Consider the following 114,958-nt stretch of genomic DNA (forward strand, 5'->3'; position numbering starts at 1 on the left):
ACGAAGGTCTTCCTGGGCGTGGTTTTTCTTGTAACCCGGACAAGCCCTCGTTCAAGTAGGCGCTTACCCACTTGTTGACACTGGTTCTACTGACTTTCAAAAATTGCGCAATTTGAGTGCGAGACTTGCCATCTTGAAAATGCGCCAGTGCCAGTAAACGCATCTTCATTTGTATAGACTTTTGCTTACGAGCAAGCGCTGTGAAGTCCGTATTTTTGAAGTCATCCATAGAGTCATCATCAAGTAAGGCTGGGTGGGAACAATTAGACCATATCTTTACTTAGATTGGTATGAGTCGCCTGTTAGCAGTCTCATTGACAACGCTTAGCTCAATAAGAGGCTCAGTTTCCTCTTTTATGCATATTTTTAATAGAACAAATATTTAGTGTGTTTGGTATTACTCATTTATGGTAAAGGGTTAAACTGGGATTGTTTTTTAATGATGGGACATAAGTGATGACTCAAATGAGTGGTTTTCAACTTAATAATATTCGTGGGGTTATTTTTGACCTAGATGGTACCTTAGCCCATTCCAATCCTGACTTTGTAGGTCTGCGCGCAGAGCTAGGCATTGCCTCTGGTATGGATGTGCTTGAGCATGTCAACAGTCTAAGTGATGCTGTGGCGCGTAACCAAGCGCTTGAGCTTATTCATGATTATGAAATACGTAGCTCTCAAGCCTCTACCTGGGTAGAAGGAGCCAAAGAGCTGATTGCATATTTACATAAAAGATCACTGCCGCTGGCAATTTTAACGCGCAATATTCCCGAGGCTGCGCACATGACCATCAATAAGCTGGGCATTGATATTCCGCTGGTGTTAACGCGCCATGATGCCGAGCCCAAACCCCATCCCGAAGGCATTCAGTTAATTTGCCAGCAATGGCAGCTAGCGCCGCAAGACATCTTATATATAGGTGATTATTTGTTTGATCTGCAAACCGCACAAAATGCCGGTAGCCGCTGCGCACTCTACTTCCCTGAAAACGCCCCCGATTACGCACAAGATGCCGATATGCTTGTTACTTGCTATCACCGTTTTATTGATGAGTGGCAACAACATAACGAGCATAAGTGATAGGTGATCACGCTACTGTATGAAGTTTAAGTAGTTTAGAACACTGCTTAATTTGCTATTGGGTGACTTAAGTGCTGCTTTGGCGTAATCTTGCGGTTTTCAAATGATGAGCAAGGTGGAGTCTCGTGAGCCAAAGTCAGGTGTCTCAAAAAGGCCTTATTGCCTTAATTGAACGGGTAGGAAAACATATTCCTGATCCGGTTATTATTTTTATTTGGTTTTTTATTGGGGCACTACTGCTAAGTGCTGTTATGGGAGGCCTACAGTTTGAAACCTTTGGCAGCGAAGGTGAACCCATGCAGTGGCAAATTAAGGATATGCTGGCTGCGGAAAATGTGGTTTGGCTATTCGATAATGCCATTTTAAATAACTGGCTTGGTTTTGGTGGTGGTGTGCTTGGGGTGATTTTAATCGTCATGCTGGGCGTGGGCGTGGCGGAACACTCAGGATTATTTGGCGCAATTCTTAAAAAGATTAGCCGTTCCTTACCAGAAAAGTGGCTACCCTTATTGCTTGTTTTTATTGGTATTATGTCTTCTATTGCCACAGATGCCGGCTACTTAGTGCTTATTCCACTAGCGGGGTTATTGTATGCAGGGCTAGGCAAAAATCCATTAATTGGCATGGCGGCAGCATTTGCAGGGGTTTCCGCCGGCTTTAGTGCTAACTTAATTCCTGCCACTCCCATTGATGTTATTATGGGAGTTAACGCCCAAGTGTTTGCGAAAGCACAAAATATTCCATTTGTTAACGCTAACGGTGAGCCGCTAACACCTGCCACCATGAATTATTACTTTATCTTGGTATCCACCTTTGTGCTTGCTGCTGTGGGCTCTTGGGTGACGTTAAAAGTAGTTTCTCCTCGTTTAGCACAAAAGCCTTTTGTTATACCAGAAGAGCTAACAATCACCGACTTTGATCTGTCTTCACAAGAGCGCCGAGGCTTGCGTGCTGCAGGCATAGGTTTGGTGCTGGCGTTACTGGCGCTATGGGGGCTAGCTACTGGTCCTTTGGCGGATTACAACACGGGCGATGGGCAAGTCGTTAAGCCTTTTATCAATAACATCATTTTAATGATCACCTTTGTATTTTTAGTAGTAGGGGTGGCGTTTGGAGTCGCGAGCGGTAAGTTTCGCTCTATGATGGATGTTGTCTCGGCCATGGTGAAACAAATGGACACCATGGGCTATATTTTAGTACTCACTTTCTTTTGTTATAACTTTCTTGGGCTGCTGAGCTATAGCGGGCTGGGTGCCTATATTACCTATTTGGGCGCATCGTCACTGGTTGCGCTGGGCTTACAAAGCTACCCTATATTATTATTAGTCGGATTTGTGTTAGTGACTGGGGTTATTAATATTTTTGTGGGCGGCCTTACCTCAAAATGGATGCTACTGGGGCCTATTTTTATCCCTATGTTATACATGGTTAACTCAGAAATGACGCCAGACCTAGTGGCTGCCGCGTTTCGGGTTGCTGACTCTGCGACTAATATCATTACTCCTATGATGAGCTACGCCGGTATTATTTTGGCCTTTATGCGCAAGTATAATCCTCAGCTGACCTTTGGTGAGATGATTGCAATGATGGTGCCTTATTCATTAGCCTTTATGGTGGTTTGGATTGCACTATTGATTGGCTTTTTCACCTTAGACATTCCTCTCGGCTTTTAAAAAGTAAAACAGATGCTGTACTGAAACACCCACATCTGTGGGTGTTTTAGTATCCAGCCATCTTTTATTTAGCCGTTTTAGCTCCTTAGCGTGACAAAAGAGAGTGATCTGGTTGATGTTAAGAATGACATTCAATATCATTTAGCAACTTAATGAAATGGATATGAGAGACAAATAGTGGAAAAGTACAGTACTGCTCAATTAGTGATCTTGTCTTTACTAGGAAGTGTCGCTGTTAGCGCAAATGCCGCACAAGACAAGGCGTCTGGCGTATATCAATTTGAGCAGATTACTGTGCTCGGTAGCGCACAAGAGTCTGAGGTTTTCGTTAATCCGGCCTCTGTGAGTGTGGTTGGGCAAGAAGAAATAAAAAATATTGCTCCTCAGTCTGTGGCCAGTTACCTGCGCAAAGTGCCGGGGGTACAAATAATAGAAGAGGGCGTTGAGCGTATTTCTATTCGGGGCGAAGGCTCTAACCGCGTGGCCATTGCGATTGATGGACAAAAGCTTTCTGATCACAGCGGTTATGGTCAGCCGTTATTAATAGACCCAGCCAGCATAGAGCGCATTGAAGTTTTACGTGGCTCGTCTTCAGTGGTGTCGGGCAGCCGCGCCATTGGTGGCGTGGTGAATATTATTACTAAAAAAGGCGCTGATAAACCACTCGAAGTCACCACCAGTGCTGGTTACTTTTCTGCAACCCGTGGCTATCGTGCCTCAACCAGTATAGCCGGCAGCCAAGGCGACTTTGATTATCGATTAGGTTTTTCTCGCTCAGAGCTAGGTGATAGACAAACTGCAAACCAGCGTTTAACACCCAGCGATAGTGATGATAAAAACTACTCGGGCCACTTAGGCTATAGCCACGGCAAGCACAGCTTCGCTATTAAGGCCATGGAATATGAAGTAGCCGCTAAGCCCTACACTAAAGATTACAACGTAGACTTTGATATTGATATTGATCTTCCGAAGCGAGAACTCACTAAATATGCGTTTTTTTACCAAGGTGATGATCTCACTGAACAGATAAAAAAGTTAAAAGTTGATGTTTTTCAGCAGGATATAGAAAGAGAACTATATAATGATATTACTCCTAAAGATTATGTTATTGCGGAAGACCCTAGAACGCCGCGGAACATTATTGCAACTTCTAGTGATAAGCAGCGTACCCAAGGCATTAACCTGCTATCTGAGCTGGAGTTAATAGAAGAGCACGATACTGTTATAGGCTTGGAGTATGAAAAGGATAACTTAGAAAGTAAGAAAAATAATATAATTACTTCTGGCGGAGGCATGTCATTTCCTAGCATCAACTATGATGAAGCTAACATTACCACCCAATCTGCTTTTATTCAGCATTCGGTTCCCTTGCACGAAGATATCACGGCTACCCTAGGTGCACGCCATTATCGAGTAGAAGCTAAACAAGATAAATCTTTAACTAACAATAAACCTAATGATTTGTTGAATAATTCTGATAGCCACACCGTGGGTGCAGCAAGCTTAGTATGGCAACCTGCAGATGCTTGGATATTACGCGCTAATGTATCTCAAGGTTATGTCTACCCCACCTTAGGGCAGTTATTTTTAACAACTATTTCTGGCGGGACTGTTGTTAATAATAATGCTGAATTGCAGCCGGAAACTTCAATTACGTATGAAACTGGTGCCCGTTTTCAAAATGAGAGTTGGATACTAGATGCCAACCTTTTTTATAGCAGGGCAAAAAACTATATTAAATCCGTTCCTACCAATTCGGGTCGTAAAGATGAAATTAACAAGAACCTAGATCAAGCCAACAGCTTTGGCTTGGAGTTACAGCTAGAAAAAGAACTGGTTGATCTAAACCTAACGCCTTATGTTACCGGCACCCTAATGCGCCGCGAGCTTAAAACCGCAGATTATACAACCTATGACAGCGGCACTCCCAGCTTCTTTGGTCAGGTAGGGGTTAAACAAGCCCACGATATAAACGACTGGCAAGGTGAAGTCGACTTTTATGTACAAGCCGCCACCAAAGCTAAAGATATTACGGACGATCGTAGGGGAGATTTATACAGTGCCGGTTACGGCGTATTTAACCTGCGCTACAACCTAACTAACTTTGATAACCTGCGCTTTGGTGTTGAGTTAAATAACTTACTCGATAAAGACTATCGCCAAAGTAAAGAAGAAATGCGCGGCGCAGGCCGAAGCTTTAACGCCTTTGCCAGCTACACCTTCTAGCCTATAACGAGGTGGCGCTAAGTCATCACAACGCTATTCAATAGGCGGTAATTCATTACCGCCTATCCTTCACTACCCAGACATCCAGCTCACTTCCCTAGATAACTTCCCTAAACAGTCATTATTCTCTATTTAAATATCCAACCTACTTATCATGACAGTCATGGTTAGTTAGGCTTCCCAAAATGCTCCCGTGCAAGCATCTTCTTCATTCGCTTTTCTAGCCATGCTCGGCGGTGCTCATAGCTGCGCCCTGTGGCTTTGTCTTTGCCGCATAAAAATACCCCTCTTACTGTGCGGCTCACAGTGATAAAAGGGCGTATCTTGTAAACTAATCTGCTCTACTCGTGGTTTAGGCATCCTAGCCTCCCCAATCATTCAAAATTAATTTGACTATCTAAGTGTAGACCGCTGTTTAAAATTTAAATACTTAACTGGCTGTCTGCTTAATAAGGGTGGGCGCGAGTGAGTTGAGTTGGGTGTCTTAGTAAATAAAGTTTGTTGTACAAGCTTGACCTAAATGTACAACATGAGCTAAATTGCATTCATTAGCTGTACAAAAGGATATTACATGTACAAGTTTGATCCCCAGATTATTCGCGTTGGCATCAGTGGTTGCTTAATTGGGCAAAAAGTACGTTTTGATGGTGGTCATAAACGTTCCGATTTTTGTACCAATCAACTGGCAAAGCATGTTGAGCTCGTGCCTCTTTGCCCCGAAATGGCCATTGGTTTAGGTACGCCACGCCCCAGTATTCGGCTGGTTGGTCAGGGTAGTGAGGGTGAAGAAGTTATTGCCCAAACTGCCAAAGGCGATGATGTTACCGAGGCCTTGCGTGACTACGGCAAGAAAATGGCGGCGCAGTTTTCAGGATTAAGCGGCTATGTGTTGTGCGCTAAATCGCCCAGCTGTGGCATGGAGCGCGTGCGGGTTTATCATGAAAGCGGTAAAGGCAATGCCAAGGTTGGCGTGGGTATTTATACCGCCGAGTTAATGAAAGCTTTGCCATTACTGCCTTTAGAAGAAGATGGTCGGCTGAATGATGACATATTGCGCGAAAATTTTGTGACGCGTATTTTTGCGCTGCATGATTGGCAGTGCCTGTGTCATGAAGGGTTAACCAGTGGCGGATTGATTGCGTTTCATAGCCGTTATAAATACTTACTAATGGCGCACCACAGAGACAGCTATCAGGCATTGGGTAAGCTATTGGCTGACTTATCATCAGACGTAGAAGCGAAAGCCGAGGCATATATTGCCGGATTAATGAGCGCCTTAGCGAAGCCGGTAACCCGCAAAGAGCACACCAATGTGTTGCAACATTTGCAGGGTTATTTTAAGCGCGATCTTCATTCTCGCCAGCGCCAAGAGCTTGCCCACACCATACATCAGTACCGAGACGGCATGTTGCCTTTGCTGGCGCCCATTACGCTGTTACGTCACTACTTAAATGAATTCCCTAATGACTATCTGCAACAGCAGGTCTACTTAAATCCGCATCCGGAGGCATTGCGATTACGCTATGGCATCTAATTCTCACTCTACGCCACCCATTCAATATCCCATTCCGATCCGTGAGGTGGCAAAGTTAACCGGCATCAATCCCGTTACGTTACGTGCTTGGCAGCGCCGTTATGGACTTATAACCCCAGCGCGTACCGAAAAAGGCCATCGTTTATATAGCGAGCAAGATGTGGCCACTTTACGCCAAATACTGCATTGGTTAGAGCAAGGAGTGAGCATAGGGCAAGTGAAAGGCTTACTGGAGCAGCCCGAACCTCAAGCTAGCGGCTCAAATTGGCAGCAGGCGCAAGACACGCTTATGCGCTCAGCCTGTGAGCTAAATCTCAATCGTTTGGCCACTGAGCTACAAGACTTAATCAATCTTTATCCTGTGGAGTTGATTTTGCGTCGTGTGATAGAGCCTTGGCTATTGGCATTAAGTCAGTTGCAGCGCCCCGATGCGCAACTGATTGAGCAATGTGCCAGCTCGCTGTTAACACGATTATTGCAGCAGTTATTAACCATTAAAAGCGGCCCCGTGATTGCGGTGGCCAGAGTAGGGCAAGTATCGGAGCAGGCCGCATTATTGGTGCAATTTGAGCTACAAGGGCTTGAGTGTCGCAGTATTAATTTAGGCTTGTTAGACCCAGTTACTTTGCCATTGGCCGAAGGGCGACTCAAGTTTGACGCCCTTGTGATCGTACTCGGCAGTGGTTTAACGGGGCGAGATGTTAGTGAGATGAATAACGTATTGCCAGAGCATTGCTTTTTGGTTGGGGAGCTTGGGCGAATTTATCAATCCCAAGAGAGCCTAGCACGTCCATATTCAAGCACGGTCAGTGAGCTTGCGAGGGAAGATAATGCAGCATTTAGTGTGGTTTAGATCTGACTTAAGAGTGGCAGACAACCCAGCACTCTATGAAGCCTGCGCCAATGGTGCTCAGGTGAGTGCTATCTATGTTGATTGCCCTGAACAATGGCAGCTACATCATCGCTCGCCAATACAAAGGGACTTTTTAAGCCGTCATTTGCAAGCATTAAGCGAACAGCTGGCCGCTTTAGGTATTCCTTTTACCCTGTTAAGTGCTAACACTTTTGCAGAGGTGCCTGAGGTATTGGCTGCTTGGTTAGCGAAACATCCCCACCATGCCTTATATGCCAACAGAGAAGTGGCGATTGACGAGCGCCGCCGTGATAAATCCGTGCAGCAGCGCGTAAAAGACATCATAGATATTCGGGTCTTTAATGGTGACTGTGTCTTTAACCCAGGCAGCCTAACTACCTTAAATGGCGATATGTATAAGGTGTTTACCCCCTTTGCCAAAACCTGGTTAGCCGCGCTACGTAATACCGGATACCGCCTATTGCCCGCTCCTAACGCCCAAGGCGATGCCCTCGCTGTTACCCAGTGCGATTTGAGTGGTGAGCGTACCTGTAGTAAGCAGTGGCCGGCGGGCGAAAAGCAGGCGGCCGAGCAACTGGCCTTATTTTGCGATAGCCACTTATTGGATTATGGACAGCGACGAGATTTTCCGGCCGTGACTGGCACCAGCCAATTATCGCCTTATTTAGCGCTAGGCATTCTCTCGCCCAATCAATGTTTAGCGGCCATAGAGCAGGCATTAGGTACCTTGCCTACCAGTCGCGGTGAACGTGGTTTTATGTGGTTAAACGAAATTATTTGGCGTGAATTTTATCGTCATTTAATGGTGGCGTATCCGCGACTATCGATGAATCGCGCTTTTAAACCCGAAACCGAGGCACTGCAATGGAGCCAAGACCAAGCAGGCTTTGCAGCTTGGTGCCAAGGTCAAACCGGCTATCCCATTGTTGATGCGGCCATGCGTTGTTTGAATGAAACCGGTTGGATGCATAATCGCTTACGCATGATAGTGGCCAGCTTTTTAACCAAAGACTTACACCTAAGTTGGCGTCAAGGCGAAGACTACTTTATGTCACGCCTTATTGATGGCGAGTTGGCGGCCAATAATGGTGGTTGGCAGTGGGCCGCAGGCACAGGCGCCGATGCCGCCCCGTATTTTCGCGTGTTTAACCCCAGTACACAAAGCAAGCGCTTTGATGAACAAGGCGACTTTATTCGCCAATGGGTACCCGAGCTTGCCAAAGTGCCCGCTAAGTTTATTCATCAACCACAAACTTGGTTAGAGCAACATCAGTTGGGGCATACCTATCCGCCGCCCATTGTGGATCATAACCGAGCGCGTAAATATGCGATTGCGATGTTTGATGCGCTAAAAGATCAGGAGCCATCATGAGCCAAAGTGCCCCTAGATTATGCCGCCGATGGCTGGCAAGTGGTGGCAGTAGGGCGAGATGCCGATAAGTTAGCCCATGCCCTAGAGGAATAAACTCAAGGCTTTGCGCTTAATTGGCGCTATACCCTGGCGGTGCCCGTAGATGGTAAGGTGTGGGATATCGACTTTAACGACTGGATGTACCAACTGGACGAGCATAGAGTATTAAATCGTGCAGACATGACCAAGTGGGGCATATAAAGTCGGTGAAGTAACGCTATGGATAGAGCGCAAGCACTAGCCACTAGCTGAGGAAAGAGAGACCCAAGCTGAATTTGAATGGTTAAAGTGTAAACAGCTAACGACACTACAAGAGAGGCCGTTATCACTTTTGGTCTAAACAAGGATTAATATGAAACCCAGTCTTGCTATTATCGGGGCCGGCTTGGCCGGATTAACCTTAGCGCGTGAGCTGAGCGAACAGGCTGAGATTAGCCTGTTTGAAAAAGCACGGGGCTTAGGTGGGCGTATGTCGACCAGAAGAAATGCCACTCATCAGTGGGATCATGGTGCACAGTTTTTTACCGCCCGTAGCAAAGCTTTTCAGTCACAGCTTGCGCCTTTTATTGAGGCGGGTAATGTGGTGGAGTGGCAGCCTAATATTATTACCTTAAGCCCAAGTGATAAGCCGTTTAAGCGCCCTTGGTTTGAGCCGCATTATGTGGCGGCACCGGGTATGAATTTTTTGCTTAAAGCCATGAGTGGTGAACTAAATATCCAGTTGAGTACTCGAGTTGAAACTGTCACCCGAGCACAGGATAAGTGGCAATTATTTGATGAACATGCGCAGTTATTGGGGGAGTATGATTGGGTGGTAAGCTCTGCACCTTTACCCCAAACCCAAGCTTTACTGCCCAAGGCCTTACTGGGCGATGACTTGGCGCAATATCACATGCAGCCTTGCTATGCATTATTGTTGACGGTTGACGATGCTGAGTTACCGCATTGGGATGCGGCTAAAGTGAATCACAGCGCTATTCGTTGGATTTCCTTTAATCACAGGTTACCTGGGCGTAATGCTAAGGCGGGCACTGTGGTGGTGCATACTCGCTCAGACTGGGCCGCTGAACACTTAGAAGATGATCAAGAGCAGGTGAAACAGATATTACTGAACACCTTTTGTGAGTTAACTCAAGTGATCCCTGAGGCGATTACCCTAGCTCAGCTGCATCGCTGGCGCTATGCGTTAAGTGCAGAAGTGATTGAGCCAGAATCTGAATTTATTTTAAATGTAGAGCAAAAGTTAGCGGCCTGTGGTGACTGGTGCTTAGGGGGGCGAGTAGAAGCTGCTTTTGCCAGTGCTCACCAGTTGGCGGGGGCACTACGCAAGGTATTAGCCTAGTTTCCAGATGATTGATGCAGCAGAGTGATTGATACAATAACCAATAAAACCACAGTGAATTAAATACAGTTAATAAGGAAGTATGTGTGAAAACAGGTGTGATGTTAGTGAATCTAGGAACCCCCTCAGCGCCCACCACCAAGGCAGTACGGGCATTTTTAGGGCAGTTTTTGCATGATTATCGCGTGGTCGATTTAACTCGCTTTTTATGGTGCCCGATCTTGCACGGAGTGATCTTGCCGTTTCGCTCGCCTAAAGTGGCGAAATTATATGAGTCGATTTGGTGGGAAGAGGGCTCGCCCTTAATGGTGGTGAGCCGTCGCCAACAAGCGGCATTAAGCCAACAGCTGGCCGAGCAAGATATTCCGGTGGTGTTGGGTATGAGCTATGGCGAGCCATCTATTGAGAGTGCTTGGCAAGAGCTTAAATCTGCAGGAGTAGAAAAGGTAATTATTTTGCCTCTCTATCCTCAATACTCGGTGAGTACTTCGGCGTCTGTCTTTGATAGCTGGGCGAAGATCATGAAAAAAGAGCGCCAAATTCCTTACTTTAGCTTTATTCGCGATTACTATAATCACCCCAGCTACATTAAAGCGCTGGCTGATTCTGTACGTCAAGACTGGCAAGAAAATGGCCAAACTGAATTATTGTTATTGTCTTATCATGGCATTCCTAAGCGGTTTGAAAACCAAGGTGACCCTTACGGGCATCAGTGCCACAAAACCTCAGAGCTGTTAGCAGCAGAGTTGGGGCTTGAGCCTCATCAGTGGCGCACCACCTTTCAGTCGCGCTTTGGCCGAGAAGAGTGGCTACAGCCCTACACAGACGAAACCATGCAAGCGCTACCTAAAGAGGGCGTTACAAGCATCAGTGTTATTTGTCCGGCTTTTTCCGCTGATTGTCTAGAAACCTTAGAAGAAATTAGTGGGGAAAATAAAGAGTACTTTATGGAAGCGGGGGGCGAGCGCTACCATTATATTCCGGCACTGAATGACAATAGTGCGCACATCCAAATGATGGTCGATTTAGTCCGCGCAGAAATAACGGCCAGTTAATTAACTTTATCTTGATTAGCTAAGTATGAATTAGGCATCATTACCCTGAGTAATGATGCCTCATTATTTGCAGCCGTGCTTATGCGCTGTAACTAGCGGCTTGGCATTATAAAATAAGTGAACAAGGTGAGTGCGAACATGCGCATAATATATAAAGTGGTGATGGTCATTGCCGCATTGGTACTCTGGTTTGCTGTGCAACAGTGGCGAGGCCCAGAGCTGGCTGCATTAACGGTGGAGTTAAAGCCGTTAGAGTTACGCATTGTGGCCAGTGGCGAGGTGCGCTATCAATCGCTGGCGCGTATTGGCAGTGAAGTCACCGGCACAGTGATTGCGCGTCATGTTCGAGAAGGGGATTGGGTTCATCAAGGTGACTTACTGATAGAGCTTAACCCCACAGAGGCTCAATCACGCCTTGATCAAGCCCAAACCTTGTTACAACAGCTAGAAACCATTACCCGCCCGCAAGCGCAAGCCGCATTGGCAGAGGCCACAGAAAATGCGCGCCAAGCTCGCCGTGAGGCACAGCGCCGGCAAACATTGGTCAACCAAGGCACGCTGTCTGTTGAGCAAGCAGAGCAAGCTCAGCGACAGCAACACAGCACCCAAGTATTACTCACTCAAGCCAAGCTCACCGCAGGTTCTGTATCTGAGCAAGGCAGTGAAGCGCGTTTATTAGCACAGCGCATTGCTAGTGCCCAAGCGGAGCTGGCTAAAACCCGCATTTATGCGCCTTTTACCGGACGAGTACAATCGCGTAATGTGGAGCCTGGCGATGTGGTACAAGCTAATGATGTACTGCTAGAAATCGCACGCAGCACTCAGCAAACCCAGCAAGATGAATTAGAAGTAGTGGTGGCTTTGGATGAGAAAAACCTTAGCCCCTTGCAGCTTGAGCAACCGGTGCAGCTAATTGCCGATGCCTGGCCTGAGCAAGAAATCTCTGGGGTGGTAAGCTTTATTGCGCCTGCTGTAGACAGTGGCCGCGGTACCATAGATGTGCATATTCGCCTGTTGCATGATAATGCCCAAACGCGGGCACTGCTGCCGGGTATGACGGTCTCTGCCAATATTATTGCCAACAAGCGGGCGGCCACCTTGGTGCTACCTAATGATTATCTTCAGTTTAATAATAGCGGCCAGGCGCAAGTGATGCGCTGGCAACAGGGAAAAGTACAAAGCGTAGCAGTACAATTAGGGCTGCGTAATATGAGCCACAGTGAAGTGATCTCTGGCCTTGAACAAGGCGATATAGTGGTGCAAAACCAAGCGCTGGATGATGGTCAGCGCGCCCGAGTTCGCATAGAGCAAGCCCCGCATGTTATTCGTTAATCGCGCTCGTCGTTTAGCCGACTCGTTATGGATAGAGTGGCGAATTGCGCTGCGTTTTTTGGCCGACAACCCACTGCAAACCTTACTGATCAGCATTGCTATTTCGGTAGGTACGGCAGTGATTGTGTTTATTACCGCGTTAATGATGGGTCTGCAAAGCAATGTCATAGAGCGCACATTAGGCACGCAAGCTCATATTCGTATTGAAGCCACTCAGTTACAAAATCAGCTGTCTGCCATTGCTGCAGATAAATATATTTGGGCTTTAGAAAGCCCACGGGCACAAGGCTTACAAACCATTAATAACTGGCAAGAGGTGCGGCAAACACTAGACAGCTATGCGCCTTTACTGCCCATAGTACAGACGGTATCTCCTTTGATCTCTGGGCCGGCTTTTGCCCAAAAAGGCACGGCGCGTGCCTCTGTCGCCTTAATGGGGGTTGAACCAGAGCGCTATAGCGGCATTATTGATTTACACGCCTATTTGCAAGCGGGGCGCTTTAGTATTGAGGCCAGTGATGTGTTAATTGGCAGTGAGCTGGCCAACGATTTAGGGCTAAGCGCTGGCGATAAACTGCGCCTAGATGCCGGGGACAATCGGCAAACTGTGGTAACGGTGGCGGGCATTTTTGAGCTTGGGGTGCGAGAGCTAGACAGTCGCTATGTGTATACCAACCTTAAGCAAGCCCAAAGCCTGTTAAATTTGCCCGGTGGTGTGTCTGTATTAGAGCTTAAAATTACCGAGGTATTCAGTGCCGATTATTGGGCACAGCGCATTCGGCAATTAACCGGGCTAGATGTACAAAGTTGGATGGACAGCAATGCTCAACTACTGAATGCGCTACGTTCACAAAGCATGACCACGCAAATGATCCGCGTATTTGTTGCCTTATCGGTCATTTTTGGTATTGCCAGTGTGTTGGCGGTGAGCGTGGTACAGCGCACCCGAGAGATTGGAATATTGCGCGCCATGGGTAGCTCGCAACAACAAATTTTGCGGGTGTTTTTGTTACAAGGCGGCTTACTGGGATTAGCCGGCTCTTTATTAGGGGTGTTGGTTGGCTTTAGTTTGGCGCAATTATTTAACAGTGTTGGCGAGCGTTTGTTTGTCATAACCCTTGAGCCATCAATGATGATCTCGGCTATTTTAATTTCAGTGACCGCCGGCGTCATCGCCGCCGCCGTGCCAGCACGTCGTGCGGCTCATTATGATCCTGCGGTGGCAATTCGTTATGTTTAAATCTAAGCCTAAGTCTAAATCTAAGTTGTCTGCACCCGCAGCTTCATCTGAGGTGGTGTTAGCGCTGACTAAGTTAAATAAAGTGTTTAACCCTAATACAGAGTTAGAAAATCATGTGTTACATGATATTTCGTTACAGGTTAAGCGAGGCGATTTGGTTGCCTTAGTGGGCACCTCGGGCTCAGGTAAAAGCACCTTACTCAATATTATGGGGCTACTCGATGTGGCCTCCTCTGGCGAGCTGCATATTGATGGCCAGCTCACTCAAGGCTTGCCAGAGCTGGCGCGCACGCAGCTACGCAGTGAGTCCATTGGTTTTGTGTTTCAGTTTCATCATTTAATTAGCGCCTTTAGCGTGCTCGATAATGTGCTGATGCCATTAATGTTGCGCCATGGTAAACCCTCAGCCGAACAAAAAGCCTATGCCCGTTATTTATTAGCAGAAGTGGGCTTGGCGGATTATATGCAACAACCCACCAATCGGTTATCTGGGGGCCAGCAACAAAGGGTGGCCATTGCTCGTGCTTTAGTGACTCGCCCGGCCTTAATATTAGCGGATGAACCCACGGGCAACTTAGATACCCAAACCGCAGATGAGGTTTTTCATTTATTTGAGCGTTTTAACCAAGAGCACGATTGCGCCATTGTGATTGTCACCCACGATCCCAGACTCAGCGCCCGTTGCCCTCGCACTATTCGTTTAACCGATGGCCGTATACTATACGATGGCCATTCTAATCAGCATCCCCAAGAGTAATAAAAGTATTAGGAGAACAAAGAGACAATATTAGATATACTCGTGGCCTGTAACCCCCTTATTATCGAGCCTGAAAACGGCAATATAATATCACTTTGGCCGACATGGATAACGTCCAGCCATATCGACTGCCCTATTGGGAATATATAAGCGGTGGCAACGCAATGCTTGTTTTATAAATAGCGACTCATTTTATATCGCACATTAATAAGCGCATTGTTATTTTATTCTTATAAAGGCGACCTTTTATGACTCCAGCACGCCAAGTGTTAGCTGATTTACAACATATTCAAAATCAGATTGCACACCATGCACCGCTTGACGATATATTATCCGCTATTATTGATATGGTCGCCGCCCAGCTGTCTGATGCCTCAGTGTCGTTTATGTTGCTCTCGCCAGAGGATAACACCTTAAGCGTGGTTGCCAGCCATGGCTTGTCTGATACTTATTGTCAGGCCGCACAGCAGGTGCCTGTCGGGCCCAATATCGCCTCTTGTGGTGCCAGTGCTTATCGTAAAAAGATAGTGATTACTCCCGATATTGAAGCGGATATTAATTGGCACACCTTTCTACCATTGACGCGTGCCGAAGGGCTGGTCTCTTGTTGGTCTGCACCTGTCTTAAGTGTCGATGATACGACATTAGGTACTTTTGCCACTTATTATCGAGACATAAGAGAGCCGACCCAGCTCGAAACAACCCAATTAATGCAAGCCGCTAATTTGGTTGCTTTGGCCATTGCTCGCCAACAGGATCGTCAAGCAGTACAAAGACAAGAACAGCGTTTTAGCTCTTTGTTTACCCAGCAGCACGATGCTGTATTTGAAATGGATCTCACCGGCCATTTTTTGAATACTAATCCCGCTGTTACGCGTCTTATTGGTTTTTCGCCAGAACAACTGGTTGGTGTTCACTTTGAAAAATTTGTTGTAAAAAAAGATTATGCACGCACCCAAGAGGCATTTGAACAGGCTTGTTTGGGGCGTCCGCAATACTTTGATATTGATGTCTATAATGTGCAGCAGCATATTCTTCGTCTGCATATTACTAACCTTCCCATTATTGTTGATAACAAAATAGTGGGTGTCTACGGTATTGCGCGTGACGTTAGTGCTCAGTATCAGCAAGAAGCTGAATTACGCTTGTTACAGCGTGGTATTGATGCCAGCCGTAATGGGGTGGTGATGGCGGATGCCAGTGTGCCTGAGTTACCTGTGGTATATGTGAATGCCGCTTTTGAAGAAATAACCGGATATAGCAAAGCTGAGGCCGTGGGGGTTAATTGTCGGTTTCTGCAAGGAGAAGGTACAGATCCTGATGCGGTTGCTCAGGTCCGCCTAGCCATTACTGAGCGCCGTGAGCAACAAGTCACCTTGTTGAATTATCGTAAAGATGGTACGCCATTTTGGAATTTATTCAGTCTAGCGCCTGTCTTTGACGAGCAAGGGGAGTGCACCCATTTTGTGGGCATTCAGCAAGATGTGACTCGCCAGCAAGAAAATGAAGAAAAGCTGCGTTTTCAGCGCACCCACGACCAACTTACCGGCTTACTAAATCGCCCTTCTTTTGAATTCCACCTCAATCATCTTTATCACCATAGCCCAGACGCGCAACAGATCAGAGTGCTGGTGATGAATTTAGATGGCTTTAAAAGTATTAATGAAGGGCTCGAACATTATGTCGGCGATTGCCTATTACAGGCGGTTGCTGAGCGGTTAACGAGCTGGTTGCAACCAGAAGATTATATTGCGCGTTTAGGTGGCGATGATTTTGGCATCTTGCTGTTTAAAGCTGATGAAGACGCCGTGGCGCAAGCGGCAGAAAACTTACTTACCTTATTGTCTCGTCCTTTTGTGGTCAACGAGCATGTGTTACATATTAGTGCGAGCCTGGGTATTTCTAGTTTTGATAGTAAGTTGCATGATAGTAGTGAACTGATCCAGCGTGCTCATGTAGCCTTGCACGAGGCCAAGTTACAGGGGCGTAATATATGGCAATGTTATACCGGTCAAATAAGTGCGCCCACGCTGGAACATATTTCTTTGCGTCGTGAAATGTTCGAGGCGATAGAAGAGCAACAATTTGTTGTTTATTATCAACCATTAGTGGATGCGCGTACGGGGGAAGTGCGTAGTTTAGAAGCACTCATTCGTTGGCATCACCCCGAGCGTGGCATGGTGCCTCCGAATGATTTTATTCCTTTGGCAGAGCATACTGGACAGATTATTAGTATAGATCAGTGGGTACTACGCCAAGCCTGTTTGGATACAGTGGCGATGAATGCCAGCCGACCTCATGCGCAGTCAGTGGCGGTAGCGGTGAATATTTCTCCTATTCACTTTCGCCGAGCAGGCTTTGTTAATGAAGTGCAGCAGGTATTAGCAGAGAGTGGGCTAGCCCCTTATTTGTTAGAGCTTGAAGTGACAGAAGGGGTGTTAATGTCGGGGGCAGACACCGTCATTAAACAGCTTGATGCACTGCGCCACTATGGCGTTCGGGTTGCGATAGACGACTTTGGCACGGGCTTTTCTAGCCTTAGCTATTTACGCCAATTACCCATTAATAAGGTGAAGTTAGATCGCTGCTTTATTGAAGGCATTGATCATCAGCGAGACAGTGCCGCTATAGTGCAAGGGGTAATTACCATGGCCCATAACTTAGGGCTACAGGTGGTGGCAGAAGGGGTGGAAGCTCACGCCGAATGGGAAGACTTAACGCGTCGCGGGTGTGACTTTTTACAAGGCTACTTATTTTCTCGCCCAGTTCCGCTGATTGATGTGATGGCGCTTCCTAATCGATTACCGGTATAAATAACGGCTATACCTCGCCTTATTCAAGACGAGGTATAGCTTTAATGCCCGATAGACTTAAAGCTGTGTGCTATTTGTTGCTTGTGCGGTTAGGCGCATAGCGCCGTCTGCCGCATGAGCCAGCTCTTGGCCTTTAAGTACAAAGTGACGGCTATAATATTGCTTGTGTTCGTCGTGCTCATGAAAGTGATGCGGCGTTAAAATAGCGGTTAATACCGGAACTTCCGTTTCTAGCTGTACTTGCATTAAGCCGGTGCATACCGCTTGTGCCACAAAATCGTGGCGATAAATCCCGCCATCAACCACCAAACCGCTGCACGCAATGGCAGCATATTGGCCGGTTTTTGCCAATAACTTAGCTTGTAGAGGAATTTCGTAAGCACCGGGTGCGGCAAATACCTCTATTTTATCGGTATCGTAACCCAGCTCAGCCAGTTGGCTGCGAAAGCCGTCCAGTGCTTTCAGTACGATATCGGCATGCCAAGAAGCGTGAATAAAGGCGATGCGTTGGTTGCGGCTATTAAAGTGAGAAGTTTTCGTTGAGCTCTGATCCATGGGTAAATCCTATTATAAAATCACTGAATCAGGGCGAACGTACAGGCAAGCACAGCCTAAGACAAAGCGTGGCTTTAACTTAGGCAATGGTTCTTTGGTCAGCATTTAACGCACCACAAGCGGGTAGAAAATGACTGCATTAAAGGACATGTCTGACGCTCTCTATCATCCGGACTATCACCGTCGGCTCTGGAGTTACACCAGATCTGCTAGACCCTTTTTGACACCAATACCAAGTCAAAAAGGCGCTCGCGGGCTTTACGATGAGGAATATTTCCCCTTCATATTTACCGCCGGTGGGGAATTACACCCCGCCCCGAGAACGAAGTCGGTTACACCGACAGTGAGAATATAGAGGGTTATGATCACAGAGTAAAGCCTCGCCCTTTGGGAGCCTGCGCTTTACGCTCTGGCTTTCTCTAGTGCGCTGTAAATTTCGCTGAAGCTGTGTTGCTCTAGTGCGGCAAAACCGGGCTGTTTTTTGGCCTTAAGTTGGTTGAGTAGCGGCGTGCTGATGCCACATAAAAAGCAGCTAACCGTATGAAGGCTTAAGGGGCTTGGGTGTTGTGCTTGTAGCGACTGGCTCCATTGTTGTAATTGCGCCGTGTTAGGCAGCGCAGGAGTGGCAGGCTTGGGGAGCTGAGCGACTTGACCGGCACAGACCGAACAATGGCCGCATTGTTTGGGGGCATGATGATCGCCAAAGTAACTGGCGAGGCGCTGACTTAAACACTGTTCACTTTCAAAAAACTGGATCATTTGCTCAAGGCGATGAATTTCATTGTGTTCTTTTTGTTGAAATAACTGATGCAAACGCTGAGCTTCAGTGGCTTTATCAAGTGTGGGCGCTAATACTTGATACACTTCAATCATTTGCTTGCTTTCTAGCACAATTAAGCCTTGCTCGTGCAAATAATCTAGGGCATTGATCACCCGTTTTCGCTCACCCGAGGCGGTATGCCAAATGGCTTCAAAATCGACCTGACACCAGGTTTTTGCTTTGGGCGATCCGTGAAAAACAGCCTTTAAAAATGCCTGACGTTCAGGGTTAAAGCGGCGAATAATGTCCTCGGGTGAGGCAATAAATTTAAAACGGTAATCGCCATAGTAGCTATATAAGGGCTCTATAACGCCATTCAGCTCTAAATACACCAGTAAGGTTCTTAAAGGTAATACGCGAATATTGCAGTGGTTGGCCAAACGAATGGGCATCACTTCCCAGTGGCCATCTTGGCCGGGGAGTTCGTTAAGTAATGCCTGAATAGCCTCTGGCTCTGGCGTGTCGCCATAAACGAAGTTTTCTAGCACATTTTGCCCGGCTAAATTACCCAATAAAATACAATGCGAGGCTTGGCCATCTCGCCCAGCTCGGCCTATTTCTTGGCTGTAATTTTCAATCGACTTGGGTAAATCAAAGTGAATAACGCGGCGAATATCTGATTTATCCACCCCCATGCCAAAGGCAATGGTGGCCACAATGCAAGGCTCTTGACCCTTCATAAAGGCCTGTTGCAATTGCCGACGCTGGTCTTGTTCCATACCCGCATGATAGGCCCGAGCTTGCAGGCCGGCGGCCATTAACTGCTCTGCTACTTGCTCGGCTGTGTGTTGCAAGGTGACATACACAATCGTGGGCGCACTAGGGTTAAGGCGCACCTGTGCAATTAAAGTGTCAACTTTCTCAGGCTCAGTGACCGGCAACACACTTAGATGCAAGTTAGCCCGATAAAAGCCGGTTAACACCACATTACTTGGGGGCAGAGCAAACTTATTCTGCATATCGGCAATCACCTTGGGGGTGGCTGTGGCGGTTAATAGCAATACTTGCGGGATCTGTAAAAGCTGGCAATAGCTGGGGAGCTTTAAGTAGTCGGGCCTAAAGTTATGGCCCCATTCAGAAATACAGTGGGCTTCATCCACCACTAATAATGAAATCGGTACTTGGCCAATAAATTGGCGAAAGCGTTCATTTTTAAGTCGCTCAACGGAAATCATTAATACTTTTATCCGCCCCTCACGCACGCCTTGCATCACGTTACGGCTTTCTTCAAAGCTTTGGGTTGAGTCTATGCTGGCCGCAGAAATATTCATGCGTGCTAAAAAGGCGAGTTGATCTTGCATCAGTGCCAGCAGTGGCGAAATAACCAAAGTCAGATGGGGTAATAAAACCGCAGGGAGTTGATAGCACAGTGACTTACCCGAACCGGTAGGAAAAATAGCCGCCGCCGATTTCCCCGCCATAATGCGCTCAATAACGGCTTGTTGTCCGGGCCGTAAGCTAGAAAAGCCAAAGTGTTGTTGTAAGGTGTTGAGTAGCGTCATTATGATTGCCCCGAAAAAGCCATGCCTATAGCTTGGCTTGTGGTCAGTGTTTTAGCAACGTTAAAGCAGCGCCAAGCGCTCATCTACAAAAAAGCCAAGATCTCAACTCGGATCTTGGCTTGAAATTGTTAGCTCGGCGCTGAGTTAGCTTTTTAGAAGGTCATAAAGTCTTGATGGAAGGACTTTTCACAGTAATTACAGCGAAAGCGAACCTGATCCTTCACAGCTCGTACTTTAAACTTACTATTAACCGGCTCATTGTGGCTAATACAGTTAGAGTTAGGGCAAGAAAAAACATCTTCTACTTGCTCAGGAAGCTCTAATTGCAGTTTTTCTACGACTTCAAAGTCTTCAATAATATTAACGGTGGCATTGGGCGCAAATAAGGCTAATTGATTGGCTTGATCCGCAGAAAGCCGGGTGTTCTCTACCTTAATAATATCTTTAGACCCCTGGGCTTGAGAGGGAAGATTAAGACCAACGGTAATCTTTTCTTTGGTTTGCACCAGTCTAAACAACTGTAAAATTTTAATACCCTGACCCGCAGGAATATGGTCGATAACAGTACCACTGTGAATGGCTTCAACTTGTAATTGGCTTTTATGCATCAGAATATCTCTCACAGGCTTTTATTGAGTACTAAGGCAAGTAACGCTTGACGGGCATAGACGCCATTTTCTGCCTGTTCAAAGTAGTAAGCATAGGGGGTGTCGTCTACTTCAGGCGAAATTTCATCAATGCGTGGCAGAGGGTGCAAAATCTTTAAGCTATCTTTAGCGCCTTCTAACACCTCGGGGGTGAGCACATACTTTGAAGCAACATGCACATATTCTGTTTCGTCAAAGCGCTCTTTTTGTACGCGCGTCATATACAGAATATCTACTTCATCCATCACTTCTTCTATGCTGTCACGAAACTCAAAATTAAGGCCTTTTTCTCTGAGTTCATCACATAAGTATTCGGGCATGGCCAGCGCTTGTGGCGCGACAAAATAGAACTTACAGCCAAATAAGCTTAAAGCCTGAGTCAGCGAATGTACGGTACGGCCATATTTAAGATCCCCGACAAAGGCGATGGTTAAGCCTTGTAGTGTGCCTTGGGTTTCGTAAATGGTGAATAAGTCTAATAAGGTTTGGGTGGGGTGCTGGTTAGAACCGTCACCGGCATTAATCACGGGTACTGACGAAAACTCAGCCGCTAAGCGGGCGGCACCTTCTTGGGGGTGGCGCATTACAAAGGCATCACAATACGAGCTGATGACTTTTACCGAATCTGCCAAGGTTTCGCCTTTTTTAGCAAGCGAGGTACTGGTGCTATCAGAAAAACCAATAACGGAGCCACCTAGCCGCTGAATGGCGGTTTCAAATGACAAGCGAGTTCGGGTTGATGCTTCAAAAAAACAGCTGGCCACCACTTGGCTTAGCAATACATCGCGGTGAGGCTGTGCTTTTAGCTTAACAGCGGTATCTATAATGAGCTCAAGCTCGGGGCGCGTGAAATCAGAGATAGAAATAATATGCTTTTGATATAGGGGATTTGCCATCAGCAACGCTCTTGCAGGTATAAGGTTGGAGCCACAAAAAAGCCCCATAACGGGGCTTTTAGAATGAATAGATTGCCAACGCGAGTGCCTTGACCGCCACCAAGAGGGGCGATAGGTAATAATACAGACTGTTTAACTACAGTAATGTGCATGTATTAGTCACTCCGAGCGCGTGCGAATCTTACGGATTATAAAGAAATGTCTGCTATAAGCAAAACATCTGATAAAAATGGTGAAAATATCAGCGAACGAACTGATTAATCAGAAATAGCCCTTTACCTTTGAATGAATATCTCTATAATTCACCTCGTATTGCAGGGGTGTAGTTCCAATTGGTAGAACGGCGGTCTCCAAAACCGACGGCTGGGGGTTCGAGTCCCTCCACCCCTGCCAACTTCTTGCAAAAGCCAGCTTAACAGCTGGCTTTTTGCGTTCTGGAGTATCAACAATGACGCCACACCAAGTTAAACTCTGGCAGTTATTAGCATTACCTGCCTGGCAATGCGCCCACCCCGAACGATTACCTTTTGCTCCATTGCCTGCCGTGCCTGCTGCTGATGTCCTTATTGTGCTTGGCCAAGGGAAAATACTACCCGCTTCATTTTCAGGTGACATTATGTGTGCGCTCTCACTCACAGATAGCCAATTACAGGTAATGGATGAAGCCGCTTGGTTAGCAGAAGATAAGCCCAGTGCCCCTATTTTGCTTGGGTTTAATATCACCAGTAGTGTGGAAGCTTTTAGCTGGCATGCCAGCCTACCTTTGTCTGCCACCGATAAAAAAGCATTGTGGAGTCGCTTATGTCACCTTTATTTCGCCCACTAAACCCTGACTGTCTCGACGCTATGTTAGTAATTGAGCAGGCCGCTCATGCTCATCCTTGGAGCCGTAACCTGCTGGCGGACAGCTTTGGTGAGCGTTATTTTACCGGTTCGCTCTGGCAAACAGTGCCTATCACGACGACGCAAGAGAGCACAGAGCAGCTGGTGGGCTACTTTATTGCCGATTGCGTACTGGATGAAAGCACATTGATGAATATTTGTGTGGCGCCAAAATGGCAAGGGCAGGGTTTAGGCCGGCTACTGATGAAGCATTATTTACAGCAGTGTACGCTGCGCGGTATTAACCAATGCTGGCTTGAGGTAAGGGCCTCTAATATTGCGGCTCAGGCGCTGTATGCTGCCTGTGGTTATCAAGAAAATGGCCGTCGGCGTCATTATTATCAAACCCACTCGGGAAGCGAAGATGCGGTATTAATGGCATTAACATTAAGCAACTAGCCAAACTCTCCCTATACTAATAGGCACACTCTCTGTTCAAGGGTGAAATATGAGAGCATTGCCGATAGCCATGTTAAATCTCAGTCGCCCAATGCTGAGCCTACTCTGGATTTGTGGTGGGTTGCTTGGGTCGCAGTATGCACAAGCAGACTTGTATCGTTATCACGATGCCAATGGCATGGTGCACTATAGCGATAATCAAAGCTATCACGTCAAGCCGCTACCTATTAATGGTCAAGAACATCGCCTGCATCGTGATGGCGTCTTGATGCGAGTCGTTAAAAAAGCAGACGGCCATTATCTGTTTGTGTTAAATCGTCTAACTCAGCCTGTGGATCTTAGGTTGCGTTTGCAAGCACAGCAGAATGTGCAGGTGCCCCCACAACTTCGCCAAGTGTTGCGTATTCCTGCTACTCAAGAGCTATTTATTGGCAAACTGTCGCCTAAAGACGAGGGCGATTGGCATTATGATAAAGAGTTTGATTATCATAATGTTGCAAACCTTGTCGAAAACAATGTCGAAAATAATGCTCAAAACAAAGCCGAAAACAGTGCCGCTAACGCCAGCACTCAGTTTGATGCGCGACAAATCAGCCTACCAGATGATTTTGTTAGTCATATTAATCCTAAACCCTATTTTTCTGACCATCCCAACTTAGCCTCACCGGTGAAAGGGCGTTATCGCATTGCCCAAGGGTTTAATGGCGATTTTAGCCATAACAAGCCCTCAAACCGCTACGCATTAGATATTGCATTGCCGATGGGCACCCCGCTATATGCCGCTCGGTCTGGGGTGGTGACGGCGGCAGTCGATACTTATGTTGGCGGCGGTTTAACTGCCAATTATCGCGGCAAGGCAAATTATCTTAGAATACGTCATGACGATGGCACTATGACGCTTTATGCGCATTTGCAAACTGGATCTCTACGGGTACGTAAGGGGGAGCGGGTTAAGGTGGGGCAAAGGGTAGCGGCTTCGGGTAATACCGGTTATAGCTCAGGCCCCCATTTGCACTTAGCGTTACAAATGATCAACGCAGGGCGTAAAGAGTCCATTCCTTTTACCTTGCAAGGAAGTCAACCTAAAACCGGCTTGTGGTTAGCAAGCTCAGCTATGGGCGATCCGTAGTGAATAAACGAATGCTGAGAACCGCTTAATCTAAGGGAAAGGGAGTGATGTCTGGTTTTTCTTGGGGGTTAATCTTTATTGTTTGAAGTTAAGTGCTGTTATTTATGTTGGTTGTGAGGCTTTATGTTGCTGTGGTTGGGTTGTTGAGCTTAAAACCAGTTGATTTATCCATTTTTATATGGCCTTTTACGGTATCTTTTATATAAAAATCAAAGTAAATGGGCAAGATATTAAGATGGCAGAGTTAATTGATGTGGTAAGAAGCGACTCACGTAGCATCAGTCACTATACGAAAGTGCTGGGCCCTGGGATTTTGGGCGCGGCAGCGGCCATTGGTGGTTCGCATTTAGTGGCTTCAACACAGGCTGGTGCTATTTATGGCTGGCAGCTGGTTGGGCTTATTTTATTGGTTAACTTGCTTAAGTATCCGTTTTTTCAAATCGGTGCACGCTATACCATGGCGGCAGAAGAAACCTTAATTCAGGGCTATGATCGCATTGGCCGCGGTTACCTTTACTTGTTTACTGCGTTAAACATTGTAGCGTCAGTGATCAGCACCGCTGGGGTGGCCATGTTGTGTGGCAGCATCTTGGGGTTATTTATTGGTGATAGCCTAACGGTTACGCAGTTAAGCATGATAGTGCTGGCGGGCTCGTTAGTCTTTTTAATAACCGGCCATTATAAAGCACTTGATAAAGTGGCTAAGTGGGTCATTGTCGGCTTGGCGGTGGCCACAGTTACGGCTGTCTGCATTGCATTAAATAAAGGCGGTGTGGCGCCACCGGACTTTGTCTCTCCTAGCCCCTGGAATATGGCTTCTGTGGGATTTTTAGTGGCGCTAATGGGATGGATGCCCGCTCCCATTGAGTTATCTACTTGGAACAGTGTTTGGTTACGTCAAAAAAAGTCTCTTAATCAAAGCCTGGATTATAAAGATGCCTTAGTTGATTTTAATGTCGGCTATATTACGTCAACTTTGTTGGCGTTAGCCTTTGTAGCATTAGGTGCATTAGTGTTGCACGGTAGTGGCACTAGCTTTGCCAGCTCGGGTATTGGTTTTGCTCATCAGTTAGTGAATGTATATGCCAGCGTGATCGGTGAATGGAGCCGCTGGTTGATCGCCTTAATTGCTTTTTTATGCATGTTTTCTACCACCATTACGGTGTTAGATGGCTATAGCCGTGCACTCAGTGAGTGCTTTGTTCAGTTTCAGCAAGCTCAAGGCAGTGGCCCAACGGGCACCGGCAGTCGTTACACTTACCCTTTAATGATAGCAATGGGCATTATCAGCGCCTTTATTATTATGTTTTTTAAAGGCGCGTTGTTGGCCATGCTAGAGCTGGCCATGATCTCTGCTTTTATTAGTGCGTTGGTATTTGCTTGGCTAAATTACCGGCTGATGAAGCTACCCCAAGTCCCCAAGCAGTATCGCTTAGGTCGCGGTATGGCGCTGTTAAGTTGGGTCGGTATTGTGTTTTTTACAGGCTTTAACCTTCTCTTTGGTTATTGGTATGTCTTTGTTAAATAGCGCACAGTTAACTCGTGTCTAACGAGCAGGTGAGCAAGCCGAATCTGGCTAACTTAAGTCGTTTGGCTTGCTCATCGCCACTAAAGCGTCATTGTGTTTACCTCTTAGCTCCTCTGAACCTAGTCTCCTTTCCATATCTAGTGCTTTATTTCTTCTTTCGCTGCTCTGGCGCGCATACTCTCCTTTTGTGATCTCTGGCGCTAAAACAGCCACTTTTTAGTTATTAATCAATGCTAACGTAGAGTGGTATGTTAAAAAATGATCATAAAAGGTTTATTTTTACATAAAGATAAATATATAGTTTATGGATTGTTGTTTATCTGTTGGCTTTTGGTTTCATCTTGGTTGTTGTATATAACGGCCAGCTTGAGTTGCCATTCTGATACAAGAGATAGCGCAGCACGTATGCTTGACGGAGCAAGGTGCCCCTGAGCCAGCAATAAGCGAACAATGAGTAGACTCATCTTTACTGATAGTAAGGAAAAATCGGGGCTTAATGCTGAGGAGTGATCTGGCCTTAGTGTTAATATCAACATTATGTAGGGATGTATTATGTTAATTGCAATTCCAAAGGAAACCCTTAGCGGCGAGACTCGGGTAGCGGCAACCCCTAAGTCGGTAGAGCAGCTAATAAAACTGGGCTTTGAGGTGTGCATCGAACGGGGTGCAGGCAGTCAAGCAAGCTTTGATGATAGCGCCTATCAGGCTGCCGGTGCCAGCTTGGTGGATGCCAGCGCCGTGTGGCAAGCCGCCATTATTTATAAGGTGAATGCGCCAAATAGTGAAGAAATTGCCCAGCTGCAAGCGGGGACCACCTTAGTGAGCTTTATTTGGCCGACGCAAAACCCTGAATTAGTTGAGCAGCTAAAAGGCAAAGGCGTGAGTGTGTTGGCCATGGATATGGTGCCGCGCATCTCTCGTGCCCAATCATTGGATGCGCTCTCGTCTATGGCCAATATTGCCGGTTATCGCGCAGTGGTTGAAGCGGCTCATGAATTCGGTCGTTTTTTTACTGGGCAAATTACTGCCGCAGGTAAGGTGCCGCCCGCTAAAGTGTTGGTGATTGGAGCAGGCGTTGCCGGTTTATCCGCCATTGGGGCTGCGGGATCATTAGGGGCTATTGTGCGCGCCTTTGATACCCGCCCCGAGGTTAAAGAGCAGATAAACTCTATGGGCGGGGAGTTTTTAGAGCTGGACTATGAAGAAGACGCAGACTCCAGTGATGGCTACGCCAAAGAAATGAGTCAGGCCTTTATTGATGCCGAAATGGCGCTCTTTATGCAACAGGCCAAAGAAGTCGATATTATTATTACTACAGCACTTATTCCTGGCCGCCCTGCACCTAAGCTGATCACCGCCGATATGGTGGCGAATATGCAGCCAGGCTCTGTGATTGTTGATTTAGCGGCACAAAATGGCGGTAACTGTGAACTTACCCAACCCGGTGACTTATTTGTGAGCGATAACGGGGTAAAAATTATCGGCTATACCGATCTTAATGGGCGTTTGCCCACCCAGTCGTCCACCTTGTACGCCACCAACCTAGTAAATCTTGCCAAGCTATTGTGCAAAGAAAAAGACGGCAATATTAATCTCGATTTTGACGATGTTGTGCTGCGCAATATGACAGTGGTCAACGCCGGCGAGGTGACCTTTCCGCCACCCGCTATTAGCGTGTCTGCCACACCTAACGCAAAAGCTAGCTCCACTGCGCCTACAGAGCCTGAGCCCAAAGCACCCAGCAAGATAAAATATTATGCCGGCGGCCTAGGTATTGTGCTGTTTGCCTGGTTGTCAGCGGTGGCACCGGCGGAGTTTTTATCCCATTTTACCGTATTCGTACTGGCCTGCATTGTGGGTTACTACGTGGTGTGGAATGTGTCGCACTCTTTGCATACGCCTTTAATGTCGGTGACCAACGCTATTTCAGGAATTATTGTTGTTGGCGCCTTATCACAAGTGGGCAACGGCGGTGTGGTGAGCTTTTTGGCATTTATTGCCATTTTGATTGCCTCTATTAACGTGTTTGGCGGTTTTACCGTGACACACCGCATGCTGAAAATGTTTAGGAAGGGCTAATCTTATGTCACAAGGACTGGTAACTGCGTCTTATATTGTGGCCGCTGTGCTGTTTATTTTAAGCTTAGGCGGTTTATCTAAACAGGAATCGGCAAAAGCCGGTAACTGGTATGGAGTGGCGGGCATGACGATTGCGCTGCTGGCCACCATTTTTAACCCAGAGGTCACGGGTGTGGGCTGGATTATACTGGCCATGGTCATAGGGGCTGTGATTGGTATTCGCTTTGCATTAAAAGTGGAAATGACCGAAATGCCCGAATTGATTGCCATTTTGCATAGTTTTGTGGGCTTGGCGGCCATGCTGGTTGGGTTTAACACCTATATTGATCATGAAGCTCTGTCGGGCGCCATGCTTAATATTCACAATACCGAGGTTTTTTTAGGGGTCTTTATTGGTGCGGTGACTTTTACTGGCTCGATTGTGGCTTTTGGTAAATTGCGTGGCAGTATTTCTTCTAAAGCCTTGCAGCTGCCTCATCGCCATAAGCTTAACTTGCTAGCGGTGTTGGTGTCTTTGCTGTTGTTAATTTGGTTTGTGCAAGTAGAAGGCTCCACTTTTGCCTTGTTAGTGATGACCTTGATTGCACTGGCGTTTGGTTGGCACTTGGTGGCCAGCATTGGCGGTGCCGATATGCCGGTGGTTATCTCTATGCTTAACTCTTACTCGGGTTGGGCGGCGGCGGCGGCAGGCTTTATGCTATCGAATGACTTGCTTATTGTAACCGGTGCCTTAGTTGGTTCGAGCGGGGCCATTTTGTCGTACATTATGTGTAAAGCCATGAACCGCTCATTTATCTCTGTGATTGCCGGCGGCTTTGGGGCTGACGAGTCGGCTGGCCAAGGCGGTGATGAAGAACAGGGCGATCATGTTGAAGTGAGCGCAGATGATGTGGCCGATATGCTAAAAAACTCAAGCTCGGTGATTATTACGCCCGGTTACGGTATGGCGGTGGCACAGGCACAATATCCGGTGGCTGAGCTGGTGTCTAAGTTGCAAGCCGCAGGAGTGAATGTACGTTTTGGTATTCACCCTGTGGCTGGTCGGCTGCCTGGGCACATGAACGTGCTCTTGGCTGAGGCGAAAGTGCCTTATGATATCGTATTAGAGATGGATGAAATTAACGAAGATTTCAGTGACACCGACACCGTCTTGGTGATTGGTGCCAATGACACTGTTAACCCTTCTGCGGCCGAAGATCCTGCCAGCCCTATTGCGGGTATGCCGGTTTTGGAGGTATGGAAAGCGCAGCAAGTGGTGGTGTTTAAGCGCTCAATGAGTACCGGTTATGCGGGGGTACAAAATCCCTTATTCTTCCGCGATAACAGCACCATGCTATTTGGTGATGCCAAAGACAGTGTAGATAGTATTCTTAAAGCACTTTAGTCATTGTTTATTAAAATTAATTTTAAAAGAGCAGCCTAGCTGCTCTTTTTTTATAAGCCATCGCTTGGCTCTGGCCTATACTGGTGTTGTGAGGAGCGGTGAGTATAATCAGATTAACCGTTATTTAACCTATCATAAGCGCGTGATACGCAGAGGATGTATGGAGTATATTTTTTTAGCCATTGCACTGGTTATTTTATTTTGGGCGGTCACCGTTTATAACAAACTGGTGGCACTGATTGAGGCGGTACTTAACTCAGAAAAAGAAATATCTGTGCAATTAGATAGACGAGGCAAGGTGTTTGATAGCCTAATTTCAACCGTTAAGCGCTTTATGGAGCATGAAAGTGAGGTGTTTACTAAAGTCACCGCCTTGCGGGCACAAGCTATCGACCTTAATGCTTCACCAGAAGCGGTAAAGCAGGCAGAAGACGAGTTGTCGAATATGGTAAACAGTGGCGCGATTAATATCGCGGTTGAAAGCTATCCTGAATTAAAATCAGACCGCAATATGATGCAACTGCAAGAGGAAATCGTCTCTACTGAGAATAAGCTAACCTTTGCCAAAAAGGCCTATAACAGTGCCATTGAGCGCTATCAGGTTACCAAAAAGAGTTTTCCTAATATTATGGTTGTCAATATCTTTTCGGATCTCAATCAAGAGTTTGAATATTGGTCTTTAGATGAAGCAGCGATAAAGACGGAAGAAGCGCGCCGAGTCCAGTTTTAATCAGTTGCCCCCTTGTGGGGCTTTTTAATTCTTGATTGAAAAGTGAAGTGCTATGGATTTTAGAGAGTCGATAAGGGTTAACAACCGAAAGACCAAGTTGGTGGTGTTGAGCTACATTGCCATTATGCTGCTAGTGGGCTTGCTGGCCGATATTGCTATTCGTCCCTTGTCGAATGCGGGGCTGCTTTATGATATGAAGCTGTACCTGAGCTTGGCGGCTATCCCTTATTTCACCTTGGGCGTGCTTGCCTGTACCTTAATCGGTATTTTCATCATTAATAAGTTTGGGCACAAAATGATGCTGTCTGGCTCGCAATATCGCGAGTTAGACCCTACAGGTACGCTGTCTGATACTGAGCGGCAAGTCGCAAACATGGTTGAAGAAATGGCGATTAGTGCCAACTTGGGTTATCTGCCCCGTACTTTTATTATGGAAAGTGAGCAAATGAATGCCTTTGCCGCTGGCTGGAATAAAGATAATGCCTTGGTTGCCGTCACCTCTGGTTTATTAAGTAAATTAACACGCAGTGAAGTACAGGCGGTGATCGCCCATGAGGTTGGGCACATATTACACGGAGACTCTAAACTCACCCTCTATGTGGGCATATTAGCGAATGTTATCTTAACGCTGACCAATATTTTTGCGCATGTGTTTCTGTTTTCTCGCAGCAGAAATAGCAATGCCAACAAAGCTAAAATGCTACTCATGGTATTAAACTTTGTATTGCCGCTGATCACCCAAGTGCTCTACTTGTATCTGTCTCGCAGCCGTGAATACATGGCCGATGCTGCTTCAGTACAGCTTACCGGCGACAACCAAGCCATGATCTCGGCATTACAAAAGATTTCAGGTGATCACCAAGTTCATGATTCAGCTAGCAAGTTAAACGATGAAATATATACCGAAAAATACCGTGCGGCCGCCTATATCTTTAATAAAGGCGATTCTGTTTTTTCGACGCATCCTTCAATAGAAAATCGATTAAAAAAGCTCAGAGGTGAGTAAAATCTTAAAATAAAAAGCTAAGCTCACACCAAGAAGAGTATGAACGCTTATCACGCATGGTCGATAGCATGTTGTTTTTATCCAGAACAGAGCAACCCCAAGCGTCTATTACTTATAGCCACTACTTAATAGCATTTCTGCTTCTCATCCGTCACAGGCTTATGTGTGGGCCGACGAAGATTTATTACGCCGTGCTATGGCTAACTTAATGAATAATGCACTGCGCTATGGCGCCAAAGAAAAAGCGATTCAACTCGATTGTTACCTTAAGCATGAGCAATTCGTTATTCAAGTGAGCAATTAAGGGGCAGCCATTGCTGCCTCACAACCTCCTTATCTCTTTGATCGTTTTTATCGCTGCGAGTCCTCACGAGCTAACCCCGAGCAAACCGCTGGCTTAGGACTGTCGATTGTGCGCTCCACTATGCAGCTACATCAGGGGAGTGTTTGGGTAGAAAGTGATGCTGTGAGTACGCGATTTATGCTGACATTTCCTCAGCCTCAACAATAAAAAACGGTCACCTTATAGACGTAACTGGCTAATATCGCGCACTTAATTGCCATTGCCTTGCTTAACATAGGTAAATCCCTTATTTTCTAGTGTTTGTTGCTAACTCTTCGTTATTAAGGAAACTAAATGACCAGTAAGCAGGGGGCTTTATCTTTAACGGTTCCGGTCATGATGGGCTACTTACCGCTGGGCGCTGTATTTGGTGTTTTGTGGGTGGATGCCGATCTTACTTGGTACTGGGCCCCGTTAATGAGTGTGATGGTCTATGCCGGTGCACTGCAATATTTGGCGGTGGGCATGCTGGCGGCAGGCATTGGCTGGATTGACTTAGCCGTTGCGTCATTATTAGTTAACTTTCGCCATCTTTTCTACGGCCTTTCGTTATATCACCTGCTGCCCCAAGGCAGGTTAGGGCGACCCTACTTTATTTTTGGCATTACCGACGAAACCTATTCGTTATTAAGTGCCTCTGGTCAAGTCACAGACAGTAAAACGGCGTTACAAGTGGTGGCGCTTAATCAAGGGTATTGGATATTAGGCACCCTGATTGGCATGGTACTAGCCCGTGGCTTACCACCAGGCTTACAAGGGTTAGATTTTGCCTTAACCGCCTTGTTTACCGTGCTTGCCGTTGAACAAATACGGGCTAAAAAAGATGTGGGTGCCGTATTACTTGGCCTAATTGCCGCCAGTGTGGCGGGAGTTTGGATGAGTGAGTACTTCTTATTGGCAGCGTCAATTATGTTGGTATTGGTATTAACCGCTTGGCCATTACGAAAAGGGGAGCCGATATGAGCGATCTAGAGTATCTGATTAGCGCGCTTATTATGGGGGCAGTCACCTTTGGCTTGCGGGCATTTCCGTTTGTTGCTCGGGGGGTAATTGCCCACCATAGGCGCATTCAAATACTGGGGCGTCGGCTACCGGTTGCCATGATGGTATTACTGACTTTGTATGCCATGAATGTGCATAACTGGGGGGCGCTGAGTGATGGGTATGCACAGATATTTTCCGTTACCCTAGTAGCTCTCTTGCAACTTTGGCGCCGGCAAGCTTTGCTGAGTATTGCCTCGGGCACCTTAGTGTATATGGCGCTCGTAAATAACTGGCTAGGTTAGGGAAAAAACCACTGCGCGCCATCCCAATGCCATGGTTATACCACACCAGTAAAGGCTAATACCAACCGTACAAAAGAAGTAGTCATTTTCACTTGCTACAAAAGCCGAACAAAGGGGGTGACTCCACCGACACGCTGCAAGCACCTCCCTGTGGCGCTCAACACCTGACGTCCCTGTCATGTGATGGTCGGCGGAGTCACTCCCTTTATCCGGCCATCAGCCACTGAGTCGTCTGTTAGCAGTCTAAATGACAACGCTGAGCTCTATAAGAGGCGGCTGAGATCGCCTTCCACCAAGACAGTGAAATGCCATGGTCAGCAAAGGCTCCTGCAATGCAGACACTCCCACCGTCCTTGGTGGTCGGACGGCATTTTCCGAGCCTGTATGGGCCAGCTTGCTGGCGTGTATCTTTGTTGGGTAATGGAACGAATATCCAGTGTGTTTGGTCATAGCCATAAAAAAGGCCCGCACTAGGCGGGCCTTATTCATCAGAACAACAGACTCTGTTTACTCACCATTCCAGGCGGCAATCAGTGCACGTTCTTCATCAGTCATTTGCGTTAAGTTACCCAAAGGCATGTACTTACTTGCTACTACTTGCTGGATATGACCTGCTTGTAGCTTTATCTGCTTAGGTGAATCTAACATAATGCCAGCAGGGGCTGCAGCAAAGCTTGGGTGCGTTGGGTTAGCAGCATGACACTGTACACAACGGTGTTCCATAACAGTTTCTACCTGTGCAAGGGTTACACCTTCGGTGCTGTTTGCTTGCGCTTCGTTACCGGCTACTTCGGCGCCTTCTGCTGTAGTAACGCTGCTTTGGGCTGGTGCTTTTACAGCAGGTTTAGTGCTTGGCGCGCCAATCCATACCGCAATTAAAATAAGGATCACACCGGCAATTGGGTAACCTGGGCGCTTCTGGCCGCGGTGCATCAGAACGAAGTACTGACGAATTAAAGCACCGGCAAAGATGAACAGCACCATAATGACCCAAGACAACTCATGGGTAAAGGTGAAGGAGTAGTGGTTACTCAACATCAACAATACCACAGGTAAGGTGAAGTAGGTGTTATGTACTGAACGCTGGCGCCCACGTAAACCATCAATTGGGTTCGGGGTTTCACCGGCTTTCATGGCGTTAACCATGCGACGCTGGCCTGGAATAATCCAGAAGAATACGTTAGCCGACATGGCGGTGGCCATAACAGCACCGGTTAGCAAGAAAGCGGCACGGCCAGAGAAGATTTGTGTACTTAAATAAGCCACAATCACCATCATTATGCCAACAGCCACACTCAAAAGGCCATCACGGGTCATGTTAGGGCTAATGCGCTTACATAACTCATTATAGATAACCCAACCTAACAGCAAAAAGGTGAGAGCGGCAATATTTGCCTGCCAACCTGTCATGTTGGCAGCCCATTCCCACGAGCTGCTGTGGTTAACAAGATAGAAGCTTGGGTTGGTCAAGTACAACAAGGTAAACAGACCAAAGCCTGACAACCAAGTGGTGTAGGCCTTCCAGAATGACCAGTGTAGGTCTTCTGGCAAATCTTCTGGGCTGGTTGCGTACTTTTGATTATGGTAGAAACCACCACCGTGTACTGCCCACATTTCACCAAACACGCCTTTTTTCTTGCATGCTTCGCTTTCAGGTGCTTTTAAACCGTTATCAAGCATAACGAAGTAAATAGACTCACCTAGCCAAGCGATAGCAGCAATGACGTGCAGCCATCTAATTAACAAGTTACCAAATTCCAGCAGATACGCTTCCATGGTCTTACCTTCTCTGTTTCATAATTATTAGTTGGGACCCTAGCGCATCGAAACAGGTGCCCAACTTGCTATGAGCTGGGGGGCTGAGACCACATGCGCTGCCTTCTTAATCGCAAATTGTACCCTTTAAAAGAGGGTAAATGTTGACAATTTGTATGTGGATTTTTTTCAATTTCGTGATGAATGTCAATGATCTTTAACAGCTAAATTATTTAAAAATCGCAAAGTGAAAGAAAAATAACCCATGACTAAGCCATTAACTGACTACTTATCAATCAGTTAGCTTTTCTTCAGTCGGTCAGTGTTTTCATCAGAAAGTGATGGTTAAAAAACAAGCACCTAGTACAAGTTACACTATAATAGTGTAATTTATACTCAAAAAAGCAATAATTCTGTAATGTATGGCTAATATTAAATTGACAAAAATATCATCTAGGGTTTTCTGCAAGCTAAGGTCGGTGATAGCAACTCATTCTTGTTCTTGTATTGTAAGCGGGTGTTTTAATCTGTGTAAGCCACAAATTGTTTAACGCGCACCGATAATAACTTACGCAAAGGTGTAGGCGAAAAAGTGGGGGATAAACGGTCAAGTACATGACTTAAGCTCTCAAGCGTCGACAGAGCTTGGCCTCCAGGGCCTTTGCGAATATGGTAGGCGCCAGGTGGCGCTTGGCTAAAACTTAAACAAGGTAGCTGGCGCAACCAAGGGTTAAGGTGTAATAGCAGCCGTGTTTTTCGCCAAGTGCCGTCTAAGATTATTAACCCGCCAATATTAGCTTGAGTCAGATGAGCTGCTTGTTTGTCTACTGGCTTGTCTATGTCGAGTGCCTGAGCATCTGGATATAATAACCACCAATCGCCTTGCGATAATAAAGGTGGAGAAGTGAACACTTCTCCCACGTCCACTTGAATATCAGGCAATGCTAAGCGCAGTAGCGGTACAGTACTTTTAGCGTGTTTAGCTTCTAAAGGGTGCTGATAAATCAACACGGGCACAGGGCACGTCTGCTCCACTACATGAGCGCATAAGCAAGACAAGTTGGGGAGTTGGCAGTGAGAACAATAAGTGCGAGCCATATTTTTAGTCACTCTAATCAAGATCAAGCCACATCATAGCCACAACAAGGCGATGGTTGAAGTACAGCGCTTAATTTGCACTTTATTGATAAACAACTTTAACTCTTGATTGAGGAACAGGCGCGGATCAGCGACAATGGCCGCCGTTTTATTCGTCGTCCTCGAGTAGGCTCAGTAGCGTGCTTGCTCTTTTATCAAAGAAGAAACTCGACCATGTCATCATCGCAATTTCTACAGGAAGTCGCTAAACGCCGTACTTTCGCTATCATCTCGCACCCAGATGCGGGTAAGACTACCATTACCGAAAAAGTACTCTTGCATGGCCATGCTATTCAAAGTGCCGGTACCGTAAAGGGGCGTGGTTCTAACCAACATGCTAAGTCTGACTGGATGGAAATGGAAAAAGAGCGGGGGATTTCGGTCACTACCTCTGTGATGCAGTTTCCCTATAATGACTGTTTAATCAACTTATTGGATACTCCAGGCCATGAAGACTTCTCTGAAGATACTTATCGTACCCTAACGGCGGTAGACTCTTGCTTAATGGTGATTGATGGCGGTAAAGGGGTTGAGGATAGAACGCGTAAACTGATGGAGGTTACACGACTGCGTACCACGCCCATTGTGACCTTTATTAACAAATTAGACCGCGATATTCGTGACCCTATGGAACTGCTCGATGAAGTCGAAAACGAGCTAAATATTATGTGTGCGCCCATTACTTGGCCCATCGGCAGTGGGAAGTGGTTTAAAGGGGTTTATCATTTAGAAAATGATGAAGTGATCCTTTATCAGCAAGGCATGGGGCATACCATTCAAGATGTGCAGGTCATTAAAGGCTTAGATAACCCTGAGCTTGAAAGCATCTTAGATGCCGACGAACTGGCGAATTTGCGTGATGAGTTAGAGTTGGTAGAAGGTGCGGCCACCAAGTTTGATCATGAGTTGTTTTTATCTGGGGAGCTAACTCCTGTTTATTTTGGTACCGCACTGGGTAACTTTGGGGTCGACCACGTATTAGATGGTTTTAGTCAATGGGCACCGGCGCCTATGCCGCGATCCACCCAAGAGCGTGATATTGAAGCACAAGAAGAAAAGTTCTCAGGCTTTGTCTTTAAGATCCAAGCTAATATGGATCCGCGCCACCGTGACCGTATTGCTTTTATGCGCATTGTATCGGGCGTGTACAACCAAGGCATGAAGATGAAACATGTGCGTTTGGGCAAAACCATTAGCATTTCAGATGCCGTGACCTTTATGGCCGGTGACCGTGCCCGCGCAGAAGAAGCGGTAGCGGGTGATATTATTGGTTTACATAACCACGGTACTATTCAAATTGGTGACACCTTTACGCAAGGTGAAGATCTGAAGTTTTCTGGTATTCCTAACTTTGCGCCAGAGCTGTTCCGTCGTATTCGTCTTCGTGATCCACTGAAGCAAAAGCAGCTGCTAAAAGGCTTGGTACAATTATCGGAAGAAGGAGCGGTGCAGTTATTCCGTCCTCTGAGTAATAACGATTTAATTGTGGGGGCTGTGGGAGTGCTACAGTTTGATGTGGTAGTGGCACGCTTAAAGTCTGAATACAATGTTGATGCGCTTTATGAAGCCATTAACGTGTCTACTGCGCGTTGGGTGTATGCGAGTGATGCGAAAAAGCTGGATGAGTTTGAGCGTAAAATGTCACAAAACTTGGCATTAGATGGTGGTGATAACCTCACTTATATAGCGCCAACTATAGTTAACTTAAACTTAACCCAAGAGCGTTACCCTGATATTGAGTTTAGTAAAACCCGCGAACACTAAGCTGTTGGTTAACACTTAACATAAAAGCGCCGGCCTAACCGCCGGCGTTATTGTTTATCGCCCTTGTAGAAGTCGAGCAAAGCGTCTACTCCACCGACACGCTGCGGGGCCAATGACACTCACAGTATCAGCCTACTGCGAACATTCACTGGATGTTCGGTTAGGCTGATACTGCTCGTCACGGCGAGCAAGCTCGCCCCATCTGACTTCAACACATGACGTCCGACCGCCATGGATGGCGGGAGTGCCGAAATGGCAGGAGCATTTTTCGGCCCTGTCATGTGATGGTCGGTGGAGTAGAGCCCTTTATTCTCCCCTATGCCACGAAGCCGCATATGGGTTAGATTATCAGACTACTCAGTTCATCAAGAGGCATCCAGTTTAGATTAGATCACTCTTTTACTTAGATTGGTATAACGCGTATCGCTGTACCAAGGAGGCACTATGTTGCTAACAGACAGTCATTGTCACTTTGACTTTGCCGCTTTTGGTGGCAGTAATGAACAAGTGCGCGCGCAGCACTGGCAACAGGCGCAAGTGCAAGGAGTACACCGGCTGGTAATACCGGGTGTGGAGCCTGCGCAGTGGCCAAGGCTGCCTAAGCTTTGTCGCACCCATGCCGGCCTTTATTATGCGCTGGGGCTGCATCCTTGGTGGTTAAAAGCGGCTCCGAATAATTGGCAAGGGCTACTGGCAGCATCACTTGCTCGCGCGCACGCAGATAAACATTGTGTGGCGGTAGGCGAAGTCGGTTTAGATAAGCAACTTTCTTTGCCATTCGAACAGCAAGAAGCGGCCTTGATTGCGCAGTTAACGTTGGCCTGCGATTACCAGCTACCGGTGATCTTACACAGTGTGGGCATGCACGATCGCGTCTTAAAGTGGTTACGCCGTTACCCTGTTATTGGTGGTGTGGTACATGGTTTTTCTGGTTCAGCGCAGCAAGCGAAGGCCTTTTGGCAGTTAGGGATTCACTTAGGGGTTGGTGGCACTATTACTTATGAGCGCGCCACTAAAACGCGCCACGCTATTGCAAGCCTACCCCTAGATGCATTAGTACTCGAAACCGATGCGCCAGATATGCCGCTGTCTGGCTTTCAGGGGCAAGATAATCACCCCCGCCAATTGCCTCGCGTGCTCTGCGCTTTAGCTACGCTGCGCCAAGAAGATGAAACTTCATTAGCGATTCAGCTGGAATCTAACGTGCGTCAGTTATTTGATTTTGCTAATAATAAATATTAAAACACGCTTTGTTAGCATCAGTTAAAAGGTGTCTATTATTTTTGTGATGCTATCGCTCGTTTATCCATAGCAGCTATCTATACTGGAGTTGTAAATCTGACTGCACATGCAAAGCAGAGCTAAACCGCCATTACCAAAGGAATTGCGCAATGACATTGATTATGAGTCTGGTCGGTATGTTGAGCTTAGTACTTATTGGCTTGTTGTTTTCGAGTAATAGAAAAGCGATTCGACTGCGTACCGTTGGCGGTGCTTTTGCACTACAACTGGGACTTGGGGCGTTGGTGCTCTATGTGCCATTAGGTAAAGAAATGTTGCAATCGCTGTCTGCTGGGGTCTCTCAGGTGATTGCTTATGCCAATGATGGCATGGACTTCTTATTTGCCGGCTTAGTGGGGGATGCGGCTTTTGAGAGCGGTTTAGGCTTTATTTTTGCAGTGCGCGTGCTGCCTATTATTATCTTCTTTTCTTCATTGATTGCTGTTTTATATTACATAGGCGTAATGCAGTGGGTTATTCGTCTACTTGGCGGAGCTTTACAACGTCTGTTAGGCACCTCGCGTACAGAATCCTTATCGGCCACGGCTAATATATTTGTGGGGCAAACCGAGGCCCCCTTAGTGGTGCGTCCTTTTATAGCCTCCATGACCCGCTCCGAACTGTTTGCGGTTATGTGTGGCGGCTTAGCCTCGGTGGCAGGCTCTGTGCTAGCGGGTTATGCCGCTATTGGTGTGCCTATGGAGTATTTAATTGCCGCCTCCTTTATGGCCGCCCCTGGCGGCTTGTTGTTTGCTAAATTAATTATGCCAGAAACTGAAACGCCGGCGACCAATGAGATGTTAAACAGCGCTGAGCTTGCCGATGAGGGAGCGGGTGATAAGCCCGTTAATATTATTGATGCCGCAGCGGTGGGCGCCAGCTCGGGCATGAAACTGGCCATGAACGTCGGCGCCATGCTGCTGGCTTTTATCGGGCTTATTGCCTTAATCAATGGCATCTTAGGTGGTATTGGTGGTCTGTTGGGTATGGAAAACCTCAGCATGGAGTTGTTACTGGGCTGGTTGTTTGCACCTTTAGCGTTTTTGTTAGGTGTTCCGTGGGATGAAGCCATAGTTGCAGGCTCATTTATAGGGCAAAAATTAGTACTGAATGAGTTTGTGGCTTATGTAAACTTTGCTCCCTATTTAACTGGGGAAGCCATAGTGGCAGGCACGAATCAGCTGATGTCTGAGCACACCAAAGCCATTATATCTTTTGCATTATGTGGTTTTGCTAACTTAGCATCGGTGGCCATTTTATTGGGCGGCTTAGGGGGCATGGCGCCTTCTCGGCGTCATGATATTGCGCGTCTAGGCTTAAAAGCCATATTAGCGGGCACCTTGTCTAACTTAATGTCGGCCACCATAGCGGGCTTTTTTCTGGCGTTATCGGGTATGTGAGCATAGCCATTAGCCATTAGCCGTCAGCTGTTAGAGGCAGTGAGTGTCTAACACCAATGCAATAATAAAGGAGCATGATGACCATGAATGAAGCTGCATTAGCACTGGTGGCAGAGCAGGCCATCGGCTTAATCGATTTAACTCGTTTAGATGAAGATGACACTGAGCAACAGATACGGGAGTTGTGCCAGCAAGCGATAACCCCCGTGGGCAGCGTGGCCGCCATCTGCGTTTACCCGCGCTTTATTGATACTGTTGCCAAAGAGCTAGGAAGGCTTAATCTTGGTCAGCAGGTGGCCATTGCAACTGTGGTGAATTTTCCTCACGGTGAGCACAGTGTTGAGCAAGTTGAGCAAGATATCACGGCCGCCATCGCTGCGGGCGCTCATGAAATTGACTTAGTGCTGCCTTATCGTCAGTTAATGGCCGGCAACACAGACACCGCTTTAACCATGGTTAAAGCGGCAAAAGCCATATGTATCAAGGGGAGTGCATGCTTAAAAGTCATCATTGAAAGTGGCGAGCTGGGTCATGTATCGCTTATCCGTCAGGCCAGTGAATTAGCCATTGCTGGTGGGGCCGATTTTGTCAAAACTTCCACGGGCAAGGTGGCGATAAATGCGACCTTAGCGGCGAGCGAGGTAATATTAACCAGCATTCGTGATAGTCAAAAAGACGTGGGCTTTAAAGCGGCAGGGGGCGTGCGCACCACAGCAGAAGCACAGCAATATTTACAGTTGGCCAAGCAGATAATGGGGCCTAACTGGGTTACGCCTGCGCACTTTCGCTTTGGTGCCTCTAGCTTGTTAGCTCAATTACTGAATTCGTTATCATAAGCGGTGATGTTTTCACCCACTTGATACACTCTAATAAGGAAACCCTATGAAACGCGCAATTGTGTTAGTTCTCGACTCCTTTGGCATTGGCGCGGCGGCAGATGCCGAGCAGTTTGGCGATCATGGCTCAGACACACTGGGGAACATTGCTAAAGCGTGCCAACAAGGCAAGGCTGATTTAGTTGATGAGAGTGGCCACAGAAGCCGTAAAGGGCCGCTACATTTGCCTAATTTAGGCAAACTTGGGCTGTTTCATGCGCATCATGCCAGTACCGGCCAAGTGGCGGCTGGGGTAAGCTTGCCCACAGAGGTGATAGGCAGCTATGGCTATGCGAATGAGATCTCGACTGGTAAAGATACGCCCTCAGGTCACTGGGAGTTAGCTGGGGTACCGGTCTTATTTGAGTGGGGTTATTTTCCTGAGCGCGAACATAGCTTTCCCCAGTCTTTAGTTAATGACTTGGTGAGCCAAGCCAAACTGCCGGGCATTTTAGGTAACTGTCATGCGTCGGGCACCACTATTTTAGAGCAGTTAGGTGAGGAGCATGTGCGCACTGGTATGCCCATTTGTTACACCTCTGCCGATTCGGTGTTTCAAATTGCCGCTCACGAAGAGCACTTTGGCTTAGACCGTTTATATCAGCTATGTGAAGTTGCGCGAGAACTACTTATGCCCTACAACATTGGGCGGGTGATTGCGCGGCCTTTTGTGGGTGGTGAAGACACTGGCGAGGGAGTGACCGAATTTGTGCGTACCGGTAATCGTCGAGATTACAGCATAGAGCCCCCCTCGGCGACTGTGCTACAAAAGCTGGTTGATGAGCAACAAGGTGAAGTGGTCTCTATTGGTAAAATTGCTGATATCTACGCCCACTGCGGCATTACGCATAAAGTAAAGGCCACCGGCATGGAGGCATTATTTGAGGCCACACTTAACGAGCTTGAGCGAGCGGGTGATAACACCTTAATTATGACCAACTTCGTCGATTTTGACTCCAGTTTTGGTCATAGACGCAACATTGCCGGCTATGCCGCTGAGTTAGAAGCCTTTGATCGACGCTTGCCCGAATTACTGGCAAAACTCTCACCTAATGATCTGTTGATCTTAACCGCCGATCACGGCTGTGACCCCAGCTGGCCAGGCACCGAGCATACCCGTGAGCATATTCCGGTATTGTGCTTAGGAGCTAGATTAGAGGCAGGTTCGCTTGGTGAGCGCGCGACTTTTGCTGATGTGGGGCAAAGCTTAGCTGCGTATTTTGGTACCAGCCCCATGGATTATGGCACCGCGTTTTTGTGAGCTACACCTATACGCGCATCAGACGCTGCTGCGCAGGTTTTAGCAGCTGACATTTCAAAAAGCTTCCCTTTTAACTCACAGCGTACGCCGTAAACGTAGCGCTGGTTGGATATAGGAAATAATAATGGCCACACCTCATATTAATGCAGAACGCGGCGACTTTGCCGAGACTATTTTAATGCCCGGCGACCCCTTGCGCGCGCAATATATTGCCGACACCTTCTTATCGGATGTAAAGCAAGTCAACCAAGTACGCAATATGCTGGGCTTTACCGGTACTTATAAAGGCCGCGCTGTGTCGGTAATGGGTCATGGCATGGGGATTCCGTCTGTGTCTATTTATGCCAAAGAGCTGATCACCGAGTTTGGAGTGAATACCTTGATCCGAGTGGGGTCCTGTGGCGCTGTGCGTGACGATGTACAGTTGCGCGATTTGGTGGTGGGGCTTGGCGCCAGTACCGACTCTAAAGTGAATCGCATGCGCTTTATGGATCACGACTTAGCAGCACTGGCCGACTTTGACTTGGTCAGTCATGCCGTGAGTGCAGCTAAAGCCTGTAAAGTGCCGGTTAAAGTCGGTAACTTATTTTCGGCCGATTTGTTTTATACACCTCAGCCCGCGCTATTTGAGTTGATGAAGCAATACGGCATATTAGGGGTAGAGATGGAAGCGGCGGGGCTATATGGCGTGGCCGCAGAATATGGCGCGCGCGCTGTTACCTTGTGTACGGTATCGGATCATATTGTACGCCAAGAAGCGTTAAGCTCAGAGGAGCGACAAAATACCTTTAACGACATGATAGAAGTGGCGCTAGAGTCTACCTTGATCGGCCAGACACCTGCTTTGTAGAGTTATTTAACTGGGCTACTCCGCTTCTAAGGCTGCGTCGACTTTCTGGTAGATGTACGGGGTAGCCTATGACTGATTTTTCTCACTAATAGCCCCAACAGTAATCCCACGAATAACCCTAACAGTAGGCACAGTGAAAGTAGCCAATTTATATGCTGTGTAAGTTGTTGCCATATATTATGTTGCGTCACAGCAATGGGGTTATTAGCTAATTGTAAGTGTAAAAAGCCCACCGGAGTCTCTTCATAATATAAAGAGCGAATATAGGGGAGCACTGTGCTTGGTTCTTTATTCGCCGCCTGTGGAGCCGAGCTTGCCAGTAAGTGAGCACTTTCATTATATAATACTGCTGAATCAATAAGAGGTATGCTTGCGAGCTCGTCAACCAGTTGTTGATGCTGCGCTGCGTTGTCGGTTAATAGCGCGCGCACGGCATGTAACTCGGCATAGTCAGCCAAGGGAGTGGCGAGCGTACGCTGGGGAAATTGTTGCCAATGACGCCCAAGCTGCGTGACTTGCAGCCATTGCCAGCCCGTGAGCAACAGAAACAATAATAATGTCAGCCCAACGAGCAGACGAGGATAAGTAATGCATTTTTTCCACATAGGGTTGCATATTGTCTCTTGCTTGATTAAAAAGCAATACGCTACCCTAGGCACTGGCCTTTTGAGCATAGGAAAAGTAAGTGACACTGTTAATGGACGTTTTACCCGAGCAGATGAAAGATTGGACTGAACTTTTATCTGATCAAGCTTATCTTTGGCAGTCAGCAAAGCAAGAACAGTCAGGGATACTGGAAAAGGGACACCTCAGTAAGGTGCAAGGGCATCTGGTTTTACTGGGCAAACAATTGTCTAAATCCGCCTTATTGCAAAACTTACAGCTATTAGATGACGCCGGTATTGCAGTTGAAGTTGCAGGCATAAAGCAAGTGGCTGAGCGAGATGTGGTTAGTTTACGACTATCAGATTGGTCTCTTGAGCTAAAACAGCAGTTGCAAACACTGGCCACCGACTGGGATCTTGCCTGTGTACCGACTTTGCCCGATGCCACTCAACCGGGCTTAGTGCTCATGGACATGGACTCTACTGCCATTCAAATAGAGTGCATTGATGAAATTGCCCGCTTAGCTGGTGTAGGTGAAGAGGTGGCCGCCGTAACGCGTGCTGCCATGGAGGGGGCTTTACCCTTTTCTGACAGCTTACGCCTGAGAGTTAAAGCGTTAGCCGGCGCTGATGCCGCTATTATTGAGCAAGTCATTGCGAATATGCCCTTAATGCCAGGTCTGATTACCTTAGTGGAGGGCTTAAAAGCCATGGGCTGGAAGGTGGCGTTGGCCTCTGGCGGCTTTACCCCCTTTACGGGGCATTTGCGTGAGACCTTGGGGTTGGATGCGGATTTTGCCAATACCCTAGACATCCAAGATGGCCGTTTTACTGGTGAAGTGTTGGGTGACATTGTTGATGCCAAGGCAAAAGCGCGTATTTTACTGGAGTTGGCCGAGCGCTTTAATATTGCACCCAGCCAAACGGTCGCCGTGGGTGATGGCGCCAACGACTTACAGATGCTGGCCGCTGCAGGCCTTGGGGTGGCACTACATGCCAAACCCCTTGTACAAGAACAAGCGCCTGTATGCCTTAATCAGCTCAGCCTTGAAGGGGTGCTGGCTTTGGTGCACGCGTCTTAGAGGGCTGTACCATATCGGTAATATCAAACACCTGACTTAATAGCGCAAGCTCAGCAAGCTGTTGTTCTAGCTGCTGAGTTTTGTGCAGTGAGGTTTGAGTTAATGTGGCCCACTCTGGCACCATATAATTGAGTTGGCGTAATTTTAAGCGATTAATCACTACTAAGCTTACGCGCAGCTCGCTATGGTAACGCGTGTCTTGTAAAAAGGCGCGGCGATCGGCATCAGGAGCCACAAGCAATATGGCTTGGCCAGTATCCGTTGTTTTTGCCGTCCAAATCTCCAGAAAATGATGTGTACGGCCATCGGGGCGCAGTAATTGGCTAAATGTTGACTGTAACAGCTGGCGCGAAACAAGGCGGCTAAAATGCGCCTGCTGATGGCTATCAGATAACAGCGAGACTAAAGACGGCTGCTGTAGATTAGCAATGGCCCCTTGCATATAAAAGCCGGCTTCGTTACGACCCAATAAAAAGATAGGAGAGGGTGGCTGTTGCAGTGCTTGGCGACAGAGCCAAATTAGCCACGCCGGTGTGTGGTGCGCTTCTGGGCGAGCACGAAGTTTATCTTGGTTTTGCTCAAATAACGCGGTTAAAAATAAGTATGCGGCATGATTTTCTTCTGGCCCTTCAATACGCAAGTGCAACACTGTGCTATTGCTACTGACGTTCACCACTCGATAAGGCAGTGTCTTTAAGCGCCACTGTGGGCTACGTTTATTCAATTCTGTTAAGTGCACATCTACCAGGCAGGGTACTTCAAGGCGAACTGGCTCAGCGAGCTGTACTTTAATGCCTCTGGTGGATAAGTCCTCGGTACAACCTTCGATAACTTTGCCACCTAAAGTTAATTCTAGCGCACTTTGCAGCTTAAAACGCGTTTCTTGACGTTTAGATGCCTGACGACCCAATGGTGTAGTTTTTATCTGTTGTTGGCATAATGGACGAATAAAAGAGGCCAGTTGTTGTATCTTGAAACCATCAGCAATCTCAGCAGCAGGGGGAGTAGGAGCGGGTAATGGCGTTAACCAAAGTTGCCATTTTAACTGCTGTAGCTGGCGTACACCTTGCAAGTCTAACCCGTCTGCAATCTGGTTATTATAATTTAGCGCATGAATATTAATGTAATAACACCTTAGCGTACCAGCGCGCAGCCCTTCACTAAGAAAGGCCGCGTAAGAGTTGGCTTGTACTAGTTCTTGCAGGCTTGCCACAAAATAATAAGACTGTTGTTTACCTTGGTGCACAAAGCTATAGAGCAGTGTGGACTGAGCGGGTTGCTGGCTAATGTATAAAATGCGCTCTGGCGATAATAACGTTGTTAATAGGTCACCGGGATTTTCTTGTTGCCAAGCGGTCAGGAGCTTACTGTTATAACGGTTAGTGAGAGCCTGTATTAGTTCGCCTTTTTCATTAGCAAACAATGGCATGCTTAAGCTGGTTTCTAATAGTGCCTGTCCCCAGCATTGTACTTGCACTGCCATATATATGTCTTCGGCGTCGAGACCATAGCGAGGCCGTTGTTGCTTAATAAACTCGCTAAGAGCATGGTTCGAATCGGGAGACTCATCGGCGCGCTGCATTTTAAGGCGGCCTAAATCAGCGGTATCTTGCTTTAGCTGATAGCGGCTTGGCGCGGCTAAGCAGCTCATGTTTGCCTGCTTAGCCAGTTCCGGAAATGACACACCAAGCTGTTCTGGCAAGCGTGTGGCTTGCGCTAGTTGTACTAACAATCCATTAGCTGAAATATCTAAGGTATTACCTTGTAAGGTTTCATCATTATCAAGGTGCAGTACAACGGGGGTGACAAAGCGTAACCGACTTTCTTTGCGGCGTACTCCTTGTGCGGGAAGTTGCCATGGGATGCTATTAAATTGTGCAGGTAACTTTCTGAGCGCGGCCAGCTCCGCCAATAGCACTTCATATAGCCCACGAGTATATTCGCCGTTATAGTCTTTAAGCAGCGCGTGAAAGCGTCTTACGAGCGGCTCTGGCATCATATGATCTAGGCCTTGATGACGTACTAGCTGACACTTTTCAGGAAATAAGCTACGTAAATCCAGCACGCGTAGACAAGGGCTGGTAAGGCGATTTACCTCAGCCTGTAGCTGGTAGCGGGTGTCTTTATCTGCCTCCGGTAACAGATGGTCTAGCAAACCGTCAATGTCATTATGGTAACTCAGTGTTACCAGCTTATTGAGTAGCGTTTTATAAGGACTGAGTTCCATCTTGGCCTAGCTTGGGGTTGAGTGGGTTAAAAACTTAGGCCAGTATAGCAGCTCGTTAATCGATGAGTGAATATGCATGGCTAAGTCTAAAACGGCATTTGTGTGTGGCGAATGTGGCGCCGAGTTTCCGCGTTGGCAAGGGCAGTGTTCAGAGTGCAAAGAATGGAACACTGTCACTGAAATTCGTTTAGCACCCGCTGCAGGCACGAGTCGTAATAGTCGCTTTTCTGGCTATGCCGGTACCCAAGGTAATAAAGTACAAACGCTAGATGAAGTCTCGCTTAGTGAACTTCCCCGTATTAACAGTGGCTTTACTGAGCTAGATAGGGTGCTAGGCGGTGGCATGGTGACCGGCTCTGCTATTTTAATTGGCGGTAATCCTGGGGCGGGTAAAAGTACTTTATTGCTACAAGTGATGTGTGGTTTAGCTAGTCGTATGAAAACCTTGTATGTGACCGGTGAAGAGTCATTGCAACAGGTGGCAATGCGGGCGCAACGCTTAGGGCTGCCGCGGGATCAACTGCGGATGTTATCGGAAACCAGTGTTGAGCAAATTTGCCATGTGGCACGAGAAGAAAAGCCCGCTGTGGTAGTGATTGATTCTATTCAAGTGATGCATGTGGCTGAGGTGCAATCCTCTCCGGGCACGGTTAGCCAAGTACGAGAGTCGGCGGCCCAGCTCACCCGTTTTGCTAAACAGCAAGGGGTGATTATGTTAATGGTGGGGCATGTTACTAAAGACGGCGCTTTGGCCGGGCCTAAGGTATTAGAGCACTGTATTGACTGTTCTATTATGCTTGATGGTGCCAACGATAGTCGCTTTCGTATGTTGCGCAGCCATAAAAACCGTTTTGGTGCAGTCAATGAGCTGGGCGTGTTTGCCATGACCGAAACCGGTTTAAAAGAGGTCAGTAATCCATCGGCGATTTTTTTAAGCCGTGGTGAAGAGCAAATTACCGGCTCTGTGGTGATGATTATTTGGGAAGGCACACGCCCCTTACTGGTAGAGCTACAAGCGCTAGTCGATTACTCCCAGTTAGGCAACCCAAGGCGAGTCACCGTGGGGTTAGAACAGAATCGACTGTCTATGTTGTTGGCGGTATTACATCGCCATGGTGGCTTACAAATGGCTGACCAAGACGTTTTTGTTAACGTAGTTGGTGGGGTCAGAGTAGAAGACACCAGTGCCGATTTAGCCTTATTGCTGGCACTGGTCTCGAGTTTTCGTGATAAAGCCTTGCCCAGAGAGTTAGTGGTGTTTGGCGAGGTCGGACTGTCGGGTGAAATACGTCCTGTGCCTTCTGGGCAAGAGCGATTAATGGAAGCGGCAAAACATGGCTTCACCCGCGCTATTATTCCCTGGGCTAACCGGCCTAAACACGCGCCGCCGGGGATGGAAGTGATCGCCGTTAAAAAGTTAGAAGAAGCACTAGAAGCATTGTAATAAAGCGCTAAGCCGTCAGCTATAAGCTGTCAGTTGAAGATAAAAGCGGTGCTGATCGTTATAAGAAAGAGCGCCGAGCGCGTAGAGGCCACGTTAGTCGGCCTGTTTTGTGAAACAAAACGTTTGGTTCTCGGCGCTTTCCGCTTATTGATCCAATAACTCTTCAAATTGGCGCTGTAATAGCACCTCATCACCTAAATTAAGTTCTACCAAGCGGCGTAAGTGGCCGGCACTATTGATATCCAACCGTTGGCATTCTAGACCAATAAAGCCAGTTTGATGATAACGCTGTTGGGTAAGCATAATGATATTTTCATCTTGCCCATCAAGGGATAATCGTAACTCAATCTGCTCGCCTGTTATATTAGGCCAAGGCTCATTAACTGATACTAAAGCGCCATGCAGTGAAATATCTTGCACCTGTGTGGCGAATTGCTGGCCATCATGAGTCACTAACCATGCGGGAGTATTAAAGTTGATACGGGTAAATACTCTGCGATCTGGCATATTGAGTACTCCTATTCGACCGTTTCATCGCTATTTAGGTAGTTAAGCAGTGACACGGCAAACACTAAGCGGTCTTCAAGATTAAAGCGCTCCTCAAGCATTTCACCCAAGCGGCTCAGATCGTTATCTAGCTCTAGCAAGTCACCGTCGTTAGCCTCAATATATTTGTCATGAAAATCAAGGGCTAGCACAGTTCCCTTTTCTATACGGGGATAAATTCGTTGTGCCAATGTACGGCCATTACCACGAGAAGCCTCATAAGCTGCCATTACATAGTCATAAATCTCAAAATGAGCCGCACTAACATAGCTTACTAATTGGCGGCAGAACTGGGATAGCTCTTGCACTGAGGGTAAGGTTTTTGAACCGGTTGATAGGCGAATATATTCCACTAATAAACGTTGTCGGGCATCGATAAACGCATCCAGTGCTTGGTGTTTCCCGGCAAGTTGAGCTTTAGATTTTTCCATTTTGGTAAGCATAGTTCCCTCCTTGGGATGACCAAAGTAAACGGTCACTACTATCTTTAAAGAAAACCTAGGCTGGGGTCAATAGCATTGTATGTAATATGAGCGCTAACTCGCTATTGAGTATAGCTATCAATCGTAAAAAAGACCGTCATTTTAGAGAGATAGATAAAGTTAGCCTACTAATTAAACAGTAATGCCATTGCCAATGGACGATTGGGGCTTTAGGGGTTCTAGTGGTATAATGGCGCTAAATAGCCACCTGTTTTGGGACGATAGAATGCAACCATTGAAGAATGATCGTTACTTACGTGCGTTAGCGCGTCAGCCTGTAGACCAGACTCCGGTATGGATGATGCGTCAAGCGGGTCGTTACCTACCTGAATATAAGGCGACCCGAGCCGAAGCGGGCGACTTTATGTCGTTGTGTAAAAACGCCGAGTTAGCCTGTGAAGTGACGCTACAACCTTTGCGTCGGTTCCCCCTTGATGCAGCCATTCTGTTTTCTGATATTTTGACTATTCCCGATGCTATGGGGCTGGGTTTATATTTTGAAGCGGGCGAGGGGCCTAAGTTTCAGCGTCCTATTACCTGCATGGCAGATGTCGAAAAAATTGGTATTCCTGATCCCGAAGGCGAGCTGCAATATGTCATGAACGCGGTGCGCACTATTCGTCGTGAGTTAAAAGGTGAAGTACCACTGATTGGTTTCTCGGGTAGCCCTTGGACACTCGCGACTTATATGGTGGAAGGTAGCGGTTCTAAAACCTTCATGAAAACCAAGAAAATGATGTTTGCTGATCCTAAAGCCATGCACCTGTTGCTTGATAAGCTGGCAGACAGTGTGACTAGTTACTTAAATGCACAAATTGCTGCTGGCGCCCAGTCTTTGATGATCTTTGATACTTGGGGTGGGGTACTTAGTAAGCGTGATTACAATGAGTTTTCATTGCAATATATGGCAAAAATTGTTGACGGTCTAACTCGTGAAAGCGACGGTCGTCATGTGCCAGTGACCTTGTTTACTAAAAACGGTGGCCAGTGGTTAGAATCTATAGCGGCGACCGGTTGTGATGGTATTGGGCTTGATTGGACCATTGATATTGCTGAAGCTAAGCGTCGCGTAGGGGATAAAGTGGCACTGCAAGGCAATATGGATCCCTCTATGCTCTATGCGCCTATTCCTCGCATTGAACAAGAAGTTGCCACCATTCTCGAAGGGTTTGGTGAAGGTCCTGGGCATGTATTTAACCTAGGTCACGGCATTCATTTAGATGTAGAGCCTGAGCATGCCGGTGCCTTTATTGAGGCGGTTCATCGCCTATCTCGCCCTTATCACGCGAAATAATCTGCAGATGAATGAACATAAAAAAAAGCGCCGCAAGGCGCTTTTTTTATACTCGAACCCATGTTGGAATGGCCCCAAATAAGTAGACACTTCTTCAGAGTGAGGAAGTCTATGCAATACCGAACCAAACGTAAATTTAGTAATGAATTTAAGCGAGAAGCCGTTAAGCTCTCTGTTTCATCACCTAAAACCCTAGCTGAAATCTCCAGTGAGCTAGGGGTGCATCCGAACGTATTAAGCCGTTGGCGTCGAGAGTGGATAATGGACAAACCAGATTCAAAACAAGATAAGCCCGTTAAAAATGAAGGACCAGATAAAAGCCTTCGTCAGCTAGAGCAAGAGAATAAGCGCCTTAAGAAAAAGCTAGAGCGCACTGAGCTGGAGCTCGATATATTAAAAAAGCTGGAAGAGTACGCTACCAAAGCTCGGCGATAAAATTTGCCTTCATCGAGCGGTATCGCACAAAAGCTGGACGCTACCGTTGATGTGTCGCGTACTCGATGTATCTCGTGCGGGTTATTATCGTTGGAAACAACGCCAACGCGTGCCTTCGCCTCAAACGCTGCGGCACCGTAGTCTGCTTGAGTTTTTATTGGCAGAAGCGAAACGACAACATGGCATCATAGGTTATCGAAAATTGTGGCGCGAAGCGGTTGAGCACGGCTTTGCGTGTGGTAAGAATCAAGTACAACGCCTGTTACAGGCGTGTAGGCTATCGTTCTTGTGTCGCGCCTAAGCCCGGACATCGTAAGCATAGGCCAGGCATACCGGCACCAGGAAACCTATTAAATAGAGAGTTTACGGTGACAGAGGAGAACCGTGTTTGGGTGTCAGATATTACTCAGATACGCTGTAAAGAAGGTTGGCTCTACCTAGCCGTCATCATCGACCTTGCTACCAGAAGGGTGGTGGGCAAGGCTCAAGGGCCGGTTAATAGCGCTGAGTTAGTGATTAAGGCGTTAAAACAGGCTTGGAAGAAGCAGAAACCTGATGGCCGAGAGTTGATGTTTCACTCAGACCAAGGTAGCCAGTATCACTGCGTGGCGACTATGGGCTGGTTGAATAAACGTAAGGTGACTATCAGCATGTCTCGCCGTGGAAACTGCTGGGACAACGCGTGTTCAGAAAGCTTTTTTGCTTTACTAAAAAAGGAATGGACCCGCCGTTTAGGGATTTTAACTCGTAAAGAGATGGCAGAAGAAATACACTTCTACATCACACAGTATTACCACAAAGTAAGACAACACACTGCGCTGGGAGGGTTAACCCCCAACGCATATGCGCAGCAACTTAATGCTGCTTAAACAGGTGTCTACTTTAGTCGGGCCACTCCATGTCTTAAACTGACCGCTGACCGCTGACCGCTGACCGCTGATAGCTAACAGAACAGCTAATAAAGCTGTCTATTAAGCGCCGGGTGCTGCGAGCTCTTGTTGGTATTTTGCAATTTTTGCCAAAAAGGTGCGCTTTTCTTCACCCGACAAGCCTTCTGCCAGTGGCAGCTTAACTTGCATCGCGTCTACCGCGCGGTTGTTAACATGAAACTCATAATGCAAATGAGGGCCGGTAGAGCGGCCAGTGTTACCAGACAGTGCAATACGCTCGCCACGTTTTACCCTGTCACCTGGTTTTACCAAGAATTTGCTTAAGTGTAAGAAGCGTGTGGTGTATTGGCGGCCATGACGGATCACCAGATAATTGCCCGCATACGCATGATGTATTGCTTTGACTACCACGCCATCACTGGGCGCGATGACAGGCGTGCCGGTGGGAACAGCAAAATCAGTACCTTTATGTGGTCGAATACGTCCCGTAATTGGATGCTTACGGTTTAAGTTAAAACTTGAGCTAATACGAGAGCTGCGCTCAAGAGGAATACGGATAAAGCCGCGTTCTAAACTAACGCCTTCGTTATCGTAAAATTTACCGTCTTCGTGGCGAAAGGCATATAAGGTTTTGCCTCTATTGGTAAGCTCTACGGCTTGTAGTTCAGACTTTCCGGTACGTTGACCTTTAACAAACTCGTTTTGTACTAATACCTTGAAGCTATCGCCTTGGCGCAGGTCACGGGCAAAGTTAAGGCGCCACTGAAATAAGTTAGCCACTCGCTGAATTTGATTTGCTGAGAGGCCTGCATCGCGGGCGCTCAAATAAAAGCTACCATCAACAACCCCTGCTAATGCGCGTGTCTCCCAATTACTGCTGGCTGTTATTATCTGGCTGTTATAGCCACTGCCTTCTCGAGTAAAAATACGCGTATGTAATAAATCTTGTTTGATCTTGAACTCTAATAACAAATTATCAGGATCAATAAGCAGCGATAAGCTTTGGCCAGGCTTGAGCCCATCCAGTATCTTTTCTTTATCGGCGTCCAATAATTTATACATAGTGGCTAAAGGAAGCCCTAAGCCATTAAAAATGGTGCTTAAGGTATCACCATTTTGCACTGTATACTTTTGCCACTCTGGCTCAGCTGCGGCAATATCATCGAGCGCATCTACGGCGTCTACTGGGCCTAGGTCGTCGTGCTCTAAGGTATAAAACTCAGTGTTGTTCACTTTGGTTTTTGCGGCAACAGGAGGCAAGCTTAAGCTGGTTGGCATGCTAATACTAACCGGTTTATCTAGCATATTCTTGGCTGAAGGCAGCATGATTGCCGTGGTGAGCGTGACTGTGCTTAATAGTACAATCCCGTAAAGGTGCCGTTTGGGTAGCTTTTCGGGCAGATTGTTAAGTCTAGCTTGTATTGGGCGGAGAAGGTTCATCCGAGTTACCTATACCTGTTAGGGACTAAAATAATAAATGCAAAAAAACCGTTTTATCTATCTAGGCGTAGATCCAAAGATAATAAAACGGTTTGTTTTTATTACAAAAAGCCATATGTTGACTAGAGGTAGCTTAGTACGAGTCTTATAGAGTCATAACTAGCAACAAAGTTCATTATTGTACCGTATTTCCCCCTAAATATTTAGGGTTTATTAAGTAAGCAGTCTTTCATGGCATCGGCGAGCTCATGCATAAAAGCAAAGTAGCTATTGGGGCCTGGTTCAATATTGCTGGCTAGGGGATCTAATACCCCAATGCGTGCTTGAGTATTACGCATCACGGCTTCTACTACTGCCGGTTTAAATTGCGGCTCAGCAAACACGCATTGAGCTTGAGACTGACGTAATGCGTGATGAATACTCGACACCGTTTTGGCACCCGGTGCTCGCGCTGGGTTGACGGTAAAGTGGCCAAGCTTTGCTAGCTGATAGTGACGTTCCCAATAGCCATAAGCATCATGAAAAACAAAATATCCGATATCTGCAACAGGCGCTAATTTAGCGGCAACCTGTTGATCTGTTTCGCTCAACTGTGACGAAAAAGCAGCAAGGTTATCTTGATATCGAGCAATGTTATCTGGATCTAGCTCAATGAGCCGGTCAGCCAAGAGTTGAGCAATGGTGCCTGCGTGGTGAGGATCTAACCACAGATGGGTGTCTTGTGTGCTGTGATCATGTGCATGATCTTGATGCTCAATGATAATCTTATCGGTATTATGTGCCTCGTGCTCATCGTTATGCTCATGTTCATCCGGCGTGATTTTTGTCATCAGCGTTAAGCTATTGGGCTGCTCTGCTAATAGCGAGCCAAGAGAAGCTTCCAATTCAGGACCTACCCATAATACCAGGTCGGCCTTTTTAATACGGCGCACATCCGAGGGGCGCAGCGCATAATCGTGGGGGGAATTGCCTGGTGATAATAACAGATCAGGGGCAGGCCCACCTTGAGTAATGGCGCTGGCGATCAGTTGCAATGGCTTAATAGAAGTTAATACGGTCACCGCATAAGCCGACTGACTAAGCAGCAGTAGCGGTAAAAAAACGAAGAATGCTTTCATTAGGCATGGGATCCAAGAGGTCGTAGAGTTTCGATGATAAGTAATGTTATAATATAACAAATGATAATGTAAAGGCGTAAGTGGAATGACGAAACTATTAGAATTGACCGATGTTGGGTTAAATATTGAACATAATGTCATTCTTGAAGACATCTCCTTAGTGCTAGAGCGCGGTGAAATCCTCACCATTGTTGGGCCCAATGGCGCGGGGAAAAGCTCACTTATTAAGCTAGTGCTGGGGTTAAATCGCGGTCACTCTGGCACTATTTGGCAAAAGCCCGGGCTGCGTATTGGTTATGTACCCCAAAAGTTGCATATCGACTCAGTACTGCCTTTAACAGTGGCGCGATTTATGAGTTTGTCTCATGGCCGCCGCATTACGGTGGCGCAAGCTTTGGCGAAAGTGGGCGCTGAACGCTTAGCAGATCGTGCCATGCAGGCGTTATCTGGTGGTGAAATGCAGCGTATTTTATTGGCGCGAGCGCTAATGATGAGCCCCGAATTACTGATCCTTGATGAGCCTGCTCAAGGAGTGGATGTGCACGGGCAAACCGAGCTGTATGCCTTAATTAAACAGTTAACAGACGAGTTGCAGTGTGGGGTACTGATGGTTTCCCATGATTTGCATTTAGTGATGGCCAGCACCCATAAAGTGATTTGTTTAAACCAACATATTTGTTGTCATGGTGAGCCAGAAACCGTGGCACGCCACCCTGAATTTGCCCGTTTATTTGGTCGCCCCGAATTAGCACAGCTTGCGGTATATACCCATCACCATGACTGTGACGATGAACATCACGGAGACGTACGTCATGTGGGATAGTTTTTTATTGTATGCGCTATTAGCCGGGCTAGGTATTGCCATCTTAGCCGGGCCGTTGGGGAGTTTTGTGGTGTGGCGGCGCATGGCCTATTTTGGTGACACCTTGGCCCATTCCTCTTTATTAGGTATAGCGTTTGGCTTGTTGCTGCATATTGATTTAACGCTGGCGGTGTTGGTGGCCTGTTTGTGCTTAGGCATTATATTAGCAGCATTACAGCGTGCCAGTTGGCTGGCCACCGACACGCTTTTGGGCATTTTGGCACATACATCACTGTCGTTAGGCTTAGTGGCCTTAGCCTTTATGGACAATGTGCGTGTTGATTTAATGGCGTATTTGTTTGGTGATTTACTGGCTATTCAGCTAGTGGACTTATACTGGATTTACGGCGGCGGTGCCTTGTTGTTATTGGTACTGCGTTATTACTGGAGTCAGTTACTTTCGATTACCGTGAGTGAAGAGCTGGCGCGGGTAGAAGGTATTCGGGTAGAAGCCCTTAAATTGCTGTTATTAATGATGATCAGTGTGTTGATCGCCATTGCCATGAAGTTTGTTGGCGCTTTAATTATTACCTCGTTATTGATTATTCCAGCCGCCACCGCACGGCGTTTTAGTCGCTCTCCTGAGCAAATGGCATTTTATGCGATAGGGCTGGGCATGTTAGCCGTAGTGGGTGGATTACAATTATCCGTCAGTCACGACACTCCAGCCGGCCCCTCTGTGGTGGTGGTGGCTGCGGCTTTGTTTTTGTTGTCGCAGCTGATCCCTAAAAGAGGGTGAAAAAATAGCTGCCAGCGATAAGCTGTCAGAAAAACACAGCGCCAAGCTAAAGAAGCTGTTTTTAGCTGATCGCTTACAGCTGACCGCTTACAGCTTGGTCAATACTTGGTGCACGCGTTGGTGTAGCTGGGGTAACACGTCTTGCTCAAACCAAGGGTTCTTGGTTAACCAAAAACGATTGCGTGGTGAGGGATGGGGCAGGGGTAAGCAAGTAGGCGCAAATACTTGCCAATGTCGTACGGTCTCGGTGAGCGTTTTATATTTTTTGCCTAAATAATAACGTTGGGCATATTGGCCAATAAGCAAAGTGAGCTCAATATTAGGTAATACTTCTAATAGGGGCTTGTGCCAAGCGGGTGCGCACTCAGGGCGGGGTGGCAGATCACCACTTTTCCCTCTGCCGGGGTAGCAAAACCCCATCGGCATAATGGCGATAAGCTCAGGATCATAAAACTGTTCTCGGCTTAATTGTAACCAGCGTCGCAATGTATCGCCGCTAGGATCATTCCACGGAATACCTGTTTGATGCACTTTAAGGCCGGGCGCTTGGCCGATGATCATAATACGAGCAGCCGGTGCCATTTGTAGTACGGGTCTGGGCCCAAGAGGCAGCTGTTGCTCACAAATTCGGCACGCGCGAGCCCGTGTTAATCGCAGCTCAAATTCATCTTCCATATCAGACTCTCTTGGCTTATTTTTGCACTTAACGCTTTATTATTTACGCTATTGCAGGAACCGCCTGATATACGCGACTCCCGCATTCTATTTAATAGCCTAAATTAAAGTCCACTAATCCTTCCATGGGTTGATGATTAATATACTTTAAATAGTTACGACTAAAGCGCGTTACTATCTGCTCAGGAAAGCTATACCCAGAGTTATGGGGGGTGATCACCACATTCGGCATATCCCATAACGGGCTGTCTGTTGGTAGTGGCTCAGTGGCAAACACATCCAAGACTGCCGCTCCCACATTACCGTGGCGCAGTGCGTGAATGAGTGCATTTTCATCAATCACATCCCCTCGGCCAACGTTAAAGAAAATAGAGCCGGGCTTAAAGTGCTCAATACGCGCTTTATCAAATAGACCACGGGTATCTGGGGTAGAGGGGAGCACGCTTACGACAAAGTCGGCACGAGACAGCACATTATTTAATGCGGGCAGCTGATAGGTATTATCAAAGCCAGCGGCTTCGCGACCAGAGCGATTAATGCCCAACACCGTCATCCCAAAATGTTGTGCCGTGTGTGCGATATGCTGGCCAATGCTCCCTGTGCCCATAATTAATATGGTTTTATCATTTAGGCTCTGATAAGGAATCGGCTGCCAGTTATGTAAACGCTGCTGCTCTTTATAGTGGCGTAAATGGCGGGTCAGTGAGAGTAGATGACCAAAAATGTATTCGCTAACCAGAGGGCCAAAAATGCCTCTAATATTGGTGAGTTGATAGTCTCGGCGCGCATGGGGGTCAAGCAAAGCATCAACACCGGCGTAAGTTGATTGTGCCCATTTAAGCGCTCGCGCTTCTTTCTGGCGCGCGCGTAACTTATCTGGTTCGCCTAATAAAATATCGGCTCTCGACAACGCGGCCTGAATATCAGCCTCATTATCTGGGGCTAACACAGTGAGACCGGGTAAATAGGCTTGCTGCAGTAAGGTTTGATATTCAGCCTTATCTTGGCTGAGCAGTAACAGGGTATGATTGGCCATACCTTCTCTCCTTAATATACTTTTTGTAGCGCCATTTTATGAGACAATGGCGCGCAGAAACTGAAACTCGCACTTGCCGAACCATGAACTTTTATTCTACTGCTTCATCATGGCAAAAATATGGCGGCTTAACCACAAGGAAATGTCCATGTTTGGTGATAAATTTTATAAAAAAATCAATAAGCTAGCGCCTTGGCAACAAACCGTCTTTTCTTTGGCGCTTGCCCAACGTATGTATCCCAACTACCAGCTATTTAACGATACCAGTGGCCGAGGAAATGGACGCTGCTTTACAGATACGCTAGATATACTGTGGTCTTATCTAACAGTAAAGGGCTCGCGGGTAGATTTAAGCGCTGAGTTGGAAAAATTTGAACACTTTATTCCTGAGCCAAGCGAATCAGACAGTTATGGTGTTTATCCTGCCTTAGATGCGTGTGTAGCACTAGGAGCGGCATATAACTCTGTTATTTGTCGTATTGGGGAAGAGGCCATAGAGGCCAGCAGTGCCTCACTTGGTACAGTTGCAGGTTTTGTTGATCTATTGGCTGAGCGAGAATTAAGTGAAGATGAACTTTATGAGCATGAATTGATTATGGCTGAAATGGAGTTTCAGGTGACTTTACTGGATAAGGTGAATCAGCCCAGAGACGCAGACACTATTTTAGCCATCCGTGAGTTTGCCGCCCAAGCGGGTGTATCAAACATTGGCATTAGTTTAGAAGACTAGCGCTTAACAAAGTAAGTAAAGGGCACAGGAGAGTGCCCTTTTTAATGCGTAAAGATCGCAAACCGCGTTACTCGCGCAGTAAACTACCTACTTGCAATAAGGGAGCAACATCTAAGTCATGGGCATTCATCATGGATGATACGCGCTGTACTGACGACAGTAATAAGTTTTGTTCCCACTCTTCAAGTGATTGAAAACGCTGAATAAAACTTTCCTGTAAGGGAGTGGGAGCCGACTTTAGTTTAGTGGCCCCCTCCTCGGTCAGCACTGCATATACCTTGCGCTTATCGGTTTTACTGCGCTCACGTCGCACCAATTGCTTTTGCTCTAAGCGATCAATAATAGTGGTGGCAGTGGCTTGGCTCATATGGGTTGCCTGAGCAAGCTTGCGCATTGTGATGTCGCCGTGCTCACGAATAGCTTGCAATAATAATAACTGGGGGCCGGTTAAACCCGAAGCTTTGCTAAGCTGGCGCGAGTGTAAATCTATCGCGCGTATGATCTGGCGCAGAGCCACCAGTACGTCTTCATGTTTTTCCAAGGTCTTTTACCGATGGCTGATGAATTTGCGCGCACAATAGCGCAAATTAACTAGGGTTGAAAGGTTACAATTCTGCGAGTAAACCGCGAGTACTTTTTACCTGATAACAGCAGGTTTATAGTGAACAGTTAAACGGGCATTAGCGCCACTGCTGAAACTGTACATCTAGGCTGTGCTCACCATTCGTCAGCTGTACTTCTCGCTCTTGTAAGGTAGCAAATAACTCCATATTACGAGCACAAAGCTCAGCAAGCAGAGCGGGTTGTGGGTCATCTAAATGATAAATTGTCAATCGAGAAAGGGCGCTTAGCTCACTTTGATATTTAGCCCACCACTGTGTTGCACTGCGCCCACCATAGCTATACACCACCACTTGTTCGGCTCGCGACAGGGCTTGCTTAAGACGTTTGGTACTTGGCTCCCCAAGCTCAACCCAGAGCACAATGCGGCCATCGGGTGAGAGTAACCATAGCTCTGGTTCATCATCGCAGCTTAACCCTTTAGTAAAAGACAAGTCCTGATCAGCGTGGCGCATAAACGCCAGCAAACGCACCATTAATCGGGTGGTTGTTTCTGAGGGGTGTTGCGCTACCGTCAGGCTATGGTCTTGGTAGTAATGCCGCGATAAGTCGCTAATAGTTAAGCGAACTTTATGTAACTTAGCAGGCAAAGCCATAATATCGTCTCATTTAAAAGCCATATAATAGCGATAAGCCTGTCATAAATCCATGCGTGACATTTTTTTGGCTGTGTTTGACTAAGAGGCACCCGCTGACGAGCGTAAGCTGATAACTGTTTTTATATACAGTTCTACTTGTTACTATTAGCCCCCTTTATTAGCAAGCATGTCTATTTATGGCGAACTTTACAACGCATATACAGGTTGCCTCCATTGGCAGTGGTGTATTGGCTGGCTCTTTAGCTTGGAGTCAAGCTATTAGCCTGCCAGAAGCCACCATTTTATGGCTCACGGGTACCTTGGGCGGCATTATGCCCGATATAGATGCCGATACATCCCGCTCTCTGCAAATTATTTTTCGTTTATTATCCATATTAGCCACCACTTTGGTTCTGCTCTATGGGCGACTGCATCTTCCACTACTGAATACACCCCTTATTGCGAGTGCCGCGTATTTTACAGTGCGCTATCCTTTGTGCTGGGGATTTGCTCGGCTAACGGTGCACCGTGCGAGTTTACATTCACTGTTGGCCAATACAGTATTTGCCATTATGACAGTGGTGCTGAGCCATCACTTGTTTCATTTTACCAACAGCTTGGCCTGGTTAATGGGTGGTTTCATGTTTATAGGCGCTGCTATTCATTTGCTATTAGATGAGCTCTACAGCATAGATTTAGAAGGTCGCCGTCTTAAAAGATCCTTTGGCAGTGCATTTAAAGTAATGGCGTGGCCTGCCATATTGCCCAATACCGCTTTGTTAGCACTGTTAATGTTAGGTTACTGGCTGTCGCCATCTCCTAAGCCACTGATCGCGATGTTACAGCAGCTATGGCTGCTTTCTATCATCTGATAAGATAGTCACTCTGGTGTCACTGAGCCCCCGATGCTAAGAACAATAATAATATTGCACAGTGATAGCAGTGCCAATTAACACTCACACACAGGACATAACTAATGAGCCTTGCAGACCAAGTATTGGCCGTAAATAACGATCTTCCTATCCGCACCCAGCAAGCCGTGCACAGCGGTAAAGTACGCTCGGTATATTGGTTAACAGCAGCCGACAGTCGCCGGTTAATTCAAGAAAAAGGCTACCCTGTTGCCGCTGACGCCCCTTTGGCTATTATGGTGATTAGTGACCGAATTTCGGCATTTGACTGTATTTGGCATGGTGAAGAGGGGATGCAGGGGGTGCCAGGTAAAGGGGCGGCCCTGAATGCCATTTCTAACCATTGGTTTAAGCTATTTAAAGAGCGAGGCTTAGCCGATAGTCATATTTTGGATATTCCTCACCCGTTTGTATGGATAGTACAAAAGGCGCGGCCGATTAAAATTGAAGCCATTTGCCGTCAATACATTACCGGCTCTATGTGGCGCAGCTATGCGAAGGGCGAGCGAGAGTTTTGTGGTATTCGCCTACCTGATGGTTTGCAAAAAGATCAAAAACTGCCCGAGCTGCTAATGACACCCTCAACCAAGGGGGTGTTAACGGGCATACCAGGTGTACCCGAAGCTGATGATGTGAATATTACACGGCGCAATATTGAAGATAACTTTGGTGAGTTTAATTTTAAGCAAGCTGGTGATATCACTCATTACGAGCAGTTGCTGAGTGAAGGTTTTGCCGTTATTAGCGAAGAACTCGCCAAGCTTGGGCAAATATTTGTTGATACTAAATTTGAATTTGGCTACGTCCGTGATGCCCAAGGCCATGAGAAAATGATTTATATGGATGAAGTGGGCACGCCAGACTCTTCACGCATTTGGGATGGTGCGGCCTATGCTCAAGGTCGTATCGTTGAAAACTCCAAAGAAGATTTTCGGCAACTGCTACTTAATCACTTCCCAGATCCCGATATTTTATTAAACAAAGCGCGAATGGCTGAGCGCGAAGCCCTAGCCCGAGATAATGCCTTGCCAGTAGAGGTATTAATGGCCATCTCTCGCACGTATGTGGGGATTGCAGAAAAAATTACCGGACAAAAGCTGGTACTATCGGATAACCCTAAGGCGGATATTATTGCGATACTTGATAAGCAATATGGCTTAATTGATTAAAATTTTAAGCGCCAAGCACTAAGCTAGCGAAAAAAGGAGAAGAAGTGAGGTGTTATACCTTACTTCTTCCCCTTTATTGTTTAATGGCGGTTAGCGAGTGCCAAACACCACTATGGTTTTACCGTGGGCAGATATTAGCTCCTGCTCTTCGAGCATTTTTAAAATGCGGCCTACGGTTTCACGAGAACAACCAACAATTTGGCCTATCTCTTGGCGCGTAATTTTAATTTGCATGCCATCTGGGTGAGTCATGGCATCGGGCTGGCGCGCTAAGCTCAGTAAGGTTTCAGCAATGCGTCCTGTCACATCCAAAAAGGCAAGATCACCTACCTTTTGGCTAGTGGTTTGCAAGCGATCCGCCATTTGTGCCGATACCCGCATTAAAATTTCAGGGTTAACCTGAATCAGCTGACGAAACTTTTTATAGGAAATTTCTGCAACTTCACAGGGTGATTTAGCGCGCACCCAAGCAGTACGTTCTGGGTTTTCTGTGTCTTCAAACAGCCCCAGCTCACCAATAAAATCCCCCTTATTAAGATAAGACAGGATCATTTCTTTACCATCTTCATCTTTAATCAGTACCGACACTGAGCCCTTGACGATGTAATACAGGGTTTCTGCTTTTTCGCCTGCATGAATCAAAGAGCTTTTTGCCGGATACTTATGAATATGGCAATGCGACAAAAACCATTCCAGGGTGGGATCACTTTGGGGCTTGCCAATAATCATTTAACTTCCTCTTCATTATTTTTAATTTGCTCTGGGCTTAAGTCTAACAAAATAGATGGCCCCGTGCGTACATCATTCTCTAGGATAAAAGTCTAATAGTTATCCATCAAGGCCGTGAAGGGTTATCTTGCTCGCCGAGCAGTATCCAATACGCTAATATAGCTATTTTAAGCAGGAGTTGATATGAAAGCTAAAGTAACGTGGTTAGAAGGCATGCGCTTTGAAGGACAGTCAGAGTCGGGGCATAAATTAATATTAGATGGAACCAATCCCGGCCAAGGTGCCAGCCCCATGGAGGCGGTATTATTAGGCGCCGGTGGTTGTAGCGCCATTGATGTGGTGTCAATTTTAGAAAAAAGTCGTCAACAAATTAGTGGCTGTGAGGTTGAACTAGCAGCAGAGCGTGCCGAGCAAGCTCCACGGGTGTTTACCAATATTAATATGCACTTTATTGTTACCGGCCAAGATTTGTCAGAAAAACGCGTTGCCCGCGCCATTGAACTATCCATGGAAAAGTACTGCTCAGTGATGAAAATGCTCGATAAAGCCTTAGTCGCCACCTCATCTTATGAAATTCATCAAGCTTAGCCACAAACGGTAATGTTGAATAAAAATCGGTGTTTTTTAGGCTAGGTGCTGTCCTTCATCGCTTAACGTATTTTTCCGGTAGCCAGTAAGCGCTCGAGCATGGGGCGTAATATTAGCTCCATCACAAAGCTAACTTTACCGCCTGGCACCACTATAGTATTGCGCCGCGACATAAAAGAGCCGTCAATCATGGCCAATAGATAAGGGAAGTCGACCCCCTTAATACCGCGAAAACGGATCACCATCATACTTTCATCGGCGCTGGGGATCACTTTAGCGCTAAAGGGATTAGAGGTATCGACGGTCGGAATACGTTGAAAATTAATATGGGTGCGAGAAAACTGCGGGGTAATAAAGTTAATATAATCTTCCATTGATCGCACAATAGAATCAGTAACAGCTTCTCGTGAGTGACCGCGCTCCGCCGTATCGCGGATCAACTTTTGGATCCACTCAAGGTTTACAATGGGCACCATGCCAATCAAAAGATCCACATGCAGGGCCACATTATGCTCATCGGTGACCACGCCGCCGTGTAAGCCTTCATAGAATAATAAGTTAGTATCATCAGGTAGCTGTTGGCTTGGGGTAAAGGTGCCTGGCATTTGATTAAAAGGTACAGCCTCATCAAAGGTATGCAAATAACGACGAAATTGCCCTGTACCTGTGTTGCCATATTCCTTAAAAAACTGCTCTAATAACTCAAAGTCGTTGGCTTCTGGTCCAAAATAGCTGATATGTCTGCCTTGCTCTCGGGCGCGGCGAATGGCCACGTCCATTTCTGGCCGAGTGTAGCGGTGAAAACTATCGCCTTCGAGCATGGCGGCTTTCACCCCCAGCTGGGCAAACATAGATTGAAACACCTCGGTAGAGGTTGAAGTGCCGGCACCTGAAGAGCCGGTCACTGCAATAATGGGGTGCTTGGCAGACATAAAAACCCTAAAAATGATAAATCGGTGAATGTTTATACGCAGTACGCTGGGGTGAGGTCAAGACTTGTCACTAAACTGTGCTGCGGGAAGTATGTTCACGCTTTCATGTAACTCACTATAGACTATGACCGCCTCACGGCTTTTAAGTTGCTGTTTAACTTGCAGAACTTTTTCAGGTAATGACACATCTTCTGCACCATATTCGGTTCCTTCTCGCAATACAAACTGCTCTATTAAATTATTCAGTGTCTCTTCATTTAAATCTGTATAAGGAATAATCACTGGTCTTTATCCTTTAAATAAGGTGGCCATTGCTGCACCAGCCATTGTGTTATACGGGGGTTTAGCCAAAAATGAGGACGCCATGGCGAGCCTTGTATAAAGCCTAAATGTCCACCGCCGCGACTTAGCTCATAGGTAATGGCAGGCGGTATATCACTGGCATCGGGGATCACAGTGTCATCCATAAAAGGATCGTCAGCAGCATGTATGATCAAAGTTTGAGTGCTAATTTTTTCTAGCATAGGCAAACCCGAGCAGCTTTGGTAGTAATCTTGTGCACTGCTAAAGCCATGTACTGGGGCCGTAATTTTATCATCAAACTCACGTAAACTCGTGATGCTATTAAGCTCGCTAAACCCTGACAGTTGTGGGTGACGACGAAGCTTTTGTTGCCAGTTCTCTTTCATGCCTTTGAGTAAGTAGCCTTGATAACAGCGTGAGAGGCCTAAATTAATACGATCTGCACAGGCTGATAATTGTAAGGGTGCCGATACAACAGCCGCAGCACATAAAGGAGTACGCGAGTGCTTGGCTAAATAGTTAATAAGCATATTCCCCCCTAAAGAGTAACCAATGGCGGCAATAGGGCGTTCGGGGTAACGCTGGCGTAGCAGTGTGAGTAAGTAATGCGGATCTTCGGTGGCACCGGAGTGATAAGATGTTAAAAAGCGATTCGGCTCGCCACTGCAGCCACGAAAATGCATTAACACCGCCTGCCAGCCTTGCTGGTGTATTGCCGCCATCATGCCTTGAATGTAGTGCGACTCAATACTGCCCTCTAGCCCATGAAACAACACCACTAACGGCTTTTGTGTTCCTTGCTCAGGTAAGCCCCATGCAAGATCAACAAAGTCACCATCAGGCAATTCTAAGCGTTCGCGTTTATGGGATATGCGCTGTCGGTGCAAATACTTAGCAAAAATGGTTTGTATATGGGAATTGCGTGCCCACCATGGCGGCTGAAACGCGCTAGTATGTATCATACAGTCTGCTGCTCAACATATAAAAAGGCCCACTTAAAGCAGATAAAATCCGTAAAATAAAAGGGGATAATCACATTCAATCGTCTAAAGTACTGGGCAGCGGCAATAAAATCGAGTAAAACAACGCTTTTATTGAATTATTTTGCTGAGTACACCATGGATTTCCCTCTGTTAGCATCCGTTGCTGGCTTTGCGTTTGCCTCTTGCGGCACTCCTGGCCCCAATAATATGCTACTAACCAATTCTGCCACTCGCTTTGGCTATCGGCCTACCTTAAAGCTGTTGCTGGGCATTATGTTTGGCTTGCAGCTGTTGATGTTGCTCACCGCTCTGGGGTTAGGTCAGCTATTTTTACGGTGGCCTAGCTTGCAGTGGGGGCTTAAAATAGTGGGCAGTGGCTATTTATTATGGCTGGCTTGGAATATTAGCCGTGCCTCAGCAAAAGAGGCGGATGAAACCACGGCTACCATGAGTTGGCAGCAAGGTGCTTTGTTTCAATTTCTTAACCCTAAAGCCTGGTTAATGGCGGTGTCGGCGATCAGTGGTTTTACCCTAGCTGGTGAGCAATATTGGCCATCAGCATGGACAGTGCTGGCTATATTTTTATCTCTAGGGCTAGTCACCGGACATATTTGGGCTTTTTTGGGTCTTAACTTGCGCCGTTGGTTACATACCCCAACAGACTGGCAGCGCTTTAATTATGCCATGGCACTGCTGACTGCAGCCAGTGTATTTATGATTTGGCGCTAAGCGATATTTCTACCTATTCGTTACTGTTTAATGCCAATAGGTGTAAAATCTCGGCGTTTTTGTTTTTCTAACCTTAAGGTTGTCATAGTGTCAGACACGGATTTATTTAAAGATATTCGTCCCTACCGGGATGAGGAAGTCGCAGGTGCCATTCAGCGTTTGATCCGCGACGAAGAGTTTATTAGTGCGATTGCGCATTATCGTTTTGCCGCGCTTTCTAATGTGGGTGGCCCTATTATTAAGGCGCTAATTCGTCTGTATTTAAGCTGGCGCTGGCGCAAGCTCAACACGGTACGCGAAATACAGCAAGAAGTGGCCAGCTACATGAGTAATATGATCAGCAAAACCACCCAAGGTGTGACCTATTCAGGGCTAGATAAACTCGACCCTAATAAGGGGTATTTATTTATCTCTAATCACAGAGATATCGCCATGGATCCTGCCTTTGTTAATTGGGGCTTGCACACCAATGGCTTTAATACGGTACGCATTGCCATTGGCGATAACTTATTGCGCAAACCCTGCGCGGCGGAGCTCATGCGGCTAAATAAAAGCTTTATTGTTAAACGTGCCATGAAAGGCCCGCGCGAAATGATGAAAGCTTTTAGTCAGCTATCGGCGTATTTACGTCACTCGCTAGATGAAAACCAGTCTATTTGGATTGCTCAAAAAGAAGGGCGAGCCAAAGACGGGTGTGATAAAACCGACCCCGCTATTCTTAAAATGTTTTATATGGAAGGGAAACGCCAAAAAATTCCGTTTGCCGATTACATTAAAACGCTTAACCTTGTGCCCGTGTCTATTTCGTATGAATACGATCCCGGCGATCAAGCGAAAGCGCGAGAACTCTACGCCACATCAACATCTCAAGGTGCGTACGAGAAGCGCGAGTTTGAAGATGTAGAAAGCATAGTGCAGGGCATAGTGGGGCAAAAAGGGCGAGTGCATGTGGCATTTGGCGAGCCGCTACAAGCAGAGTTTGATAATGCTGATCAACTAGCGAGCGCCATTGATCAACAAATTTATGCCAATTATCATTTATTTCCGACTAATTTATTAGCCGCAGGGCAAACGTTAGACGGGCATGAAGAAGAAGCTAAAGTCTTTGCACAACATATAGCAGCCGTGCCTTCAGAGTTAAAAGACATCGTTTTAGCTATGTATGCTAAGCCGGTTGAAAATAGTCTTCATGCCAATGAACGAGTGTAGCAATTTAGCATTATCAACAAGTAAGTTTGAGTTGCCATAAGGGTGGGTCGGGCACTGGTAGTTGGGCGAGGTAGTCTAGCAAGCCGCCGTGCCCTGCACTGGGTGGGTGCAGGGCAAGTTGCTGTAACAGCTCTTGTTGTTGCCAGCGCTCAAGATTAAGCTCATGTTGCAATAGCGCTAAGTAATCATCGTTATCAAGCTTAGGTTTAAGCTGGCGACGCAGTGCCCGCCATTGTTCAAACATGCTCAGCCTGCTGGTTAAAAGCGGCATAAAGTGTGATGCTTGTGTGGTTAAACCTTGGGCTTCTAGCATCACCAGTAACAGTAGTAAGTTAACGTTAGCGCCGTACTCATCTTGTAACTGCAAACACGCTTGTGCCACACCTGGGCGTGCATAATGCTGGGCGCTAAATTGCCAAAACTGTTCTGCACTTGGTATTTTCATTAAAATCACCTCGCATATTAACATTTAGCCCCTTTAACGCTCACTGGCCTTTTTTAGCTAACCACAGACGGCTTAAAGCTTACGGCTGCTCCGTGGGGTCTTCTAATAATTCTAGTTGCTCTTGTTGTTCTAGCCACTGAGCTTCGGTATCGGCTAATTGTTGCTGCAGTGGAATTTGAGCTTTAAGCAATTGCTGCAAGTTCGCTTTTTGCTCAGCGGTGTAAATATCAGGGTCGGCCAGCTGTTGTTCAATGTCAGCCAGTTGTTGCTGACACTGATCCATTTCCTTTTCAAGTTTAGCAATGGCTTTGCGTAATGGTTGAGTTAATTGGCGCAGCTCTGCTTGACGGCGTTTTTCGGCCTTGCGGTTTTGTGCAGAATTATCGCTCGTTGTATGAATAGCTTCAGGTTGCGCTGCTTTATCTTGTGCCATTAACCACTGATGATAATCATCAATATCCCCATCAAAAGGCTGAACTTTGCCGCTATCGACTAAGTAAAACTCATCTGTAGTTGCGCGTAGTAAGTGCCTGTCGTGAGAGACGATGACCATGGCGCCTTCAAAAAACTGCAAAGCCATGGTGAGGGCTTCGCGCATGTCTAAGTCAAGGTGGTTGGTCGGCTCATCCAGTAGTAGTAAGTTGGGCTTTTGATAGACAATGAGCGCCAGCACTAAGCGCGCTTTTTCGCCCCCCGAAAAAGGCCCGACTGGGTCGTTAACTTTGTCACCTTTAAAGTCGAAACCACCTAAATAGTCACGCAAGTTTTGCTCGGTGGCGCTGGGGTCAATACGAGATAAGTGCATTAACGGTGAGGAGTCTAGGTGTAAGCTTTCTAGCTGATGCTGAGCAAAATACCCTAAAGAAATGCCGGGGTTGGCGACTAACTTGCCGGATAAAGGAGCTAACTCGCCGGATAACAACTTAATAAAGGTCGATTTACCGGCGCCATTTCTTCCTAATAAGCCAATGCGCGAGCCGGGCACAAGGTTAAGCTTAATATCCGATAAAATAATATGACTACCATAACCTGCTGAGAGCTTTTCCATGGTGATCAAGGGAACAGGCAAGCTGCTGGGCGCTAAAAACTTAAAGGTAAAAGGCGAGTCGACCAAGGCAGGCAGTACTCGCTCCATGCGCTCCATGGCTTTAAGGCGGCTTTGAGCTTGTTTAGCCTTGGTCGCTTTATAACGAAAGCGGTCTACATAGTCTTGCATGTGGCTGAGTTCACGCTGTTGTTTTTCAAACATAGACTGTTGCAATACTAACTTTTCGGCGCGTAAACGCTCAAAGTCTGAGTAGTTACCGCTATACTCGTTTAACTGGCTATTCTCAATATGAATAATACGATTGACGACGGCATCTAAAAAGTCTCTATCGTGAGAGATTAATATCAACGTTCCCGAGTAGCTTTTTAACCAGCGTTCTAGCCAAATAACCGCATCTAAATCAAGGTGGTTAGTGGGCTCATCCAGCAACAATAGGTCGGATCGACAAATTAAAGCTTGTGCTAAGTTAAGCCGCATCCGCCAGCCCCCAGAAAAGGAGCTAACAGGGCGGCTTTGGGTGTCGTTAGCAAAGCCTAAACCATGAAGTAATTCACCTGCGCGTGCATGAATATGATAGCCGCCGTGGATCTCGAACTTGCCATGCAGCTCGGCAATGGCAATACCATCTTGCTGCTGCTCTGCCTGTTCGAGTTCGCGACACAAGCGACGATATTCTTTATCGCCATCAATCACATAGTCCAGTGCTGAACAGGCCAAGGCAGGGGTTTCTTGGGCCACCGTAGACAGCTGCCAGTCTGCGGGTAGATAAAACTGGCCGGCATCTAGGCTAAGTTCGCCTTTAAATAACGCGAACAGAGTTGATTTACCACAACCATTTTTACCGACTAAGCCCACTTTATGGCCACCGTGAATGGTAGCGCTGGTGTCTTTAAGTAGCGGGCGTCCGCCTCTAAGGAGTTCAATTTGGCTGAGGGTAATCATAAGGCTCTATTGTGGATTAATGATGCGAGCTATTTTACCCGTTTTTAACGCCAGTATCATTGCCCGTGCTTAACCAATGCGCACAAGCTTGTTCAAACTCGCTCACCGAAGACAATCCGTGCTGTAACACTAACTGTTCGAGTTGTGGCGTTTTGCTTAAATCGCGTAAAATACACAACAATGCACATTGTTGCTTTATTGTGTCGCTATCTGCATTAAAAATCTGCTTACATTCAGCTTCTTGCGCTGATGTTAAACGAAAATCGCTGGGGTTATCGCTAATGCTTTGTAATAACGTACCGAGGTTCTTTAACTGCCTTGGCTGATGGCGCAGTAATTCATCATGTATTACCCAACATAAACGGCCATAAGCACCTTGCCAGTCTTGTGGTTCTTGCCAATGGGCGAGGCGTGTTGCACATTCACTAATTAAGGCTGAATGAATGCGGCCAGCGTGAGTAGGCTGGGTTAGGCGAGGTGAAAATGCCAGCTGGCTCACTCGGCTATGGGCAAAGCTGTGCCATGCAAATAGCGTATTAGCGGGTAAAAAAACGACATCTTGGTTTGTTAATGGATAATAATATCGGCCTAGCTGTAAAAGCCCACCGCCTTGGTGTATGACCAATAATCGGCCTTTAAGGTGGCGTTGGCGTTTTCCTGGGCTTAAGTGAGCCAGCTCAAGAAGCTGATAATCAATACTGTACTGGGCGCTTGTAGTCATTGTGATTGGTTCATTTTTGGCGGAGAATTCAAGAAAGGTTTGTTTTTAGGATGTAACACCATGGAAACCCGTCGTAAAAAGCGCTTTATTGCTGGAGCCATTTGCCCCAGTTGTAGCGAAAGTGACTCTATGATGCTGTATCTGGAGCACGGTGTCGAGAAAGTAGAGTGCGTCAGCTGTGGCCATAGCCAAAGTCAAACAGATGAACAGGTAGCCAAAGCGAGCCAAGGCGATCTCATCGGCATCTTCAAACCCGAGTAATCTTGTCGCTCGCCTTACGCTATACGCCGCCGCTGTACGAAAAAAATCAAAAACTGGCGCTGTTCTAACCTGTAAGCGCTGCTTTAGCTGCGCGGTGGTTGGTTTTGTTTACATTAAAAGTTAACCATTCATCATTAAACATTGTCGTTTGGGTGTTTGGTTTAAACCCGCTTGGGCATACTGTATGCTAACTGACAAAATTTATAGATAGGTTAATCTAATGAGCATTTCAGAAAACAAAGTAGTCACACTCGACTTTGCTGTTACCAATATTGACGGTGAAATTCTTGACTCAACAGAAGACAAGCAGCCGCTTGAATACTTACATGGCACAGGCTATTTAGTCCTCGGATTAGAAGCGGTATTAGAGGGTAAAGCGGCTGATGAAGAGTTTGATGTGACCTTAACGCCAGACCAAGCTTACGGCGATCGCGATGATAACTTAGTACAGTCGGTACCCGGTGAGTTATTTGACGGCATGGAAGTGGCAGAAGGCGATACCTTTGTTGCTGAAACCGACGATGGTCATCGTCCTGTAACCATAGTTGAAGTGGCAGAAGAATATGTAAAAGTAGACGGTAATCATCCGCTAGCCGGCATGACGCTAACCTTTAAAGGGGTAGTGCGCGCCATACGTGAGGCCACTGAAGAAGAAGTTGCCCATGGCCATGTGCATGGTGAACATGATCATGAACATAGCGCCGATGGCGGCTGCTGCGGACACAACCACTAATATCTGCACTATTGGTTGCACAACAATGAACAAAAAAGGCGCCAAGGCGCCTTTTTTATTGCTTACAACGCGCTCATCATCAAAGTATTATACCAATCGTACTAAAGAAGTGGTCAGCTTTACTTGCTGCAAAAGCCGAACAAAGGGGGACTCCACCGACACGCTGCGGGGCTAATGACACTCACAGTATCAGCCTACTGCGAACATTTACTGGATGTTCGGTTAGACTGATACTGCTCGTCACGGCGAGCAAGCTCGCCCCATCTGACTTCAGCACATGACGTCCCTGTCATGTGATGGTCGATGGAGTCACTCCCTTTATCCGGTCATCAGCCACTGAGTCGCCTGTTAGCAGTCTCATTGACAGCGCAGAGCTCAATAAGAGGCGACTGAGATCGCCTCCCATGACCGTGAAATGCCATGGACGGCATTTCCCGAGCCCGTATGGGCCAGCTTGCTGGCGTGTATCTTTGTTGGGTAGTGGAACGAATATCCAGTGAATATTCGCAGCCATACCCAGCAAAGATGGCTAGCCCAGTGGCGTGTCGTGGGAGGTGGCTCAGTTTCCTCTTTTATGCAGATTTTCAATAGAACAAATATTTAGTGTGTTTGGTATTAGTAATGCGGTGGTGGGGGGTCTTCGCCTGAGTTATCAGCTTGGTTGTGTTGCAAATCTTTAAGCTTATTCACCATAAGATTCAATTGTTCTTTAAGGCGTGCGGTTTCGTAACCCTGAGTAGTAATCTCTTGGTTTAATTGCTCTATGGTATCGTCTTGAAACGCGAGTCGGGTTTCAAGCTGCTCTAAGCGATTTAAAATATCGTTATTCATCATTCTCTCTAATAACGGAGTCTAGACTCCATATTTCACCTAAGCCTGATGAACTTACGCTATAGACTTGGCGGGAGTTTATAAAGGCGACATCAAACACCATGGCGCTGGCGGGGCGCAGTTGGGTGTGCGTGCCCACTTGCCACCCTTGTAGTAACTGGCCTGTGTCTAGCTGCCATAGCTCTAAGCGGCGAGACGTACTACCAGTAAGTAACTGCTTGCTATCAGGGTTTAATCGCGCACTCACAAAGGTTTGCCCACGATAAGGCACTTGCAGGCGAGCGGTGAGCTTGCCTGAGGGCAGAGCGTGAATTTCACCTTGGCCTTGTGCATCGCCGCTAAAGGCAAGTTTGCCCTTTGGCCCGAGCCGAGCCACAGTAATGCTGTTCTCGTGCTGCCATTGGCTCACCACTTTAGCGTCTGTGGTTTGCCACACTAGCACTTGGCCATCTTGACTGGCGGTGAGTGCATAACGACCATTAGCAGATAAGTCGACGGCATTAATACGATGATGCTTGCTATCTTGCGCAACCTCGCTGGCCGATTCAGGATTGTCTTGGGCAAAGCGCTCTGTCTGCTGGTGTCCCATAAACAACAAGCGTCGTTGGTTTACAAAGTCAATAAACTCCACACTGCCATCTTGATAACCCAAGAGTAACTGGCTAGCGTTATTGGCCAGAGCTAGGGCGCGTAATGGCTGTTTCAGTTGATAAAACCCTTGGTTTTTACCATCAAGCAGCGACCACAAAGCCACTGTTGTCTCTGTGGCTGTTGCTGCATTTTGGTTATCCGGCGAGATGGCTTGCAACAAAATACTGTCGCTTGGCTCACCTTGGCGCCAGCGGTAAATGGGCTCATTTCCCCCCTTTTGCCACACTTGCACCAAGTTTCCTCCTGCTGCAACCAAGGTAAAGCGGCCATTATCGCTGGTATTGGCGGCCACCACAGAGCCATTAGCATAACTATGCTGCTCTTCTGGGCCATCTGCGACGTCGCAGCCCGTGATCAGTAAAAACATGACGCATAACGACATTGTTCGCATAAGGTTTAGTATTTTTATGGTTTTAGGCTTTCGCATCACCAACCTGAAACGTTAGTATAGGTTTGAATTGATAAGCATCTCATTTTCTATCGATATTTTCCCCTGTTCTGGAGTAAATAATGAAAAAACTGTTACAAGTCAGTTTGCTGGCCTCTGCGGTATTAGCAGGTTTAAGTGGTTGTAATGATGAAAAAGCGTCTGCCCCTGCTACAGATGGTGCGCAAACCGCTGTCGAACAAACAGCGCCTGAGCTCAATAGCTTTGAGGCTAAATCAGCTTATGCCATTGGCTTGTCTATGGGGCGCTACATTGGTTCTACCCTTGAAAAGCAGCAAGAGCTGGGTGTAGAGCTAGATAACGACACTATTTTAAGTGGTGTACGCGATGGTTTTACCGAAAATGGCCAAATGAGCGACGAAGAAATTCAAACCGCACTCACCGCTTACGATGAGCACATTAATGAGCTGATTGCCGAACAGGCTGCAGAAGAAGCCGCCGCCACCCTAAAAGAAGGCACTGAGTTTCTTGAGAAAAATGCCAAGCTTGATGGCGTGACAGTCACAGAGTCGGGTCTGCAATATAAAGTGCTTAGCGAAGGTGAAGGCGATAAGCCTAAAGCAGAAGACGTGGTGACCGTTCATTACACGGGTACCTTAGTGGATGGCACCGTTTTTGATAGCTCAGTAGAGCGTGGCGAGCCGGCAAGCTTCCCACTTAATCAAGTAATCCCAGGCTGGACCGAAGGCGTTCAATTAATGCCAGTCGGTGCTAAGTATCAATTTGTGATCCCAGCTGAGCTTGGCTACGGTGAAACCGGTGCCGGTACCATCCCCGGCAACGCAGTCTTAATATTTGAAGTTGAGCTGCTTGACATTAAAGCGACAGACGAGCCGAAAGCGGAGTCTGACGACGGTGAAAAAGCGGCAGATAAAGAAGCGTCAGCGGAATAAATATCGACCGTCTTTACGTATATTTACGGCGCCTTACGGCGCCGTTTTTATTGTCGTTTGCAGCTCAAGCCATAATGCTTCTTCTTGCAATAAACGTTCTTTTTGGGCTTTAGTGAGGCGTTTAAGGCGGTACTCAAGCTGTAAGGCAATACGCTGATTTGCCACAGCGCGTTGCCACACTAATAGCGCAGGGCGGCGAGCCCATACATAGCGAGAAGCGCGAGACGCCTGCTGGTTATGTTCTTTACAGCGTCGCTTAGGATCAAGAGTAATGCCTGTATATAAGCTGCCATCATTACAACGCAATAAATATAAATACCACTGTGAGGGCAGGTGCTCAGGCGCCGTTAACGGCTGTAACGTGCATTTGGGGTCAAGATCAGGCATAAACGATGTTGAGAGTGATTAATGTAAGTTGCCATCATAACGAGGAGCAGTGATGAATAAAAATAATCTTGGCTCAGCATTGGCGCTGGGTATCACCTTAGCTATTGGCCTTATTTGGGGCGCAAGTTACTTAAAAGACGCCGTTACACTGTGGAAACAGGCAGATAGGCTGGTGTCAGTAAAAGGGCTAGCCGAGCGAGAAGTGGCGGCTGATCTGGTGTTATGGCCGATAAGCTTTTCGGTATCAGCTGAAAGTTTAGCAGGTTTATATCAGGCGGTAGACGCGGATAAAAAGAAGATAAGCGCGTTTTTAACGCAAGCGGGCTTTAAAGCTGCTGAGTTAAGCTTTGCCGCGCCAGTTGTGCAAGATTTGTGGGAAAATCAATACGGCGATCGTCGTCCGCCGCTGCGTTATAAAGCCGATGCCGTCTTGCTGGTACGCACCAATCAAGTGCAAAAAGTAAAGCAAACCCAGCCCGAAACCGTGCAATTGGTCAATCAGGGGGTGTTATTAACCCAGCGCTACGAGCATAAAGTGCAGTATATTTTTACTCAGCTCAACGATATTAAACCAGCAATGATCGCCGAGGCCACGGCCAATGCTCGCCAAGCCGCCGCGCAATTTGCTGACGATGCCGGTGCCAAAGTAGGCAGTATCCGTTCAGCCCAGCAAGGCTACTTTTCGGTCTCTGATCTAGATTCTTATACCCCAGAAACGAAAAAAGTCAGAGTTGTCACCAAAGTTGAATATTCACTGGATTAAAGAGAAAGCAGCGCCAAGCTTTAACTGACAGCTGTAAGCCGTAAGCTGTCAGTTAAAGAAAAACAACATAGCCAACATACAGCACGAATTGTTTGGTATACCGCCGTAACCATACATGCAACACCAATGTTTGCATGGTGCAAGAATGTAGAGGCCGCTAACAGACAGCTGTAAGCTTTCAGCTGTAAGCCGTCAGATAAACCCAAACGGCAATGTTTAATGATAAATGTTTAATGTTTAATGTTTAATGATAAATGTTCAATGGTTAATGAAACAAAACAAGAAAAACAATCTGCTTGAGCAGAGAACATGCTGCAGCTTATATTTTGGCCCTCTTTGGCCCTATCTCTGCCTTTTAATTAAACATTCAAAATTAAGCATTCACCATTTTATTTAAAGCTCGGTGTTGGTTTTGGTTTTCGCACAGCGGTCAGCGTTATTGTAAGGCTATCTTAATGGTTTGGGGTGGGTAACATAAACCTGTGGTGCAACCCTGATAACGTACCTCAACCAAAGCGTCTTGCTCCACGGCGTTAAGCGGTATTTCCAGTGTGAGTTGCTGGTAATAGACCTGACTTTTACCAAAATATTCATCTTGATGGGGCTTGCCGTTAGGCAAAGTCCAATCACCTAAGGCCGCCTGCTTAGCCGATACCTCAATGGTGTGGCGATATAAGTAATGTTGTGGTGCGATACTAAAACTTAGTTGTAACTGGTTATTTTTTTGCTCGCTGCTTAATACAAAAGCCTGCTCAACCGGTAAAAAATCTGGTTTTTTGTTTGAAGTTGTATCAGTGCCCCCTAGCCAGTCAAAAAGTCCAGCCTGTACGGGTAGGATGGCGAACAAACAGGCCAAGGCCAAAGAAGGCGGTACCAGCTTAGCGGCTAACGGTTGATATTTTGTGAGCATAAATCACCCTTTTAGTTTTGGTTGTTGGTCACTATAGCCTTGGGGTTAATGAATATCACGATAAGAAAATTTGAAAATCATGTTATTTGTCCCCATATTAGTGACTTCACCCAAAAGCGTGCCACTGTGGCGCAAGATGAGGTTTTAGTGGGGAAAGTTTTTTTACTGTTTGTTGCCGCCACCCTAATGGAAATATTCGTTTTTATTGAGGTAGGCTCAGAAATTGGTGCCTTAAGCACAGTTGCACTTATCGTATTAACGGCGGTGGTGGGAATCAGCCTAGTGCGCATTCAAGGTTTTCAGACTTTAATGGAAGCCCAGCGTAAGATAAATGTGGGAGAAACACCCGCCCGCGAAATGTTATCTGGCATGATGCTGGCACTTAGCGGACTTTTATTACTCTTACCCGGTTTTGTCTCTGACATTGGTGGCATACTGTTATTGTTACCTCCGATACGCAACCTCTTGGTTGAACGTTTTATTAGCCGAGTTAACGTGCAAGGGAGCAATTCTCATCAGGGACATACCTTTGATGGTCACTATCAGAGAACCGATAATAACGAGCAACAAGCGCGTTTAGACGAATATCTAAAAAAGTCACAAGATGACGATGGCACCACTTTCGAAGGTGACTTTCAACGCAAAGATGATAAATAACAGCGGTAAGCTGTCAGCTTTAAGCTATCAGTTAAAAGATACTCTTTTCTGACGGCTGAAAGCTTTAATTGTTCGGTGTTTTTATTTTCCATGGAAAGCGCCAGCATGCGAAGGTGATAGCCATAATACCGGCTAATAGATTGGCGACTAACATACCTGAAAATAACCCAAGCTCACCCTGCCAAAAGCTGCCTAGCCAGGCTAGGGGCAGCAGTAGGCCAAATAAGCGAATACCGTTTAGTAAAAAAGAGATACTCGACACGCGTAGCCCATTTAATGCCGAAGCCAACAACATAAAGCAGCCTTGTAGACCATAACCTAATGGCACCAAGCGCAGATAAAAAGTGAGATGTTGGCTTACCTGCGCATTGTCAGTAAAGCGCTCGGCCACCCAAGGTGCCAGCAACCATAACAGAGCAAACACCAGCAACTGAAAGCCGATAGCAAAGCGCATTGATTGTAATAAGGCCTGTCGACTACGAAGGTGAAGGCCAGCACCGGTGTTTTGTGAAATAAAAGGGGCGAGCACAGAGCTAAGCGCCATCATAACGATCAGCATGAGCGCCTCTATACGTGAGGCCGCTCCATAAGCGGCCACCACCTCTGTGCCCAAGCCGGCCAACATCATCATTAACAAAGCCGTGCTCAGCGGGTTCAGTAAGCTGGTAAAAGTGGCAGGAATGGCCACATGTAACAGTGTGCGCCAATGCGCAAATAACACATCAAGCTGTACCAAAGGCCACTGCAATAGTTGCTCTCGGCGCCATAATAGCCAAAGGCTGACGCAGGTTGCCATTAACCAAGAGCAGGCTGAGGCAATGGCCGCCCCCTGAATTCCCAATTCAGGGAATGGGCCCAAGCCAAAAATTAATAAGGGGTCAAGCAGGCCATTCACTAGCCCAGCCACTATCATAACCAAACTTGGGGTGCGGGTGTCTCCCGTGGCACGAATAGCTGAATTCCCTACCATAGGAAGCACCAACAAGGGCACTGTGAGATACCAAATCAACATATAGTCGTGCAGTAGCACTAATAACGCATCGCTGGCGCCCAATAAGCGAAACAGCGGGTCTATGGTAAAAGCCCCCAGTACCGACAAGGTGCAGACCACTAATAATGCCAGCAATAAGCTGTGGCTAGTAAACAAAGCCGCTTTTTGTTGATTGCCAGCCCCCAAGGCTTGTCCAAGGCTTGCAGATAAGCCAGCCCCCAGCCCCATGGCCAGTGAAATCATCACAAAAGTGACGGCAAAGGTAAAACTGATGGCTGCTAAAGCATCGGTACCCAGCAGGCCAATAAAAAACAGATCAATAAGATTAAACGCTTGAATAGCGACAATACCCAACGCCATAGGGCCAGCCATTTTAGCCAGCTGATGATTAATGGGAGCGGTGAGCAGTAAATTCTGTGATACCAAAGTTGTCTCGAGCAATAAGCCGCAGGATTATTATGCGCCAAAGCATAGCAAAAGGTGTGCCAGCGGATAAATAAATTTACGCTTTACCCTTGAAGCGGAGAAATTTGTTCCCATATCAAGAGCAGAACATTATTTTGCGGCCAATGGGCCTTAAGTAACAACACTCACTAGGAGAGTTATCGATGAAAATTCGTCCATTACACGATCGCGTTATTGTTAAGCGTACCGAAGCCGAGTCAAAATCTGCCGGAGGCATAGTGTTGACGGGCTCGGCGGCTGAAAAATCCACCCGAGGTGAAGTACTGGCCGTAGGCAATGGTCGGGTACTAGACAGTGGTGAGCTTAAAGCTATGTCGGTAAAAGTGGGCGACCAAGTCATTTTTAACGAAGGCTATGGTGTAAAAACTGAAAAGCTGGATGGCGAAGACGTGCTCATCTTATCTGAAAACGACATTTTAGCGATTGTCGAATAAAGCCCCTGAGTTATCTACTTCATTGACTAGCAAGGAATTATAAATAATGGCAGCTAAAGACGTAAAATTTGGTAACGACGCCCGTGCAAAAATGCTGGATGGCGTAAACATTCTGGCAGATGCCGTAAAAGTAACCTTAGGCCCAAAAGGTCGTAACGTAGTGTTAGATAAATCCTTTGGTGCCCCGCTTATCACCAAAGATGGTGTGTCTGTAGCGAAAGAAATCGAACTTGAAAATAAGTTTGAAAACATGGGCGCACAAATGGTGAAAGAAGTGGCGTCTAAGGCAAACGACGAGGCCGGTGACGGCACCACTACCGCTACCGTATTGGCACAATCTATTGTAAACGAAGGCCTTAAAGCAGTTGCGGCAGGCATGAACCCAATGGATCTAAAACGCGGTATCGATAAAGCCGTAGTTCAGGCCGTTGAAGAGCTAAAAGCCTTATCTGTACCTTGTAAAGACACCAAAGCGATTGCGCAGGTGGGTACTATTTCTGCTAACGCCGATGCCACAGTGGGCGCGCTAATTGCTGAAGCCATGGAAAAAGTAGGCACAGATGGCGTGATTACGGTAGAAGAAGGTCAAGGCTTACAAGATGAGCTGGATGTTGTAGAAGGCATGCAGTTTGACCGTGGTTACTTGTCTCCTTACTTCATCACCAACCAAGAAACCGGCACCGTTGAGCTAGACGACCCCTTTATTTTGTTGGTTGACAAAAAAGTGTCTAATATTCGCGAATTATTGCCGGTATTAGAAGGTGTTGCTAAGCAATCTAAGCCGTTATTGCTGGTGGCCGAAGACGTAGAAGGTGAAGCGCTGGCGACCTTGGTGGTAAATAACATGCGCGGCATTGTTAAAGTGGCTGCGGTTAAAGCGCCAGGCTTTGGTGACCGTCGTAAAGCCATGTTACAAGACATTGCTATGCTAACCGGTGGTACCGTTATTTCTGAAGAAGTTGGCTTAGAGCTAGAAAAATCAACGCTGGAAGATCTCGGTCGCGCTAAACGAGTAGTGATCAGCAAAGACAACACCACTATTATTGATGGTGTAGGTGAAGTAGACGCCATTGAGGCACGCGTTGCGCAAATTCGTCAGCAAATTGAAGAGTCATCTTCAGACTACGATAAAGAGAAGCTGCAAGAGCGCGTGGCTAAATTAGCCGGCGGTGTAGCTGTGATTAAAGTGGGTGCTGCCACTGAAGTTGAGATGAAAGAAAAGAAAGCTCGCGTAGACGATGCACTACACGCGACCCGCGCCGCAGTTGAAGAAGGTGTGGTACCTGGTGGTGGTGTGGCCTTGGTGCGCGCTGCCAGCAAAATTGGCGAGCTAGTCGGTGACAACGAAGACCAAAATGTGGGCATTAAAGTAGCCTTGCGTGCTATGGAGTCTCCATTACGTCAAATTGTTACCAACGCCGGTGAAGAAGCCTCGGTTGTGGTGTCTAACGTTAAAGCAGGTGAAGGTAACTACGGTTATAACGCCGGCAACGACACCTACAATGACATGCTAGAAATGGGTATTTTAGACCCAACCAAGGTAACGCGCTCTGCACTGCAGTTTGCAGCCTCTGTTGCGGGTCTTATGATCACCACAGAAGCCATGGTGACGGATTTACCACAAAAAGAAGCGCCAGCCGCTATGCCTGATATGGGCGGAATGGGTGGCATGGGCGGCATGATGTAGTCCCCATGATCGAATGGCTGCAGTGATTTCTGTTGCCAAACACGAAAAGCCGAGCTTAACGCTCGGCTTTTTTGTTGGTGTCATCACTTAATGCTATAGTGTGACTCAAGTGCAGCCTGCTTAATTGTCTCTAATACTGCGCTCCTTGGTATAAGGAATAAAGTGTGAAACTGTTTAGTGGAATCTTGATGATGTTGTTATCGTGGCACACCTTTGCTCATGCTGAGCCTGTGGTGCTGAGTGTCTACGGCAAAATTCGTATGGATGGACAGGCTTACAGTCAACTGGATTTCACACTTAATGAGTTACAAGCACTAAAACAAGCCGATATTACCACTTCACACCCATGGTCTAATGAGCCACGCCACTATCATGGTGTCGATCTTAATGACTTACTTGATAGATTGTTTAGTCAACAAAAGGTGTTGAGCATACAGTTGGAAGCAATTAATGATTTTAGTATTGAAATTGATTGGTCACGCATTGCTTCATACATGCCTATCTTGGCGTGGCAAGAAGATCAGCGGGTGATGAGCCTGCGTAATAAAGGCCCCTTGTGGCTGATGTTGCCCTTCGATAAAGTCCCAAGTGTACAGCAAGCCGACTTTATACACTTTATGGCTTGGCAACTAAAAAGTATACGTGTGTATTCGGAGCCACAATGAAACGGCTCTTTTCCTCCTACCCTGGTATCGACGGCCAATACGGCCGGATTCATCCGCTTAAAGTCTTACTCTGTGGCTTATTATTGGGGCTTGTTGGGCTGTTGGGGATCCATGCGACTCGAACTTTAACGGATATTCGACAGCACAACAGCCTACTTGAACATCGTACTTATGAAGTACCTTGGTCTTTGATGCAGTTACAGCGAGAAGTGGGGCGCTTTTTAGATGCAGTGCGCCTGCGCCATTCTGATGCCATTAGCCAAGAAAACTTTCTGCTACGTTACGATATTCTCTGGAGCAGAACTCCCATTTTACTGAGTAACAAGTTTAAGCGTGCTTTAGATGTCAACCCCGACTTGTGGTTGCTGATCCGCCAAATTCATTCCCGAGTGCGCTCACTAGAGCAGACGGTGCAAACATTAGAGCCTGATAGTAGCCAGTACTTGCTGATATTAACTGAGCTTAGTCCCTACCTTGAACCCTTATCCCGTAACGTGACAGCCACTATGCTGGATAACGTTCGCTTTTATGCAGAATATGACCAAGCTTACCGCCAGCTAGGTAAGCAGCTTTACCAGCAAATTATTGGTCTTTTTGTTGCTTTAAGTACTTTATTGTTGGTGCTATTTCGTGAGCTAAGGCGTTATTGGCAGTTGCAACAACAAGACCCATTAACCGGGCTGCCCAATCGCTTTGCATTACAGCGCCATGTTGCACCTATGATTGAGCAAGGTATTCCTTTTAGTATGGCCTTGCTTGAGCTAAAAGATTTTAATGAGCATCATCATCGTTTTGGTTACGAGGTGGCCGATAAGCTATTACAAGCGTGTGCCCAACGGCTACAAACTTGCTTACAGCCTAATGAGTTTATGGCTCAGCCCGATCAAGATGGTGTCTTGATCTTAGCGCGAGGCGTGGTTGAATTAGAAGAAGCGCGAGCACAAATGTCACGTTTTCGCCAAGCATTAGCGACTAAAGTAAATATTGACGAATATAACTTCTATATGGAGCCCATAATAGGGGGGGTGCTGTATCCGGCAGATGCAGATAACTTGGTCGACCTATTGGCGAGAGGGGAGTTTGCGTTAGAGCTGTGTAAACAAAAAAATCTTCCTTACGTCTTTTTTGATCCCTCGCTACTAAAAGAGATGTCGCGTCGCCAGCAGCTTGCAAAAGACTTACCTGCAGCTATTAATAACCATAGCCTGACGTTACGACTGCAGCCGCTGGTGCAAATTTCCGAGCGCTCTTGCTGTGGCTTGCAACTCATTATCAGCTGGCATCACCCTCGCTTTGGTATTATATCCGCCACTGAATTATTACGGATTGCAGAGCAGTATCAGCATGCTGAACGCCTTACTTTATGGGCTTTACAGACGGCCTGCCTTGAGTTGGCTAACTGGCAACAGCAGAGTGCTACAGACTTATTTATTAGTATCAAGTTACCAGCTGTCATTTTTAAAGATGGCATAGAAAATACTTTATTAGCGTTACTCGCCGAGCAGCATATTAGCCCTCAGGCTTTAGTGGTAGAGGTCAATGAAAGTGTGGCCATGGCAGATCCCCGTGAAGCCATGAATATAATGAGCAAGCTCGCGGCTGCAGGTGTTCGTATTATATTGACTGAGTTTGGTACTGGCTGCTCGGCCTTGGGGTATCTATCGCAGTTCCCCCTTAATTGGTTGCAGTTAGACCCGCTCTCTTGCAGCGGTATAGAGCACCCAGGGGGGCCTCGCCAGCAATTAGAAACCCTTTTCTCCATTGCCGAGGTACTAAAATTACCGTTAATTTGTACCGGTGTTGATCAAGCAAGCGAGCTGAATGTATTAGAAAGCATTGCCAGCCCTTTATTAATACAAGGTGATATCGTCACCCCTCCTTTATTTCTCAACGAAGTGTCGGAGTGGTTGATTATAGCACCAAGCACTAACTGACAGCTGTACGCCTTACGCTGACCGCTGTACGAAAAACCAAAACTGGTGTTTTCTAAGCTAGGCGTTCGGCGCTGCTTTACCCGTAGAGGCCACTTTAGCTGGCCGGTGGCGCGCAGCGGCACAAAAAAACATCAAACCACGTCATGTTCAAAACCGGTATTGTTTGTTCAATGATTAAACCGCATCATATTTAAATCGGTGTTGTTTGTGGTTTTTTCGTTTTACTCCGTAGCTTTTTACCTAAGACACGGGCCAGATAAAGCGGCCTCTACCGCAAAGCAATAGCTTTGCTGCACCATGCAATCTCGGTATTGCCTGTAATTGCGGTGGTACGCCAAACAATTCCTGCAATATGTTGACGCTCGGCGTTGTTTTAACTTGTAGGCGCTGCTTCAGCTGCGCGGTGTTTAGGTTTGCTTTCGTGCATGGTATGGCGCTGCGCACCATTTCGCGGCTAAAGCACGCGACTACATTCGTGCTGTATGTTGGTTTTTATCTGACGGCTGATAGCTGATAGCTTACAGCTGTCTTCGGCGTTGGTTTAGGTTTAACTGACCGCTGACCGCTGACCGCTGACCGCTGACCGCTGACCGCTGACCGCTAATAGCTTTCCTTTGGTTCGGCGCTGTCTTTAACCACTTTCGCCATTTCATTAAAGCAGGGGCGGCGCACTGAGTTTACTCTGTGTAATAAACTAATGGTGCGCTTAGGCTCAGGCTCTATCACGGGCACATAGCAAACACCGCTATTGGCTTGTTGAGGCTCAGTGGCCATTTGAGGCATCAGTGTTAGGCCAGAGCCGGCCGCCACCATATTGCGCAGCGTTTCTAAACTGGTCCCTTTAAAATGCTTATCTTCACCAATGCCAGCAGCAAAACAAAAGCCCATGGCTTGATCGCGCAAGCAGTGGCCATCTTCTAGCATCAATAACTTTTCGCCCTGTAGTTCACTTAAGGCAATATGCTGGCGCTGTGCCCAAGCATGATCACAAGGCAGCGCCAACACCATAGGTTCATCATAAAGAGGTAAAGCACTAAAACTGTCCATATTGTCTAGCTCTGCCAAAATTAAACAGTCAAGATCGCCCTCTGCCAGCTGTTGCAGCAAAGTATGGGTTTGTGCTTCGTGTAGGTATAGCTGTAATTCAGGAAAATGCTGCTTAAACAACGGAATAATATGTGGCAGTAAATAAGGGCCCACGGTAGGAATTAAGCCAATATGCATATCCCCCGACATAGGCTCGGTAAAGGTGCGGGCTATGTCTTTTAACTCTTTAGTTTCAGCCAAAATGCGCTTCGCTTGGGCAGTAATCGCATCCCCTGCCGGCGTAAATAGCACGGTGCGCGAGGTGCGCTCAATAAGCAATACATCGAGCTCATCTTCTAATTTGCGCAACTGGCCGCTTAAAGTGGGCTGACTCACAAAACACTTTTCTGCTGCTTTGCGAAAGTGGCGCTCTTGCGATAAAGCCACTAAGTATTCCAGATCCCTTAGGTTCATTTCGACTCCTTTACTGGGCGCTTATAACAAGAAAAACAGCGCGAGCTTCTAACTCACGCTGTTTTATCACTAGCCTATACTATCGCTAACTAATGAGGCCTAAGTGCTTACCCTAAATAGGCGGTTAGCTCTTCACTGCCGCCAATGTGCTGACCATCAATAAAGATTTGCGGTACAGTGCTGCGTCCCGACACTGCTTTTAGCGTAGTACTGTTAATGTCTTTGCCCAATACCACTTCTTGAAAGCCCAAGTTTTTGTCTTTTAGCGCTTGTTTAGCTCGCACACAGAAAGGGCAGCCGGGTTTAGTGAATACACTAATGGCAGAAGGCTTAGCGGCTTCTGGGTTAATATAGGCCAACATAGTATCGGCATCTGACACTTCAAAAGGGTCGCCAGGTTTGTTTGGCTCAATAAACATTTTGTCGATAATGCCGTCTTTAACCAGCATAGAGTAGCGCCAAGAGCGTTTGCCAAAACCAAGGTCTTGTTTGTCGACTAGCATACCCATGCCATCAGTAAACTCACCGTTACCATCGGGTAACACGCGAATATTGTCGGCTTCTTGATCAGCCAACCAAGCGTTCATCACAAAAGTGTCGTTAACGCTGAGGCAGACGATGTCGTCCACCCCATTGTCGGCCAACGCTGAGGCAAGCTCGTTATAACGAGGTAAATGAGTAGAAGAACAAGTAGGAGTAAAAGCCCCTGGCAATGAGAAGACCACTACGGTTTTGCCTTTAAAGATTTCTTGGCTGCTTACATCGACCCAGTCTTCACCTTGGCGTGTTCTAAAAGTAACCTCAGGAACGGCTTGACCTGTTTTATCTTGCAACATAATTAACTCCTTGAGTAAGACATATAAGGTAGCCGTTACTATTGGCTACGTTGTTGTAATGAACTCAGTATGCCGAGTTACCCTTCATTAGTTAAGTCGTTATTAACTATCTCATCAATAGCTTTTAGCTATTAATAAATAGGTGACAGCTCATATGCTAAATGGGAAGGCAGAGGGCATCGGCTGCGCCGACCCTCCGCGCCATGGAAGGCGCGGCGGAGCCCCCATGGATGGGTTTTACGGCGAGTCGGTCGCAGTTGTGCGCTCTGCCTGATAACACCACACCATCAAGGTTAACAAAAAAGTGCGATGAAAAGACAGACGCTAGCACCTAGCCTAAAACAAATCATCGGTGACGCTGGTGCCGCCAAAAGTCTGATTGGCGCTGGGGGAGCTGTAATGCTTAGGCGCAGAGCCTTTAACAAAGTACTCAGAAAATCCCTTGCCGCGACTTAATAACCCGCTGCCCGTATCAATAGTGGCTCGTGTTAAACTGGTGGGTACCGCCCACTCTTGTTCAGGATAATCTTGTAAGGCGACTTGCATATAGTCAGCCCAAATAGGCAACGCCGTACTGCCCCCAAACTCCCCACCCGCATGTTGACCCGCGCCTAAGTTAGCATTACGTGCCGTACGACCAAGTGGACGGCCAAAATCATCAAACCCAACCCAAGCGGTGGCAACGCGATTAGGGTGGAACCCTGAGAACCAGGCATCTCGTGAATCGTTGGTGGTGCCGGTTTTACCTGCAATATCTCGCCTTTTTAGTGCTCTAAGGGCGCGCCAACCAGTGCCATTCCAGTGCTTGCCATTAGTGGTGCCCCCTACAATGGCAGAATTTAGCGCTTGGCTGATTAAAAAAGCTGTTTCTTCACTTAAAACCGGTGTTATCTCGGGCTCGGCTTCATACAAGACTATGCCATTACTATCTTCTATGCGTTGTACAACAAAGGGCGTCACTTTATTGCCGCCATTCGCTAATGCCGCATAGCCCGTCACCATTTGCAAAGGGGTCGCAGAAGGGGAGCCTAAGGCCAAACTGTCGGTGGCGGGAATTTGCTCGGTATCAAAGCCTAAATCGTTCAGGCGCTGCATGGCTGCAGGAATACCCGCTTCGCGCAATAGTCTAATAGACACCACGTTTTTAGAACGGGCGAGCGCTTCACGCACTCGAATAGGGCCATCATAAACATTAGGCGAGTTACGAGGCTTCCAGCTGTTACCGCTTCCCACGTCCCAATGATTAATAGGCGCATCATTCACCATGCTGGCCAGAGTAAAACCACTATCTAGGGCAGCAGAATAAATAAAAGGTTTGATATTAGAGCCCATTTGCCGCTCGGCTTGTTGGGCACGGTTAAATTTATTTAAACTAAAATTAAAGCCGCCTACCAAAGACGTGACTGCCCCATTGTGCGGATCTAATGCCACTAATGCGCCGTTAATATCGGGCAGTTGTGCCAACATCCAGCCTTCATCTTGTTGTGGGCGCACCCAAATTTGCTCACCGGAGGCGAGGGCATCGGTTGCCTTTTTCAATGCATAGCCTTGACGGCTGTCAGAGATATACGCCCGTGCCCATTTTATACCGTCCCACGCGAGGGTGACTTCACCTTGGTCTTTAACAATGATGGTTGCGCTACGCTCAGCCACCTCAGTTACCACAGCGGGAACTAATGGCCAATAACTGGGCTGCTCTGTTAAATGGCTGTCAATTTCGGCTTGGCTCCAAGGAGTATCCTGCCATAATTGTGCTGCAGCCCCACGGTAGCCGTGGCGAAGATCATAGCCCAACAAGCCATCAATCAGCGCTTTGGTACCTGCTTGTTGCTCTTCAGACTCGACAGTGGTGTACACATTGAGCCCTTGGGTATAGGCTTTTTTGCCAAACATATTTAACGCAAACTGATGCGCCATTTCAGCTAAGTAAGGGGCGCTTAATGTTATTTCTGCACCGTGATAACGGGCGGCAACCGGCTCCGCCATGGCGGCATCGTATTGCTGGCGATTAATTTTATTGGTTTCTAACATGCGCCCTAATACCACAGCTCTGCGCCTGCCCGCGCGCTCAGGGTGGCTAATGGGGTTAAGCGCAGAAGGGGCTTTTGGCAAACCGGCAATCATGGCCGATTCAGCTAAGGTCAACTCACTGACTTCTTTGCCATAATACACCTGTGCTGCGGCGCCCACCCCATGAGAGCGATGCCCGAGTGCAATTTTGTTTAAATATAAAGACAGTACTTCATCTTTCGTTAATAAAGACTCGATATGCAGGGCGATAAATATTTCTTTTACTTTTCGGGTGATGGTTTTTTCACGGGTTAAAAAGAAGTTCCTTGCCACTTGCTGGGTAATGGTGCTGGCCCCTTGACGCTTTTCGCCTGTGGTTAGCCATACCATAGCGGCGCGACTAATACCGATAGGATCTATACCTGGATGTTCATAAAAACGCGCGTCTTCGGTTGCCAAAAAAGCATCAATTAAGGTGCTAGGCATGTCTTTAATATCGATAGGAGTGCGACGTTGCTCGCCATACTGCGAAATTAACTCCCCGTCTTGACTCAGTACTCGCATCGGGGTTTCTAGGCGAATATCTTTTAATTCAGCCACATCGGGCAGCTCGGGTTTTACCTGTTGGTAAAACAAAAATAGTGCGCCCACACCGCACAGCGCCAACAATAAGCCCAATAAAAAAAGGCGAACTAGCCATTTAACCATGAAATATTAACCCAGCGTTATTACTTAATATAATTGGCATTATATCCTCTATAGACACTGTTATTCGAGCGCTTTATTTTTAGACACGGATTAACTCCCCAGATAGCACCAGTGCGACTATGCTTAACCTTATCACCTCACATTGCATGGACGCTTATGTTGAGACGAATATTAGCGAGAACTCCCCAATTAACACGACTCCCTATACTAAGGAACAGAATATCTGGCCGTGCGCTGATTGGTATCGATTTTGGTCGCCATAGCATTAAAGCAATCGCGCTGCGCTATCAAGCAGACACCTTTCACTTAGAGGGGATCAGCAGTGTCGCTACGCCACAGGGATCCATCATTGACTATCAAATACAGCCAACACCGCCGTTAATTGAGGCCCTGCATTTATTAAAGTCATCGCTAAATGTGTGCACCAAAGAGGTAGCAACCGCGGTTAGCGGCAGCAGTGTGACCACTAAAATAGTGCATGCTCCTGCGTTATTTAGTGATGAAGTGTTAGCGCTGCATATGCAGCAAGAAGCCTTACAGCATTTATCGTCAGATCTGGATGATATTAGTGTTGATTACGAAGTGTTAGGACCAAGCGAACAGTCTCCTGAGCGCAATAGAATGCTATTAAGTGTTGCCCGCACCGAACATATTCAAGCCAGAGTGGATGTATTAAGCCAAGTGGGTTGGCAGACTAAAATCGTTGATATTGGCAGTCACGCTCTTGCAAGAGCGACGTCCTTTTTATGGTCTAAAAGCTTAGCTGCACAGGTTGGCGTATTAGACATAGGCGCCCAGAGCATGACGTTTATCGTACTGGATCAAGGAGAAGTGATTCATCATCGCTTACAGCCTTTGGCGAGCGACACTATTTCAGTATCAGCGGACATTTCGCAGGCTCCGCAATACACAGCGCTTATTGTGCAACATACGCAACGTAATCTGCAGTTATATTGTAGCCATACAGGGCATGCCCCACCTGAATACTTATATTTATTTGGCGGAGGGGCAGGGCTTCCCCTGTTAGCAGAGCAGTTAGCACAACAATTATCGGTTGTTGTTATACCTGCAGATTTTGCTGGCGTCTTTGATCTATCTAGCCATCAAGCTGTGCAAGTCTTCACCTTTGGCACAGCGCTTGGGCTGGCATTACGCTGTGGTGTGTCATGTCAAATATAAACCTACTGCCATGGCGAGCCCAGTTAAAAGCCAACCAAAAAAAGCATTTTATTTTGCAATTATCTCTGGTCTGCCTGCTGGGTATAACGCTAGTAATATTGGCTTACGGCTATATTAAGCAGCAAATACAGATTCAACAGCAACACAATAAAGCGGTTGCTGCCGCGAGTGAGCAACTCAATAGTACCTTACACGCCATAGAACAATTTCGCCTGCAACAGCAAGGCTTACAGCGCCGAGCGCATTTTATTGAGCAACTGCAACAAGAGCGTGCTTTACCGGTGCAACTCTTTAACCAACTTCCTAGTTGGATACCGATCAATGTGCACTTAGAGCGTGTCGACTTATCCAATAAAGCACTCATTATTAACGGTAAAGCTCATACCCATGGCGCTTTAGCGCTTATGGTCGAGCATATTGAAGGCAGCCGTTGGTTATTGCAGCCTAAGTTAACCGTGCATGCGACCGAGGGAGAGGCAGCCACGCCTACACATCAATTTATATTACAACTGGAGGTGAAAAATCATGCGTTAAGGTGACGATGACGCAAGAAAAATAATTGGTAGCAAGTAACACTAAATTGCTGAGTCATAGGAGGAGGCCATGGACGGGTCGTTTAATGAGCTTGAGTTAAATCGGGTATATCAATGGCCTACTGCTGCCAAAGTAGTGCTCTTATTGATGTTACTCATTATATTATGTTTTTTGGGTAACTATTTCTTTATTGCTGAGCAGTGGGCCTTATTGCGCCAGGCACAGCAGCAAAATGCCACGCTAATGCCTGTTATGCGCCAAAAGAAAGCCATGGCTGAAAATTTACCGGCTTATCAGCAGCAAGCTGAGCGTATAGCGCAGCAAGAGCAGCAGCTATTACAGCAAATACCCACTCAGCGCGATAGCGCCAATATCTTACGCGAGATGAGTCGCTTGGCCCAACAACATAGCCTGACAATTACCCGTGTGCAGTGGGAAAAAGAGCAAGCTATCTCATGGCTTAGCTCGTCTAACCGTGTTCAGTCTGGTTTATCATCGGCTGGCTCAAAACATGTCGGTCCAACTAAGCTATCGCTACGTATTAACGCCCAAGGACAATATCACCAACTGGGGCAGTTTGTTGCTGAGCTGTCAGCTTTACCGCGCATCGTGCTGATTGATAGCTTGATCCTCTCTCGAGACCATACTCAGGCAAGTGTTGCACCATTGAACATGGAGTTGTTGACCAGTACTTATACCTACTCGGTGATGGAGGTGGAAGACTTGCCATGAACAAAGCTCCCTATCAGCGAAGACCAGTGCGCATTTTCTTACTAGCAAGCCTTGGGCTAGTTATTGCCGGTTGCAATAAATCAATAGATTCACAGGCGGTGAATACTGAAGCTATAGCTCGCCAGCATATGCCGAGTGCTTTGCCCGTGCTTACTCAGTATCAAGCTAAACCTTATCAGGCTAAGGCACAGCGTGACCCTTTTATGACTATGTTTCCTGATGACAAAGTGAGAAAACCTCAGCCAGTAATAGATGGCATTGCTGAGCCTGAGTGTGAGCCTAGCGCGCGCTCACCGGCAACAGACTTGACGCAAACTTGGACGCTGCGCGCGACCTTTAATGGCGGTCACAGTCCGATGGCCATCATTGATATTCCTAATACTGGCACGACTAACGCGATAGTAGGCCAACAGCTGACAGCTCAGACGACAAATCAGCTGCAAAACCCTATTGTTGAGCGGATAGAAGTCATGGCTATTAAAGGACAACAAGTGACTTTACAACATGAGCAAGCCCTAGATACTCCATGTCCTTACACCCAAATTGTTACCCTTAATTTATATGAATAACCAGCGCCTAGCTTGAAAGCAGCTGCAAAAGCAACGCGGTACGAAAACCTAAACACCACAAATTAACGTCGTACGTTTTACGCGGTACGTTTTACGTTGTACGCCTTACGTCAAAAAACACTGGTTTTGGTTTTTTCGTACCGCGGTTGGCGTAAAACGTAAGGCGTTGTTGTTTGGTATCCGACGTTGTCGGATTGCACCCTTGTAGGCACTGCTTCAGCTGTGCAATATCGCGCAGCGATATACATTCATGCACCATACAAATGTTGGCGCCGCCGTTTTGTTGTTTGGGTTTATCTGACGGCTGACCGCTGAAAGCTTACAGCTGTCTGTTAGCTTGGTGCTATCAATTAATATGGTAACTTGAGTTGATTATATTGTCGTCCCCCCGTATTGTGCGTCACAGTATCTGTATTTCAATATCCTTGGTATTTTATCGCTATAAGTCCAATTCGGCGATAAAAGCGCCAAGTTGATCATCAAACAGACCGATAACGGGAAGGCGGACGCGAAGCAAGGTGATGAATTATCACCTCGCACAAGGCTTCTTTAGACCCTTAACGAGGGTTGTCCTTGCCAGCGACTGGCTCAGTTGCGATAATTCGGCGTCCAATTTCAAAAGTGAAGGTTAGATTCATCGTCGACCCTGCGGTGTTCGTGGGGCGCATTTGTTTGTGAGAATTTCGTGTAAATGGCTGAGAAACGCAATATATTCCTAGTAGGGCCTATGGGTGCGGGCAAGAGCACCATTGGTAAATACCTAGCGCAACAACTGCATATGGAGTTTTATGACTCCGATCATGAAATTGAGCGCCGAACTGGTGCCGATATCAGCTGGGTATTCGACGTCGAAGGCGAAGAGGGCTTTCGCGAACGCGAAGAAAAAGTCATCAACGACCTAAGTGAGCTACAAGGCATTGTCCTTGCCACTGGCGGCGGCTCCATAAAAAGCAAAGAAAGTCGTAACCGACTATCGGCGCGCGGCATTGTTGTCTATTTAGAAACCCCAGTAGAAAAACAGCTGGCGCGCGTACAAAAAGACAAGCGCCGCCCACTGCTACAAACCGAAGAAGACCCCGAACAGGTGCTAAAGCGTTTAGCAGCAGAGCGCAACGAGCTATACCAAGAAATAGCCGACTATGTGGTGCGCACCGATGAGCAGGGCGCTAAGTTAGTGGCTAATCATATCGTCGACTTAATCGGCTTATAACGGATAGACAAGCACATGGAAAGGTTAACCGTAAATTTGGGGGAGCGTAGCTATCCCATTCTTATTGCTGAGCAGTTATTAACGCAAGGCGAATTGCTACGCAATGCCGTGCAAGGCAGTAAGGTGTTGGTGGTCACCAACGAGGTGGTGGCGCCATTATATCTCGACACGCTACTGGCTACATTAGCCCCCTTACAGGTTGAATCTTTAGTATTACCTGATGGCGAGCAATTTAAAAACCTAGACACCTTTAATCAGGTGATGGGTACCTTGCTGGCGGGTAATCATGGCCGCGACACCACCTTAATTGCATTAGGTGGCGGCGTAATAGGCGATTTAACCGGATTTGCTGCTGCTTGCTACCAACGTGGTGTGCCCTTTATTCAAGTGCCCACTACCTTGTTAGCGCAGGTTGATTCATCGGTGGGCGGTAAAACGGCGGTTAACCACCCCTTAGGTAAAAACATGATTGGGGCTTTTTATCAGCCAGAACTAGTGCTGATAGATACTTTGTGCTTAAGCACCTTGCCCGAGCGTGAGTTTGCCGCAGGCCTTGCCGAGGTCATTAAATACGGCATTATTTGGGATGCAGAGTTTTTTGCTTGGTTAGAGCAAAATATTGAACGACTGCAACAGCTTGAGGGCGATGCCCTAAGCTATGCCATTCGTCGCTGCTGCGAAATTAAAGCTGACATGGTCGCCAGCGATGAGCGCGAGCAGGGCGTGCGGGCGCTGTTAAACCTTGGTCATACCTTTGGCCATGCCATAGAAGCCGAAATGGGCTATGGCAACTGGTTACATGGCGAAGCCGTGAGTGCTGGCACCATGCAAGCCTGCCACACCGCAAAACTGCGTGGCGAAATGACAGATGCCGATATTGCTCGGGTAGAAAATCTTTTTATTAAAGCCAAATTACCCATTACTGGCCCCAATAGCATGACCTTAAGTCAATATTTGCCGCACATGATGCGCGATAAAAAAGTACTGGCAGGTCAATTACGGCTGGTGCTGCCTATCGGCATTGGTCGTGCTCAGGTAGTGAGTGATGTCACCGAAGCACAATTGGCCCAGGTGGTGTCGGAAACCACGCCGTGACCGATACGGTAACCCCGCCTTTTTCATCTCAACAGCAGCTGTTAGCGCGGCTGCTGCATCTATCTCGTCTCGATACCGACTTTGTGCTACTGACAGGCCCAGCAGGGGCTGGCAAAACTTATTTAGCTCAACAACTTGTTGAGCAAACCTCGCTGATGCAGCCGATAGTGCTGGATGCCAAAACACTCAACAGTCACCCTCGTTTTCGCCATGCTCTACTTAGTCACTGGTTTCCTACTGCCATCTTTGATGCAGAAGAGTCATTGGCAGATTCAATGGCAAGGTTATTGCCAGCAAGCTTACATAAGCGTTTAGTGGTGGTGGACAATAGTGCTTGGCTAACGGATATTTTATTGCAAGAATTGGTACAGCTATATACCAGCTTGCCTGCAGAAGTGCGCCCTTTTATGTTGTTTGTGGGCGAAGCAGACTGGGCAGAGCAGATCCGAAAGCAATTGGATGCGGGTATGCTGACCAAGTTGCTTGAGGTTGAAGTGCCGCCATTAGCACCCAAAGGCCAGCAAGGTCTGCAGCAGCCATCAGCAGCCACACCCCCAGAGGTGCAAGCCTCTGGCAAGGTAATTAAGCCCATGGAGTCACAGATGAACACAGAATATTATCGCCAGTTATTAGCGCAAAAATCAGTCAAAATACTGCTGACCATTCTTATTGTGGTGCTGTTACTGATTGTGATTGTGAGTTTGTTACCCAGCTCAAGCAAGCCTGTTAATGAAATTGCACAGCCCTTTGAGCAAGATCAGACAGCCTTGCCTCAACCCGTTCCTAATGGCAATAACCCAGTGACAACTAACAGCACTGCGCCCACCAGTGCCGAGCCAAATCGTGCAGTAGTACAAGAGTGGCCAACAGAAACCTTGCCAGAAACCCCTACTATTACGGCAAGCGATGCACAAACCCCAGATGACAGCAGCAAAGAGCGGGTGGTGATTGAAGATGATGTGGTGAGCCAGTTAATGCAGCGAGAAGAGTTGAGCCAAAAACCGGCCCCCAGCCCCAAACCTCAAACTACGGCTAAACCGACGCCAGCTGCGGCAGCGACTAAAGCAAGCTTAGGCACAGTGGCTAACCTAATGCAAAAGTCATCACAGCGTTACACCTTGCAACTGATGGCAGGGCGCAATAAGCCGGTATTAGAAGCGCTAGCTGCTAAACACAACCTAAGTCCTGCTTGGGTCTACCCTCGTACCCTTAACGGCCAAGCATGGTTTGTCTTAGTACAAGGCGACTACCTCTCAGCTAACCATGCCCGCAACGCCATTAAGAATTTGCCAACTGAGCTACAAGAAGCCAAACCTTGGCCCAAGCCCTTCGCCCAAGTACAGAAAGAGGTGGAGTAAGAGCAGCGCCAAGCTAAAAGAAAGCTGTACGCTGACCGCGGTACGAAAAAACAAAACCTGACGCGCTGTTTTCACTGCGCAGTCTTGCGCAGCAAGATCCCGCGGTGTTTGTGTTCTCGTAAAGCGTACCGCGTAAAACGTAAGGCGTTGTTGTTTGGTATCCGACGTTGTCGGATTGCACAGCTGAAACAGTGCCTACATTCATGCATCATACAAATGTTGGCGCCGCCGTTTTGTTGTTTGGGGTTATCTGACGGCTGTCAGCTGTCAGCTCGGCGCTGCCCTTAAACACTAGCCATCACACTGGCTAATGGTTACAATGCGCGCCCCTTATCGGTTCGGCTTTAATGACAACAATGACTAAAACTCGAGCATTTTTAAAATGGGCTGGTGGTAAGTACGGCCTCATAGAGAGTATTAATCAGCGGTTGCCCGAAGCCCGAGAGCTTGTAGAGCCTTTTATGGGCGCCGGCTCAGTTTTTTTAAACTCCGACTTCGAATCTTATTTACTCGCCGATATTAACGCCGATCTTATTCATCTTTATCAGCTACTGAAAAGTCAGCCCGATGTCTTTATTCGCGAGGCGGCAACCTTATTTACCCCCAGCAATAATGCCAAAGACGCCTACTACGATCACCGCATTGCTTTTAACCAAGAACGAGATCGCTTTCGACGTGCCTTATTGTTTTTGTATCTTAACCGTCATGGTTACAACGGCCTATGCCGCTACAATAAAAGTGGGGGCTTTAACGTCCCTTTTGGCTCTTATAAAAAGCCCTATTTTCCTGAAAAAGAGCTGTGGTTTTTTGCGGAGAAAGCCCAAAAGGCCACTTTTGTCTGCCAAGGGTACGATCAGGTATTTGCCGACGCTAAGTCAGATCAAGTGTTTTATTGCGATCCGCCATACGCCCCCTTGTCTACAACTGGTTTTACTACCTATGCGGCCAACGGCTTTACCCTAGATGACCAAGCCATTCTTGCCCGTCTAGCTCGAGAAACGGCAAGCGCGGGCATCTCCGTGCTGGTTAGTAACCACGACATTCCCCTTACCCGCGAACTCTATCGCGGTGCCGACCTACAAGTAGTGTCTGTTAAACGCACCATCAGCCGCAATTCCGATAACCGCAAAAAAGTAGACGAACTCCTAGCTTTGTTTAAAGGGTAATTAGTAGCGCCAAGCTAAAAGAAAGCCGTACGCCTTACGCTGACCGCTGTACGAAAAAAAACAAAAGCTGGCGCTGTTTTGTTTACATTAACCATTAACCATTGGTGTTTACCTGTAGATACTCTGTTAGACGTCAAGGCTTTGCACTATATTGTTATGCGCCCTTATTTCGTCTTTGCGAGCGTAGCGCGGCAATCCATTTCAAAGGAAAGCGCTACATCTAACGCTGACTGTTTTACGTTAAATAAAAACTGCGGTTTTGCTTTTTTCGTCAGGCGCTTAGCGTAAAGCGTACAGCTGTCTAGTAGATGGATTGCCGCGTCGTTGCACTCCTCGCAATGACCAAAGGGTGGCTCTGGCTTTTTGTGGGCGAATTCATTCGCACAAAAACCAATGCACAGGGTTGTTTCCGTGCATGGTATGGTGCTGCACACCATTTCGTGGCTAAAGCACGCGACTACATTCGTGCGCCATGTAAACGTTGGCGTTGCTGTTTTGGTTTTATCTGACGGCTTACAGCTGAAAGCTTACAGCTGTCTTTTAGGTGTTGGTGGTCGATTTTTCGTACGGCGTACCGCGTAAAACGTACCTCGTGGTTTTGTGCGCTGCTTTTAACGCTGATTTGTTATAGAATTAGCTCGTTTTTTTGTGCTTATGTCTAAAGGAAGCCCCATGACTGACTACCTGATTGCCCCCTCAATATTGTCTGCCGACTTTGCCCGCTTAGGCGAAGAAGTAGACAAAGTATTACAAGCAGGTGCCGATGTTGTGCACTTTGACGTAATGGACAACCACTATGTGCCCAACCTCACCATAGGGCCCATGGTCTGCAAAGCGCTACGCGACTATGGCGTTACCGCTCCTATAGATGTGCACCTCATGGTTAAACCGGTAGACAGCTTAGTGCCACAGTTTGCCGAAGCAGGCGCATCAATTATTACTTTTCATCCCGAAGCCTCCGATCATATAGACCGCACTTTGAGTCTGATTAAAGAGCACGGCTGCCAAGCAGGCTTAGTCTTTAACCCCGCCACTTCGCTTAGTTATTTAGACTATGTCATGGATAAAGTAGACGTGATTTTATTGATGTCTGTTAACCCAGGCTTTGGCGGTCAATCTTTTATTGATAACACCTTAGACAAACTACGCGAAGCACGCCAACGCATCACCGATAGTGGCCGTAATATTCGCTTAGAAATAGACGGCGGCGTAAAAGTAGACAACATTCGCGCCATCGCCGAAGCCGGAGCCGATATGTTTGTAGCAGGCTCGGCTATTTTCAACCAGCCCGACTACAAAGCCGTGATCGACCAAATGCGCAGCGAGCTGGCCCAAGCCAATGTCTAATATCGATACCCGCCACATTAAACTGATTCAGTTTGATTTAGACGGCACCCTTATTGATAGCGTGGCTCAGCTATGGCAAGCCGTTAATCTTATGCTGGCTGAGCTTGGCCACCCCCAAGTGACAGAGCAAGAAGTGCGGTTGTGGGTGGGCAATGGTGCCGATATGCTGGTGCAGCGTGCATTAACAGCGGTGTTAACGCGTCCGCCCACGCCAAGCCTGCATCAACAAGCCCGAGGGTTATTTGATAACGCTTACCAAAGCGTGGCCAGTCACCAAGTGGTACTCTACCCAGGCGTTATCGACACCCTAGAGCAGCTTAAAGCAGCGGGTTATACCTTAGCGCTGGTAACCAATAAGCCCTATGGTTTTGTGCCGGATATTTTAGCGAAGACGGGCTTAGCGCCATATTTTTCGCTAAGCCTAGGTGGCGACAGCCTAGCAGACAAAAAGCCCAGCCCAGTGCCGCTTTTGCATGTATGTCATACCCTGAATATTGCCCCCGAGCACAGCATAATGGTGGGAGATTCCGAAAACGACATACTGGCCGCTCAAACGGCGGGCATGGCCTCGGTTGGGCTTACTTACGGCTATAACTATGGCAAGTCTATTGCCGATAGCCAGCCTAATTGGGTTATCAACCAATTTAGCGAGCTACTCGATTTACTTAAATAACAAAGTGGGGCGGAGATCACCTTTTACTGGCCGGCTTTGCCTTGCTAAACGTCTCACTTTTAAAAGATACACAAGGAATATCTTCATGGTTGAACATACGGCCAATACCTCGGCTAACCCCACCGTTTTTAGTGGTGCCCAGCCATCGGGGCAGTTAACAATAGGTAACTACATGGGCGCATTGCGCCAATGGGTTAATATGCAGCAAGACTACGACTGCCTATATTGCATCGTAGATATGCACGCCATTACAGTGCGCCAAGACCCTAAAGCATTGCGCGCAGCTTGCCTCGATGCTGCCGCTCTTTATATGGCGATTGGCCTAGACCCTGAAAAAAGCACCATCTTTATTCAATCTCATGTGCCAGAGCATGCTGAGCTGGCGTGGGTATTAAACTGTTATACCCAATTTGGCGAGCTATCACGCATGACGCAATTTAAAGATAAATCGAGCCGTCATGCCGAAAATATTAATGCCGGCTTATTTACCTATCCCGCGCTTATGGCTGCCGATATATTGCTATATCAAACTAGCCAAGTGCCGGTGGGCAACGACCAGAAGCAACATCTGGAGTTATCGCGCGACATTGCCTATCGTTTTAATCAACTTTATGGCGAGGTATTTACCGTACCCGAGCCTTTTATTCCGGCAGATGGCGCGCGCATAATGAGCTTGCAAGAGCCGACCAAAAAGATGTCTAAATCAGATGAAAACGTCAATAACTTTATTGGTTTGTTAGAAGATCCCAAAGTGATTGCCAAAAAGTTAAAACGTGCCGTTACCGACTCAGAAGATCCTCCCGTGGTTAAGTTTGATCAAGAAAACAAACCCGGCGTATCAAACCTACTTACCCTAATGTCGGGGGCCACTGGGCGTAGCATTAAAGAGCTAGAAGCGCACTTTGAAGGCAAAATGTACGGCCATCTTAAAACTGAAACCGCCGATGCGGTATTAGCCATGCTAGAGCCGATTCAAGCTCGCTTTCACGAGCTGCGTGCAGATGAGGATGAGTTGATCAGAGTTCTGTCGCAGGGTGCTGATAAAGCGCGCAAAAAAGCTGCGCAAACCCTAAAAAGCGTATATGATGTTATCGGCTTTGTACCTAGACATCTTTAATATCTAAGGGGCCAAAGCGCCCCTTTTTTATATCACATAATTGGACTTATCTTCTCTGATGACAGACTCTAAGCCCCTTAATAGCGACTTAATCGACAAGCTCTATTGGTTGCGTAAATTTCGCATGGCCAAAAACGAACAGACTCTAGCGTTTATGGTGTCTAAAGTCACAGATGACTACCACAGCAACACCGCCATTATGGCCGCCATTTACCTAGCTGAGTGCCAACGCGAACGCGAACTCGCCCAAGGCCGCCTTCTAGATCACTAAATAGACAACTGTACGTCAAACTGACAGCTATACGCCTTACGCTGTACGCTTAAACTGGTAGCTGTACGCCGACCACTATACGCCTAAACTGATAGCTGTACCTCTTACGCTGACCGCTATACGAAAAAACCAAACCGGTGGCGCGCAGCGGCACATAAACCATCAAGCCACACTATGTTTAAACCGGTGTTGTTTGTTGGCATTCAAACCCGAGCTGTTTTTTGTTTTACAAACCACGCCGTATTAAAAAAATCACACCGTAGAGGCCGCTTCAGCTGGCCGGTGGCGCGAAGCGGCACAAAAAACCATCAAACCACGCTAGGGTTAACATTGATATTGTTTGTCGGTTCTTGTTTTACTGTTCTTGTAGCCCCACAGCTTCACCTGTGGGTCTTGCGAAGCAAGATTGTTTTTCTGACGGCTTACAGCTGTCTGTTAGCGACCTCTACCGCAAAGCAATAGCTTTGCTGCACCATGCAAACCTTGGCATCGTCTGCATGTTACGGTGATACGCCAAACGATTCGTGCACCATGCTGATGTTGGTGGTCGGTTTTCCGTAAGGCGTACCGCGTAAAATGTACAGCGCTGTTTTCACGGTGTTTGGGTTTATCTGACGGTTTACCGCTGCCTTTTAGCTTTGAGCTGTAGTTTGATTTCCCCTCAATACCTGTCAAAATTCTCACATCAATAATTTCTCTTATTCAAGGTTTACTTAATATGGGTTTTCATAAAACGGGCCTCACACTATTGGCCGCCATGGTGCTTAGTGCCTGTGCCTCTAACACCGCCACCGTTCCTAGCAAAATAGCCGTCGCTCATGGTCCCACTAGCATCCAAGGCGGTAACGCTACCGGTGCCGATGACATCACCGTTACCACACCATACTTCGCGTTTGCCCTCGCACAGGGCGAGTTAGTTGACCTGGCCATGATGGAAGAGGGCAAATTTAGCAAAGATCTGATTAAATCAGTCGACTTTAGTGCAGGTTCCGGCCAAACCAGCCTCGAAAGTACCGAGATCGTAAAGCAAACTGCGGATGAGTTAGAAATCGCTGTTACTCGGAATCTAGATGGTCATCGCATTATTAGCCGCTATGAAGTGCACAAAGCCTACCCCGGCATTAAGCTCACCACTACAGTGCTAGACCCGATAAAAGGTAATACAAAAGCGGGCTATCAGCTAACGCGTAATCACCCTATCGCGAACACGGCAGACAACTATAACGACATGACGCGCATGGTGCACAGCCACTGGACTGCGGGTCAATTACAGAATAACTTGAGCGAACTCTCCGAAACCGACGGTTTACGTCGCAGCTACACAGGAAAAAACAATGAATTTAGTGCTTGGTTAAGTGCCGGTTCATTGGGTAATTTACGTTCAGATCTTGAAATGTATACCACCGCCAGCCCCCAAGCAGAATTAGGCTTATTTGATCTCAAACCGATAAGCGGTAATTTTGAAAGCTACTTATCGGTAATGCGCCAGCGTTGGAGCCGAGGCGAGCGCGTTTATTTAAATGCCGGCCCTAAGCTTAAAGACGCCAAACATAAGAGTGGCAAAATTTATGCCTATACCCCTAAAGGCCGCATTACTGCCGACTTCGCGCGTGCCGCCGCCAAAGGGCACAGCTTTGTCAGCTTCGGCCCCGAAGTGTATCCCATTACCACCAATTTTGGTGGTGAAGCCAAGCCTTATAAAAAGTCAGAAGTCGAATTTCGCTCAGAAATTGGCCTAGCCAAAGCCGAAGTCTGGCTCGATGGCAAACAAGTAGCAGGTTGGAAAATTAACGGTGCCAAGTGGTTTAGAACCGGCGTACCCGTCCCTCCTAATCGCACCTGGATGCAATGGGTAGTAGAAGACAAACAAGGCAACAAAGCCTACTCAAACCCGATTTGGATTAAATAAAGAGCAGCGCCCAGCACCAAGCTTGTAAGTACAGCGCCTAGCGCTAAGCTTAAACCTAAATACAACAGCGTCCAGCATACGGCGCTGTTTTTCTTTATCTGACGGCTGACCGCTGAAAGCTGACAGCTGTCTGTCCGCTAGGCGCTGAAGTTACTAATCAAATCCATTCTCATTGCGACTACGTTACCCAAGTAAAATCAATGGCTTATCTTAATCTTGCGTTTGAAATAAGCGGCAATGTCGACTATGCTTACCTCATTAATCAGGGGGGAGAAATGTATGAAAGGCGATAAAAAAGTCATAGAGTATCTTAATCAGGTACTTAGCATAGAGCTAACCTCTATCAACCAATATTTCTTGCATGCGCGTATGTTTAAAAACTGGGGCTTTAACCTGTTAGACGAACGCGAATACAAAAAATCCATCAAAGACATGAAACAAGCCGATAAGCTAATTGAGCGGGTATTGTTTTTAGAAGGCCTGCCTAATTTACAGCACTTAAATCGACTGCGTATTGGTGAAAATACGCAAGAAATGCTGCAATGCGACAAACTGCAAGTAGAAGAGCAGCTGCAAGTATTAAAAGACGCCATCGCCTACTGCGAGTCGGTTAAAGACTATGTTTCGCGCAAACTACTGTGCGAAATAGAAGCATACGAAGAAGAACATCTTGACTGGGTAGACTGTCAGCTTGACCTAATAAGCGTGATCGGTCTTGAAAATTATCAACAGTCTCAACTATAAGGGAGTCAAATATGAAAGGTAGCGCCAAAGTAATAGCGGCATTAAACGAGCTGCTGGCCGGTGAGCTAAGCTCAATGGATCAGTATTTCATTCACTCTCGTATGTACGAAGACTGGGGATATCAAAAGCTGTATGAGCGTATTGATCACGAGTTTGATGACGAAAAAGGCCATGCGGCCCTGATCATAGAGCGCATTCTGTTTTTAGGTGGCACTCCAGACATGGTGTCACGCGCGCCATTAAACATAGGTAAAGACGTGCCAGCCATGTTGCAAAGCGATCTTAACCTTGAGCTTAAAGTGATCGACGATTTGCGCGAAGTGATGGCTTTATGCGAGCAAGAACGTGATTATCAAACACGCGATATGCTACAAGTATTACTATCAGACACCGAAAACGATCACACCCACTGGTTAGAGCAACAAGTGGGCTTAATCGACAAAATCGGTCTGCAAAACTACCTACAGTCGCAGATGTAATACGCGCTTCGCGCAATGTTGAATGCTTAATTTTAAATGTTTAATAAAAGCCGCAGCAGCGGCTTTTATTATGGGGCTACACCCGTACATCATATGAATATTGGTTTTGTTTACCTGTAGGCACTGCTTTAGCTGTGCGGTGTTAGACAGGCAGCTGTACGCTATACGCTGACCGCTGTACGAAAAGGCCAAGCCGGTGTTTTCTTTGACGTAAGGCGTACCGCGTAAAACGTACCGCGTTGTTTTCGTGCATGGTATGGCGCTACGCACCATTTCGCGGCTAAAGCACGCGACTACATTCGTGCTGTATGTTGGTTTTTATCTGACAGGCTGATAGCTTACAGCTGTCTTCGGCGCTGTTTTCACGGTGTTTGTGTTTAACTGATAGCCGACGGCTTACAGCTGAAAGCTGTCTTTTATTACTCCCCAGTAAAAATCATTTCCAATTTAAACCATTGTTACTTTCTCGCTATGCAATACAATATTAATAACACAAGCCAAGCTGCTTGCTGCTAATGTAAAAGAGACACTTTCTTAAACTGACCATTAGCATTCAATATTTAACATAGTGCAAAGCACTAAAGCAGGAGCAAACCTATGGACATGATCAAAACACGCGCCGCCGTTGCTTGGGAAGCAGGCAAACCTTTGTCTATTGAAGAAGTTGATTTAATGCCGCCACAAAAAGGCGAGGTATTGGTACGCATTGTGGCGACAGGGGTTTGCCATACTGATGCTTTTACTCTGTCTGGTGACGATCCTGAGGGGATCTTTCCTGCCATTTTAGGACACGAGGGCGGTGGTGTAGTAGAAGCAGTTGGCGAGGGCGTGACTAGCCTAGCAGTAGGCGACCATGTGATCCCACTTTACACCGCCGAATGTGGCGAATGTAAATTTTGTACCTCGGGTAAAACCAATCTATGCCAAGCGGTACGTGCTACTCAAGGACAGGGTTTAATGCCAGATGGCACTACCCGTTTCTTTAAAGACGGCCAACCCATTTTTCACTATATGGGCTGCTCCACCTTTGCTGAGCGCACAGTAGTACCAGAAATTGCTTTGGCAAAAATTAATAAAGAAGCACCATTAGAAAAAGTGTGCTTACTCGGTTGTGGTGTCACTACCGGCATGGGTGCGGTCAAACACACGGCCAATGTACAAGAAGGTGACACAGTAGCCGTATTCGGTTTAGGTGGCATTGGTTTAGCGGTAATTATTGGTGCCGTAATGGCCAAAGCCAGCCGTATTATTGCCATTGATATTAACGAAGATAAGTTTGCCATTGCTAAGCAATTAGGGGCGACCGATTGCATTAACCCCAATGATTTTGATAAGCCAATTCAAGAGGTCATTGTAGAAATGACCGACGGCGGGGTAGATTACTCCTTTGAGTGTATTGGTAGCGTTAAAGTGATGCGTTCGGCATTAGAAGCCTGCCACAAAGGCTGGGGCGAATCTGTGATTATTGGTGTTGCCGGTGCTGGTCAAGAAATCTCTACCCGTCCCTTCCAGCTGGTTACCGGTCGGGTATGGAAAGGCTCCGCGTTTGGCGGCGTCAAAGGCCGCTCACAACTGCCTGGCATAGTAGAGCAATACATGAATGGCGAATTTGAACTTGATACTTTTATCACCCACACCATGGGCCTAGAAGACATCAATAAAGCCTTCGACCTGATGCACCAAGGCAAATCAATCCGCACCGTGATCCACTACGATAAGTAAGTCACAAACAGCGCTAACTGACAGCTGTACGCTATACGTTGACCGCTGTGTTCTTTATCTGACGGCTGACAGCTGAAAGCTTACAGCTGTCTTTTAGACGTTTGTTTTTCCGTAAGGCGTAAAACGTATAGCCTTGGTTTTACGGTGTTTGGGTTTAACTGACAGCTGACGGCGCATCGCTGACAGCTTTCTTTAAGGAGTTATCATGCAAATTGTTCAACAGCAACGTTGCTTTGGTGGTCGTCAAATTCGCTACCAACATACCTCTAATGTTCTTCATTGCGACATGCAGTTTTCTGTGTTCTTGCCCCCACAGGCAGAATCAGGCCCAGTACCTGCTGTATATTGGTTATCGGGGTTAACCTGTAATGATGAAAATTTCTCTAGCAAAGCCGGCGCTCAGCGCGTAGCGGCAGAGCTTGGGCTAGCACTTATCATTCCCGATACCAGCCCCCGAGGCGAAGGCGTGGCAGACGACGACAATGCCGCCTACGATTTAGGCTTAGGCGCGGGCTTTTATGTTAATGCCACCCAAGCGCCGTGGAACAAGCATTACCAAATGTACGACTACACACTGAATGAACTGCCCGCTCTAGTAGAGGCTGAATTGCCCCTAACCAACAAACGTGCCATCACAGGTCACTCCATGGGCGGACACGGTGCGTTAGTGTTAGCGCTGCGTAACCAAGCCCGCTTTAGTTCGGTTTCGGCATTTGCCCCCATTAGCAACCCCAGCGACTGCCCATGGGGCGAAAAAGCCTTTACTGCCTATTTAGGCGATAACCGAGAGATGTGGTCGCACTACGACGCCAGCTTGTTGTTGATAAACAAAGGCTGTACCTTGCCGATACTCGTTGATCAAGGTGAAGCCGATAACTTTTTAACCGAGCAATTAAAGCCTCAAACCTTAGTTGCCGCTGCTAAACAAACAAATGCTGACTTAACCTTACGCATGCAACAGGGCTACGATCACAGCTACTACTTCATCGCCAGTTTTATAGAAGACCACCTACGTTTTCATGCTAAGCATTTGCGATAAGCGATGAGCTAACAGCCTAAGCAAAGCTTTCTTATCTATTCTCGCCGCGCTATCGCGGCGTTTTTCGTCCATTCTTATTAGCCAGCTGCTACCTATAAACAAACCACCCAGCGCGAGTGCATAACCGGCTTCTATGCCTAATGACACAAATATGCCCAAGCATAACAGGCTAGCAAGCGTGGCTAACCAGCGATGGCTACCGCTAAGCAGCTTGACGCCTGCAATCATGGCAAGTAGATAGACTAATATAAAGTTGCCGTTGGCATAGCGCATTAAGGTTTCTAGTGGCAACTTAAAGGCCCAGACGGCTAACAGGCTTAGCGCACTGGCAGCCACTACCCAAATAAGCGCACGAAATGGTACGCCCCTACTATTAAGCTTGGCTAATGATGCCGGCAGTTTGCCTTCGTCTGCCATGCTCCACAGTAACCGAGAAAAACCTTGTACATACAAATTTAGCCCAGCAAAGCAGGCCAAGTAGCCAACAGTCGCAGCGGCCCAGCGGCCAGGTTCGCCAAAGAGCTTGGCCATTAATATCGGAAACGAGGTAGTGTTGGTTAATTGATCGCCAAATCCTGAAAATTTAACGACGGCCACCGCATAAGCTAAATAAATAAGGCCTGCCAACAATACGCCAAATAACAAAGCCAATGGAAAGTCGCGTTCAGGGCGTTTAAATTCTTCCCCCATGTGCGTAAAGGCTTCTAGGCCAACAAAGCACCAAAACATCACCGCCAAGGTACTAGGGATAGCTGGCCACGCTACGGTTTCTAGCGCAGGTATTGTACTTATTACGCTATTTAATAAACCAGCCTTAAACCACATAGCGGCTAATAAACCAATAATAGCCAGCGCTATCAGTAATTGCACCAAGCCAGATGCTGCACTGTTACGGGTGCCAAGGAGCATCACTAAGCTGAGCGTGCCCAGCTGTATAAGTAAATCGCCAGTGTCACTAAACACAAACAAGGCGTGCCAAAAGCCGGTAGTAAGCGTTAACATAGCAGGCAAACCAACGGGAAGCACGGCAAGAAATAAAAAGGCAGAGAGCTTTTCCATAGGGACACCCAGCGCGCGACCAATTAAATGCGGTGCACCGCCCGCATGGGGAAAAGCGCGGCCGAGGCGAGCAAAAGTAAACGCTATGGGGAGCACTAATATAATTAGCACTAACCAAGCCCATAACGAATCGGCACCAGCAAGGCTTGCCGCCACTGCTGGCACCACAAAAATGCCACTGCCTAATAATGAGGTGGCCATCATGGTGGTACCATAGCCTAGCCCTAATTGTTGTTGTAAACGGCTCAATTGTTTCATTCCCTATTTTTTTGCTCTATGCGTGACTTTAAATATTAAGCCCAGCCCTTGGCGCCAAACTTAATTTGCACCAGGCAAAGCCTAGGTATTAATCTTTTGGCTAAGCGCTTGATGCTGTTTAATTCTGATATATTAGCGCTATATAAAGATGAATAGGCGTGGCACTCTGCGGCTTGTAACAAGCGAAACGTCGTATTTGACCGACGTTTGGTTGCCATAGCGGTAAAAGGGGATTGAGTGGACAAGTTTGACCAGAAAATACTGGCATTACTCACAGCAAACGCGCGCCTAGCCGTGGCAAGTATAGCGCGCGAAGTTAACTTATCGCGCTCGGCGGTGTCGGAGCGCATTAAAAGCTTAGAAGATAGAGGTATCATTCAGGGCTATCACGCACGAGTAGGACAACCGAGCTCGTTAGTGCGCGCTTACTTTGCACTTTGTTACCATGTGCGCCAATGCGAGCAATATGCTGAGTCGTTACGCTGTGTGCCTGAAGTTAAGCTGTGCTACACCATTAGTGGCGAAACCGACATGCTGGTATATGTAGAAGCCGCATCAATGGATAGGTTAGATGCTGTTCGCCATCTTATAGAGCACACCCCTCATATTAAAACCGTACGCACCCATATGATTTTAGGGGAAGTGATCAATACCTTAAATTGATATAGCCCAAAAGATCCAGCTTAGCAAAGAGCGGTATTTATCTATTAACTCGGCGCTATTAACTTTTGTTTAAGGACACTATGCAAGTATTTCGGGCCCATTGGTTAGCGCCTTGGTTTAACCACCCTTTTTTAGCTTGTGAAATCACCCATCAAGGGCTGGTACTGCACCTTAAAAATGAGCGCCACTCGCTAACTTGGCAAGACTTAACGGCGCCGCCGGCGCGTATAAAAGGCTGGCGCTTTTACCGTCTGCATTTATATTGTGCCCAAGGCGATCTTGAGTTGGCTTGGTTACCAAAGCCGGTGGCTGATGCGCTATATAAGTTGCTTACCTTAACATGGTACCAAGTGTTGGCCGCCCGTGCTTTGCCCCTAGCCACCCAATGTTTGCAACTGTTAGAGCAAGGCTACTTACGCCAATCTCGCTGGCAGCAGCTACAAAAATTATTGGCCACTCTTGAGCCTGCTGCGGGCAAGCAGGCCATAAATTGGGCTAGCTTAACGCCGCCTGCCGAGTTATCTGATCGCGAAGCCGCCGCTATTGGTTTGCTTAGTACCTTAATAACGGCAGACGAGGCGTGGCGTGAACACTGTTGTGCCGAATATTGCCAGCAGATGCTAACAGACTATGCCGACCTTTTTGACTCCTTAGAAACCCACCCTTTAACTGATGCGCAGCGCCTAGCCTGTGTGGTAGATGAAGATGCCAACTTGGTTCTAGCAGGGGCGGGGTGTGGCAAAACCAGCGTAATGATGGCGCGGGCTGCGTTTTTAGTGGCATCACACCAAGCGAAGCCGCAAGAATTGTTATTGCTGGCGTTTGGTAATGAAGCCGCCAGTGAAATGAGTGATCGCTTAGCCCGACACTCGAGCACCAGCGGCGTTCATGCTCGTACTTTTCATGCACTTGGCTTAATGATTTTAAGCAAAGTAGAAGGAGCAATGCCCACCCTTAGCCCTTTGGCGCAGCAAGACAGTGCCCGTGTTAAGGCGCTGGCCAACTGGCTAGCTGAGCTGTGCCAGCAAGATGAGAGCTATCGCCAAGCTTTATATGGCTGGCTTAAAAACAAGCGCATTTCCATAACTCCCGAGCCTGATTATCACAAATTAGCTCGCGAATGGGCCCCCATAGTGGCGGCGTTAAAGCTGTATGGTGAGCCTAACTTGACCGACTTATCCCCTGAGTTGGCGGCGCAATTATCACTAATATTGCCGCTGTTACACCGTTATCAACATGAGTTGGCCGAGCAGGGGAAGATTGATTTTGATGACATGATAGAGCAGGCCACAGACTTTATACGCCAAGGGCGTTTTAGTGTGCCGTGGCGTTATATTTTGGTGGATGAATTTCAGGATATATCTGGCCCCCGCGCCCATTTGCTGCAAGCATTGCGCGATGCGGCGCCTGAGTTATCGCTGTTTTGTGTTGGCGATGACTGGCAGGCCATTTATCGCTTTAGCGGGGGGGATGTGAGGCTAACCACGCGCTTTGCCGACACCTTTGGTGCCAGCCGTATTACGCGTTTAGATAAAACCTTTCGTTTTAATAACCAAATCGAGCAAGTGGCGAGCCGTTTTGTGCAGCAAAACCCCGAGCAATTAACCAAAACCTTAACGACGCACACGCAAAGTGCTTCGCCCTGCGTGCATGTGTTGCCCGTTACCGCCCATGGGCAAACCGAAGCGATTAGCCGTTTACTGGGGCAAATAGCAGCGGAGCAACCTCAGGCATCTGTGTATTTGTTGGCGCGGTTTCGTTTTAGTTTGCCAGATTTGGCACAGCTAACGGCATGGCGCAAGCGCTTTGTGGGGTTAGAAATTGTGACCCAAACCGTGCACGCTGCCAAAGGTAAAGAGGCGGATCATGTGATTATGCTTGGGCTTGGCCGTGGTAAATATGGTTTTCCGCCCGAGCAAAGTACCACTGGTTTATTAGAACGCTTACTACCCGAAACGGATAGCTTTGCTTATGCCGAAGAGCGCCGGTTATTTTATGTTGGCCTTACCCGCGCACGGCAACAAGTATTTTTACTTGCTGATGCACAACAACCGTCGGTGTTTATTAAAGAGCTTACTAGTGGTGGATATCCGAGTGTGAGTAAGTGGGGGTAAGGAGCGCCTAACCCCTTCGGGGAGCGGTAAGCCTTAAGCCTGTCACTTAGTCACATCTTTCTCTTGTATTATAAATAAAAATGATGTTCGTGACTGAGTCGGTGATACCCCTACATAACAGCCGAACAAAGGGTCTTCTTCATCGACACGCTGCAAGTACATCCCTGTAGCGCTCAAACACATGACATCCTTGTCATGTGATGGTCGGTGAAGAAGATCCCTTTATCCGGCCACACACTATGGTGCTGCCTGTTGGTACTCTCCATTCAGACTCGTTACTCACAAAACAGCAATATAGCCACTTCAATATCGATAACACTCACTCGTCAATATCTTTAAGGAATTCATACGCTTCAACGTAATCCATCAGCGTAAACCAGCCTCGCCAGAGCGCTTGCGTCCCCACTCGACCATTGCGTGAGCTGTCATGCCAACGCCCCAATCGAGCTAAGGCATAATAGGCCCAATATAGGGATGACGCCTGCTCAGGGGAAAGTTTTTTTCTCGACTTTATTCCACAGTAATCGCCAAGCAACCCGGCTTAATAAGGTATTACAGCTGATGGTTTTCGCCTCTTCTCGATTCTGTGCTATTTCTTTTAGTTGCAGTAGGCGCACCGCGATAAAGGCTTTGATCACCGCCGCTCGACGCACGTTTTCTTTGGTTTGCATCCGCAGACCTTCAACCTTGGTGCCTTCGCTTTTCCAGATCCGATGAAACTCTTCTATCCGCCAGCACAACCCATAATATCTGACTGTTTTTCGTGCCACCGCCGCATCTGGCAACGGCTCAGTGGTGTATAACACCCAGCACAGCGGCTCTGTTATACCTTCGGTCATTTCACTGCAATACAAGAGATTCAGCGTCAGCGTGTCTTGTGCTGTTGCTCGCTGTGGCTTAGGCAGGGTGACCTGAGTGTGGCTGAGTGCAATCGTTGCATCTCGGGCAGGTCGGCCCCCTTTTGATGCAATATGCAGGTCGTAATGACACACCGGCTCGAGCGCATCTAAGGTAGCGCGGAGCTTTTGCTCGCTATCCGCAAGCTTACGATCACCTGATGAGCGCACCACAAAGCGGTGCTGGTGCGCGATTTGATAGCCTAAGTATTCATATATATCGGCTTCTCGGTCACACACATCGATGACATTGCTCATATCACCCGGTCGATCCGCCAGCGTCTCTGTGCCGCGTTGCCACTTATAACTCTCTTTCTCTTCTCGCGCTCGGCATTGCAGGGTGTGGCTGCTATCTTTTTGTTTATCTTGACGAAACCAGTAATATTGGTTCGCTAAACCGAGTACCGATTCACGCTCTGCATCCATCATCAAGGTGGAATGTGCATACAGGGTTCGGCCTTTAGCGGAATAGCGCTTGCTGCTGGCAGAGTTGACTTCACCCAACTCTTCGCAGACTGCGTGTTTATAACTGAGCCCCGTGGTGTCTTGTAAAGCCAGCACTAATGGCCGCTGCGGAGACCAGAGCATCGGTATATTCAAAGCCTGCTTGCGCGATATGCTCGGGCTTAATGTAATCGTTAGCAATAAAGCGATAGGCCCCTTCAAGGCTGGCAGGATCTAGTGCCGATGCCGGCACCGAGCTATAGGCAGAGGCGGCCATTTCTGCCGCTAACTGGGTCAGTCGTTGCGTGCGCCGCGCATCTCCTAGCATGGCTTTCCCAAAAGGGCGTCAGCCCAAGCCGTCTCATCAGCGATAAACATAAGATACCTTGAAAGATAAAAGAGTAATTAGATCATATAGTTGCTCTAATTTTAAAAGTAAAGCATCGGTAATAAATTTGAATGGGGAGCAGGAATTAAAACGGCCAGCATACGGGTAACTCTCTCACAGCAGCAAAAGCTGCTTTTCGCTTTCGGCCTAATGCGCGAGCCAGCGTTCGCCTACACATTCAGGCAACTCGGTGCTAATGAGAAGGCAGAGGGAGTCTGCTCCGTCGACCCTCTGCGCCAAGGATGGCGCGGCGGAGCCCCCATGGATGGGTTTACGGCGAGTCGAGCGGAGCAGTGCGCTCTGCCTGACTTCCACTCAAACATCAACAAAAAGATGTGATTAAGTGACAGGTCTTAAGCTATCAGCGGTCAGTTAAACTACGCAGCTGCTGCGGCCTCTACGGTGTGATCTCTTTCGTATAGTGGTCAGCGTAAGGCGTAACGCAGTCATTTTAAGCTCGGCGTTGTCTTTAATCATTAAGAGTTAAAAAACAGGGCGCAGTGAAACGTTTTCCATGGCAAAATGCTGGGTTATCTCTTTGCGTATAACATTATTAACAGGAGTAGCCAGGCCGTGCCTCAAAATAAGCTAACGCCGGTGACACCGGCTCTGTGGTCCAGTCGTTTTGTGTTTATTATGGCGGCCGTGGGTTCTGCTGTCGGATTAGGCAATATTTGGAAGTTTCCCTACATTACCGGCGAAAATGGCGGCGGGGCTTTTGTTCTGGTTTATTTAGTCTGTATTGCCATTATTGGCCTGCCTTTGATGATGTCTGAAGTGATGCTAGGGCGTCGTGGCGCTAAAAGTCCTATTGGCAGTATGGCAGTGGTGGCTAAGGCCGAAGGGCGCAGCCCGCACTGGGTGGGTGTGGGCATAATGGCAACCTTGGCGGCGTTTTTAATTTTGTCGTTTTATAGCGTGATTGCCGGTTGGACCATGCCCTATATTGTCTCGGCAGTAAGTGGCCAGTTTAGCGGCATAAGTGCACAAAGTACTGGGGCTTTATTTGAAGACCTATTAGCCTCGCCATGGCAATTGTTGATGTGGCACTCCTTATTTATGGGGTTAACCATTTTAGTCTCGGCAGGAGGGGTACGCCACGGGCTAGAAAACGCGGTTACCAAATTGATGCCTGCTTTATTTGTGCTGTTACTTATTTTAGTGGGTTATGCGGCTACCACAGGGCACTTTGGTGAGGCGGTGAGTTTTTTGTTTAAGCCAAATTTCTCTGCACTTACGGCTGAGTCTATTTTGGTTGCCTTAGGCCATGCTTTTTTTACCCTGAGTTTAGCCAGTGGCGCCATGATGGCTTACGGCGCTTATTTGCCTAAAAATGTTTCTATTGCCCGCACCGCTGTGGTGGTTGGGGTGATGGACACCTGTGTAGCGCTATTAGCGGGGCTGGCGATTTTTCCGATTGTATTTGCTCACGGTTTAGCCGCGGGTGAAGGCCCTGGGCTTATTTTTGTGACCCTGCCCGTGGCTTTTGGTCAAATGCCTGGCGGTAGCTTCTTTGCCACCTTATTTTTTGTGTTGTTATTATTTGCCGCCTGGACTTCTTCAATTTCTATGTTGGAGTCTTTGGTAAGCTATTTAAACGAAAAAGGGATAAGCCGAGTAACAGCCGCGATAGGCGGTGGGCTAGCGGCTTGGCTGGTGGGCATTACCACCTTATTGTCTTTGAACGTATGGTCTGATTTTACCCCGCTTGATATGTTTGCCCGCTTTGAGGGCAAAACCTTATTCGACTTATATGATTATTTGACTGCCAATATCATGATGCCGGTGGTCGCCTTGTTGATTGCGCTATTTGTGGGTTGGAAAGTTAACCCCGAACATTCAAAAGCCGAGTTAGGGGCCTGGCATAAAGTATGGTTCCCAGTTATTCGTTACTTATCCCCCATCGCCCTGCTGATCGTGTTTTATTTTAATTTGAAATGACAGACAGCGCCAAGCGCTAACAGACAGCTGTACGCCTTACGCTGACCGCTGTACGACAAAATAAGATCGGTGTTTGGTTTTTCGTACGGCGTATAGCGTTAAACGTACAGCGTTGTTTTGTAGTTTAACTGATAGCTTACGGCTTACTGCTGTCCTTTAGAACTTAACCCATACCTCTCTATTTTTTTTAGTAGCCCTTGGCGTGAGAGGCCTAGGGCTTGGGCGGCGTGGGTGCGGTTGTTGTGGTGCGTGGCGAGAACTTGGCTGATCAGGCTGATTTCTAACGCTTTTACTTGAGCATCTAGCGTTTGTTCGGTGTTGATGGCTGGCAGTTGATGATGGTTTGTTGTTGGGTGATGCGCGGACGCACTGGGGTAGAGCAGGGCGATATCTTCTAGAGTAATAATGCCATTGCGGGCGATGGCGGTAACGCTGTCTAAGGTGCTTTTTAGTTCGCGCACGTTGCCAGGCCAAGATTGCTGCATAAACCAGTTAAAGGCACTACTGTTGGGGTGTTTGGGAGCTTGAGCCTCAACTTTTGCTTGTTGAGCTAAAAAGTGAGTGATCAGCAGCGCAATATCTTCGGGTCTTTCATCTAGCGGGCAGGTTTCTATATTTACGCCTTTAATTCGATAATACAGATCTTCTCTAAACTCACCCAAGCGCACTTTTTCTGCTAAATCGGCATTGGTCGCCGAGACTAAACGCACATCTATGGTTTCGAGATTGCGCCCGCCCACTGGATAAAAGCTGCCTTCTTGTAATACGCGCAACAGTTTAATTTGCATCGCTTGGGGCATTTCGCCTATTTCATCCAAAAACAAGGTACCGCCATCGGCTAATTTTAGTAGGCCTTGGCGCGCTTTATCGGCACCGGTGAATGCCCCTTTGGTGTGTCCAAATAACTCACTTTCAAGCAGTTCGGCTGGAATAGCCCCGCAATGTACCGAAATAAAAGGATGCTGAGCGCGATTGCTTAAATCGTGAATTGCCCGAGAAATCACTTCTTTACCCGTGCCCGAGGGGCCGGTTACCAATACGCGGACATCGGTAGGCGCAATGCGCTCGACTAAGGTGCGTATATTATTCATGGAAGCAGAAGCGCCAATAAGGCGGTTAAGTGCCGATGTGGGTGCTAGGTCGCTTTTTAAGCTATGGATCTCTCGTACTAATAAGTGCTTAGTCAGCGCTCGCTTTACCACCACGGCCAGCATGTCGGGATCTATGGGTTTGGCTAAAAAGTCCCAGGCCCCTTGGCGCAGGGCTTCGAGAGCTAATTCCCGCTCGCCATGGCCGGTTAAAATAATGACCGGTCGGTCGATTAATTGGGGCAAAGCCGACAGCGTGTGTTGCGGGTTAAAATGTGGCGGCAATGATAAGTCGAGCAAGATCAAGTCGGCATCAAATTGGCTAAGCTGCTTGGTGAGTTCCGCCAAGCTGGCGCCGGTTTGTACCTGATAACCTTCTTGAGTGAGCCATTCACAACTTAAAGTTCTAAAGGCGGGTTCGTCGTCGATTAAGATAATGCGAGCTTGGTGCAATAGCGGTTGAATCATTAGATGTCCTTAGGAAAATACAGCTCGAAGGTGACCGGCCAAGGGGGATTATGACGATGAATAATATGCCCGCCGTGCGCGTCCATAATGCGTTGTACTATCGACAACCCCAAACCACTGCCGCCGCTGCGTTGACCAACAAAAGGGCGGAACAGCTGCGCGAGCATATTGGGGGGAATAGCAGGCCCATTGTTATGCACCTTGATGTAGCCTGCGGTATTGGCCTCTATCAAAATATGGCCATCAGGCTGGTTGCGTACAAATGACAAGGCATTGTCTAACAGGTTAATAAGCACTTGCTGTAGCCGATAGGGGTCGGCATAAATGGTGAGTGTTTCATCTAGGCGAAGCTCTAATATGACCGCTTGCCAGTCA

Annotated in this window: 112 protein-coding genes, 1 tRNA gene and 1 riboswitch (1 of these 114 cut by a window edge); of the genes, 75 read left to right on the forward strand and 38 right to left on the reverse strand. The window is 47.2% G+C overall.

The features are described 5' to 3' along the window. On the reverse strand, positions 1-169 hold a 169-nt coding region (locus tag J3U76_RS01400; protein WP_424022290.1), incomplete at its 3' end, for a helix-turn-helix domain-containing protein. A gap of 287 nt (positions 170-456) precedes the next feature. On the opposite strand from J3U76_RS01400, the gene J3U76_RS01405 reads away from it, so the two are divergent. The 13 genes from J3U76_RS01405 (at position 457) to J3U76_RS01465 (ending at position 17,334) form a co-directional block, all read left to right on the forward strand. Next, on the forward strand, positions 457-1,077 hold the full coding sequence (locus J3U76_RS01405) for an HAD family hydrolase (RefSeq protein WP_243453986.1): 621 nt from the start codon (positions 457-459) through the stop codon (positions 1,075-1,077). A gap of 125 nt (positions 1,078-1,202) precedes the next feature. Continuing rightward, positions 1,203-2,750, forward strand: coding sequence for an AbgT family transporter (locus tag J3U76_RS01410; protein WP_208003895.1), 1,548 nt, complete (start codon positions 1,203-1,205; stop codon positions 2,748-2,750). Positions 2,751-2,927: 177 nt separating this feature from the next. Then, a complete protein-coding gene (locus tag J3U76_RS01415) occupies positions 2,928-4,976 on the forward strand; it encodes a TonB-dependent receptor domain-containing protein (protein WP_208003896.1) in 2,049 nt (682 codons plus the stop codon). A gap of 571 nt (positions 4,977-5,547) precedes the next feature. Next, a complete protein-coding gene (locus tag J3U76_RS01420) occupies positions 5,548-6,510 on the forward strand; it encodes a YbgA family protein (RefSeq protein WP_208003897.1) in 963 nt (320 codons plus the stop codon). Further along, complete coding sequence (locus tag J3U76_RS01425) at positions 6,500-7,363, forward strand: MerR family transcriptional regulator (RefSeq protein WP_208003898.1); 864 nt, start codon at positions 6,500-6,502, stop codon at positions 7,361-7,363. The genes J3U76_RS01420 and J3U76_RS01425 overlap by 11 nt, the downstream gene beginning before the upstream one ends. Continuing rightward, entirely contained in the window at positions 7,341-8,756 is a 1,416-nt protein-coding gene (gene phrB, locus J3U76_RS01430) for a deoxyribodipyrimidine photo-lyase (protein WP_208003899.1), read from the forward strand. The genes J3U76_RS01425 and phrB overlap by 23 nt, the downstream gene beginning before the upstream one ends. Before the next feature lie 150 nt (positions 8,757-8,906). Next, the gene (locus J3U76_RS14360) at positions 8,907-8,996 is read left to right on the forward strand and encodes a DUF3833 family protein (protein WP_341534280.1); all 90 of its coding nucleotides are present in this window, start codon (positions 8,907-8,909) and stop codon (positions 8,994-8,996) included. Between the two features lie 151 nt (positions 8,997-9,147). After that, positions 9,148-10,137, forward strand: a complete 990-nt coding sequence (locus J3U76_RS01440) for an NAD(P)/FAD-dependent oxidoreductase (RefSeq protein ID WP_208003900.1) — start codon at positions 9,148-9,150, stop codon at positions 10,135-10,137. 101 nt (positions 10,138-10,238) lie between these two features. After that, the gene (hemH, locus tag J3U76_RS01445) at positions 10,239-11,192 is read left to right on the forward strand and encodes a ferrochelatase (RefSeq protein ID WP_208004135.1); all 954 of its coding nucleotides are present in this window, start codon (positions 10,239-10,241) and stop codon (positions 11,190-11,192) included. Positions 11,193-11,330: 138 nt separating this feature from the next. Beyond that, positions 11,331-12,524, forward strand: a complete 1,194-nt coding sequence (locus tag J3U76_RS01450; RefSeq protein ID WP_208003901.1) for an efflux RND transporter periplasmic adaptor subunit — start codon at positions 11,331-11,333, stop codon at positions 12,522-12,524. Beyond that, positions 12,511-13,764, forward strand: a complete 1,254-nt coding sequence (locus J3U76_RS01455) for an ABC transporter permease (RefSeq protein ID WP_208003902.1) — start codon at positions 12,511-12,513, stop codon at positions 13,762-13,764. The genes J3U76_RS01450 and J3U76_RS01455 overlap by 14 nt, the downstream gene beginning before the upstream one ends. Further along, positions 13,757-14,521: an ABC transporter ATP-binding protein gene (locus tag J3U76_RS01460; RefSeq protein ID WP_208003903.1), complete on the forward strand. Its 765-nt coding sequence runs from the start codon at positions 13,757-13,759 to the stop codon at positions 14,519-14,521. The genes J3U76_RS01455 and J3U76_RS01460 overlap by 8 nt, the downstream gene beginning before the upstream one ends. 248 nt (positions 14,522-14,769) lie before the next feature. Continuing rightward, positions 14,770-17,334 carry an EAL domain-containing protein gene (locus tag J3U76_RS01465; protein WP_208003904.1) on the forward strand — a complete coding sequence of 855 codons (2,565 nt, stop codon included), beginning with the start codon at positions 14,770-14,772 and terminating at the stop codon, positions 17,332-17,334. Between the two features lie 57 nt (positions 17,335-17,391). Here J3U76_RS01465 and J3U76_RS01470 read toward each other — a convergent pair whose 3' ends face one another. The 5 genes from J3U76_RS01470 to J3U76_RS01490 all read right to left on the reverse strand — a co-directional run bounded on the left by J3U76_RS01470 (position 17,392) and on the right by J3U76_RS01490 (position 21,906). Further along, a complete protein-coding gene (locus J3U76_RS01470; protein ID WP_208003905.1) occupies positions 17,392-17,889 on the reverse strand; it encodes a 6,7-dimethyl-8-ribityllumazine synthase in 498 nt (165 codons plus the stop codon). Between the two features lie 153 nt (positions 17,890-18,042). Then, a riboswitch (FMN riboswitch) is annotated at positions 18,043-18,217 on the reverse strand. Between the two features lie 74 nt (positions 18,218-18,291). After that, positions 18,292-20,211, reverse strand: coding sequence for a RecQ family ATP-dependent DNA helicase (locus J3U76_RS01475; protein ID WP_208003906.1), 1,920 nt, complete (start codon positions 20,209-20,211; stop codon positions 18,292-18,294). Between the two features lie 152 nt (positions 20,212-20,363). Then, positions 20,364-20,822, reverse strand: a complete 459-nt coding sequence (gene pyrI, locus J3U76_RS01480) for an aspartate carbamoyltransferase regulatory subunit (protein ID WP_208004136.1) — start codon at positions 20,820-20,822, stop codon at positions 20,364-20,366. Between the two features lie 8 nt (positions 20,823-20,830). After that, positions 20,831-21,754, reverse strand: a complete 924-nt coding sequence (gene pyrB, locus J3U76_RS01485; RefSeq protein WP_208003907.1) for an aspartate carbamoyltransferase — start codon at positions 21,752-21,754, stop codon at positions 20,831-20,833. Next, positions 21,754-21,906 carry a hypothetical protein gene (locus J3U76_RS01490; RefSeq protein WP_208003908.1) on the reverse strand — a complete coding sequence of 51 codons (153 nt, stop codon included), beginning with the start codon at positions 21,904-21,906 and terminating at the stop codon, positions 21,754-21,756. The genes pyrB and J3U76_RS01490 overlap by 1 nt, the downstream gene beginning before the upstream one ends. 164 nt (positions 21,907-22,070) lie before the next feature. Here J3U76_RS01490 and J3U76_RS01495 point away from each other — a divergent pair. The 13 genes from J3U76_RS01495 (at position 22,071) to J3U76_RS01555 (ending at position 32,520) form a co-directional block, all read left to right on the forward strand. Further along, positions 22,071-22,147, forward strand: a tRNA-Trp gene (locus J3U76_RS01495). 55 nt (positions 22,148-22,202) lie between these two features. Continuing rightward, positions 22,203-22,580 (forward strand): DNA polymerase III subunit psi, encoded by a 378-nt coding sequence (locus J3U76_RS01500; RefSeq protein WP_208003909.1) that lies wholly within the window; start codon positions 22,203-22,205, stop codon positions 22,578-22,580. Beyond that, the gene (gene rimI, locus J3U76_RS01505) at positions 22,556-23,035 is read left to right on the forward strand and encodes a ribosomal protein S18-alanine N-acetyltransferase (RefSeq protein WP_243453987.1); all 480 of its coding nucleotides are present in this window, start codon (positions 22,556-22,558) and stop codon (positions 23,033-23,035) included. The genes J3U76_RS01500 and rimI overlap by 25 nt, the downstream gene beginning before the upstream one ends. A gap of 49 nt (positions 23,036-23,084) precedes the next feature. Then, positions 23,085-24,164 (forward strand): peptidoglycan DD-metalloendopeptidase family protein, encoded by a 1,080-nt coding sequence (locus tag J3U76_RS01510; RefSeq protein WP_208003910.1) that lies wholly within the window; start codon positions 23,085-23,087, stop codon positions 24,162-24,164. 235 nt (positions 24,165-24,399) lie between these two features. Further along, the gene (locus J3U76_RS01515; protein ID WP_208003911.1) at positions 24,400-25,692 is read left to right on the forward strand and encodes an NRAMP family divalent metal transporter; all 1,293 of its coding nucleotides are present in this window, start codon (positions 24,400-24,402) and stop codon (positions 25,690-25,692) included. Between the two features lie 552 nt (positions 25,693-26,244). Next, positions 26,245-27,771 carry a Re/Si-specific NAD(P)(+) transhydrogenase subunit alpha gene (locus J3U76_RS01520; protein ID WP_208003912.1) on the forward strand — a complete coding sequence of 509 codons (1,527 nt, stop codon included), beginning with the start codon at positions 26,245-26,247 and terminating at the stop codon, positions 27,769-27,771. A gap of 4 nt (positions 27,772-27,775) precedes the next feature. Beyond that, complete coding sequence (pntB, locus tag J3U76_RS01525; protein WP_208003913.1) at positions 27,776-29,155, forward strand: Re/Si-specific NAD(P)(+) transhydrogenase subunit beta; 1,380 nt, start codon at positions 27,776-27,778, stop codon at positions 29,153-29,155. A 160-nt stretch (positions 29,156-29,315) separates the two neighbouring features. Further along, the gene (locus J3U76_RS01530) at positions 29,316-29,885 is read left to right on the forward strand and encodes a LemA family protein (protein WP_208003914.1); all 570 of its coding nucleotides are present in this window, start codon (positions 29,316-29,318) and stop codon (positions 29,883-29,885) included. 52 nt (positions 29,886-29,937) lie between these two features. Beyond that, the gene (gene htpX, locus J3U76_RS01535) at positions 29,938-30,891 is read left to right on the forward strand and encodes a zinc metalloprotease HtpX (RefSeq protein ID WP_208003915.1); all 954 of its coding nucleotides are present in this window, start codon (positions 29,938-29,940) and stop codon (positions 30,889-30,891) included. A gap of 163 nt (positions 30,892-31,054) precedes the next feature. Beyond that, the gene (locus tag J3U76_RS01540; protein WP_208003916.1) at positions 31,055-31,195 is read left to right on the forward strand and encodes an ATP-binding protein; all 141 of its coding nucleotides are present in this window, start codon (positions 31,055-31,057) and stop codon (positions 31,193-31,195) included. Positions 31,196-31,204: 9 nt separating this feature from the next. Then, complete coding sequence (locus J3U76_RS14705; protein ID WP_208004138.1) at positions 31,205-31,402, forward strand: ATP-binding protein; 198 nt, start codon at positions 31,205-31,207, stop codon at positions 31,400-31,402. A gap of 126 nt (positions 31,403-31,528) precedes the next feature. Further along, the gene (locus tag J3U76_RS01550; protein ID WP_208003917.1) at positions 31,529-32,197 is read left to right on the forward strand and encodes an AzlC family ABC transporter permease; all 669 of its coding nucleotides are present in this window, start codon (positions 31,529-31,531) and stop codon (positions 32,195-32,197) included. Then, positions 32,194-32,520 carry a branched-chain amino acid transporter permease gene (locus tag J3U76_RS01555; RefSeq protein ID WP_208003918.1) on the forward strand — a complete coding sequence of 109 codons (327 nt, stop codon included), beginning with the start codon at positions 32,194-32,196 and terminating at the stop codon, positions 32,518-32,520. The genes J3U76_RS01550 and J3U76_RS01555 overlap by 4 nt, the downstream gene beginning before the upstream one ends. Before the next feature lie 507 nt (positions 32,521-33,027). On the opposite strand, the gene J3U76_RS01560 is transcribed toward J3U76_RS01555, so the two are convergent. Further along, positions 33,028-34,296 (reverse strand): urate hydroxylase PuuD, encoded by a 1,269-nt coding sequence (locus J3U76_RS01560; protein WP_208003919.1) that lies wholly within the window; start codon positions 34,294-34,296, stop codon positions 33,028-33,030. Positions 34,297-34,797: 501 nt separating this feature from the next. Further along, positions 34,798-35,373: a tRNA-uridine aminocarboxypropyltransferase gene (locus tag J3U76_RS01565; protein WP_208003920.1), complete on the reverse strand. Its 576-nt coding sequence runs from the start codon at positions 35,371-35,373 to the stop codon at positions 34,798-34,800. A 213-nt stretch (positions 35,374-35,586) separates the two neighbouring features. On the opposite strand from J3U76_RS01565, the gene prfC reads away from it, so the two are divergent. The 6 genes from prfC (at position 35,587) to deoD (ending at position 42,843) form a co-directional block, all read left to right on the forward strand. After that, entirely contained in the window at positions 35,587-37,176 is a 1,590-nt protein-coding gene (gene prfC, locus J3U76_RS01570; RefSeq protein ID WP_208003921.1) for a peptide chain release factor 3, read from the forward strand. Between the two features lie 444 nt (positions 37,177-37,620). After that, positions 37,621-38,418: a TatD family hydrolase gene (locus J3U76_RS01575; protein ID WP_208003922.1), complete on the forward strand. Its 798-nt coding sequence runs from the start codon at positions 37,621-37,623 to the stop codon at positions 38,416-38,418. 149 nt (positions 38,419-38,567) lie between these two features. Continuing rightward, positions 38,568-39,857 carry a NupC/NupG family nucleoside CNT transporter gene (locus J3U76_RS01580; protein WP_208003923.1) on the forward strand — a complete coding sequence of 430 codons (1,290 nt, stop codon included), beginning with the start codon at positions 38,568-38,570 and terminating at the stop codon, positions 39,855-39,857. A gap of 83 nt (positions 39,858-39,940) precedes the next feature. Beyond that, on the forward strand, positions 39,941-40,693 hold the full coding sequence (gene deoC / locus J3U76_RS01585; protein WP_243453988.1) for a deoxyribose-phosphate aldolase: 753 nt from the start codon (positions 39,941-39,943) through the stop codon (positions 40,691-40,693). A gap of 46 nt (positions 40,694-40,739) precedes the next feature. After that, positions 40,740-41,993, forward strand: coding sequence for a phosphopentomutase (locus J3U76_RS01590; protein WP_208003925.1), 1,254 nt, complete (start codon positions 40,740-40,742; stop codon positions 41,991-41,993). Positions 41,994-42,117: 124 nt separating this feature from the next. Beyond that, positions 42,118-42,843: a purine-nucleoside phosphorylase gene (gene deoD, locus J3U76_RS01595; protein WP_208003926.1), complete on the forward strand. Its 726-nt coding sequence runs from the start codon at positions 42,118-42,120 to the stop codon at positions 42,841-42,843. Positions 42,844-42,869: 26 nt separating this feature from the next. On the opposite strand, the gene J3U76_RS01600 is transcribed toward deoD, so the two are convergent. Then, entirely contained in the window at positions 42,870-43,448 is a 579-nt protein-coding gene (locus J3U76_RS01600) for a hypothetical protein (RefSeq protein ID WP_208003927.1), read from the reverse strand. A gap of 86 nt (positions 43,449-43,534) precedes the next feature. On the opposite strand from J3U76_RS01600, the gene serB reads away from it, so the two are divergent. After that, positions 43,535-44,530 carry a phosphoserine phosphatase SerB gene (gene serB / locus J3U76_RS01605; protein ID WP_208004139.1) on the forward strand — a complete coding sequence of 332 codons (996 nt, stop codon included), beginning with the start codon at positions 43,535-43,537 and terminating at the stop codon, positions 44,528-44,530. Here the strand turns inward: serB and J3U76_RS01610 are convergent. Then, positions 44,490-46,757, reverse strand: coding sequence for a PilZ domain-containing protein (locus J3U76_RS01610; protein ID WP_208003928.1), 2,268 nt, complete (start codon positions 46,755-46,757; stop codon positions 44,490-44,492). The genes serB and J3U76_RS01610 overlap by 41 nt on opposite strands. 76 nt (positions 46,758-46,833) lie before the next feature. Between J3U76_RS01610 and radA the strand changes: the two genes are divergently transcribed. Next, the gene (radA, locus tag J3U76_RS01615; protein WP_208003929.1) at positions 46,834-48,201 is read left to right on the forward strand and encodes a DNA repair protein RadA; all 1,368 of its coding nucleotides are present in this window, start codon (positions 46,834-46,836) and stop codon (positions 48,199-48,201) included. Between the two features lie 144 nt (positions 48,202-48,345). On the opposite strand, the gene J3U76_RS01620 is transcribed toward radA, so the two are convergent. Then, positions 48,346-48,708 (reverse strand): PilZ domain-containing protein, encoded by a 363-nt coding sequence (locus J3U76_RS01620; protein ID WP_208003930.1) that lies wholly within the window; start codon positions 48,706-48,708, stop codon positions 48,346-48,348. 11 nt (positions 48,709-48,719) lie between these two features. Beyond that, positions 48,720-49,190, reverse strand: coding sequence for a sigma D regulator (gene rsd / locus J3U76_RS01625; protein WP_208003931.1), 471 nt, complete (start codon positions 49,188-49,190; stop codon positions 48,720-48,722). Between the two features lie 265 nt (positions 49,191-49,455). Between rsd and hemE the strand changes: the two genes are divergently transcribed. The 4 genes from hemE (at position 49,456) to J3U76_RS14375 (ending at position 51,827) form a co-directional block, all read left to right on the forward strand. Next, the gene (gene hemE, locus J3U76_RS01630; protein ID WP_208003932.1) at positions 49,456-50,523 is read left to right on the forward strand and encodes a uroporphyrinogen decarboxylase; all 1,068 of its coding nucleotides are present in this window, start codon (positions 49,456-49,458) and stop codon (positions 50,521-50,523) included. A gap of 111 nt (positions 50,524-50,634) precedes the next feature. Beyond that, positions 50,635-50,958, forward strand: a complete 324-nt coding sequence (locus J3U76_RS14365; RefSeq protein ID WP_243453989.1) for a transposase — start codon at positions 50,635-50,637, stop codon at positions 50,956-50,958. A 49-nt stretch (positions 50,959-51,007) separates the two neighbouring features. Further along, positions 51,008-51,259, forward strand: coding sequence for a hypothetical protein (locus J3U76_RS14370; RefSeq protein WP_243454019.1), 252 nt, complete (start codon positions 51,008-51,010; stop codon positions 51,257-51,259). Continuing rightward, a complete protein-coding gene (locus J3U76_RS14375; protein WP_341534286.1) occupies positions 51,195-51,827 on the forward strand; it encodes an IS3 family transposase in 633 nt (210 codons plus the stop codon). Before J3U76_RS14370 ends, J3U76_RS14375 begins: the two co-directional genes overlap by 65 nt. 102 nt (positions 51,828-51,929) lie before the next feature. Here the strand turns inward: J3U76_RS14375 and mepM are convergent, their stop codons facing one another. Together mepM and znuA are read right to left on the reverse strand one after the other, a co-directional pair. After that, on the reverse strand, positions 51,930-53,288 hold the full coding sequence (mepM, locus tag J3U76_RS01640; RefSeq protein WP_208003933.1) for a murein DD-endopeptidase MepM: 1,359 nt from the start codon (positions 53,286-53,288) through the stop codon (positions 51,930-51,932). A 203-nt stretch (positions 53,289-53,491) separates the two neighbouring features. Then, positions 53,492-54,406 carry a zinc ABC transporter substrate-binding protein ZnuA gene (gene znuA / locus J3U76_RS01645; protein ID WP_208003934.1) on the reverse strand — a complete coding sequence of 305 codons (915 nt, stop codon included), beginning with the start codon at positions 54,404-54,406 and terminating at the stop codon, positions 53,492-53,494. Between the two features lie 85 nt (positions 54,407-54,491). On the opposite strand from znuA, the gene znuC reads away from it, so the two are divergent. Beyond that, positions 54,492-55,229, forward strand: coding sequence for a zinc ABC transporter ATP-binding protein ZnuC (gene znuC / locus J3U76_RS01650; RefSeq protein WP_208003935.1), 738 nt, complete (start codon positions 54,492-54,494; stop codon positions 55,227-55,229). After that, positions 55,219-56,007: a zinc ABC transporter permease subunit ZnuB gene (znuB, locus tag J3U76_RS01655; protein WP_208003936.1), complete on the forward strand. Its 789-nt coding sequence runs from the start codon at positions 55,219-55,221 to the stop codon at positions 56,005-56,007. The genes znuC and znuB overlap by 11 nt, the downstream gene beginning before the upstream one ends. An 87-nt stretch (positions 56,008-56,094) precedes the next feature. On the opposite strand, the gene J3U76_RS01660 is transcribed toward znuB, so the two are convergent. Both J3U76_RS01660 and J3U76_RS01665 read right to left on the reverse strand, forming a co-directional pair. Next, on the reverse strand, positions 56,095-56,682 hold the full coding sequence (locus J3U76_RS01660) for a uracil-DNA glycosylase family protein (RefSeq protein WP_208003937.1): 588 nt from the start codon (positions 56,680-56,682) through the stop codon (positions 56,095-56,097). 91 nt (positions 56,683-56,773) lie between these two features. Next, a complete protein-coding gene (locus J3U76_RS01665; protein WP_208003938.1) occupies positions 56,774-57,718 on the reverse strand; it encodes a D-2-hydroxyacid dehydrogenase in 945 nt (314 codons plus the stop codon). 148 nt (positions 57,719-57,866) lie between these two features. On the opposite strand from J3U76_RS01665, the gene J3U76_RS01670 reads away from it, so the two are divergent. Beyond that, a complete protein-coding gene (locus J3U76_RS01670) occupies positions 57,867-58,448 on the forward strand; it encodes a YjaG family protein (RefSeq protein ID WP_208003939.1) in 582 nt (193 codons plus the stop codon). Positions 58,449-58,515: 67 nt separating this feature from the next. Here the strand turns inward: J3U76_RS01670 and J3U76_RS01675 are convergent, their stop codons facing one another. Both J3U76_RS01675 and J3U76_RS01680 read right to left on the reverse strand, forming a co-directional pair. Next, positions 58,516-58,989, reverse strand: coding sequence for a MarR family winged helix-turn-helix transcriptional regulator (locus J3U76_RS01675; protein ID WP_208003940.1), 474 nt, complete (start codon positions 58,987-58,989; stop codon positions 58,516-58,518). A 139-nt stretch (positions 58,990-59,128) separates the two neighbouring features. After that, positions 59,129-59,665, reverse strand: a complete 537-nt coding sequence (locus J3U76_RS01680; RefSeq protein ID WP_208003941.1) for a YaeQ family protein — start codon at positions 59,663-59,665, stop codon at positions 59,129-59,131. Between the two features lie 179 nt (positions 59,666-59,844). Here J3U76_RS01680 and J3U76_RS01685 point away from each other — a divergent pair, with 179 nt between their 5' ends. After that, a complete protein-coding gene (locus tag J3U76_RS01685; RefSeq protein ID WP_208003942.1) occupies positions 59,845-60,519 on the forward strand; it encodes a metal-dependent hydrolase in 675 nt (224 codons plus the stop codon). A gap of 104 nt (positions 60,520-60,623) precedes the next feature. Further along, positions 60,624-61,727 (forward strand): phosphoribosylaminoimidazolesuccinocarboxamide synthase, encoded by a 1,104-nt coding sequence (locus J3U76_RS01690; protein ID WP_208003943.1) that lies wholly within the window; start codon positions 60,624-60,626, stop codon positions 61,725-61,727. A gap of 90 nt (positions 61,728-61,817) precedes the next feature. Here J3U76_RS01690 and crp read toward each other — a convergent pair whose 3' ends face one another. Next, the gene (gene crp / locus J3U76_RS01695) at positions 61,818-62,456 is read right to left on the reverse strand and encodes a cAMP-activated global transcriptional regulator CRP (RefSeq protein ID WP_208003944.1); all 639 of its coding nucleotides are present in this window, start codon (positions 62,454-62,456) and stop codon (positions 61,818-61,820) included. Positions 62,457-62,639: 183 nt separating this feature from the next. Between crp and J3U76_RS01700 the strand changes: the two genes are divergently transcribed. Further along, positions 62,640-63,044, forward strand: a complete 405-nt coding sequence (locus J3U76_RS01700) for an OsmC family protein (RefSeq protein WP_208003945.1) — start codon at positions 62,640-62,642, stop codon at positions 63,042-63,044. Positions 63,045-63,106: 62 nt separating this feature from the next. Here the strand turns inward: J3U76_RS01700 and J3U76_RS01705 are convergent, their stop codons facing one another. Genes J3U76_RS01705 through J3U76_RS01715 form a run of 3 tightly spaced genes read right to left on the reverse strand, consistent with a single transcriptional unit; the run spans position 63,107 to position 65,241 of the window. Next, positions 63,107-63,976: a phosphoribulokinase gene (locus J3U76_RS01705; RefSeq protein WP_208003946.1), complete on the reverse strand. Its 870-nt coding sequence runs from the start codon at positions 63,974-63,976 to the stop codon at positions 63,107-63,109. Positions 63,977-64,033: 57 nt separating this feature from the next. Beyond that, positions 64,034-64,258 carry a YheU family protein gene (locus tag J3U76_RS01710; RefSeq protein ID WP_208003947.1) on the reverse strand — a complete coding sequence of 75 codons (225 nt, stop codon included), beginning with the start codon at positions 64,256-64,258 and terminating at the stop codon, positions 64,034-64,036. After that, positions 64,255-65,241 (reverse strand): hydrolase, encoded by a 987-nt coding sequence (locus J3U76_RS01715; RefSeq protein ID WP_208003948.1) that lies wholly within the window; start codon positions 65,239-65,241, stop codon positions 64,255-64,257. The genes J3U76_RS01710 and J3U76_RS01715 overlap by 4 nt, the downstream gene beginning before the upstream one ends. A 156-nt stretch (positions 65,242-65,397) precedes the next feature. Between J3U76_RS01715 and J3U76_RS01720 the strand changes: the two genes are divergently transcribed. Both J3U76_RS01720 and J3U76_RS01725 read left to right on the forward strand, forming a co-directional pair. Then, entirely contained in the window at positions 65,398-65,991 is a 594-nt protein-coding gene (locus tag J3U76_RS01720) for a LysE family translocator (RefSeq protein ID WP_208003949.1), read from the forward strand. 87 nt (positions 65,992-66,078) lie between these two features. Beyond that, a complete protein-coding gene (locus J3U76_RS01725) occupies positions 66,079-67,200 on the forward strand; it encodes a 1-acyl-sn-glycerol-3-phosphate acyltransferase (RefSeq protein ID WP_208003950.1) in 1,122 nt (373 codons plus the stop codon). 13 nt (positions 67,201-67,213) lie between these two features. Here the strand turns inward: J3U76_RS01725 and J3U76_RS01730 are convergent, their stop codons facing one another. The 3 genes from J3U76_RS01730 to J3U76_RS01740 form a co-directional block, all read right to left on the reverse strand. Beyond that, entirely contained in the window at positions 67,214-67,645 is a 432-nt protein-coding gene (locus tag J3U76_RS01730) for a TIGR02444 family protein (RefSeq protein WP_243453991.1), read from the reverse strand. Between the two features lie 79 nt (positions 67,646-67,724). Continuing rightward, positions 67,725-69,635: an ABC transporter ATP-binding protein gene (locus J3U76_RS01735; RefSeq protein WP_208003951.1), complete on the reverse strand. Its 1,911-nt coding sequence runs from the start codon at positions 69,633-69,635 to the stop codon at positions 67,725-67,727. 34 nt (positions 69,636-69,669) lie between these two features. After that, a complete protein-coding gene (locus J3U76_RS01740) occupies positions 69,670-70,356 on the reverse strand; it encodes a hypothetical protein (RefSeq protein WP_208003952.1) in 687 nt (228 codons plus the stop codon). 60 nt (positions 70,357-70,416) lie between these two features. Between J3U76_RS01740 and J3U76_RS01745 the strand changes: the two genes are divergently transcribed. Both J3U76_RS01745 and J3U76_RS01750 read left to right on the forward strand, forming a co-directional pair. Next, positions 70,417-70,617, forward strand: a complete 201-nt coding sequence (locus J3U76_RS01745; protein WP_208003953.1) for a YheV family putative zinc ribbon protein — start codon at positions 70,417-70,419, stop codon at positions 70,615-70,617. 220 nt (positions 70,618-70,837) lie between these two features. Continuing rightward, positions 70,838-71,350: an FKBP-type peptidyl-prolyl cis-trans isomerase gene (locus J3U76_RS01750; protein ID WP_208003954.1), complete on the forward strand. Its 513-nt coding sequence runs from the start codon at positions 70,838-70,840 to the stop codon at positions 71,348-71,350. A 615-nt stretch (positions 71,351-71,965) separates the two neighbouring features. Here the strand turns inward: J3U76_RS01750 and J3U76_RS01755 are convergent. Beyond that, the gene (locus J3U76_RS01755) at positions 71,966-72,181 is read right to left on the reverse strand and encodes a SlyX family protein (RefSeq protein ID WP_208003955.1); all 216 of its coding nucleotides are present in this window, start codon (positions 72,179-72,181) and stop codon (positions 71,966-71,968) included. Further along, entirely contained in the window at positions 72,174-73,214 is a 1,041-nt protein-coding gene (locus tag J3U76_RS01760) for a WD40 repeat domain-containing protein (protein ID WP_243453992.1), read from the reverse strand. Before J3U76_RS01760 ends, J3U76_RS01755 begins: the two co-directional genes overlap by 8 nt. A 128-nt stretch (positions 73,215-73,342) precedes the next feature. Here J3U76_RS01760 and fkpA point away from each other — a divergent pair, with 128 nt between their 5' ends. Next, positions 73,343-74,173, forward strand: a complete 831-nt coding sequence (fkpA, locus tag J3U76_RS01765) for an FKBP-type peptidyl-prolyl cis-trans isomerase (RefSeq protein ID WP_208003956.1) — start codon at positions 73,343-73,345, stop codon at positions 74,171-74,173. A gap of 33 nt (positions 74,174-74,206) precedes the next feature. Here fkpA and J3U76_RS01770 read toward each other — a convergent pair whose 3' ends face one another. After that, entirely contained in the window at positions 74,207-74,560 is a 354-nt protein-coding gene (locus J3U76_RS01770; protein WP_208003957.1) for a GIY-YIG nuclease family protein, read from the reverse strand. Positions 74,561-74,612: 52 nt separating this feature from the next. Between J3U76_RS01770 and J3U76_RS01775 the strand changes: the two genes are divergently transcribed. Then, entirely contained in the window at positions 74,613-75,323 is a 711-nt protein-coding gene (locus J3U76_RS01775; RefSeq protein WP_208003958.1) for an SIMPL domain-containing protein, read from the forward strand. A 436-nt stretch (positions 75,324-75,759) separates the two neighbouring features. Here J3U76_RS01775 and J3U76_RS01780 read toward each other — a convergent pair whose 3' ends face one another. Then, positions 75,760-76,233 carry a protein-disulfide reductase DsbD domain-containing protein gene (locus tag J3U76_RS01780; RefSeq protein ID WP_208003959.1) on the reverse strand — a complete coding sequence of 158 codons (474 nt, stop codon included), beginning with the start codon at positions 76,231-76,233 and terminating at the stop codon, positions 75,760-75,762. 48 nt (positions 76,234-76,281) lie between these two features. Here J3U76_RS01780 and J3U76_RS01785 point away from each other — a divergent pair, with 48 nt between their 5' ends. Then, positions 76,282-76,890, forward strand: coding sequence for an FxsA family protein (locus J3U76_RS01785; protein WP_243453993.1), 609 nt, complete (start codon positions 76,282-76,284; stop codon positions 76,888-76,890). A 64-nt stretch (positions 76,891-76,954) separates the two neighbouring features. Here the strand turns inward: J3U76_RS01785 and J3U76_RS01790 are convergent, their stop codons facing one another. After that, complete coding sequence (locus tag J3U76_RS01790; RefSeq protein ID WP_481130275.1) at positions 76,955-78,307, reverse strand: MATE family efflux transporter; 1,353 nt, start codon at positions 78,305-78,307, stop codon at positions 76,955-76,957. Between the two features lie 182 nt (positions 78,308-78,489). On the opposite strand from J3U76_RS01790, the gene J3U76_RS01795 reads away from it, so the two are divergent. The 4 genes from J3U76_RS01795 (at position 78,490) to J3U76_RS01810 (ending at position 83,066) form a co-directional block, all read left to right on the forward strand. Then, positions 78,490-78,780, forward strand: a complete 291-nt coding sequence (locus tag J3U76_RS01795; protein WP_208003960.1) for a co-chaperone GroES — start codon at positions 78,490-78,492, stop codon at positions 78,778-78,780. A gap of 46 nt (positions 78,781-78,826) precedes the next feature. Further along, positions 78,827-80,467: a chaperonin GroEL gene (gene groL / locus J3U76_RS01800; RefSeq protein ID WP_208003961.1), complete on the forward strand. Its 1,641-nt coding sequence runs from the start codon at positions 78,827-78,829 to the stop codon at positions 80,465-80,467. A gap of 164 nt (positions 80,468-80,631) precedes the next feature. Beyond that, entirely contained in the window at positions 80,632-81,132 is a 501-nt protein-coding gene (locus tag J3U76_RS01805) for a putative pterin-binding protein (RefSeq protein WP_208003962.1), read from the forward strand. Then, positions 81,129-83,066, forward strand: a complete 1,938-nt coding sequence (locus J3U76_RS01810) for a GGDEF and EAL domain-containing protein (RefSeq protein WP_208003963.1) — start codon at positions 81,129-81,131, stop codon at positions 83,064-83,066. The genes J3U76_RS01805 and J3U76_RS01810 overlap by 4 nt, the downstream gene beginning before the upstream one ends. Positions 83,067-83,666: 600 nt before the next feature. Here J3U76_RS01810 and oxyR read toward each other — a convergent pair. The 3 genes from oxyR to J3U76_RS01825 all read right to left on the reverse strand — a co-directional run bounded on the left by oxyR (position 83,667) and on the right by J3U76_RS01825 (position 88,120). Continuing rightward, positions 83,667-84,566, reverse strand: coding sequence for a DNA-binding transcriptional regulator OxyR (gene oxyR, locus J3U76_RS01815; RefSeq protein ID WP_208003964.1), 900 nt, complete (start codon positions 84,564-84,566; stop codon positions 83,667-83,669). Between the two features lie 107 nt (positions 84,567-84,673). Continuing rightward, positions 84,674-85,402 (reverse strand): glutathione peroxidase, encoded by a 729-nt coding sequence (locus tag J3U76_RS01820; RefSeq protein WP_208003965.1) that lies wholly within the window; start codon positions 85,400-85,402, stop codon positions 84,674-84,676. Positions 85,403-85,738: 336 nt separating this feature from the next. Continuing rightward, complete coding sequence (locus tag J3U76_RS01825; RefSeq protein ID WP_208003966.1) at positions 85,739-88,120, reverse strand: penicillin-binding protein 1A; 2,382 nt, start codon at positions 88,118-88,120, stop codon at positions 85,739-85,741. 156 nt (positions 88,121-88,276) lie between these two features. Here J3U76_RS01825 and pilM point away from each other — a divergent pair, with 156 nt between their 5' ends. The 17 genes from pilM (at position 88,277) to fghA (ending at position 105,264) form a co-directional block, all read left to right on the forward strand. Beyond that, positions 88,277-89,299 carry a type IV pilus biogenesis protein PilM gene (gene pilM / locus J3U76_RS01830; protein WP_208003967.1) on the forward strand — a complete coding sequence of 341 codons (1,023 nt, stop codon included), beginning with the start codon at positions 88,277-88,279 and terminating at the stop codon, positions 89,297-89,299. Continuing rightward, positions 89,287-89,838, forward strand: coding sequence for a PilN domain-containing protein (locus J3U76_RS01835; RefSeq protein ID WP_208003968.1), 552 nt, complete (start codon positions 89,287-89,289; stop codon positions 89,836-89,838). The genes pilM and J3U76_RS01835 overlap by 13 nt, the downstream gene beginning before the upstream one ends. 64 nt (positions 89,839-89,902) lie before the next feature. Beyond that, positions 89,903-90,565, forward strand: a complete 663-nt coding sequence (locus J3U76_RS01840; protein WP_208003969.1) for a type IV pilus inner membrane component PilO — start codon at positions 89,903-89,905, stop codon at positions 90,563-90,565. Beyond that, on the forward strand, positions 90,562-91,134 hold the full coding sequence (locus J3U76_RS01845) for a hypothetical protein (RefSeq protein WP_208003970.1): 573 nt from the start codon (positions 90,562-90,564) through the stop codon (positions 91,132-91,134). The genes J3U76_RS01840 and J3U76_RS01845 overlap by 4 nt, the downstream gene beginning before the upstream one ends. 691 nt (positions 91,135-91,825) lie before the next feature. Continuing rightward, entirely contained in the window at positions 91,826-92,344 is a 519-nt protein-coding gene (gene aroK, locus J3U76_RS01850; RefSeq protein WP_208003971.1) for a shikimate kinase AroK, read from the forward strand. Positions 92,345-92,359: 15 nt separating this feature from the next. Then, positions 92,360-93,439, forward strand: coding sequence for a 3-dehydroquinate synthase (gene aroB, locus J3U76_RS01855; protein WP_208003972.1), 1,080 nt, complete (start codon positions 92,360-92,362; stop codon positions 93,437-93,439). After that, positions 93,436-94,797: an AAA family ATPase gene (locus tag J3U76_RS01860; protein ID WP_208003973.1), complete on the forward strand. Its 1,362-nt coding sequence runs from the start codon at positions 93,436-93,438 to the stop codon at positions 94,795-94,797. Before aroB ends, J3U76_RS01860 begins: the two co-directional genes overlap by 4 nt. A 356-nt stretch (positions 94,798-95,153) precedes the next feature. After that, positions 95,154-95,963, forward strand: a complete 810-nt coding sequence (locus tag J3U76_RS01865) for a Dam family site-specific DNA-(adenine-N6)-methyltransferase (protein ID WP_208003974.1) — start codon at positions 95,154-95,156, stop codon at positions 95,961-95,963. Positions 95,964-96,635: 672 nt separating this feature from the next. After that, positions 96,636-97,310 (forward strand): ribulose-phosphate 3-epimerase, encoded by a 675-nt coding sequence (rpe, locus tag J3U76_RS01870; RefSeq protein WP_208003975.1) that lies wholly within the window; start codon positions 96,636-96,638, stop codon positions 97,308-97,310. Continuing rightward, positions 97,303-97,983, forward strand: coding sequence for a phosphoglycolate phosphatase (locus J3U76_RS01875; protein ID WP_208003976.1), 681 nt, complete (start codon positions 97,303-97,305; stop codon positions 97,981-97,983). Before rpe ends, J3U76_RS01875 begins: the two co-directional genes overlap by 8 nt. A gap of 85 nt (positions 97,984-98,068) precedes the next feature. After that, positions 98,069-99,100: a tryptophan--tRNA ligase gene (trpS, locus tag J3U76_RS01880; protein ID WP_208003977.1), complete on the forward strand. Its 1,032-nt coding sequence runs from the start codon at positions 98,069-98,071 to the stop codon at positions 99,098-99,100. Between the two features lie 58 nt (positions 99,101-99,158). After that, entirely contained in the window at positions 99,159-99,371 is a 213-nt protein-coding gene (locus J3U76_RS01885; protein WP_208003978.1) for a hypothetical protein, read from the forward strand. A gap of 718 nt (positions 99,372-100,089) precedes the next feature. After that, complete coding sequence (locus J3U76_RS01890) at positions 100,090-101,280, forward strand: CehA/McbA family metallohydrolase domain-containing protein (protein WP_208003979.1); 1,191 nt, start codon at positions 100,090-100,092, stop codon at positions 101,278-101,280. A gap of 279 nt (positions 101,281-101,559) precedes the next feature. Further along, the gene (gene bfr / locus J3U76_RS01895) at positions 101,560-102,024 is read left to right on the forward strand and encodes a bacterioferritin (protein ID WP_208003980.1); all 465 of its coding nucleotides are present in this window, start codon (positions 101,560-101,562) and stop codon (positions 102,022-102,024) included. 11 nt (positions 102,025-102,035) lie between these two features. Further along, a complete protein-coding gene (gene bfr / locus J3U76_RS01900) occupies positions 102,036-102,503 on the forward strand; it encodes a bacterioferritin (protein ID WP_208003981.1) in 468 nt (155 codons plus the stop codon). A gap of 597 nt (positions 102,504-103,100) precedes the next feature. Further along, positions 103,101-104,225 carry an S-(hydroxymethyl)glutathione dehydrogenase/class III alcohol dehydrogenase gene (locus tag J3U76_RS01905; RefSeq protein WP_481130276.1) on the forward strand — a complete coding sequence of 375 codons (1,125 nt, stop codon included), beginning with the start codon at positions 103,101-103,103 and terminating at the stop codon, positions 104,223-104,225. Positions 104,226-104,430: 205 nt separating this feature from the next. Next, complete coding sequence (fghA, locus tag J3U76_RS01910; RefSeq protein WP_208003982.1) at positions 104,431-105,264, forward strand: S-formylglutathione hydrolase; 834 nt, start codon at positions 104,431-104,433, stop codon at positions 105,262-105,264. On the opposite strand, the gene yjeH is transcribed toward fghA, so the two are convergent. After that, positions 105,235-106,572 carry an L-methionine/branched-chain amino acid transporter gene (gene yjeH / locus J3U76_RS01915; RefSeq protein ID WP_208003983.1) on the reverse strand — a complete coding sequence of 446 codons (1,338 nt, stop codon included), beginning with the start codon at positions 106,570-106,572 and terminating at the stop codon, positions 105,235-105,237. The two genes, fghA and yjeH, sit on opposite strands and share 30 nt — an antisense overlap. Positions 106,573-106,818: 246 nt before the next feature. On the opposite strand from yjeH, the gene J3U76_RS01920 reads away from it, so the two are divergent. Both J3U76_RS01920 and J3U76_RS01925 read left to right on the forward strand, forming a co-directional pair. Beyond that, on the forward strand, positions 106,819-107,244 hold the full coding sequence (locus tag J3U76_RS01920) for a winged helix-turn-helix transcriptional regulator (RefSeq protein WP_208003984.1): 426 nt from the start codon (positions 106,819-106,821) through the stop codon (positions 107,242-107,244). Between the two features lie 80 nt (positions 107,245-107,324). After that, a complete protein-coding gene (locus J3U76_RS01925; RefSeq protein ID WP_208003985.1) occupies positions 107,325-109,358 on the forward strand; it encodes a UvrD-helicase domain-containing protein in 2,034 nt (677 codons plus the stop codon). 485 nt (positions 109,359-109,843) lie between these two features. Here the strand turns inward: J3U76_RS01925 and J3U76_RS01935 are convergent, their stop codons facing one another. Next, positions 109,844-110,842: an IS4 family transposase gene (locus J3U76_RS01935; protein WP_208003987.1), complete on the reverse strand. Its 999-nt coding sequence runs from the start codon at positions 110,840-110,842 to the stop codon at positions 109,844-109,846. Further along, positions 110,778-111,026, reverse strand: coding sequence for an IS4/Tn5 family transposase DNA-binding protein (locus tag J3U76_RS01940; RefSeq protein ID WP_208003988.1), 249 nt, complete (start codon positions 111,024-111,026; stop codon positions 110,778-110,780). Before J3U76_RS01940 ends, J3U76_RS01935 begins: the two co-directional genes overlap by 65 nt. Positions 111,027-111,659: 633 nt before the next feature. Between J3U76_RS01940 and J3U76_RS01945 the strand changes: the two genes are divergently transcribed. Then, a complete protein-coding gene (locus tag J3U76_RS01945; protein ID WP_341534282.1) occupies positions 111,660-113,027 on the forward strand; it encodes a sodium-dependent transporter in 1,368 nt (455 codons plus the stop codon). A gap of 143 nt (positions 113,028-113,170) precedes the next feature. On the opposite strand, the gene J3U76_RS01950 is transcribed toward J3U76_RS01945, so the two are convergent. Continuing rightward, positions 113,171-114,583 (reverse strand): sigma-54-dependent transcriptional regulator, encoded by a 1,413-nt coding sequence (locus J3U76_RS01950; protein ID WP_243453994.1) that lies wholly within the window; start codon positions 114,581-114,583, stop codon positions 113,171-113,173. Continuing rightward, positions 114,583-114,958 carry the 3' portion of a sensor histidine kinase gene (locus J3U76_RS01955; RefSeq protein ID WP_208003990.1) on the reverse strand. The gene runs 1,484 nt beyond the window's last position, so the window shows 376 of its 1,860 coding nt (coding positions 1,485-1,860); its start codon lies beyond the right edge, outside the window; it ends in the stop codon at positions 114,583-114,585. The genes J3U76_RS01950 and J3U76_RS01955 overlap by 1 nt, the downstream gene beginning before the upstream one ends.

Origin of the sequence: Oceanisphaera pacifica, assembly GCF_017498065.1 — a bacterium.
Lineage (GTDB): Bacteria > Pseudomonadota > Gammaproteobacteria > Enterobacterales > Aeromonadaceae > Oceanimonas > Oceanimonas pacifica.

What these genes read in the sequence shown, in the direction of transcription:
- J3U76_RS01405 (WP_243453986.1), top strand. Translation starts at nt 457, where the DNA reads ATGACTCAAATGAGTGGTTTTCAACTTAATAATATTCGTGGGGTTATT.
- J3U76_RS01420 (WP_208003897.1), top strand. Translation starts at nt 5,548, where the DNA reads ATGTACAAGTTTGATCCCCAGATTATTCGCGTTGGCATCAGTGGTTGC.
- J3U76_RS01425 (WP_208003898.1), top strand. Translation starts at nt 6,500, where the DNA reads ATGGCATCTAATTCTCACTCTACGCCACCCATTCAATATCCCATTCCG.
- phrB (WP_208003899.1), top strand. Translation starts at nt 7,341, where the DNA reads ATGCAGCATTTAGTGTGGTTTAGATCTGACTTAAGAGTGGCAGACAAC.
- J3U76_RS01440 (WP_208003900.1), top strand. Translation starts at nt 9,148, where the DNA reads ATGAAACCCAGTCTTGCTATTATCGGGGCCGGCTTGGCCGGATTAACC.
- hemH (WP_208004135.1), top strand. Translation starts at nt 10,239, where the DNA reads ATGTTAGTGAATCTAGGAACCCCCTCAGCGCCCACCACCAAGGCAGTA.
- J3U76_RS01450 (WP_208003901.1), top strand. Translation starts at nt 11,331, where the DNA reads ATGCGCATAATATATAAAGTGGTGATGGTCATTGCCGCATTGGTACTC.
- J3U76_RS01455 (WP_208003902.1), top strand. Translation starts at nt 12,511, where the DNA reads ATGTTATTCGTTAATCGCGCTCGTCGTTTAGCCGACTCGTTATGGATA.
- J3U76_RS01460 (WP_208003903.1), top strand. Translation starts at nt 13,757, where the DNA reads ATGTTTAAATCTAAGCCTAAGTCTAAATCTAAGTTGTCTGCACCCGCA.
- J3U76_RS01465 (WP_208003904.1), top strand. Translation starts at nt 14,770, where the DNA reads ATGACTCCAGCACGCCAAGTGTTAGCTGATTTACAACATATTCAAAAT.
- J3U76_RS01470 (WP_208003905.1), bottom strand. Translation starts at nt 17,889, where the DNA reads ATGGATCAGAGCTCAACGAAAACTTCTCACTTTAATAGCCGCAACCAA.
- J3U76_RS01475 (WP_208003906.1), bottom strand. Translation starts at nt 20,211, where the DNA reads ATGACGCTACTCAACACCTTACAACAACACTTTGGCTTTTCTAGCTTA.
- pyrB (WP_208003907.1), bottom strand. Translation starts at nt 21,754, where the DNA reads ATGGCAAATCCCCTATATCAAAAGCATATTATTTCTATCTCTGATTTC.
- J3U76_RS01490 (WP_208003908.1), bottom strand. Translation starts at nt 21,906, where the DNA reads ATGCACATTACTGTAGTTAAACAGTCTGTATTATTACCTATCGCCCCT.
- J3U76_RS01500 (WP_208003909.1), top strand. Translation starts at nt 22,203, where the DNA reads ATGACGCCACACCAAGTTAAACTCTGGCAGTTATTAGCATTACCTGCC.
- rimI (WP_243453987.1), top strand. Translation starts at nt 22,556, where the DNA reads ATGTCACCTTTATTTCGCCCACTAAACCCTGACTGTCTCGACGCTATG.
- J3U76_RS01510 (WP_208003910.1), top strand. Translation starts at nt 23,085, where the DNA reads ATGAGAGCATTGCCGATAGCCATGTTAAATCTCAGTCGCCCAATGCTG.
- J3U76_RS01515 (WP_208003911.1), top strand. Translation starts at nt 24,400, where the DNA reads ATGGCAGAGTTAATTGATGTGGTAAGAAGCGACTCACGTAGCATCAGT.
- J3U76_RS01520 (WP_208003912.1), top strand. Translation starts at nt 26,245, where the DNA reads ATGTTAATTGCAATTCCAAAGGAAACCCTTAGCGGCGAGACTCGGGTA.
- pntB (WP_208003913.1), top strand. Translation starts at nt 27,776, where the DNA reads ATGTCACAAGGACTGGTAACTGCGTCTTATATTGTGGCCGCTGTGCTG.
- J3U76_RS01530 (WP_208003914.1), top strand. Translation starts at nt 29,316, where the DNA reads ATGGAGTATATTTTTTTAGCCATTGCACTGGTTATTTTATTTTGGGCG.
- htpX (WP_208003915.1), top strand. Translation starts at nt 29,938, where the DNA reads ATGGATTTTAGAGAGTCGATAAGGGTTAACAACCGAAAGACCAAGTTG.
- J3U76_RS01550 (WP_208003917.1), top strand. Translation starts at nt 31,529, where the DNA reads ATGACCAGTAAGCAGGGGGCTTTATCTTTAACGGTTCCGGTCATGATG.
- J3U76_RS01555 (WP_208003918.1), top strand. Translation starts at nt 32,194, where the DNA reads ATGAGCGATCTAGAGTATCTGATTAGCGCGCTTATTATGGGGGCAGTC.
- J3U76_RS01560 (WP_208003919.1), bottom strand. Translation starts at nt 34,296, where the DNA reads ATGGAAGCGTATCTGCTGGAATTTGGTAACTTGTTAATTAGATGGCTG.
- J3U76_RS01565 (WP_208003920.1), bottom strand. Translation starts at nt 35,373, where the DNA reads ATGGCTCGCACTTATTGTTCTCACTGCCAACTCCCCAACTTGTCTTGC.
- prfC (WP_208003921.1), top strand. Translation starts at nt 35,587, where the DNA reads ATGTCATCATCGCAATTTCTACAGGAAGTCGCTAAACGCCGTACTTTC.
- J3U76_RS01575 (WP_208003922.1), top strand. Translation starts at nt 37,621, where the DNA reads ATGTTGCTAACAGACAGTCATTGTCACTTTGACTTTGCCGCTTTTGGT.
- J3U76_RS01580 (WP_208003923.1), top strand. Translation starts at nt 38,568, where the DNA reads ATGACATTGATTATGAGTCTGGTCGGTATGTTGAGCTTAGTACTTATT.
- deoC (WP_243453988.1), top strand. Translation starts at nt 39,941, where the DNA reads ATGAATGAAGCTGCATTAGCACTGGTGGCAGAGCAGGCCATCGGCTTA.
- J3U76_RS01590 (WP_208003925.1), top strand. Translation starts at nt 40,740, where the DNA reads ATGAAACGCGCAATTGTGTTAGTTCTCGACTCCTTTGGCATTGGCGCG.
- deoD (WP_208003926.1), top strand. Translation starts at nt 42,118, where the DNA reads ATGGCCACACCTCATATTAATGCAGAACGCGGCGACTTTGCCGAGACT.
- J3U76_RS01600 (WP_208003927.1), bottom strand. Translation starts at nt 43,448, where the DNA reads ATGTGGAAAAAATGCATTACTTATCCTCGTCTGCTCGTTGGGCTGACA.
- J3U76_RS01610 (WP_208003928.1), bottom strand. Translation starts at nt 46,757, where the DNA reads ATGGAACTCAGTCCTTATAAAACGCTACTCAATAAGCTGGTAACACTG.
- radA (WP_208003929.1), top strand. Translation starts at nt 46,834, where the DNA reads ATGGCTAAGTCTAAAACGGCATTTGTGTGTGGCGAATGTGGCGCCGAG.
- J3U76_RS01620 (WP_208003930.1), bottom strand. Translation starts at nt 48,708, where the DNA reads ATGCCAGATCGCAGAGTATTTACCCGTATCAACTTTAATACTCCCGCA.
- rsd (WP_208003931.1), bottom strand. Translation starts at nt 49,190, where the DNA reads ATGCTTACCAAAATGGAAAAATCTAAAGCTCAACTTGCCGGGAAACAC.
- hemE (WP_208003932.1), top strand. Translation starts at nt 49,456, where the DNA reads ATGCAACCATTGAAGAATGATCGTTACTTACGTGCGTTAGCGCGTCAG.
- J3U76_RS14365 (WP_243453989.1), top strand. Translation starts at nt 50,635, where the DNA reads ATGCAATACCGAACCAAACGTAAATTTAGTAATGAATTTAAGCGAGAA.
- J3U76_RS14370 (WP_243454019.1), top strand. Translation starts at nt 51,008, where the DNA reads ATGTGTCGCGTACTCGATGTATCTCGTGCGGGTTATTATCGTTGGAAA.
- mepM (WP_208003933.1), bottom strand. Translation starts at nt 53,288, where the DNA reads ATGAACCTTCTCCGCCCAATACAAGCTAGACTTAACAATCTGCCCGAA.
- znuA (WP_208003934.1), bottom strand. Translation starts at nt 54,406, where the DNA reads ATGAAAGCATTCTTCGTTTTTTTACCGCTACTGCTGCTTAGTCAGTCG.
- znuC (WP_208003935.1), top strand. Translation starts at nt 54,492, where the DNA reads ATGACGAAACTATTAGAATTGACCGATGTTGGGTTAAATATTGAACAT.
- znuB (WP_208003936.1), top strand. Translation starts at nt 55,219, where the DNA reads ATGTGGGATAGTTTTTTATTGTATGCGCTATTAGCCGGGCTAGGTATT.
- J3U76_RS01660 (WP_208003937.1), bottom strand. Translation starts at nt 56,682, where the DNA reads ATGGAAGATGAATTTGAGCTGCGATTAACACGGGCTCGCGCGTGCCGA.
- J3U76_RS01665 (WP_208003938.1), bottom strand. Translation starts at nt 57,718, where the DNA reads ATGGCCAATCATACCCTGTTACTGCTCAGCCAAGATAAGGCTGAATAT.
- J3U76_RS01670 (WP_208003939.1), top strand. Translation starts at nt 57,867, where the DNA reads ATGTTTGGTGATAAATTTTATAAAAAAATCAATAAGCTAGCGCCTTGG.
- J3U76_RS01680 (WP_208003941.1), bottom strand. Translation starts at nt 59,665, where the DNA reads ATGGCTTTGCCTGCTAAGTTACATAAAGTTCGCTTAACTATTAGCGAC.
- J3U76_RS01685 (WP_208003942.1), top strand. Translation starts at nt 59,845, where the DNA reads ATGGCGAACTTTACAACGCATATACAGGTTGCCTCCATTGGCAGTGGT.
- J3U76_RS01690 (WP_208003943.1), top strand. Translation starts at nt 60,624, where the DNA reads ATGAGCCTTGCAGACCAAGTATTGGCCGTAAATAACGATCTTCCTATC.
- crp (WP_208003944.1), bottom strand. Translation starts at nt 62,456, where the DNA reads ATGATTATTGGCAAGCCCCAAAGTGATCCCACCCTGGAATGGTTTTTG.
- J3U76_RS01700 (WP_208003945.1), top strand. Translation starts at nt 62,640, where the DNA reads ATGAAAGCTAAAGTAACGTGGTTAGAAGGCATGCGCTTTGAAGGACAG.
- J3U76_RS01705 (WP_208003946.1), bottom strand. Translation starts at nt 63,976, where the DNA reads ATGTCTGCCAAGCACCCCATTATTGCAGTGACCGGCTCTTCAGGTGCC.
- J3U76_RS01715 (WP_208003948.1), bottom strand. Translation starts at nt 65,241, where the DNA reads ATGATACATACTAGCGCGTTTCAGCCGCCATGGTGGGCACGCAATTCC.
- J3U76_RS01720 (WP_208003949.1), top strand. Translation starts at nt 65,398, where the DNA reads ATGGATTTCCCTCTGTTAGCATCCGTTGCTGGCTTTGCGTTTGCCTCT.
- J3U76_RS01730 (WP_243453991.1), bottom strand. Translation starts at nt 67,645, where the DNA reads ATGAAAATACCAAGTGCAGAACAGTTTTGGCAATTTAGCGCCCAGCAT.
- J3U76_RS01735 (WP_208003951.1), bottom strand. Translation starts at nt 69,635, where the DNA reads ATGATTACCCTCAGCCAAATTGAACTCCTTAGAGGCGGACGCCCGCTA.
- J3U76_RS01740 (WP_208003952.1), bottom strand. Translation starts at nt 70,356, where the DNA reads ATGACTACAAGCGCCCAGTACAGTATTGATTATCAGCTTCTTGAGCTG.
- J3U76_RS01745 (WP_208003953.1), top strand. Translation starts at nt 70,417, where the DNA reads ATGGAAACCCGTCGTAAAAAGCGCTTTATTGCTGGAGCCATTTGCCCC.
- J3U76_RS01750 (WP_208003954.1), top strand. Translation starts at nt 70,838, where the DNA reads ATGAGCATTTCAGAAAACAAAGTAGTCACACTCGACTTTGCTGTTACC.
- J3U76_RS01755 (WP_208003955.1), bottom strand. Translation starts at nt 72,181, where the DNA reads ATGAATAACGATATTTTAAATCGCTTAGAGCAGCTTGAAACCCGACTC.
- J3U76_RS01760 (WP_243453992.1), bottom strand. Translation starts at nt 73,214, where the DNA reads ATGTCGTTATGCGTCATGTTTTTACTGATCACGGGCTGCGACGTCGCA.
- fkpA (WP_208003956.1), top strand. Translation starts at nt 73,343, where the DNA reads ATGAAAAAACTGTTACAAGTCAGTTTGCTGGCCTCTGCGGTATTAGCA.
- J3U76_RS01770 (WP_208003957.1), bottom strand. Translation starts at nt 74,560, where the DNA reads ATGCCTGATCTTGACCCCAAATGCACGTTACAGCCGTTAACGGCGCCT.
- J3U76_RS01775 (WP_208003958.1), top strand. Translation starts at nt 74,613, where the DNA reads ATGAATAAAAATAATCTTGGCTCAGCATTGGCGCTGGGTATCACCTTA.
- J3U76_RS01780 (WP_208003959.1), bottom strand. Translation starts at nt 76,233, where the DNA reads ATGCTCACAAAATATCAACCGTTAGCCGCTAAGCTGGTACCGCCTTCT.
- J3U76_RS01785 (WP_243453993.1), top strand. Translation starts at nt 76,282, where the DNA reads ATGAATATCACGATAAGAAAATTTGAAAATCATGTTATTTGTCCCCAT.
- J3U76_RS01795 (WP_208003960.1), top strand. Translation starts at nt 78,490, where the DNA reads ATGAAAATTCGTCCATTACACGATCGCGTTATTGTTAAGCGTACCGAA.
- groL (WP_208003961.1), top strand. Translation starts at nt 78,827, where the DNA reads ATGGCAGCTAAAGACGTAAAATTTGGTAACGACGCCCGTGCAAAAATG.
- J3U76_RS01810 (WP_208003963.1), top strand. Translation starts at nt 81,129, where the DNA reads ATGAAACGGCTCTTTTCCTCCTACCCTGGTATCGACGGCCAATACGGC.
- oxyR (WP_208003964.1), bottom strand. Translation starts at nt 84,566, where the DNA reads ATGAACCTAAGGGATCTGGAATACTTAGTGGCTTTATCGCAAGAGCGC.
- J3U76_RS01820 (WP_208003965.1), bottom strand. Translation starts at nt 85,402, where the DNA reads ATGTTGCAAGATAAAACAGGTCAAGCCGTTCCTGAGGTTACTTTTAGA.
- J3U76_RS01825 (WP_208003966.1), bottom strand. Translation starts at nt 88,120, where the DNA reads ATGGTTAAATGGCTAGTTCGCCTTTTTTTATTGGGCTTATTGTTGGCG.
- pilM (WP_208003967.1), top strand. Translation starts at nt 88,277, where the DNA reads ATGTTGAGACGAATATTAGCGAGAACTCCCCAATTAACACGACTCCCT.
- J3U76_RS01835 (WP_208003968.1), top strand. Translation starts at nt 89,287, where the DNA reads ATGTCAAATATAAACCTACTGCCATGGCGAGCCCAGTTAAAAGCCAAC.
- J3U76_RS01840 (WP_208003969.1), top strand. Translation starts at nt 89,903, where the DNA reads ATGGACGGGTCGTTTAATGAGCTTGAGTTAAATCGGGTATATCAATGG.
- J3U76_RS01845 (WP_208003970.1), top strand. Translation starts at nt 90,562, where the DNA reads ATGAACAAAGCTCCCTATCAGCGAAGACCAGTGCGCATTTTCTTACTA.
- aroK (WP_208003971.1), top strand. Translation starts at nt 91,826, where the DNA reads ATGGCTGAGAAACGCAATATATTCCTAGTAGGGCCTATGGGTGCGGGC.
- aroB (WP_208003972.1), top strand. Translation starts at nt 92,360, where the DNA reads ATGGAAAGGTTAACCGTAAATTTGGGGGAGCGTAGCTATCCCATTCTT.
- J3U76_RS01865 (WP_208003974.1), top strand. Translation starts at nt 95,154, where the DNA reads ATGACTAAAACTCGAGCATTTTTAAAATGGGCTGGTGGTAAGTACGGC.
- rpe (WP_208003975.1), top strand. Translation starts at nt 96,636, where the DNA reads ATGACTGACTACCTGATTGCCCCCTCAATATTGTCTGCCGACTTTGCC.
- J3U76_RS01875 (WP_208003976.1), top strand. Translation starts at nt 97,303, where the DNA reads ATGTCTAATATCGATACCCGCCACATTAAACTGATTCAGTTTGATTTA.
- trpS (WP_208003977.1), top strand. Translation starts at nt 98,069, where the DNA reads ATGGTTGAACATACGGCCAATACCTCGGCTAACCCCACCGTTTTTAGT.
- J3U76_RS01885 (WP_208003978.1), top strand. Translation starts at nt 99,159, where the DNA reads ATGACAGACTCTAAGCCCCTTAATAGCGACTTAATCGACAAGCTCTAT.
- J3U76_RS01890 (WP_208003979.1), top strand. Translation starts at nt 100,090, where the DNA reads ATGGGTTTTCATAAAACGGGCCTCACACTATTGGCCGCCATGGTGCTT.
- bfr (WP_208003980.1), top strand. Translation starts at nt 101,560, where the DNA reads ATGAAAGGCGATAAAAAAGTCATAGAGTATCTTAATCAGGTACTTAGC.
- bfr (WP_208003981.1), top strand. Translation starts at nt 102,036, where the DNA reads ATGAAAGGTAGCGCCAAAGTAATAGCGGCATTAAACGAGCTGCTGGCC.
- J3U76_RS01905 (WP_481130276.1), top strand. Translation starts at nt 103,101, where the DNA reads ATGGACATGATCAAAACACGCGCCGCCGTTGCTTGGGAAGCAGGCAAA.
- fghA (WP_208003982.1), top strand. Translation starts at nt 104,431, where the DNA reads ATGCAAATTGTTCAACAGCAACGTTGCTTTGGTGGTCGTCAAATTCGC.
- J3U76_RS01925 (WP_208003985.1), top strand. Translation starts at nt 107,325, where the DNA reads ATGCAAGTATTTCGGGCCCATTGGTTAGCGCCTTGGTTTAACCACCCT.
- J3U76_RS01935 (WP_208003987.1), bottom strand. Translation starts at nt 110,842, where the DNA reads ATGCTCTGGTCTCCGCAGCGGCCATTAGTGCTGGCTTTACAAGACACC.
- J3U76_RS01940 (WP_208003988.1), bottom strand. Translation starts at nt 111,026, where the DNA reads ATGCTAGGAGATGCGCGGCGCACGCAACGACTGACCCAGTTAGCGGCA.
- J3U76_RS01950 (WP_243453994.1), bottom strand. Translation starts at nt 114,583, where the DNA reads ATGATTCAACCGCTATTGCACCAAGCTCGCATTATCTTAATCGACGAC.